This window comes from Pseudomonas sp. FSL W5-0299 (assembly GCF_005930655.1).
Classification (GTDB): Bacteria; Pseudomonadota; Gammaproteobacteria; order Pseudomonadales; family Pseudomonadaceae; genus Aquipseudomonas; species Aquipseudomonas mandelii.
Genome location: NZ_RXHX01000027.1, coordinates 1 through 85,268, shown reverse-complemented (window position 1 = coordinate 85,268; position 85,268 = coordinate 1). Strand labels below are relative to the sequence as shown.

Annotated in this window: 83 protein-coding genes, 2 tRNA genes, 1 pseudogene and 1 riboswitch; of the genes and pseudogenes, 41 read left to right on the top strand and 45 right to left on the bottom strand. The window is 58.0% G+C overall.

Going from position 1 to position 85,268, the window contains the following annotated elements; translation table 11 throughout:
* Window positions 1-893 precede the first annotated feature (893 nt).
* The 5 genes from FHL16_RS25440 (at window position 894) to FHL16_RS25425 (ending at window position 4,544) form a co-directional block, all read left to right on the top strand.
* A complete protein-coding gene (locus FHL16_RS25440) occupies window positions 894-1,229 on the top strand; it encodes a hypothetical protein (RefSeq protein ID WP_077749634.1) in 336 nt (111 codons plus the stop codon).
* Between the two features lie 140 nt (window positions 1,230-1,369).
* Window positions 1,370-2,338: a DUF932 domain-containing protein gene (locus FHL16_RS25435; protein ID WP_077749633.1), complete on the top strand. Its 969-nt coding sequence runs from the start codon at window positions 1,370-1,372 to the stop codon at window positions 2,336-2,338.
* A 127-nt stretch (window positions 2,339-2,465) separates the two neighbouring features.
* Entirely contained in the window at window positions 2,466-2,963 is a 498-nt protein-coding gene (locus FHL16_RS25430; protein WP_077749632.1) for a JAB domain-containing protein, read from the top strand.
* A gap of 101 nt (window positions 2,964-3,064) precedes the next feature.
* Window positions 3,065-3,241: a hypothetical protein gene (locus FHL16_RS34130; RefSeq protein WP_177346255.1), complete on the top strand. Its 177-nt coding sequence runs from the start codon at window positions 3,065-3,067 to the stop codon at window positions 3,239-3,241.
* 244 nt (window positions 3,242-3,485) lie between these two features.
* Entirely contained in the window at window positions 3,486-4,544 is a 1,059-nt protein-coding gene (locus tag FHL16_RS25425; RefSeq protein ID WP_077749631.1) for a hypothetical protein, read from the top strand.
* An 87-nt stretch (window positions 4,545-4,631) separates the two neighbouring features.
* Here the strand turns inward: FHL16_RS25425 and FHL16_RS25420 are convergent, their stop codons facing one another.
* The 10 genes from FHL16_RS25420 to FHL16_RS25375 all read right to left on the bottom strand — a co-directional run bounded on the left by FHL16_RS25420 (window position 4,632) and on the right by FHL16_RS25375 (window position 19,428).
* Complete coding sequence (locus tag FHL16_RS25420) at window positions 4,632-5,345, bottom strand: M48 family metallopeptidase (protein ID WP_077749630.1); 714 nt, start codon at window positions 5,343-5,345, stop codon at window positions 4,632-4,634.
* On the bottom strand, window positions 5,345-8,443 hold the full coding sequence (locus FHL16_RS25415) for a type I restriction endonuclease subunit R (protein WP_077749629.1): 3,099 nt from the start codon (window positions 8,441-8,443) through the stop codon (window positions 5,345-5,347). Before FHL16_RS25415 ends, FHL16_RS25420 begins: the two co-directional genes overlap by 1 nt.
* Before the next feature lie 248 nt (window positions 8,444-8,691).
* Window positions 8,692-10,734: a DUF262 domain-containing protein gene (locus tag FHL16_RS25410; protein ID WP_077749628.1), complete on the bottom strand. Its 2,043-nt coding sequence runs from the start codon at window positions 10,732-10,734 to the stop codon at window positions 8,692-8,694.
* Window positions 10,731-12,140 carry a DUF262 domain-containing protein gene (locus FHL16_RS25405; RefSeq protein WP_256578027.1) on the bottom strand — a complete coding sequence of 470 codons (1,410 nt, stop codon included), beginning with the start codon at window positions 12,138-12,140 and terminating at the stop codon, window positions 10,731-10,733. The genes FHL16_RS25410 and FHL16_RS25405 overlap by 4 nt, the downstream gene beginning before the upstream one ends.
* Window positions 12,141-12,203: 63 nt before the next feature.
* Window positions 12,204-13,451: a restriction endonuclease subunit S gene (locus FHL16_RS25400; RefSeq protein WP_077749626.1), complete on the bottom strand. Its 1,248-nt coding sequence runs from the start codon at window positions 13,449-13,451 to the stop codon at window positions 12,204-12,206.
* A gap of 2 nt (window positions 13,452-13,453) precedes the next feature.
* Entirely contained in the window at window positions 13,454-15,868 is a 2,415-nt protein-coding gene (locus tag FHL16_RS25395; RefSeq protein WP_077749625.1) for a type I restriction-modification system subunit M, read from the bottom strand.
* 295 nt (window positions 15,869-16,163) lie between these two features.
* Window positions 16,164-16,565, bottom strand: a complete 402-nt coding sequence (locus tag FHL16_RS25390; RefSeq protein ID WP_077749624.1) for a hypothetical protein — start codon at window positions 16,563-16,565, stop codon at window positions 16,164-16,166.
* 71 nt (window positions 16,566-16,636) lie between these two features.
* Window positions 16,637-17,299 (bottom strand): inovirus Gp2 family protein, encoded by a 663-nt coding sequence (locus FHL16_RS25385; RefSeq protein WP_077749623.1) that lies wholly within the window; start codon window positions 17,297-17,299, stop codon window positions 16,637-16,639.
* 484 nt (window positions 17,300-17,783) lie between these two features.
* Window positions 17,784-18,005, bottom strand: coding sequence for a helix-turn-helix transcriptional regulator (locus tag FHL16_RS25380; RefSeq protein ID WP_077749622.1), 222 nt, complete (start codon window positions 18,003-18,005; stop codon window positions 17,784-17,786).
* Window positions 18,006-18,084: 79 nt separating this feature from the next.
* Complete coding sequence (locus FHL16_RS25375; protein ID WP_077749621.1) at window positions 18,085-19,428, bottom strand: hypothetical protein; 1,344 nt, start codon at window positions 19,426-19,428, stop codon at window positions 18,085-18,087.
* 217 nt (window positions 19,429-19,645) lie between these two features.
* Here FHL16_RS25375 and FHL16_RS25370 point away from each other — a divergent pair, with 217 nt between their 5' ends.
* Complete coding sequence (locus FHL16_RS25370; RefSeq protein ID WP_077749620.1) at window positions 19,646-20,623, top strand: hypothetical protein; 978 nt, start codon at window positions 19,646-19,648, stop codon at window positions 20,621-20,623.
* A gap of 385 nt (window positions 20,624-21,008) precedes the next feature.
* Here FHL16_RS25370 and FHL16_RS25365 read toward each other — a convergent pair.
* The 5 genes from FHL16_RS25365 to dapA form a co-directional block, all read right to left on the bottom strand.
* Window positions 21,009-21,098, bottom strand: a tRNA-Ser gene (locus FHL16_RS25365).
* An 83-nt stretch (window positions 21,099-21,181) separates the two neighbouring features.
* A complete protein-coding gene (gene purC, locus FHL16_RS25360) occupies window positions 21,182-21,895 on the bottom strand; it encodes a phosphoribosylaminoimidazolesuccinocarboxamide synthase (RefSeq protein WP_008034929.1) in 714 nt (237 codons plus the stop codon).
* Between the two features lie 28 nt (window positions 21,896-21,923).
* On the bottom strand, window positions 21,924-22,682 hold the full coding sequence (locus tag FHL16_RS25355) for an MBL fold metallo-hydrolase (protein WP_008153089.1): 759 nt from the start codon (window positions 22,680-22,682) through the stop codon (window positions 21,924-21,926).
* A gap of 4 nt (window positions 22,683-22,686) precedes the next feature.
* Window positions 22,687-23,802 (bottom strand): outer membrane protein assembly factor BamC, encoded by a 1,116-nt coding sequence (gene bamC / locus FHL16_RS25350; RefSeq protein WP_077749619.1) that lies wholly within the window; start codon window positions 23,800-23,802, stop codon window positions 22,687-22,689.
* Between the two features lie 17 nt (window positions 23,803-23,819).
* On the bottom strand, window positions 23,820-24,698 hold the full coding sequence (gene dapA / locus FHL16_RS25345) for a 4-hydroxy-tetrahydrodipicolinate synthase (RefSeq protein WP_010462253.1): 879 nt from the start codon (window positions 24,696-24,698) through the stop codon (window positions 23,820-23,822).
* A 328-nt stretch (window positions 24,699-25,026) separates the two neighbouring features.
* On the opposite strand from dapA, the gene FHL16_RS25335 reads away from it, so the two are divergent.
* Both FHL16_RS25335 and FHL16_RS25330 read left to right on the top strand, forming a co-directional pair.
* Window positions 25,027-25,587, top strand: coding sequence for a glycine cleavage system protein R (locus tag FHL16_RS25335; protein ID WP_010462255.1), 561 nt, complete (start codon window positions 25,027-25,029; stop codon window positions 25,585-25,587).
* A 10-nt stretch (window positions 25,588-25,597) separates the two neighbouring features.
* Window positions 25,598-26,071 (top strand): peroxiredoxin, encoded by a 474-nt coding sequence (locus FHL16_RS25330; RefSeq protein ID WP_010462257.1) that lies wholly within the window; start codon window positions 25,598-25,600, stop codon window positions 26,069-26,071.
* A 143-nt stretch (window positions 26,072-26,214) separates the two neighbouring features.
* Here the strand turns inward: FHL16_RS25330 and FHL16_RS25325 are convergent, their stop codons facing one another.
* Both FHL16_RS25325 and FHL16_RS25320 read right to left on the bottom strand, forming a co-directional pair.
* Window positions 26,215-27,285, bottom strand: a complete 1,071-nt coding sequence (locus FHL16_RS25325; RefSeq protein ID WP_010462259.1) for an AI-2E family transporter — start codon at window positions 27,283-27,285, stop codon at window positions 26,215-26,217.
* 31 nt (window positions 27,286-27,316) lie between these two features.
* Window positions 27,317-27,556 (bottom strand): sulfurtransferase TusA family protein, encoded by a 240-nt coding sequence (locus tag FHL16_RS25320; protein ID WP_077749618.1) that lies wholly within the window; start codon window positions 27,554-27,556, stop codon window positions 27,317-27,319.
* Window positions 27,557-27,654: 98 nt separating this feature from the next.
* Here FHL16_RS25320 and FHL16_RS25315 point away from each other — a divergent pair, with 98 nt between their 5' ends.
* A complete protein-coding gene (locus FHL16_RS25315) occupies window positions 27,655-29,088 on the top strand; it encodes a M48 family metalloprotease (RefSeq protein WP_010462262.1) in 1,434 nt (477 codons plus the stop codon).
* A gap of 78 nt (window positions 29,089-29,166) precedes the next feature.
* Here the strand turns inward: FHL16_RS25315 and FHL16_RS25310 are convergent, their stop codons facing one another.
* The 4 genes from FHL16_RS25310 to rpoE all read right to left on the bottom strand — a co-directional run bounded on the left by FHL16_RS25310 (window position 29,167) and on the right by rpoE (window position 32,938).
* Window positions 29,167-30,585 (bottom strand): DegQ family serine endoprotease, encoded by a 1,419-nt coding sequence (locus FHL16_RS25310; protein WP_370654422.1) that lies wholly within the window; start codon window positions 30,583-30,585, stop codon window positions 29,167-29,169.
* 188 nt (window positions 30,586-30,773) lie between these two features.
* On the bottom strand, window positions 30,774-31,730 hold the full coding sequence (locus FHL16_RS25305; RefSeq protein WP_077749616.1) for a MucB/RseB C-terminal domain-containing protein: 957 nt from the start codon (window positions 31,728-31,730) through the stop codon (window positions 30,774-30,776).
* Window positions 31,731-31,738: 8 nt separating this feature from the next.
* Window positions 31,739-32,326, bottom strand: a complete 588-nt coding sequence (locus FHL16_RS25300) for a sigma-E factor negative regulatory protein (RefSeq protein ID WP_077749615.1) — start codon at window positions 32,324-32,326, stop codon at window positions 31,739-31,741.
* A gap of 30 nt (window positions 32,327-32,356) precedes the next feature.
* The gene (gene rpoE / locus FHL16_RS25295; RefSeq protein WP_007944079.1) at window positions 32,357-32,938 is read right to left on the bottom strand and encodes an RNA polymerase sigma factor RpoE; all 582 of its coding nucleotides are present in this window, start codon (window positions 32,936-32,938) and stop codon (window positions 32,357-32,359) included.
* Between the two features lie 559 nt (window positions 32,939-33,497).
* On the opposite strand from rpoE, the gene nadB reads away from it, so the two are divergent.
* On the top strand, window positions 33,498-35,114 hold the full coding sequence (nadB, locus tag FHL16_RS25290; RefSeq protein WP_010462271.1) for an L-aspartate oxidase: 1,617 nt from the start codon (window positions 33,498-33,500) through the stop codon (window positions 35,112-35,114).
* On the opposite strand, the gene FHL16_RS25285 is transcribed toward nadB, so the two are convergent.
* Together FHL16_RS25285 and FHL16_RS25280 are read right to left on the bottom strand one after the other, a co-directional pair.
* Entirely contained in the window at window positions 35,083-35,535 is a 453-nt protein-coding gene (locus tag FHL16_RS25285) for a protein YgfX (RefSeq protein WP_077749614.1), read from the bottom strand. The two genes, nadB and FHL16_RS25285, sit on opposite strands and share 32 nt — an antisense overlap.
* Window positions 35,519-35,773 (bottom strand): FAD assembly factor SdhE, encoded by a 255-nt coding sequence (locus FHL16_RS25280; protein WP_077749613.1) that lies wholly within the window; start codon window positions 35,771-35,773, stop codon window positions 35,519-35,521. The genes FHL16_RS25285 and FHL16_RS25280 overlap by 17 nt, the downstream gene beginning before the upstream one ends.
* A gap of 148 nt (window positions 35,774-35,921) precedes the next feature.
* Here FHL16_RS25280 and ygfZ point away from each other — a divergent pair, with 148 nt between their 5' ends.
* Window positions 35,922-36,863, top strand: coding sequence for a CAF17-like 4Fe-4S cluster assembly/insertion protein YgfZ (gene ygfZ / locus FHL16_RS25275; RefSeq protein WP_010462277.1), 942 nt, complete (start codon window positions 35,922-35,924; stop codon window positions 36,861-36,863).
* Window positions 36,864-36,898: 35 nt separating this feature from the next.
* The gene (locus tag FHL16_RS25270; RefSeq protein ID WP_010462279.1) at window positions 36,899-37,720 is read left to right on the top strand and encodes an HDOD domain-containing protein; all 822 of its coding nucleotides are present in this window, start codon (window positions 36,899-36,901) and stop codon (window positions 37,718-37,720) included.
* A gap of 44 nt (window positions 37,721-37,764) precedes the next feature.
* Here FHL16_RS25270 and FHL16_RS25265 read toward each other — a convergent pair whose 3' ends face one another.
* Both FHL16_RS25265 and FHL16_RS25260 read right to left on the bottom strand, forming a co-directional pair.
* Complete coding sequence (locus tag FHL16_RS25265; RefSeq protein ID WP_010462282.1) at window positions 37,765-39,153, bottom strand: sensor histidine kinase; 1,389 nt, start codon at window positions 39,151-39,153, stop codon at window positions 37,765-37,767.
* The gene (locus tag FHL16_RS25260; protein ID WP_007898613.1) at window positions 39,146-39,817 is read right to left on the bottom strand and encodes a response regulator; all 672 of its coding nucleotides are present in this window, start codon (window positions 39,815-39,817) and stop codon (window positions 39,146-39,148) included. The genes FHL16_RS25265 and FHL16_RS25260 overlap by 8 nt, the downstream gene beginning before the upstream one ends.
* Window positions 39,818-40,208: 391 nt before the next feature.
* On the opposite strand from FHL16_RS25260, the gene FHL16_RS25255 reads away from it, so the two are divergent.
* From FHL16_RS25255 to FHL16_RS25240, 4 genes are read left to right on the top strand one after another with little or no spacing between them, the layout of a single operon-like run.
* A complete protein-coding gene (locus tag FHL16_RS25255; RefSeq protein ID WP_010462285.1) occupies window positions 40,209-41,186 on the top strand; it encodes a Bug family tripartite tricarboxylate transporter substrate binding protein in 978 nt (325 codons plus the stop codon).
* Window positions 41,187-41,244: 58 nt separating this feature from the next.
* Entirely contained in the window at window positions 41,245-41,703 is a 459-nt protein-coding gene (locus FHL16_RS25250; RefSeq protein ID WP_010462287.1) for a tripartite tricarboxylate transporter TctB family protein, read from the top strand.
* A gap of 1 nt (window position 41,704) precedes the next feature.
* The gene (locus tag FHL16_RS25245; protein WP_010462289.1) at window positions 41,705-43,219 is read left to right on the top strand and encodes a tripartite tricarboxylate transporter permease; all 1,515 of its coding nucleotides are present in this window, start codon (window positions 41,705-41,707) and stop codon (window positions 43,217-43,219) included.
* Window positions 43,212-44,252, top strand: a complete 1,041-nt coding sequence (locus FHL16_RS25240) for an AbrB family transcriptional regulator (protein WP_010462290.1) — start codon at window positions 43,212-43,214, stop codon at window positions 44,250-44,252. The genes FHL16_RS25245 and FHL16_RS25240 overlap by 8 nt, the downstream gene beginning before the upstream one ends.
* 84 nt (window positions 44,253-44,336) lie before the next feature.
* On the opposite strand, the gene ung is transcribed toward FHL16_RS25240, so the two are convergent.
* The gene (gene ung / locus FHL16_RS25235) at window positions 44,337-45,029 is read right to left on the bottom strand and encodes a uracil-DNA glycosylase (protein ID WP_077749612.1); all 693 of its coding nucleotides are present in this window, start codon (window positions 45,027-45,029) and stop codon (window positions 44,337-44,339) included.
* Window positions 45,030-45,161: 132 nt separating this feature from the next.
* Between ung and FHL16_RS25230 the strand changes: the two genes are divergently transcribed.
* Window positions 45,162-46,274, top strand: a complete 1,113-nt coding sequence (locus tag FHL16_RS25230) for an enoyl-CoA hydratase/isomerase family protein (RefSeq protein ID WP_077749611.1) — start codon at window positions 45,162-45,164, stop codon at window positions 46,272-46,274.
* A gap of 117 nt (window positions 46,275-46,391) precedes the next feature.
* Here the strand turns inward: FHL16_RS25230 and FHL16_RS25220 are convergent, their stop codons facing one another.
* Together FHL16_RS25220 and FHL16_RS25215 are read right to left on the bottom strand one after the other, a co-directional pair.
* Entirely contained in the window at window positions 46,392-46,835 is a 444-nt protein-coding gene (locus tag FHL16_RS25220; protein WP_077749610.1) for a hypothetical protein, read from the bottom strand.
* Window positions 46,836-47,002: 167 nt separating this feature from the next.
* Window positions 47,003-47,245, bottom strand: a complete 243-nt coding sequence (locus FHL16_RS25215; RefSeq protein WP_077749609.1) for a hypothetical protein — start codon at window positions 47,243-47,245, stop codon at window positions 47,003-47,005.
* A 277-nt stretch (window positions 47,246-47,522) separates the two neighbouring features.
* Window positions 47,523-47,623: riboswitch (guanidine-I (ykkC/yxkD leader) on the top strand.
* Window positions 47,624-47,685: 62 nt separating this feature from the next.
* Here FHL16_RS25215 and FHL16_RS25205 point away from each other — a divergent pair.
* The 14 genes and pseudogenes from FHL16_RS25205 (at window position 47,686) to FHL16_RS25135 (ending at window position 62,366) form a co-directional block, all read left to right on the top strand.
* Window positions 47,686-48,753, top strand: coding sequence for a putative urea ABC transporter substrate-binding protein (locus FHL16_RS25205; RefSeq protein ID WP_010462301.1), 1,068 nt, complete (start codon window positions 47,686-47,688; stop codon window positions 48,751-48,753).
* A gap of 15 nt (window positions 48,754-48,768) precedes the next feature.
* Window positions 48,769-49,584 (top strand): ABC transporter permease, encoded by an 816-nt coding sequence (locus FHL16_RS25200; protein ID WP_077749608.1) that lies wholly within the window; start codon window positions 48,769-48,771, stop codon window positions 49,582-49,584.
* Window positions 49,581-50,369 carry an ABC transporter ATP-binding protein gene (locus tag FHL16_RS25195; RefSeq protein WP_010462305.1) on the top strand — a complete coding sequence of 263 codons (789 nt, stop codon included), beginning with the start codon at window positions 49,581-49,583 and terminating at the stop codon, window positions 50,367-50,369. The genes FHL16_RS25200 and FHL16_RS25195 overlap by 4 nt, the downstream gene beginning before the upstream one ends.
* A gap of 12 nt (window positions 50,370-50,381) precedes the next feature.
* Window positions 50,382-51,107, top strand: coding sequence for an urea amidolyase associated protein UAAP1 (locus FHL16_RS25190; protein WP_077749607.1), 726 nt, complete (start codon window positions 50,382-50,384; stop codon window positions 51,105-51,107).
* An 11-nt stretch (window positions 51,108-51,118) separates the two neighbouring features.
* Entirely contained in the window at window positions 51,119-51,760 is a 642-nt protein-coding gene (locus FHL16_RS25185; RefSeq protein ID WP_077749606.1) for an urea amidolyase associated protein UAAP2, read from the top strand.
* Window positions 51,761-52,043: 283 nt separating this feature from the next.
* Entirely contained in the window at window positions 52,044-55,685 is a 3,642-nt protein-coding gene (gene uca, locus FHL16_RS25175) for an urea carboxylase (RefSeq protein ID WP_077749605.1), read from the top strand.
* A 26-nt stretch (window positions 55,686-55,711) separates the two neighbouring features.
* Entirely contained in the window at window positions 55,712-57,478 is a 1,767-nt protein-coding gene (atzF, locus tag FHL16_RS25170; RefSeq protein WP_077749604.1) for an allophanate hydrolase, read from the top strand.
* Between the two features lie 210 nt (window positions 57,479-57,688).
* The gene (locus FHL16_RS25165) at window positions 57,689-59,176 is read left to right on the top strand and encodes a sensor domain-containing diguanylate cyclase (RefSeq protein WP_077749603.1); all 1,488 of its coding nucleotides are present in this window, start codon (window positions 57,689-57,691) and stop codon (window positions 59,174-59,176) included.
* 6 nt (window positions 59,177-59,182) lie between these two features.
* Complete coding sequence (locus FHL16_RS25160) at window positions 59,183-59,377, top strand: cysteine-rich CWC family protein (RefSeq protein ID WP_010462319.1); 195 nt, start codon at window positions 59,183-59,185, stop codon at window positions 59,375-59,377.
* A gap of 57 nt (window positions 59,378-59,434) precedes the next feature.
* The gene (locus tag FHL16_RS25155) at window positions 59,435-60,127 is read left to right on the top strand and encodes a pseudouridine synthase (protein WP_010462322.1); all 693 of its coding nucleotides are present in this window, start codon (window positions 59,435-59,437) and stop codon (window positions 60,125-60,127) included.
* A gap of 313 nt (window positions 60,128-60,440) precedes the next feature.
* Entirely contained in the window at window positions 60,441-61,325 is an 885-nt protein-coding gene (locus FHL16_RS25150; protein ID WP_077749602.1) for an alpha/beta fold hydrolase, read from the top strand.
* A gap of 181 nt (window positions 61,326-61,506) precedes the next feature.
* Window positions 61,507-61,580 (top strand) — tRNA-Gly (locus FHL16_RS25145).
* 226 nt (window positions 61,581-61,806) lie between these two features.
* A pseudogene (locus FHL16_RS25140) lies at window positions 61,807-62,007 on the top strand (type II toxin-antitoxin system HigB family toxin); the annotation flags it as partial.
* Window positions 62,007-62,366: a helix-turn-helix domain-containing protein gene (locus FHL16_RS25135; protein WP_077749600.1), complete on the top strand. Its 360-nt coding sequence runs from the start codon at window positions 62,007-62,009 to the stop codon at window positions 62,364-62,366. The pseudogene FHL16_RS25140 and the gene FHL16_RS25135, both read left to right, overlap by 1 nt.
* Window positions 62,367-62,510: 144 nt before the next feature.
* Here the strand turns inward: FHL16_RS25135 and FHL16_RS25130 are convergent, their stop codons facing one another.
* Window positions 62,511-62,732: a DUF6500 family protein gene (locus tag FHL16_RS25130; RefSeq protein ID WP_229801735.1), complete on the bottom strand. Its 222-nt coding sequence runs from the start codon at window positions 62,730-62,732 to the stop codon at window positions 62,511-62,513.
* Between the two features lie 409 nt (window positions 62,733-63,141).
* On the opposite strand from FHL16_RS25130, the gene FHL16_RS25125 reads away from it, so the two are divergent.
* Window positions 63,142-63,405, top strand: coding sequence for a hypothetical protein (locus FHL16_RS25125; RefSeq protein ID WP_010462435.1), 264 nt, complete (start codon window positions 63,142-63,144; stop codon window positions 63,403-63,405).
* 433 nt (window positions 63,406-63,838) lie between these two features.
* Window positions 63,839-64,567: a class I SAM-dependent methyltransferase gene (locus FHL16_RS25120; RefSeq protein WP_077749599.1), complete on the top strand. Its 729-nt coding sequence runs from the start codon at window positions 63,839-63,841 to the stop codon at window positions 64,565-64,567.
* 261 nt (window positions 64,568-64,828) lie between these two features.
* On the opposite strand, the gene tam is transcribed toward FHL16_RS25120, so the two are convergent.
* Both tam and FHL16_RS25110 read right to left on the bottom strand, forming a co-directional pair.
* Window positions 64,829-65,599, bottom strand: coding sequence for a trans-aconitate 2-methyltransferase (gene tam, locus FHL16_RS25115; RefSeq protein ID WP_077749598.1), 771 nt, complete (start codon window positions 65,597-65,599; stop codon window positions 64,829-64,831).
* A gap of 344 nt (window positions 65,600-65,943) precedes the next feature.
* Window positions 65,944-67,029: a type I restriction endonuclease gene (locus FHL16_RS25110; RefSeq protein WP_077749597.1), complete on the bottom strand. Its 1,086-nt coding sequence runs from the start codon at window positions 67,027-67,029 to the stop codon at window positions 65,944-65,946.
* 224 nt (window positions 67,030-67,253) lie between these two features.
* Between FHL16_RS25110 and FHL16_RS25105 the strand changes: the two genes are divergently transcribed.
* Window positions 67,254-67,664 carry a low affinity iron permease family protein gene (locus FHL16_RS25105; protein WP_010462444.1) on the top strand — a complete coding sequence of 137 codons (411 nt, stop codon included), beginning with the start codon at window positions 67,254-67,256 and terminating at the stop codon, window positions 67,662-67,664.
* Window positions 67,665-67,731: 67 nt separating this feature from the next.
* Here FHL16_RS25105 and FHL16_RS25100 read toward each other — a convergent pair whose 3' ends face one another.
* The 6 genes from FHL16_RS25100 to FHL16_RS25075 form a co-directional block, all read right to left on the bottom strand.
* Entirely contained in the window at window positions 67,732-68,235 is a 504-nt protein-coding gene (locus FHL16_RS25100; protein WP_077749596.1) for a DUF4142 domain-containing protein, read from the bottom strand.
* Window positions 68,236-68,308: 73 nt separating this feature from the next.
* On the bottom strand, window positions 68,309-68,467 hold the full coding sequence (locus tag FHL16_RS25095) for a KGG domain-containing protein (RefSeq protein ID WP_010462447.1): 159 nt from the start codon (window positions 68,465-68,467) through the stop codon (window positions 68,309-68,311).
* Window positions 68,468-68,584: 117 nt separating this feature from the next.
* Window positions 68,585-69,934: a sensor domain-containing protein gene (locus FHL16_RS25090; protein WP_010462449.1), complete on the bottom strand. Its 1,350-nt coding sequence runs from the start codon at window positions 69,932-69,934 to the stop codon at window positions 68,585-68,587.
* Between the two features lie 84 nt (window positions 69,935-70,018).
* A complete protein-coding gene (locus FHL16_RS25085) occupies window positions 70,019-70,657 on the bottom strand; it encodes a LysE family translocator (RefSeq protein ID WP_010462451.1) in 639 nt (212 codons plus the stop codon).
* A 43-nt stretch (window positions 70,658-70,700) separates the two neighbouring features.
* Window positions 70,701-71,138, bottom strand: coding sequence for a fosfomycin resistance glutathione transferase (gene fos, locus FHL16_RS25080; RefSeq protein ID WP_077749595.1), 438 nt, complete (start codon window positions 71,136-71,138; stop codon window positions 70,701-70,703).
* Between the two features lie 10 nt (window positions 71,139-71,148).
* Window positions 71,149-72,090 (bottom strand): LysR substrate-binding domain-containing protein, encoded by a 942-nt coding sequence (locus FHL16_RS25075; RefSeq protein ID WP_077749594.1) that lies wholly within the window; start codon window positions 72,088-72,090, stop codon window positions 71,149-71,151.
* 77 nt (window positions 72,091-72,167) lie between these two features.
* On the opposite strand from FHL16_RS25075, the gene FHL16_RS25070 reads away from it, so the two are divergent.
* The gene (locus FHL16_RS25070) at window positions 72,168-72,656 is read left to right on the top strand and encodes a DMT family transporter (protein WP_077749593.1); all 489 of its coding nucleotides are present in this window, start codon (window positions 72,168-72,170) and stop codon (window positions 72,654-72,656) included.
* Here the strand turns inward: FHL16_RS25070 and FHL16_RS25065 are convergent.
* The gene (locus tag FHL16_RS25065; RefSeq protein ID WP_077749592.1) at window positions 72,616-72,870 is read right to left on the bottom strand and encodes a hypothetical protein; all 255 of its coding nucleotides are present in this window, start codon (window positions 72,868-72,870) and stop codon (window positions 72,616-72,618) included. The two genes, FHL16_RS25070 and FHL16_RS25065, sit on opposite strands and share 41 nt — an antisense overlap.
* A 136-nt stretch (window positions 72,871-73,006) precedes the next feature.
* Here FHL16_RS25065 and FHL16_RS25060 point away from each other — a divergent pair, with 136 nt between their 5' ends.
* The gene (locus tag FHL16_RS25060; RefSeq protein ID WP_077749591.1) at window positions 73,007-74,239 is read left to right on the top strand and encodes an aminotransferase class I/II-fold pyridoxal phosphate-dependent enzyme; all 1,233 of its coding nucleotides are present in this window, start codon (window positions 73,007-73,009) and stop codon (window positions 74,237-74,239) included.
* 18 nt (window positions 74,240-74,257) lie between these two features.
* Entirely contained in the window at window positions 74,258-75,424 is a 1,167-nt protein-coding gene (locus FHL16_RS25055; RefSeq protein WP_077749590.1) for a multidrug effflux MFS transporter, read from the top strand.
* On the opposite strand, the gene yiaY is transcribed toward FHL16_RS25055, so the two are convergent.
* Entirely contained in the window at window positions 75,421-76,569 is a 1,149-nt protein-coding gene (yiaY, locus tag FHL16_RS25050) for an L-threonine dehydrogenase (RefSeq protein ID WP_077749589.1), read from the bottom strand. The genes FHL16_RS25055 and yiaY overlap by 4 nt on opposite strands.
* A 154-nt stretch (window positions 76,570-76,723) precedes the next feature.
* On the opposite strand from yiaY, the gene FHL16_RS25045 reads away from it, so the two are divergent.
* Window positions 76,724-77,743 carry a DUF4917 family protein gene (locus tag FHL16_RS25045; protein WP_077749588.1) on the top strand — a complete coding sequence of 340 codons (1,020 nt, stop codon included), beginning with the start codon at window positions 76,724-76,726 and terminating at the stop codon, window positions 77,741-77,743.
* 150 nt (window positions 77,744-77,893) lie between these two features.
* On the opposite strand, the gene FHL16_RS25040 is transcribed toward FHL16_RS25045, so the two are convergent.
* Window positions 77,894-78,436, bottom strand: a complete 543-nt coding sequence (locus tag FHL16_RS25040; protein ID WP_077749587.1) for a helix-turn-helix domain-containing protein — start codon at window positions 78,434-78,436, stop codon at window positions 77,894-77,896.
* Between the two features lie 108 nt (window positions 78,437-78,544).
* Here FHL16_RS25040 and FHL16_RS25035 point away from each other — a divergent pair, with 108 nt between their 5' ends.
* Together FHL16_RS25035 and FHL16_RS25030 are read left to right on the top strand one after the other, a co-directional pair.
* Window positions 78,545-79,327: an aldolase gene (locus FHL16_RS25035; RefSeq protein ID WP_010462472.1), complete on the top strand. Its 783-nt coding sequence runs from the start codon at window positions 78,545-78,547 to the stop codon at window positions 79,325-79,327.
* A gap of 29 nt (window positions 79,328-79,356) precedes the next feature.
* The gene (locus tag FHL16_RS25030; protein ID WP_077749586.1) at window positions 79,357-80,244 is read left to right on the top strand and encodes a dihydrodipicolinate synthase family protein; all 888 of its coding nucleotides are present in this window, start codon (window positions 79,357-79,359) and stop codon (window positions 80,242-80,244) included.
* A gap of 144 nt (window positions 80,245-80,388) precedes the next feature.
* Here FHL16_RS25030 and FHL16_RS25025 read toward each other — a convergent pair whose 3' ends face one another.
* From FHL16_RS25025 to FHL16_RS25015, 3 genes are all read right to left on the bottom strand, one after another.
* A complete protein-coding gene (locus tag FHL16_RS25025; RefSeq protein ID WP_010462476.1) occupies window positions 80,389-80,733 on the bottom strand; it encodes a YegP family protein in 345 nt (114 codons plus the stop codon).
* A 175-nt stretch (window positions 80,734-80,908) separates the two neighbouring features.
* Window positions 80,909-81,214, bottom strand: a complete 306-nt coding sequence (locus FHL16_RS25020) for a ribbon-helix-helix domain-containing protein (RefSeq protein WP_008025707.1) — start codon at window positions 81,212-81,214, stop codon at window positions 80,909-80,911.
* Window positions 81,215-81,228: 14 nt separating this feature from the next.
* The gene (locus FHL16_RS25015) at window positions 81,229-81,810 is read right to left on the bottom strand and encodes a DJ-1/PfpI family protein (RefSeq protein ID WP_077749585.1); all 582 of its coding nucleotides are present in this window, start codon (window positions 81,808-81,810) and stop codon (window positions 81,229-81,231) included.
* Between the two features lie 278 nt (window positions 81,811-82,088).
* Here FHL16_RS25015 and FHL16_RS25010 point away from each other — a divergent pair, with 278 nt between their 5' ends.
* Window positions 82,089-82,979, top strand: coding sequence for a DMT family transporter (locus FHL16_RS25010; RefSeq protein WP_077749584.1), 891 nt, complete (start codon window positions 82,089-82,091; stop codon window positions 82,977-82,979).
* A gap of 85 nt (window positions 82,980-83,064) precedes the next feature.
* Here FHL16_RS25010 and FHL16_RS25005 read toward each other — a convergent pair whose 3' ends face one another.
* Entirely contained in the window at window positions 83,065-84,279 is a 1,215-nt protein-coding gene (locus FHL16_RS25005; protein WP_077749583.1) for a class I SAM-dependent methyltransferase, read from the bottom strand.
* A gap of 308 nt (window positions 84,280-84,587) precedes the next feature.
* Window positions 84,588-85,205 (bottom strand): TPM domain-containing protein, encoded by a 618-nt coding sequence (locus tag FHL16_RS25000; protein ID WP_010462489.1) that lies wholly within the window; start codon window positions 85,203-85,205, stop codon window positions 84,588-84,590.
* Window positions 85,206-85,268 lie beyond the last annotated feature (63 nt).

Genomic DNA, 85,268 nt, shown 5'->3' with positions numbered 1-85,268 from the left:
CTGACTCCACAAGCACCCACACGAATTGCTTGATTCAGTTGTTAAAGAGCGGTTGGTTAAGATCTTTCGTCTCAACCGAGGCGTGCACTGTACAGCACATCCCCTCAAGTAGCACCCTTAAAAGCTCCTGATTTTATTAATAAAATCAATTACTTAGGCCAGAACCAGCTTCAAGCTGCTCGTTAGCGGGAGGCGAATAGTACAGCATTAAACTACGTGGTCAACCCTCATCTAAAAATTCTTTTTCCATACCAAAGAGCCTAGGTTGCCACTATGAAAACTTCCAAGGTCCGTACAAAGCATCAGGGCAGCAGAGAACCCAGACCACGTCGTCACTGAAGCCCCCCCCTTATTTCGTGGACGCTGACTAACCGCTTTTGGCCGATGTCTGCCTGTCGCCACCGTCAGCTATGGGTCCAGGCTGTGTGAAAACGTTTTAGAGCAAGTTTTCAGTCAGAATCGGAACGAAAGTCGCGCTCCTACGCAAAATTTCAGGTCTGCTGACTAACCAAAAACGCTGCAGATTTTACGTAGCAACGCAGACTTCAAAATGGTGCATGCGCTTTCACACAGCCTCGGTCGTTCTCTGCCGGTCGTAAGGCTGGTTGAATTGGGTCTTGGTAACCTATCTTGATTGGTCAGTATTCTAGTAGTCATTGGACGATCTAAAACTAGGTGATCGAGCTCGGACTGCTCCTAACGCCACGAGATTCAGCGACATTTGATTGCATTCAAAAAATTCGTAGTAACACATCACGAACCTGAATCTGTGCACTAAACATCCCTCCCGACTCGTCCACTCACCATAAAGCAGATCGCTCAGGCGATCTGCTTTATGGGCTCTATGCCTGCGCAGTGACTTCATCCCAACTCTCTCGACAGGAACCCTGTACATGGCCATTCAATGCCCACGCTGTCACTCCACAGCTGTCATCACCAAAGATTTCGCCAGGAAAGTCGGCGCCCTTATCGGCACCGTCGGAGGCGCCGCCCAAAGAGTCACAGGCGCCATGGCTGGCGCCGACGTTGGCGCAGTCATCGGTGTCGTGGCTGGCCCAGCCGGTGCCATTGCTGGCGGTATGGCCGGAGCCATTCTCGGCGGATTAGCCGGAGCGGCGACTGGCTGTATTGCAGGCGCCAAACTCGGCGAAGTCATCGATGAGCGGGTTTTGGACAATTACGCTTGTCTCGACTGCGGACTGTCGTTTAGCGACCGTCATCCCATTTAAACAGCTCATCTTCCGCTAACGTAACTGCTGCTCCCCATCTGCTTCATCGCTCCCCCTCTCGATCAACACCCCGCACGCCGACAGATACCTGCTGAATACTCAGCGGCGTCGCCGTGCGCCTATGAAAAGGAAGCTCTCCCATGGCACACCTCATCGAACACATGGCTTACGTTGGCGCTACGCCCTGGCATGGTCTGGGCAGTCAGCTCTCGCCGAAGCAACCACTGGAAGTCTGGCAACAAGAAGCCGGTATGGACTGGCAGATCCAGGAATCGCCGGTACGCTTCATGGCGGATGCTGTCGGCCATCTCGGCACTATCCATACCTTTCCCGAACAGAAGGTGCTCTACCGCTCAGACAGCAAGGAAGCCTTGTCGGTCGTCTCACAACGCTACCAGGTGGTCCAACCCCGCGAGGTCCTGGAATTTTACCGTGATCTTACGGAGCGCTCTGGCTATGAACTGGAAACCGCCGGCGTCCTGAAGGGAGGTCGAAAACTCTGGGCACTGGCGAAGACCGGACAGTCGACTGCAATTAAAGGTAATGACGTGGTAAACGGCTATGTGCTACTGGCAACGTCCTGTGACGGCACACTAGCCACCACTGCAACTCCCACCACCGTTCGCGTGGTCTGCAATAACACACTGACCATATCCCTAAGCGGAGCCACCCGCGCAATCAAGGTTCCACACAGCACGCGCTTTGATTCGCAGGCAGTAAAAAAACAACTAGGCATCGCCGTCTCGCAGTGGGACGAATTTATGTATCGGATACGCGCCCTCGCGGAACGCAAGGTTCAATGGACTGAGGCCATGAGCTTCTTCATGGAGGTGCTGTGTGACACCAGCGCGTATGACCCCATTCCCAATGTACTGCCCAACAAACGAGCTATGGAGAAGGTACAGAGCCTGTACGAAAGTAAAGGCCGAGGATCTGAAATGGAGTCCGCTCGCGGAACAGCATGGGGCTTGCTGAACGCTGTGACTGAATACGTGGATCATGAAAGGCGCGCCAGGAGCACTGAGTATCGAATGGACTCGGCATGGTTTGGACAAGGCGCAGTAATTAAACAGAAGGCACTCGATGCAGCTTTACAACTCGTTGCGTGAGCCACAGCAATACCGAGCGCTCTCACCTAAAGGGGCGTTCGGAATCATTTAATCCCAACATCCACCTTCCAGTAACTGAGCCACCCACCCTTCATTGCGTTCACGCGTTCGTGATAGGAGCACAAGCATGAAATATCCCAAGCTCAAAGCTGGTGAAACGACACACACCTATGTCACAGAATCACCGGTCAGCGAAACCGACATCCTGCAGATGGCTCAACAACTCGCGATGTATCGTCTGTCTAAAGGGCGGGCGTTGACTGAGCGTAGACTCGTCTTCAATCACCTACAATCGCTGCTGCAATTCCATGAATACGAAGTCTTTGCTTTGTTACTGCTCGACACCGAGCACCGGGTTATTGGCTTCAAGGAAATATTCAGGGGAGCATTGGAAGTAGCCTGCGTGTCCCCTCGGGAGGTGGTCAAGATCGCTATGGAGCACAACGCAGCGGCCGTGATTCTGGTGCATAACCGTCCCTCCGGTGACCTGAAGCCCAGTCAAGCAGATCGCGCACTGACCGAAACCCTCAAAAATGCCCTCAACATGATTGGTACCCACATCTTGGATCATGTCGTCGTCGATTTTGAGGGCTGTGTATCGCTGACAGTAGAGGCGCATATGTAGGGACGCTTTGCCCTTGGCATTAACTAAATAAGCCGATCCAGCAGAGGGCGGCCACTACGGCTCGACATAAACCAATATTGCCTCAACTCTAGGAGACTCCCATGGCGTTGATACGTTTCCTAATCGCACTTCTCATCTTCATCGGTGTACTGGCAAGCGCTTCAGCAGTAGTGTTTGCTGTGATCCTAATGTTGCGATTCCCGCCGATCTTGGTCGCAGTTGGTATTGCCTTCCTTTTCTTTTACTGGGTGCTCAAGCGCTTCCCCAGCATCGAGTAGACGACATAAAGCAGACAGAGACTGTTGATCAGCTCTGCCTGCTTTTATTTTTCTTTTTTTTCTTTTGTCGCCTGAGCTATGTTCACTGAAATATCGGAAGGACTCAGCAGCTGGCAATTCAGTCCATTACGCCAGCGATGTGCGGGATAGCCTGCTTCAACAGCTCGACTTCCGATACCGATGCCTGGGCTTTGACCTCGGGTTGAGATTCAGTCAAACGGCTACAGCACCTGGATAAGAAAACATGTTCGAAGTTATCACCGATCTTCGCCAGATCTCGGCGCACAACCGTAAGCTCACCACTCGCCTAAAGAAGGCTTTCATCCACGGTGAAACCCGTGAAATCACTTACCCTTCTGGGCACATGTCGGGAAAGGTTTTTTTTGAACATGACAGCGGCTTCAGAGTCCGCGGTTGGTCGCCCTGCAAGAAATGGCCGGACAAACACATGAACTTCCTCGTCATGGGTGAGCCCAGCTCCACTGACTGGCTCGAGATCACTGTGCAACTTAACTTCCCAGCCGAGGAGTACAACCGAAACCTAGCCGGGGCATTCGTAAAGGACGAAGACGGGGAAGTGTTTTTGGCACATCGCGGCAAACTCACCAAGGGTATGGGCGCTCTGAAAAAAAATCTGGTGCTCGAGCGCTTCCCAAACTGCATCTCTGCGAAGGACGGGAATCAGACCAACCAGCTGATCCTCATAGCTGGTCTGGGCTCCCCGGACATGATTGATCGACTGTTTGAGTTCGCCGTCGAGGCTCGCCATGTGGCGACCGAACTGGGCGCGCTCAAGCTTGCCAACACGGGAGAACGAACACCATCCGAGCGCAATGGCAAACAGCCGCCAGCTACTGTGGCCGATAAACAAACGCAGCGCGCGCACAAACTTGGCGCCTACTTTGAAGAATTTTCAGGGGAGAGCTGGGGCGATAACTACACCGTCTCGGGCAATCGCGTGGTCGAACACGGCGCCATAGTCAACGCGCTCGCCGTTCAGCTTCAGACCACTGGCACACTGCAGAAGTCCCAGGCTATCGACTTGGCTGTAGTCGGTGAATACCATGTCGACCTATACGAGGTGAAAACCTCCGCCAACACGACCAATATCTATACTGGCCTCGGCCAGTTGATCTTGCATGGTGAGGCCATTGCCGATGAACTGCGCTTTCCGGTACGTCGCTACCTGGTCCTACCTGAACTACCGCCCGAGCGGCACGCCCCGCACATCGCAGGTAAGGCAGAGATTAAAGTTATTACCTACCAGAAGCTGGACACTGGGTACCAATTCGACGGGATTTAAGTCCATCCGCGCCAGCCTGCCCCGTACTCCACTTGTCAGGCTCCAGGCCAGGGGCACTTACATATAGGCGCTGTGCCCAGAATTCGCTCAATACCGCCACTCATCATGCGCTAATGGGGACGAATTCAGCCGTGATTTACTCTCCTTCCAATGGGGCAGGAAGTCATCCATCAGTCTTACAAACCGTTGGTTGTGGTGCCGCTCTAGCAGATGCACCAGTTCATGCACCAGAATGAACTCAAGGCACTCAGGAGGTTTTTTTGCGAGTTCAAGATTTAACCAAATCCGTTTAGCCTGAGTGTTACAGCTGCCCCACTTGGTTTTCATCTTTTTGATTCCCCAGAAACTCGGGCATACCCCCAGACGCACCTCCCAGTCGCCAATCAACTCCTGCACACGCGCCTTGAGCTCGACGCGATACCAGTCGTTGAGCAAGTTCATTCGTGTTTCCAGATCAGTTTCTGGTCGTACATAGAGCCTCAACCGCGTATTGCTGCGTTTAATTTCTGCTTTACCAATACGCTCAGTCACCTCGAGTCGATAACGACGACCCCACAAGTAATGGGTTTCACCAGAGATCATCTTTCGCTCGGTTTGGCGCGGCTGGGCGGCGAAATCTTTCTGTTGCTTGCGAATCCAGGCCAACCGCTGAATCACAGCAGTGCGTACTGCTGTATCGGACAAATGCTCAGGTGCAGAAACGCGTACCCTGCCCTCTGGTGGCAGAACGCTAATGTGCAGGTTTTTGATCGCTTTGCGGTTGAGCTCAACCTCAAGACTGCCGATATGAACAGTCGCCATTAGCGATAGTCCTTCTGGGCCTTGATCAGCTCCATGAGGTTAGGGATATCGACTTCATACCCTGCGCTTTCCTCACGGATAGCATTGGCCAGTTCACGTTCCTTGAAACGATCGCCAACCCAGTCGGCTTTCTTGGTATAGCGCACGGCGGTATCTATACGGGTTGCCAGCACCTCATCCCGACCAAGGTTGTCGTACAGGGCGCGTTTGGCTGATGTATCAATTGAGCCGGGATACTGGTGTTGGCTGTTACTCCCAGGACTTTTCACCTTGCGAGCTAAGTCTCGAATTTGCTCAAGGTACTCCTGGTAATCTAACGCCTTCTGTCGGCGCAGTTCGATCAACTGATCCAGCAGCACAGACATCTGCTCGTAGTATTTGGGGTTTACCGGGTTTTCATCGACGATGGTTTTGCGCACGTTATTTTCGATGGTTTCGGCCATGGCATCGGGATCTCTACGCAGATCGTCAGAAACATTCTCCAATGCACCCGCGCCTTTCTCCACCACCAACTCAATCAGCCCCAACTCCTCGAAGTCCATCAATACTTCACTGTCATCAGCACGGACGTACATGTCCAACAGCTTGCGCATCGCCGGCTCGAATCGCTTCATCTCAACCAGATCACCACTGGCGAGTTTCACTTCATCGCGAACTTTTTCAAAGTGAATGACGTCAGCCCGGATGGTTTCTTCCTGAGCCTTGTTGTAACCAGCCTCAAGCATCTCATTGGCCAGGTTGGCCCAGGCACGCAGCAACTTTGCGACGCTCTGATAAAGCGCCAATCGGAGGGCTTCCTTCTCAGGTAGGTCGTCCTTGTTCTCTCCCGACACGCCGCAGAAATAGTGTTTGTAATCCTGGATGTTGCGCGGTGCCAGCACCGGTTCACAGAGTGCGCGCACGGCCTCCAGAGCGTTATCCAGATCCTCCCGCGCTTGGACCAAACGATCTTTCAACAGGCCGGCGACATCTTCCTTGTCATACTTATCAAAAGCCCCGGCTGTGTAGTCGGTAATGGCCTTATCCAGGGAGCGAAACAAATCTTTGTAATCGATTATGTAGCCGTACTCCTTGTCATCACCATCCAGGCGATTTACCCGGCAAATTGCCTGGAACAGGCTGTGATCGGCCATCTGCTTATCAATGTACAAGTAGGTGGCCGGCGGCGCATCAAAACCCGTAAGTAACTTGTCGACCACTATCAGCAGGCGCATTTGTCCTGGTTCATTAATGAAGCGCTGTTTGACTTGCTTTTCGAACTCTTCAACGCGTTTGGCTGCTTCCTCGGCGGGTTGGTCAAAGTAGTTGGCCAACATGCGCCGGTAGATCTCGTATTTGGCCAGTTTTTCTGTCAACCCTTCGCCAGTCTCTTCCCCCTTGATCTCGGAGGCCATCGGCTTGTAGCTTGTGACAATGGCGCACTTGCCAGCGAGGTCTGTCTCACTGAACAACTCATAGACCTTGCAAGCCTGATAAACGCTCGCACACACCAACATGGCGTTACCCCGGCCATCCATCAGGCGCGGCCGTGTATCCATATCAAGCATGATGTCGTTGACGATCTGCTCCAGCCGCGACTTGCTTGACAACAGTTTCTGCATCGAGCCCCATTTCTGTTTGAGCTGGGTTTTGCCAAGGTTCGACAGGCCTCGTGTCTTGGCCTCGAACCACTCATCTACCTTCTTCTGTGAAGTCACACGCTGGTCGATATCCCGCGCCTCATAGCGCAGGTCAAGCACCACACCATCGTCCACTGCTTCGTCGAATTTGTAGGTATGAATAAAGGGGCCAAAAATCTCGATCGACTTCTTCTTGTCCTTCTTCATCAACGGTGTACCGGTGAAACCAATAAACATGGCTTCCGGCAGAATGTCCTTCATTGCCTCGTGCAGCTTTCCCGACTGAGTGCGATGGCATTCGTCAACGAACACATAGAGATCGCCTTTGACACGAAAGTCTTTGGGCAAGCTGTTACGCAACTCCTCAATAAACGCATCGGCGGCTTCTTCACTCTCCGACTCGCCATGGCGACCAAACTTGTGTACCAACGAACACACGAGCCAAGGTACAGGCATATTCAGGGTATCGAGCAGATCCGCACCGCTTTTACTGCGCAGTATTTCCTCATCAACACCGTAGAAAACCTTCTCAATCTGCTCATCCAACTCGGTACGATCGGTAATTATCAGCACCCGTGAATTCTGAATATTTTCCCGGATCCACTTGGCCAGCCAGACCATGGTCAAGCTCTTACCGGAGCCCTGGGTGTGCCAAATGATCCCGCCTTCACGTCGAGCCAAAAATGGCTTGCTCGCCTCGATACCGAAAAATTGGTTATGCCGGCAGGTCTTCTTGGTACCGGCATCAAACACAATGAAGTCATGGATAATCTGTAGAAAGCGCTGTTTATTGCACATGCAAGCTAGGTGGTCATCGAGCAAATAACCGGAAGACTCCGTCGTGAGTGGCTCTTTCCACTCCAGGTAGTACTTCTCTGGCGTTTCGATAGAGCCGTAGCGCAGCCCTTGGGTGTCGTTTCCAGCCATAACCAGCTGCTGGGTGCTGAAGAAATTGCGTATGAAGTCTTTCTTCTGATTGTCCAGGTTCTGCCTGATACCTTCGGAGACTGAGACCGAGGAGCGCTTCAGCTCAATCACACCCAGAGCAATACCATTCACATAAAGCACAATATCCGGGCGCTTCTTATTCTCGCCCTTGATCGACACTTCTTCAGCGATAGCGAAGTCATTGGATTCGGGATTGTGCCAGTCAATCAGCCAAACAGTTTTGTTCTGCTCGCCAGCCCCCTCTTTGTCTCTCACGCCATAGCGCAACAACTGGTACACCGCTTTGTTGGCGTCATACAGATTCTTGCCTTCACCCAACGCAGCGGCCACATCCAGCTGGCGCAAAACGCGTGTGATCAATGCGTCACTGATATCACGCCCTTGCAACCAACGAGTCAGCAGACCGGATTCAATATTGCGGTTGCCCTCACGCGAATGCCAGTCGCCAAGATGACTCCAGCCGAGTTGATCCTGAAAAAAACGGGCGACACGTTGCTGAGTGGCGCGTTCGCGCTGGCCAACATTGCTCATGCAAGACTTCCTTTCCAAATCCGATCCCTGCTGCTTAAGTCGATGACAAGCTGCTGCCTAACTCAGCTACAACTCGCCATCACGATCAAAGGACATTCTAAAGCACCCAGAAAATCAGGCGAATCAGGCATTATCATGGCCTTGAGTAAAAGCCTGCCGACCAATGTTGCCAGCATGATGTCACGCGTCACCCAGAGAGCTTACCCCCGAATCGAACGCAGACAATGCCGCGTGCATTAATCCGCAGGCTACGGTCTTTCAGGCTGCTCGCTGAAAGACCTGACGTAGTGCTCACGCACCGCAGTCAGCATCGCCTCCTGATGACGCCTGGCCTGTGTATCTCCCCAGGTCGTGTTCGCGTAGATCAAATCCATCTTTAACGAATCTGGTCGGCTCTCGTGGTTGCGCTTGTTAAAGTAGCGCTGGCGCTTTTCATTGAACGGCAGATTGCTGTATTCGGAGTTAATGCTGCGTGATACCAACGCCAGATTACCGAACCGGTTCAGCCAATGCTCGGATACCTTATTGGTATCCGTATTCTGCGGTCGCTGCGGTGAGATATGCTCGACGGAGTTTTTCGCAGTAAACCGAAAATTGCTCCACAACGGCCATTCATTGCGCTGCGTGCACCAGAGCACGAAGTCCTGTTTGTAAAACCAGTAATGAGGGAAAGCGACTCCGTGGTTTTCTTGCAGCAGGGCATCAAACACCAGATGGCCAGCGATGCGCCAAGGCTCCTCCATGAACCAATAAGTCCGGACAACCAGACTCTCGTCATTGCTGTCACCCAACAACTGGTTGTCTAGGTGACAAAGAAAGTTGAAGAAGCGCTCGCACTCTTTCCCCTCGCTTCTTACCCCTAATGACTGCTTGTGGATGAAATACAAAAAAGGTGTCAGCCAGTAATGCGTGGTGATTTCCTGTGAGTGATACAACATACCCTGCAGCAGCGATAACCCTTGGTGAGCGGTGCTCTCGCGACTGCGGTTGATGTAACACTTACTATCGCTGACGGATATCGAGGTCAGGCAAACCTGATGTACTTCCTCGTCCCCCTGGTCCACCCACTTGATCACATACTCATCCCACAAGACTCGCAGGCGCCAGAGCAGATCGATAAAGCTGCGGGCGTTTGCTTCGCGGGCAGATACTTCGACCCCAGCAAAAAATGCCTCATCGAACAGCGCCAGCAACTGTCGGTCCAGCAGGCGCTTCAGATCGGCCTTGCTGTTCTCATGCAGCCAGATGCGCAGCGCATGCTGAAGAAACAACGGAAATCCGATGATACTACGTGCCCAAGGTTCTTCCCCCTCGTCAGAACTCGAATCGGAGGTGTGATCCAAGCTTTGCTCTTCACTAGCAAAGATGCTTTCTAGGGTAAGTTGCGCCTCGGAGCTATCGTCCAACGGGCTTTGCACTCTGTATGAAAGAGCTGAATGTATCGCAGAAGTATCCACCAGTTGTCCGGCAGCGTAGAGCGCCCCCAGCTGATTGGCCTCCAGGTGCGTTTCTGCACATAGATTGCGTTCAATAAAGCCACTCATATCTGCGCAAGCACTCCAGAGAGCCGCGTAGCGCGCACGGTCAGCAGCTGGAATGTCTTGGAGCAATCGTGCTTTGAGAATCTCGTGATGTTGCAGCTGCACACCTCGATTGTTGATAACCTCAAACAGCTTGTTGAGATCCATGCCCTCAGGCACATGGGTCAGCACCAGCTTTACCTTGCGATACACAAAGTCAGCCAGCCCGCGCAAGTAGACCTCATCAACAGCGCCGCCACTCGCGCGCACGTAGGTGGATGCAAAGGACATCATCAACTGCTGGGCGTGGCGCATGCTCTGCGTATCGAGCGCTTCACCGACCACCGCATCAGTGTCGTGCATGAGACTGTTCAGATACACATTCACCTGCTCGCGGATGGAAAATCGTAGTCGCGGCTGCGATCCCTGCTTCAGCCGGACAAAACGGAAAGCCCCCATAACCTCACGCCAGACAGCGACGGTACTGAGTAGCCAGAGCGTGGTGAAGCGCTGCTGACCATCAATCAGATCAAAACGACGCAGTCCATCAGCACGATCCTGTTGAGCTGTTTTTTCCACCAGCAAGGTACCGCCGAGGAAAAACTGCTCTTCATTCCGATCATAGGCATGAGCGATGTCAGTGAGCAGAGTATTAATCTGATCCTCCCCCCAGACATACAGCCGCTGGTAAATAGGCACATTAAAAGACCAAGCTTCGCCTGGTTGATCGACAATCTGCTCCAACGTGTACAGCTCAGATGTGATGCTCACGACCAGTCCCTCTTGATCAGCGACTCAACCCAACTTGGCTTGTCACCCAGACGCTCACAGCCCGCACCGGCATCAGGACGAAAATAATTGAGGACGGCCTGCTTGTACCGCCCCTGCACTCTTTTACCTATAGCCACCTGTTCATCACGATAGAGTTCGGCACATTTCCGTTGTTGCTGTTGCAGGTATTCCAGCACCTGCCGCGGATGATGGCTCTGAGCAATAACATCCAGCAAATTAAGGTCGCCATCTCTGAAAAAGTTGGCCGCTGTTTCTTGACGCACCTGCTGCTTTTCTAGACGAATCGCTCCGAGCAGGAATTCCAGTCGCAGGGCGAACGGCATGAGCTGTTCATACTCGAATTGATCGATATAAAGCAGGGTAGCGAGGAGGAAAATTTCCCGCAGGTATTCCTGGTTGCTCCGCAACAACTGCGCGTACAGGCTACGAAAAGCGAGCAGGCCCGTCTCTGCGGTCGGCTCATTCATCAGCGCCTGCAACAGCGCCGCGTACTTATCGGCATACAGGAAGAAACCGATGCCCTGATGAATAGGCTGGCGCAGTGCCATAGGCAGATTGGCGGGGTTCTGGCTCAGCAGCAGGCGACTGCCCTGCAATTCGCGATCGCCTCCGGCCTTTAACGTCAAGGCCGTGGCCATCCGGTTATGACGGCAGGCGTATACCGGCAGGGTATCCAGACTAGAACGGGCATCATGATCCAGAGGCCAGGTATTAGTCTGGAACTCCTCAAGTATGGAGTCATGCCGGCCCGCTGGCACCTGGCTGCCCCGCCAACGCCGGGCACGCCAGAGAAATCGATTGAACAGATTGGGAGCAAAATCCTGACCTGGCGAGAGCACCGCCGGATGACGCTGAATATCTTCCCAGCGCTCGGCGCAGTATTGCTCCAAGCCATGGCGCTGCTGCTCATGACCTTCAGCTTGGTCTATGGCGCGCAGATGATAAGCCTTGAGCAGGTCGGTGGCATGCAGACGCACCCCCCGGTTGTTCTGAGTGTCAAAAAAGGTGAAGGCCAGATCGGCGCTGTTGACCACAATTACTGTCAACAGCAGCCGATCAAACAAAGAAACACTAACCTGTGGCTTGCATTCTTGCAGCACCTTGGCAGCCTGACGAATACGCCGCGCCGACTGTGCCGAATAGCTCAGCGCCTGCCCCGGCGGCAGCTCACCGTGCTTGTACCGGTAGAGTATCGAGAGCGCGGTAATACGCTGTTGCCCATCGATGATAAAACGCAACTTCTTATCCGCATCTGCATGCACCAGTACCGCGCCCATGTAATACGGCAGCGATTGATCCGGTAGTTCGCAGTAGTCGGTCAGGTCTTCTGCCAATTGGGTCATTTTTGCCCTGTCCCAGACAAAGCCACGCTGGTAGCTGTCCAGCGCCAGCGACCAGCAGCTGATTGAAGCTCATCGTCGTAACAGAGACAGGGGAACTGGATTCCGTCATACCAATCGGGTCCTGCCGGTCAGCAGCTCCTGCATCATACCTTGTTTGATTTGGCGAGTTTTGGACAACCGCTGCTCTAGTACGGACAGATCACCTTCTAAGTCAGAAAGCAGTAATGCAATTGCACTTTGTTCCTCGACAGGAGGAAAACAAAGCTTGAAGTTTTTAAACGTTGGCAAGCGAAGCGAGTCAACGGTGGCCTTAACTGAATTCTCCATCGCATGAGAACCAAACCCATCAAGCATTGCGTAGTAAATATACTTACCAACACACCCCTTAAACTCTCTAATGACATAAACACGCTGATGAGCCTCAAACCTCCCATCAACGTAATGAAAAATGCTACCAATACCACCCTCACCAGGTACAAGAACCGCCTCACACTCGTAGGAGAATGAATTTATTCTTTCGACAGTCTCAGAGCGAACATAAAATGGGTAAAGTCCATCTTGCACTTTGTCTTGATTGTTTCGCGAACCTGTCTTAATAAGCACGTGATCACCAAGCAAGACAACGTCCCAGTCCTCCGGAATTTCCCCCAACTCAGTTTGTTTTATGCCTTTCGGGCGGCCGTCGGGGCTGGTAGCAAATTGCGGCAAACGGGTACGGCCGGTCAGCAGTTGCTGCATTGTGGCGATTTTGATGGCTTGTTTTTTGACGATCAGGCTTTCTAAGCTGCTAATCAGGGCATCGATAGCTATCAAGGAGTTGGCGATGGCCGTCTGTTCATTACCGGGCGGCAACGCAATTTTGTACCCTCCCAACGCGACACCGGTAAGCTGAGGAACTCCACTACTCTCGTTGAAAATTGAAATACGAGCATTTATATAACTCGCCAAATATTTCCTATCAACTTTAGGAAATAAAACTATCAGCCGACCAATGGCTCCGAAACCCATCCTACGAAGTATCGCCGTACCCAACCCCACTCCCCTACCTACTACGGTAACGGCGTCCGCATCGTACTCCGGAAAGTCGTAATAGCCATAAATACCAGGATCATCGACAGTATTAGAGTAAATCGGATAACGATACTTATTGTCTTTCTGCGGTGAGTAATGCCTAAAGTCAACGTCCTTAGCTACCTTTATTGAGGCAACTGAAGAAATTGTTGCTTCCTCCCAATCAATGGGAATGATTCCGACGTCTGTTTGTTTGTATCCTTGAGACAAAAACTGCTTGGCGTCTGCTCTCTTCGCTTCGACCAAATACTGCGCACTGACCTCCCCGACTACATCCGCCATACTCAAGCCTCCAGCCCCATGGCCCGCAGATGCCCAGCAACCCGCTCACCCAAGATATCAACCTCAGCAACAAGCTCTGGCAAGGCACGGGCATAACGCTGCTCCAGCTCACGCACACGGTTAGCGAGTTGCTGGATAACCCGCTCGATCTCAGCCTCGATAGCAGTCTGCAGATTGGCCAGCCATTTGTCCTCGACAAGCAGGATCTGAATTTCATCAAGATTCAGTTTCGGATACTGGCGAAATACAGCTAGCCCCAGAGCCTCTTCATCGACCTTCAGAGCATTCTTTGCGTTGCTTTCGGCATCGAACAACTTCTTCGCTTGCTTGAGCACAGCAACTTCTTCCGGATCGCTGGCCAACCTTTGGCGGGCGGTCACGCTGGCCTTGGTGACTTTGTCCTTATCGTTGAGCGCGTCGTTGAGCAGGCCATCATCACTACAATGTTCTTCCAGATAGCTTTCCAGTTCCAGACTGGCACTATCATGGGCAGTTTGCAGCTGACTAATGCGTACTACATCTTGCGCGAAGAAACGTGCGCTGATCAGCGCCGGCGGGATCAGCTCAGACTTATACTTTCCTTTGCCAATCACCAGATCCGGGATTTCCTTGAGCTTTTCACCCTTCTTGGCCCCCAGCTCGCGCAACTGCCGGCCGGCAGCCCAATCGTCCTGCACCAGCACATAGACATCGTCCTGCATCATCTCAGCCCAGTAGTCCATAAGGATCTGGTAGACGTCATACTTGCTCAACAGCGGGACGGCGCTGTAGCGCTCTAGCAGGTCTTCAGAAATGCGATGGATCACGGCTTTGGGTTTGTCGCCGAGCTGGATGCTTCGCAGGTTGCTACTGGCCCGCCATTGCTGGAACGGTGCGAGGCTGCACTCGGCAAAAGCAGTGAATTCCGGGTGAGCAATGATGGTGCTTTTGACCTGATTGGCCTCCACCAACGCATTGCAGTAGCCAGGGCGACCGGGCTTGAAAAGGGACGCACGCAGACTGGGGAACACCTGCCAGAAGTGCTCAAGGGATTCGATGTCGGCATTGGGAATGCCGCCCTGTAAGTGAGCGGAGAGATCGTGCAGGTCTTCCGGCTCGCTGGCGTCGATATAGCGCGGGATGTTCAGATTATAGTCGTTGCCGGCAATTTCTTTCAGCGGCACCATGCGGCTGTAGCGCGACAGTTGCAGCTGCTTGGTGAACACATCCACCACCTTGTGGATATCTTGGTCTCGCAAGCGGTTCTTGTTGCCGTCCTTCTTAAAGCCCTTGCTGGCATCAATCATAAAGATGCCAGTGCGTGCATTCGCGTGTTCCTTGTCCAGCACGATGATGCAGGCGGGAATGCCGGTGCCGTAGAACAGGTTGGCCGGAAGGCCAATGATGCCCTTGATATAGCCCTGCTTAATCAGGTTCTCACGAATTCGCGCCTCAGCATTGCCACGAAACAGCACACCATGAGGCAAAATCACAGCGCCCTTGCCGGTACTCTTCAGAGACTTGAGGATGTGTAGCAGGAAAGCGTAATCCCCGTTTTTTTCCGGCGGAATGCCCCAATTAAAGCGACCGAAAAAATCATCCGCGGGATTTATGCCACTAGTCCAGTTCTTATTCGAGAACGGCGGGTTGGCCACTGCAAAGTCGAACAGTTTGAGCTGGCCGATTGGGTCCTTCCAGTGTGGATCGGATAGGGTGTTGCCCTTCCAAATCTTGCCGGTGGTATTGTTGTGCAAAATCATATTCATGCGCGCCAAGGCGGCGGTTGCATTGTCCATCTCCTGACCGAAAATCGACAAGCCACGCGGCGCTTCATCACTGGCTTTAAGCAACAGCGAGCCAGACCCACAAGCTGGGTCATAGACACTGGCGTCCTGAGCTGTGTCCTGGCTGATGCCAACCACCTTGGCGACGATGCGCGAGACTTCCGAAGGGGTGTAGAACTGGCCCTTGCTCTTGCCCGACTCGGTGGCGAAGTGGCGCATCAGGTATTCGTAAGCGTCGCCGAGCAGGTCGTCACCGTCGGCGCGGTTGCTGGACATGTCCAGTCCTTCGAAAATGCCGATTAGCTTGGACAGGCGGTCGACCATTTCCTTGTCTTTGCCGAGCTTATCTTCATCGTTGAAGTCGGCGACATCGATCACGCCTTTGAGGTCGTTCTCCTCGGCCAGGCGACTAATGATGGTGTTGATGTCTTCGCCGATATTTTTGCTGCCCTTGAGCTCCACCATGTCATCGAAGCTGGCTCCCTGCGGCACCAGGATCATGCCGTAGGGGTCCCCCTTGAACTTGTCCGATACGTACTTCATAAACAGCAGGGTCAGGACGTAGTCCTTGTACTGGGAAGCATCCATACCGCCGCGCAATTCGTCGCAGCTGGCCCAAAGGGAGGAATAGAGAGCAGTTTTTTTGATGGCCATGGGATTCCGTGTTCAGGGCAGCAGCCAAGGCAACTCTTGCCTTAGCGCAATGATCCAATTTTTCAGCGTTACTCATTATCACATCTTGCATGGCATAAGACGATCAACCATCCAGAGTGATTCCTCCTTGCAATGCTGAAGCTCCCCCAGATTGATGCCAGGGCGACCCAGGTGCCGACACAGATCGAGGGTGCTGACTTGCGCGCAGTGATGGCCTGCGTTTCAACTTGATGGAGGTCAGGTGACGGATCTCACTCAGGCCCTCACTTGGCACCCCGTCCCGCCTAGACTCACTTCATGCTGTAGCCTGGTTCACCTCCCGACAGCTGATCAGCTGCCGGACTTTATCGACCAACGCATTCATCGATTGAGCGGTGCTTAAGTAGGCTGTTTCTGCACTGTTCATGCAGATCAACCCCAATGGGCTGCATTCGAGCCCAATCTCTTGGTACGCCACCCAGAACACCTCTTGATGTTCATCGTCGCAGCAGTCCGCGTACGCCTCGTTAATCTGTGGCACGCAGTCGAATAGCCTGGACAGCGATGTCGACTTGATCTGCTCATCGCCCAGTACGTCCAGGGTGATACGGTAGGCCGGCTCGTCCGTGCGGGCGACAGCCTGCACCAGCCGACCGATGACAATTGCAGTGTGTGATTCAGATAACGGTAGTCGCGGATTGATGAAAGGAAGAAGCATGGGCATGCCTACTGGATAATGGATTGAGTAAAGGGGAGCTAAGCAGCTCCCACATGATCTGCTGCTGTGGTTCACCCCCTGCTACAACCAAACGCACGACATCGACTGCCGTAGTCCTTGGTAGCTGCCTTGCAGAGGTAGCTCACCCGATGGAAGTACCGATCCATTTCCTCTGGATCATCCTGAGAGAGGTGGAATGTGGCTTTATCAGGGATATGCACCAAGCCATCTGCATCTTCGAATGAAATCCTCAGCGCACTGGCCCATGCGGCCTGAATGCGGCTGTATAGGTTTTCCCTTTCAGATTGAAAGCGCCCCACCGTGTGGTACGCATCCTGGTTAAGCAGCAAGACGAAGTGGAAGTGCGGACGCCCTTCCTGTCCAATTTCTCTGACCCAACACCACCGGACGCTTGTCTGATGTGCATAACCGTTTAGACGCGCTGAGCGCTTGCGAGCTAATTGAATCCTGACGGTCAAGGAGTCGACAAATCTGGAGATGATGGCATTACCTGATTCAGCCGGTAGATCGTCGTCAGGAAAGCGCAGATCGAAACGTATCGCGAACACCTGGCGATGATCGCTCAGCGCTAACTGAGTGGTCTTAAGAAGTCGTTCGAGGTATTCGGTAATGAAAGGGGCATGGGACGCCATCACGGTTAGACCGTGAAAGGTGTCCTCGTAATGCAGGTGAAGATTGCTGTTGCCGGAATGACGCTTGGTCTGATGTGCCATGGAGGTGATCCGCTGAGTGAATTCATAAACTCAGTGGACTGGGTATTTATTTACGATTCGATCTGCCAACAGGCTGGCCTCAGATCAGCGCTTGGCGCTGATCCTGTCAATGGTTGCAACGAGATGGATGACTGAGCTCATGCGCTTACCCCTTGGAGGGTAAGCCTGATAAGTCTCTGAATAGATTCTGAAGCTTGGTAGGTGCGATTGGCTGTGATTGGCTGAAGTTATGAGCAATGAATATCTCGTATAAATATTGGCTATGAATATCGACGCTATGAATGACCCTATAAATAATACTAATACCGAGATACAGCTCCCCACGCTTGCAAGGGCGTGGAGAGCTGCAATGCCAGGGAACGCGGGAAAAATGCGACGATTTCAATGATTCAGATGCTCTGGAACTAAACCACTTTTGAGACTCACCCGATCAGCACGAACGCTGACCGAATGACTGGGCGCCAGCTCAACCCATGGACGCGGATCATGCAGCCTTTAGCTGCGACACCGCAGCGAGGGAGTCGTGCCTATCACGGGCCTCGATCCTAGCCATGACCCAGGCCATAACTTCACTTTCGACCCAAGCCACTGCTCTTTCCCCCAGCGACACTGACTTGGGAAAAACTCCTTCTTCGATGTATTTGTAGATGGTGGACCGACCTAGACCAGTCACGTGTTTGACATCCTTCAGGCGAATTAACCTCATGAACAGGCTCCTCTGCATTCCGTTCAGAGGATTGGGAGGTCTTGTAGAAAAACACCTAAGCGGTGGCTTTTTCGCTGCCTTACTGGATCTGCAAGCCATAACGATACCGATCCTCTAGGGAGATGTCGGACTCGCGGGACAAGGGCTCGGGATCCGCCTCACCTTCAGCGGCGGCCTTAATGACTAAACAACTGCGCCAACCGTTCGGCAATTTGGGCAGGGCAAGCAGCGCAATCGGTGTATAGCGAAACGTCAAAGGTCTAGGAATTATGACGAAATCCATTGATTCAAACGGAACGTCGGTGGCATGGCAAAGCCGCTCTTTGATCCCGACCGCCAAGTCATAAGCGCCGTGATAGAGCTCATCCAGCAGACGGGCGTGCTGATCATCGTCAGAGCCTGACGGCAGCGTTGAAGGCCGAAAATACTTACTGATCGACTCTCGCAGTTCCTGGTCGTCAATCCGCTTGTTTATTACAAGGCAATCCAGCGCTGACCAATGCCTGGAAAGCAGCTGAGCGGCGCACTGCTCCAGCATGACCTGTAATAATCGAAAGAAAGAGTCGCGTTGCCCCTCAAGAAATCTGACTAACTGCAGGTGGGGCATCCCATCAAAAGACCTAGGATTTGCCCTGAGTAAACAAACATGTTTATAGATATCCGACGCATGTCGAATCCCTTCGGCGCAATGGACCCCCTCCGGGCAGGCAAGAACAGAAGTAGCATCGCTTCCCTTCGATAGCTCCGGATGGTTCAGGTTGAGGAAGTAGACGCTTTTCATTTTGGCGAAAAGAACCGAACTGGTTGCACCCGGCACGTAGGCCCGTATTAACCCCAGATGCATCAGCCGCTGCACCCTGTACTTCAAATCTTCCTTCCCAAGCCCCGTGACCTTGCACAACGCTGAAGAGCCCAAGTCGCTGACCACACCGAAACGGTCGGCGTGGCACAACAGCACACTCAGTAATAGACGATTCACGACACTCAGCGTCTCTGGCTGCTTTTTACTCCGCAGGAGAGCCAACGGAGCCAGATCCAGCTTTTGCTTTTCGGATTTTTCGTTTGCTTGGGCAGCCCTCCTAATTTCATGCTTTAGCAGACTGCAGACAACGGCCTCGTGCTGCCTGACTGACAACATGGGTGCTTTATTGAGCTTTTCGTGAAAGTCATCTTGGAGTCGGTAGCACCTCTTCGGTCGCCCCTTGCCCTCGGCCGTGGACGAAAAGGTCAATACACCGCACGCAACCAAATCGGCCAGAGACTTAGTCGTCTGGCGATCAGAGAGTCCAAACTGCTTCGCTAAAGCCTTCACACCAAGGCCCTTGGGTTCAACTGTACCGAAGCATTGAATGAAGCGGACTAGGAAGTATTTCCCCGCTGGATCAAGCCCTTTCACCTCGTAGAATAAAGCAGCCAAGAACACGCTACGCCTCCAGCGGGACACGGGTAGAAAATCGCCATTATATCGCAATAATTACAGGCTGTTATTTTTCTATAATCATTATGCATAACGGTAGTTTAATCGTCACGCATAACGTCTATTAATTGCTATGCATAACGGAATTAAACAATTACGCATAACGCAAATAAAATTAGGTACTATCACTGAAATAGATAATAAAACTGAGGTTGCTCGAAATATGCGCCGGAAATCGATTGGGCTCGAATGGCTCACTAGGGGAAATCTCAAGCAACAGCAATGGGCTCATAACTATCTACAAAAAAAAGATCTGATCGACCAGGCGCACAGCTCCTCAACGGACGACGATCTCCGCCTGATTGGCAGGGAGCTAGAGAAATCAAAAGATGGCCAAGCGATCATTGGATTGATGAAAAATGCATGGAGGCAGGTGAAATCTAATGCCCCGGAGAAAGGCTGGAAGGTCGGTCGATTCAAGCTCAGGACGGAAGTAAAAAAGGAGCTGGTAGCGTTAGCTAAGAAGAACAGCACCAATGAGACCGACATGCTTCGCATATTGATTTCAGATGGGGCGAGCGCCCATGCAAGGCTGAGAGCGAAGCTAGACGATCTCCAAGAAAAAGCCAGAAATCTCAGCCAAAGCAAAAATGCTGTAACAGATTTATTTGAGTTCGTGGTGGCAATGCTGTGCCGAACCGAGGTCCTCTTACACGACACTCTTTCGACGGTGACGATCACTCAGGATCAGGAGCACAGAATAGAAAAGCTGCGAAAGGAGGTACTCACTGAAGCCAACGCCGATATAGCCGCGAGCGTAGGTGAAATCGACAAAATCAGGCTCCGCATTCCAGGACGCCTCTATAAAGCGATGAAAGAGGAAAAGCGCGCTAGCCGTCTAATCACGAGCAAGACAACGCAGGCGAACCTTACTAACCTGGAACCAGTCACTTACTCGAAGCCTTCGAGCAAAAAAGCACCTGAAGCACAGGCCAAAACCAACTCAAAAGGCACCACCAGCGCATTGCCCAATCACCCAGTCAGTAAAACCGTAGAAATGGAGCCTGGTAAACTTGTTACTGACGTACCGCACCCGAGCCCCCAGATCACAACACAAAATCCACCCAGCATAGGTGCACGCCCCAGAACTCTTGGGGACCTCCTGCGCGAACAAGAAGAGGCCAGTGATTCGAAAACCTAAGATTGGAACCATTGCAACAGCTCCTAGGCAGGCGCAACACTCCCTGAACACATGGGGCACCGGAAAAAGCCGCAGCGCTCCCATGCGGGTCAGTCTTGTATTAGCACTGAAACCTATTGACCCCCATTACGATTCAACACAGGGATTGCGACAGGACGACGAAAGCGTGCCGACCGATCACAGCTGTCGCGTCCAGAGATGCGGGCGCGCATTTCATGCGCCTTGATGGACTTTTCTTACCGGGCGATCACACCACTACGTCCACAGCCCTTTTAAAGGGCAATGAGAGCAAAGTCACGCAAAAACAGAGTGGGGGAACAGATGGGGGAACAGAACCTGCAGAATGCAAAAAGGCCCCATAAAATGGGGCCTTTAAGTAAAAATATGGCGGAGAGATAGGGATTCGAACCCTAGGTACCGGTGAAGGTACAACGGATTTCGAATCCGTCCCATTCGGCCACTCTGGCATCTCTCCAACGGCGCGCATCATAACAACACTTTCGCCGGAAGCGAACCCCCTAAGCGAAATTTTTCCGTGCTATCAGATGCTTGCGTCGATTAAAGCGGTACGCCCAGACGATTGGCGACTTCTTCGTAGGCTTCGATGACATCACCGAGGCCCTGGCGGAAGCGGTCTTTGTCCATTTTCTTGCCGGTGGCCTTGTCCCACAGGCGGCAGCCGTCCGGGCTGAACTCGTCGCCCAGGACGATAGAGCCGTCGGAGAACACGCCGAATTCGAGTTTGAAGTCGACCAGCAGCAGGCCGGCGTCGTCGAACAGTTTGCTCAGGACTTCGTTGACCTTGAGCGACAGTTCTTTCATGCGAACCAGTTGCTCGGCGGTGCCCCAACCGAAGGCCACGACGTGGGATTCGTTGATGAACGGGTCGCCCTTGGCGTCGTCCTTCAGGAACAGTTCGAAGGTGTAAGGGTTGAGCTTCATGCCTTCTTCGACGCCCAGGCGCTTGACCAGGCTGCCGGCGGCGTAGTTACGCACGACGCACTCGACCGGGATCATGTCGAGCTTCTTCACCAGGCATTCGTTGTCGCCCAGCAGTTTGTCGAACTGGGTCGGCACGCCGGCGGCTTCGAGTTTCTGCATGATGAAGGCGTTGAACTTGTTGTTCACCATGCCTTTGCGGTCGAGCTGCTCGATGCGCTTGCCGTCGAACGCCGAGGTGTCGTTGCGAAACAGCAGGATCAAGCGGTCAGCGTCGTCGGTCTTGAAAACCGATTTGGCTTTGCCGCGGTAGAGTTCTTCACGTTTTTCCATGATGGGCTCCGCTTGCTAAGTAGGTGGGCTAGGCGATGTGTCGCCAGTCGAGCCCTGAATCTTGATCGGCCAGTTGCAGCCAGTCCGGGTCGCACCCGAGGGTGTCGACAAAACATTGCCGGGCCAGCTGCGGCAGGTTGTTCTTGCTGCTCAGATGGGCCAGGACCAGGTGTTGCAGGCCTTGCCAGCCCAACTCAGACACCAGGAATGCCGCCTGGTGGTTGTTCAGATGTCCCAGTTCACCGCCAACCCGCTGCTTCAGGAAGTACGGGTAGTGACCGCGAGCGAGCATGTCACGGCAATGGTTGGACTCGATCATCAGCGCATCGAGGTCCCGATAGCCGTCCAGCACCTTGTTGCAATACGAGCCCAGGTCGGTCAGCAGGCCAAAGCGCCGCTCACCGTCGCTGAAAACGTACTGCGTCGGTTCCTGTGCATCGTGGGCCACGGCAATGACGCCGATGCTCAGTGCGCCGATCTGCAGTTGCTCGCCGCCAGCCAGAAGGCCAGCCGGTTCAATCGGTTTGCGCATCCCGCGCAGGGTCCCGCGACTGAGGTAGACAGGCAGATTGTAGCGCCGAGACAGCAAACCCACGCCATGCACGTGGTCGGCATGTTCGTGGGTCACGAGTATCGCGCTCAACTGCGCAGGGTTCACACCCAGGCGCAGCAGGCGTTTTTCGGTTTCCCGCAGGGAGAAACCACAATCCACCAGCACATACGTATCAGCACTGGCTATCAGCGTGCCGTTCCCTTGGCTACCGCTGCCGAGAACGGCAAAACGCATGTGATCAGCCCAGGTTGTCCTGAATCACGCTCAACACTTTGCGCGCCACTTCTGCCGGCGCCACGGTGTTGATGTTTTTCTCGACGGTGACCTGGACGTTCTCGCCTACCTTGCTCAGGCGAACCTGATAACGCTCGGCACGGGCTTCAACTTCTTCCTTGCTCGGCGCGCTGCCGAACAGGCTGCTGAAGAAGCCAGGCTTCTCGTCTTTCTTCTCGGCTTTTTCGGAGAGATTGATGTAGTACAGGCCCAGGCTGCGGTTGATGTCTTCAACGCGCCATTCGCCCTGTTCCAGCGCACGACCAACGCTCGACCAGGCACGATCCAGGTCATTGCCGACGTTCAGAACCGGGTTGCCGCTGCCGTCTTCGCTCAGGCTGACACGACTCGGCGTATCGAAATCACGCGAAGCCAGCATGGAAACCGAACCGCCCTTTTCCGAGATGCGGCTCATGCTCGCGAGCATGTCGTCGACCAGTGCCGCGTCCAGGCCAGTGTTGACCGAACGGTTGGTGAAGGCCACGTCGGCGGTGCTGCCGGCAGGACGCTCGGCGCTGACCACGTAGATTTCGCTGGTGTTGCGCTGAACGCCCGGCTCGATACGCACTCGAACGCGGGTTTCGCTGTCGGTGCTGACGCCAGCGGAACTCAGGCGCTTGGCCATCGCTGCCGACAGTTCGTCGGAACGCTGCCAGGTGGTGGTGAATTCACCGGTTTGCGGCTTCTGTTCGTCCAGACGGAAACCGTTGTCCTGGAAGAACTGTATCGCCACTGGCCAGGCTTCGGCGGGTGGATTCTGGGCCAGGATCGAGCGCGAATCACCGCTCTTCTGCAGCGAGTAGGCGCTGGCGTCAGCCGATGCCGTCAGTGGCTGCGGACGCGGCACGATGTATTCGCCTTTGGCGGTGTCATCAGCCACGTTGCGCGGGATCGGCAGCAGCGGATCCAGACGCTTGGCGGTGCTGACATCCGTTGGCAGTTGCATAGGTGCAGTCTGTTGCGCTTCCAGGTAATCGCTACCACGGTCACGGAAATAACCTTCCGGGCCCCAGACCCATCCACAGCCACTGGTGCTGGAGATAATCAAGGCAAGTGCGGAAAGTCCGGCCAATCGCTTCATGCGTAGTGCTTCCTCAATTAAACCAGTACGCCGGACTGGCGCATGGCCTGCCGCAGCGGTTCGTGACAGGCAGCGCTGAGCCAGGTGAGCGGCAGACGAATACCGTCCGGCATCAGGCCCATTTCATGCAGCGCCCATTTCACGGGGATAGGGTTGGATTCGATAAACAGGGTTTTATTGAGCGGCATCAGCTTTTCGTGAATCGCGCGGGCCGTGACGGCGTCGCCTTTCAGGGCAGCGTTGCACAGGTCGCTCATGTCGCGCGGGGCGACGTTGGCGGTGACCGAGATGTTGCCTTTGCCGCCGAGCAGGATCAGCTCGACTGCGGTGGCGTCGTCACCGGACAGCACCAGGAAGTCTTTGCTGACGCCGTCGATGATGGCTTTGGCGCGGGCCAGGTCGCCGGTGGCTTCCTTGATGCCGATGATGTTTTTCACGGTCGACAGGCGGATCACGGTTTCGGTCAGCATGTCGCAGGCGGTACGGCCCGGCACGTTGTACAGGATCTGCGGGATGTCGACGGCTTCGGCGATGGCCTTGAAGTGCTGGTACAAGCCTTCCTGGGTCGGCTTGTTGTAGTACGGCGTCACCAGCAGGCAAGCATCGGCGCCGGCGGTCTTCGCATTGGTGGTCAGCTCGATGGCTTCGCGCGTCGAATTGGCGCCAGTACCGGCGATCACCGGAATGCGCCCTGCCACCTGCTTCACCACGTAACGAATCACTTCGATGTGCTCGTTCACGTCAAGGGTGGCCGATTCACCTGTAGTGCCGACGGCCACGATCGCGTGGGTGCCGTTCTGCAGGTGAAAGTCCACCAGTTTGCTCAGGCTGTCCCAGTCGAGACGACCTTGTGCATCCATGGGTGTGACCAGTGCCACCATACTGCCCGCAATCATGCAACCGCTCCTGCCGGAAAAAGAGAGCGGTAATGGTACTGGCGCCAAGATGCTTGTACAAGCAAAGTACTGCGCTGCTGCCATTCCCCTTGGCGCTGCTTTTCGCTACCCTTCAGGCTTTGATCGGTACTGATAAGCTCGCACGTCGGGTTTGAGCCTCCATTTTCGGCATCACAAGCCCCGATCCAGCGTTGCCACCCCTCGCTCCTGCCTTGATGGAGCACGTTGCAACCTTCGGCCCGGGTTTTTTGAATTCGCATCCGCAGGCTCGCCCCCGGTAGTAAAAGCCCGTAAAAGTATCGACCGCTCATCGCTTTAGGAATGCTGCATGTCCACCCCCACAGTTCGCGAACAATTCCTTGTCATCAGTGCCCTCGGCGCCAACCCCATGGAGCTGACTAACGTCCTGTGCCGCGCCAGCCATGAAAACCGCTGCGCCGTGGTCACTTCTCGCCTGACCCGTCATGGCGAGTGCAGCGCGTTGATCCTCGAAATCTCCGGCAGCTGGGACGCCCTGGCGCGCCTTGAAGGCAGCCTGCCGGGCCTCGCCAAGAAGCATGCATTCACCGTTAACGTGGTGCGCAGCGCGGCGCTGGAGAATCGTCCTCAGGCTTTGCCTTACGTCGCTTATGTCAGCTCGGCCTATCGCTCGGACATCATCAACGAGCTGTGCCAGTTCTTCATGGACCACAACGTCGAGCTGGAAAACCTGACCTGCGACACGTATCAGGCGCCGCAAACCGGCGGCACCATGCTCAACGCCACGTTTACCGTGACCTTGCCGGCCGGCGTGCAGATCAGCTGGTTGCGCGATCAGTTCCTGGATTTCGCCGACGCGCTGAACCTGGACGCACTGATCGAACCGTGGCGCCCACAAAACCCAATGTAAGGAAGCTTTCATGGCCGTTGCCATCGACCAACCGGTTGCCGACTTCGAAGCACCCGCCACCAATGGACAGACCGTCAGCCTCGCGGGCCTTAAAGGCAAGCAAGTGGTGATCTACTTCTATCCGAAGGACAGCACGCCGGGCTGCACCACTCAGGGCCAGGGCTTTCGCGATCAGCTTGACGCCTTTAAAGCGGCAAACACCGAAGTCTTCGGTGTTTCGCGTGACAGTCTGAAATCCCACGAGAACTTCAAGGCCAAGCAAGCGTTCACTTTCGAGCTGATCAGCGACAAGGAAGAAGCGCTCTGCCAGCTGTTTGATGTGATCAAGCTGAAGAAGCTGTATGGCAAGGAATACATGGGCGTCGATCGCAGCACATTCCTGATTGATAAGGACGGAGTGCTGCGTCAGGAATGGCGCGGTGTGAAGGTGCCGGGGCATGTGGATGCGGTGTTGGCGGCTGCACAGGCGTTGAACAAGGCCTGAGTTTTATCGTCGTCTGTTCGGACGCTATCGCGAGCAGGCTCGCTCCCACGGTTGACCGAGTTGGCCAGCCTGACGCGATCCGATGTGGGACCGGGCCTGCTCGGGAGCCGCCACCTGCCCCACTGCCTCATCCCGGCTGACTGCTAAAGCAACGGCGCCACCACCGGCTCCTTGCGCGGCCAGGCATCCAGCACAGCCTTGAACAGCGTCGCCAGCGGAATCGCAAAGAACACCCCCCAGAATCCCCACAACCCGCCAAACAACAGCACCGCACAGATAATCGCCACCGGATGCAAATTCACCGCCTCCGAAAACAGCAGCGGCACCAGCACATTCCCGTCCAGCGTCTGGATAATCCCGTAGACCGCCATCAGGTAAATGAACTGATCGCTCCAGCCCCACTGGAACAGCGCGATCAACATGACCGGGACCGTCACCACCACTGCGCCGACGTAAGGCACCACCACCGACACCCCCACCAGCAATGCCAGCAACGCCGCGTAGTTGAGCCCCAGCACGACAAAACCGATGTAGGTCACACCGCCGCAGATAAAAATCTCGATGACTTTGCCGCGGATGTAATTGGCGATCTGTCGGTTCATTTCATGGGCTACACGGGTGATCAATGCCCGTTCACGCGGCAGGTAGCCGCGCACCCACTGACCGATCATCTCGCGGTCCTTGAGAAAGAAGAACACCAGGATCGGCACCAGCACCAGGTAGATCATGATGTTCACCAGCAGAGGCAGACTCGACAGCGAGAACGTCAGTGCCCACTGACCGAACTTGCCGATTTCGCCCCGCGCCACCTCGATGGCCTGCAACACCTGCTCGTCCGACACCAGGTGCGGATAGCGTTCGGGCAGAAGCAACAGCAGCGATTGCCACTTGGCCAGCATCCCGGGCAGTTCGTTGAACAGCGTGATCAACTGATGCCAGAGCAACGGCACCACGACAATAATGAACACCAGCAAAACGCCCATGAACAAGGCGAAGACCAACCCCACCGCGACCCCACCGGGCATGCGCAGGCGTTCGAGGGTAACGACCAGGCCCTGCATCAGATACGCCAGCACCATCCCGGCCAACACCGGCGCGAGCATGCCGCCCAACGTCAGAACGGCGGTAAAGGCCAGAAACAGCAGCACCGCCAGCACCACGGCTTCTTCATCGGAAAAGTAGCGCTGAATCCAGTCGCGTAACACCTTGAACATCAATAATCCTTAGAAATGAACGCAGCAGGTTTCAGGCTTTTTTCAACCAGTAGCGGTAAACACCCGCCTCATCTTCTTCGCGAAGCAGCGTATGACCGGCCAATCGGGCAAAGGTGCGAAAGTCGCGCTGGGAACCCGCATCGGTGGAGATGACCTTGAGCACCGCGCCACTGGCCAGTCGATTCAGCTCCAGCTTGGCCTTGAGCAATGGCAGCGGGCAATTCAGGCCACTGGCATCCAGTTCGGCGTCATGGGTTACAGCATCGGTCATTGCATCGCTCCGGGTCAGGTGGTGGAGTTGCCTAGAATATCTGGTCCCGGGCCAAGTGTCCGGCTACAGTAAGGTCTTTGTCGACTAAGGCTTTGTGCATGACTTTTTTGCGCCCTACCCTGCTGACGCTCGCTTGCCTGCTCGCCTCACCGGGCTTCGCCGACGACTTGCCGTCACTCGGCGACGCCAGTTCTGCCATTGTCTCGCCGCAACAGGAATATCAACTGGGCCGTGCGTGGCTCGCGCTGTTGCGCAGCCAGGTCTCGCAGCTCAACGATCCGCAGCTCAAGGATTACGTCGAATCCAGCGTTTACCGCCTGGTGGAAACCAGCCAGGTCAATGACCGGCGCCTGGAGTTCATCCTGATCAACAGCCCGCAGCTCAACGCCTTTGCGGCGCCGGGCGGTATTGTCGGGGTCAACGGCGGTCTGTTCCTCAATGCGCAGACCGAGGGCGAATACGCTTCGGTACTGGCGCACGAATTGGCTCACTTGTCGCAACGCCACTTTGCCCGAGGCGTGGAAGCCCAGCAGCGCATGCAAGTGCCGATGATGGCGGCTCTGTTGGCCGGGATCGTCATTGCTGCTGCCGGTGCCGGTGACGCCGGGATCGCGGCGATTGCGGGCACTCAGGCGGCGGCGATTCAGGAACAACGACGTTTCTCGCGCCAGAACGAACAGGAAGCCGACCGTATCGGCATCCTCAATCTGGAAAAGGCCGGTTATGACCCGCGGTCGATGCCGACCATGTTCGAGCGGTTGATGCGTCAATACCGCTTTGACGCCAAGCCACCAGAATTCCTGTTGACTCACCCGGTGACCGAATCGCGGATCGCCGACACCCGCAACCGCGCCGAACAGGCCAAAGCGGGCGGCGTCGAAGACACCATGCGCTATCAGCTGATTCGTGCACGCGTTCAGCTGGTCTACGAAGAAACCCCAGGCTTGGGCGCCAAGCGCTTTCGCGCGCAGCTCGACGAGAACCCGAAAAATGACGTCGCTCGTTATGGCCTGGCAATCGCCCAGATCAAGGGCGGCCAGTTGAATGAAGCTCGTGAGAACCTCAAGCTGCTGCTGGCCAAATCACCGAACGAGATCATCTACAACCTGGCGCAGGTCGACCTGGATATCACCAACAATCGCCTGCCCGATGCTCAAACACGGGTTGACCGGATGCTCACCCAGTACCCTGGCAACTATCCATTGAACCAGGTGCGTGTCGATCTGTTGCTGAAACAAAACCGCGCCGCCGATGCGGAAAAGGCGCTCGAAGGCCTGCTGAAGTCGCGCCCGGACGATCCGGACGTGTGGTATCAGGTGGCCGAGACTCGCGGCCTGTCAGGCAACATCATCGGTCTGCATCAGGCTCGCGCGGAGTACTTCGCCCTGGTTGGCGACTATCGCCAGGCCATTCAGCAACTGGACTTCGCCAAGCGCAAGGCCGGCACCAACTTCCCGTTGTCGTCGCGTATCGACGCCCGGCAACGCGAGTTGATGGAGCAGGAACGGATGGTCAAGGACATGATGGGCTGACCTGCTTGCGGAACATAAAACGCAGACACAAAAAAACCGCCTCTTTCGAGGCGGTTTTTCATTCAGCCGACAACCGGTTTATTCAGCCAGTTTGAAGGTGATGAAGCTGGCACGACCTTGACGCAGAACTCGCATGGACACCGATCGATTCTTCGGCAGTGCCTTGGCGATTTCAGCGAACTCCTTGCTATCGTTGATTGCCTGGTTGTTCAGGTGAGTGATCACATCATTTGGCTGCAAGCCGATGAGCGATGCAGGACCGTCCTGAACTTCCTTGATCACCACACCACCTTTGAGGTCGTAGGCTTTCTTCTGCTCAGCAGTCAGATCGGCGACGGCGACGCCCAGACGATTGCTGTTGGTTTCAACACCGGACTTGAGTTTCGAGTCCAGCTCTTTACCTTCGTCAGGGATCGCGCCGACCGTCAGTTCGACATTCTTGCGCTTGCCGTCGCGGATCACTTCAAGGTTGGCCTTCGCGCCTTCCTTGAGTGCACCCACCAGGTGCGGCAGATCGGCAGACATGACGATTGGCTGACCGTTCATGCTCAGGATCACGTCGCCGACTTGCAGATCACCCTTGGCAGCCGGGCCATCTTCCTGGATCTGAGCCACCAGCGCACCGGCCGGCTTCTCAAGACCGAACGACTCGGCCAGATCCTTGCTCACTTCCTGGATCACCACACCCAACCAGCCACGGCTGACTTTACCGCCACTTTTCAGCTGGTTGGATACGTCCAGGGCCACGTCGATAGGGATCGCGAACGATACGCCCATGAAGCCACCGGAGCGGGTGTAGATCTGCGAGTTGATCCCGACCACTTCACCGGCCAGGTTGAACAGCGGACCACCCGAGTTACCCGGGTTGATGGGCACGTCGGTCTGGATGAACGGCACATAATTTTCGTTCGGCAGGCTACGACCGACAGCGCTGACGATGCCTTGGGTCACGGTATGGTCGAAGCCGAACGGCGAGCCGATCGCTACGACCCATTGGCCGGCCTTCAGGTCCTGGGATTTACCCAGTTTCAGGACTGGCAGGTCCTTGCCTTCGATTTTCAGCAGCGCCACATCGGAACGTGGGTCGGTGCCTATCAGCTTGGCTTTCAACTCACTGCGGTCGGAGAGACGAACGAGAATTTCGTCGGCATCGGCGATCACGTGGTTGTTGGTCAGGATGTAGCCGTCCGGCGAGATGATAAAGCCCGAGCCCAGGGACTGCGCTTCACGCTGGCGATCACCGCGAGGCGAGCGCGGTTGCGGCATGCCCCGTTCGAAAAACTCGCGCAGCGCGGGTGGCAGGCCTTCAAGGTCGGGCATCTGGTCAGACACTCTGCGGTCCGGCAGCTTTTGCGTGGTACTGATGTTCACCACCGCGGGCGAGGCCTGCTCGACCAACTGGGTAAAGTCAGGCAATTCAACTGCTTGAGCAGTGACCGCCTGACCGAGCACCAGCACGGTGGCGAAAATGGACAGATAAGACTTCAAGCGTGGTATCGACATACGGCTCCCGTTACGACGAGCATGGTTAAGCGATATGGAGCAAGGAACACCGGGAAAGATACGCCGGTATTTTTGTTCCGGGAACAACAAAACAAGGCCAGAGCCGTGAGGCTCTGACCTATAGAAAAATTCAGGTTTTTTTGCAAATTGAAATGCTCACCAAACATTTCGATATCAGCTCACTACTTGGTTGCAGTGGCATCGGAGCGCATGGACAGCGCAATCCGTTCAGCAGTACCTATCGGAATCTCACCGACCACGGTCACCATCATCTCGCCTTGAGGGGTCGTCAAGCGCCGAGAAACAGCAACGGTTGGGCCTAACTGGGTGCGGGTGTCGGTAACGGTGGCACCATTCAACGGCTCAAGGAACACCGAAAACCGCGCCAGACCATCGTCGTACATCAGACTGGTGACCTGGGTTTTGGTCTCCGTATCTTTATGGGTGCTGCTGCTGGTCAGCTCGAAACCGGGCGGGAGCCAGTCCGAATGCCAGACTTGGGCGGCCTTGACGGCGGAAGCCTTGTCGCTGTCGAGTTTGACCACCTTGCAATCGTCGCCTGCCTGCAAGTCGCGGTCAGACGGCACGTTGTCGGTATTCAGCTGGGTGAACTGGAAACGCTCAAGCAACTGCCCTTTGTCATTCAGTAGCAATGACTTCAACGGCAAGCCGGTTTCCTTATCAAGGTGCAGCTCAAAACCGTAGCGATGCTGGTCACGTGGCTTCAATGAAATAATCACTGCCGCACGCCCAGCCACACGCGACTTGCCAATGACGGCAAGCTCATACCAATTCTTCAACTTTTGTGGATCGAGTGCACGGGCAGCGGAGTTGGGAGAGTCCCCAAGCCCTGCTATCAGGACGCCGCTGACGCATTGAGTATGCCCATCAATGCGAACGACTTCCTGTGCTGAGCCGTCGAGCTGCAGTAAACGCTCACGGACCTTGCCATCCTGGACACGGTGCCAGATGTTATGGGTAGAAAAGCTACCGTTACGCTCGTAAACGAAAGTGCCGTAAAAGCTTTGCTGTTGCTCGGCCTGACCAAGACGGGTCAACCAGTCCTGGGCTTCATCGGCGTGGGCTGGAACAATGAACCAGCCACCGAGCAGAAGCGAAAGTAGAGGTATGGCGCGCATGATCCTCCTTAACGGTTTTCCAGGCTTGCTGCACGAGCGTAAGGCAGAGCGCTCTCAGTACCTTTCAGTGCAGCCTGTTGAGCATGTTGGCGCAAGTAGCCTGGCAGACGCTGATCGTGCCAGCCTGGTTGACCTTGCAATACGCCGTTGGCCATAGGGCCAGTGGCTTCCGAACTCTCATTGTAGCCTGCCAATACAGCTGGACCTTTGACCTGAGGAACGGCCAGACCCGGTTGACTGGATTGCTGGGCAAGTTCGACACCCGCGATCTCGTCCTGGTTGTACAAACGCACACCTGCCAGTACGGCAACGGTCACCGAAGCAGCGACAGCCAGTCGACCCAGGCTGCGCCATGGACCACGGGAGGCTTTTGCCGGTACGGCTTCGTCGGCCAAAGCAGCAGAAACTGCCGCGGCGATGTCCAGACGAGGAAGCAGCAGATCCTTGTGCATAACTGCCCGAGCGATTTGATAACGAGCCCAGGTTTCACGGGTTTCTACATCGTCAAAGGCATTTAATACCCGACGCAATTCCAGTTCGTCCGCTTCGTTATCCATCACTGCGGACAGCGATTCCTGCAGGGCTTCACGACTCATGGCGTTCCTCTCTTGGCTATCGCCGCTGTCTCAGTTTTCCTGCAACAACGGCTGCAGGGCTTTATCGATGGCCTCCCGAGCGCGGAATATCCGGGAGCGCACGGTACCCACCGGACATTGCATGACTGCCGCAATGTCCTCGTAACTCAGACCATCGAATTCACGTAAAGTTAAAGCTGTACGCAAATCTTCTGGCAGTTGCTGAATGGTTCGATGGACGGTGCCTTCGATCTCATCCCGCAGCAATGCACGCTCTGGCGACTCGAGATCCTTGAGGCCATGATCGCCATCGTAGAACTCTGCATCTTCGGAACTGACATCGCTATCCGGCGGCCGGCGGCCGCGTGAAACCAGATAATTCTTCGCCGTGTTGATGGCGATGCGGTAAAGCCACGTATAAAACGCGCTATCTCCGCGAAAGTTTCCAAGTGCGCGGTAGGCCTTGATAAAGGCTTCCTGTGCCACATCCTGGGCTTCATGGGTGTCGTGCACGAAACGCACGATCAACCCGAGAATTTTGTGCTGGTATTTCAGCACTAGCAGATCGAAAGCCCGCTTGTCGCCGCGTTGAACGCGCTCGACGAGCTGCTGATCCTCTTCCTGGGTTAGCATGAACACTCCTCGATAAGCTCGGAGGAGGCTTGCATAACTAAACGACCAGACTTGCAAACATAGACTCGGGCTTTTCGCAAAAGTTCTCCCCCTCCAAGCAAGTTTCCTGCGGGCTCTGTTTTGGCACGCACGAAAAGCGCAGCTCGGCATGACCCGGCTGCGCGAATAATCTTGTCATCGGATTCACTGGCCAGGACCAAAACGCAAGTCCCCCTCCTGAAACCGACACTGTCCTTCTTTTCAGGCACCGTCTATTGATCTTGGGCCTTTGGCAAAAGTTCCAAATATTTATAGCCGGGCGAAAGCGACATTGTGCAACCCTGGACAGAAAAAGACTGTTAAATCGTTGATACAGTCACCTTGTCGCCGAACCGGCCGAAAAATCATCCGACGAAGCGTCAGGTATTTTCCGTCACAGTAGTTTCACAATGCCATATGCGCTCGGGTATTGTGCCGCTCCCCCCCTCTATATACTAGTGGGCTGTGTGGCTGCCTTGACTCGCCGTTCCACGAGTCTTGCACCAACCCCGACCCGGGTCGCTTTGAGCGGAATCCTGAAATGAGCCAACAGTTTCAACACGATGTTCTGGTCATTGGCAGCGGCGCTGCCGGTTTGAGCCTTGCGCTGACCTTGCCCGGTCATTTGCGCATTGCCGTACTGAGTAAAGGCGACCTCGCCAACGGCTCGACTTTCTGGGCCCAGGGCGGCGTCGCTGCCGTTCTGGACGACACCGATACTGTCGAATCCCACGTCGATGACACCCTCAATGCCGGCGGTGGCCTCTGCCACGAAGACGCCGTGCGCTTTACCGTCGAGCACAGTAAAGAAGCCATCCAGTGGCTGATCGATCAAGGCGTACCGTTTACCCGCGATGAACAATCCGGCACTGAAGACGGTGGATTCGAGTTTCACCTGACCCGGGAAGGCGGTCACAGCCATCGGCGCATCATTCATGCGGCCGATGCCACGGGCGCGGCGATCTTCAAAACCCTGCTCGCCCAGGCCAGACTCAGACCGAATATCGAACTGATGGAACAGCGGGTCGCCATCGACCTGATCACCGAAAAACGCCTGGGCCTGGAAGGCGATCGCTGCCTGGGTGCTTACGTGCTGAATCGCAGCACCGGCGAAGTCGACACGTACGGTGCACGATTCGTCATCCTGGCATCCGGCGGAGCGGCGAAGGTCTACCTCTATACCAGTAATCCGGACGGTGCCTGTGGCGATGGCATTGCCATGGCATGGCGTTCCGGCTGCCGGGTGGCCAACCTGGAGTTCAACCAGTTCCACCCGACCTGCCTTTATCACCCGCAAGCCAAGAGTTTCCTGATCACTGAAGCCCTGCGCGGCGAAGGCGCACACCTGAAGCTGCCCAACGGCGAACGCTTCATGCAGCGTTTCGACCCGCGTGCCGAACTCGCGCCCCGGGACATCGTCGCCCGTGCCATCGACCATGAGATGAAGCGCCTGGGTGTCGACTGCGTCTATCTGGACATCAGCCACAAGCCAGAAGCGTTCATCAAGACTCACTTCCCGACGGTGTATGAACGCTGCCTCGAGTTTTCCATCGACATCACCAAACAACCGATCCCGGTGGTTCCGGCGGCGCACTACACGTGCGGCGGTGTGATGGTCGATCAGCACGGTCGCACCGACGTGCCGGGGCTGTATGCCATTGGCGAAACCAGTTTCACCGGCCTGCACGGTGCCAACCGCATGGCCAGCAACTCGCTGCTGGAATGTTTTGTCTATGCCCGTTCGGCCGCGGCGGACATTCTGGAACAGCTGCCGCAGGTGTCGGTTCCGATCGCCCTGCCCGTCTGGGATGCCAGTCAGGTCACCGACTCCGACGAAGACGTGATCATTGCGCACAACTGGGATGAACTGCGGCGATTCATGTGGGACTACGTAGGCATCGTGCGCACCAACAAGCGCTTGCAACGCGCGCAGCACCGCGTGCGGCTGTTGCTGGACGAGATCGACGAGTTCTACAGCAACTACAAGGTCAGTCGCGATTTGATCGAGTTGCGCAACCTGGCCCAGGTGGCGGAGCTGATGATTCGGTCAGCCATGGAGCGCAAGGAAAGTCGCGGCCTGCATTACACCCTCGACTACCCGAACATGCTACCCGTTGCGCTGGACACTATTCTGGTGCCGCCCACCTACGTCGACTGAATGTAAGCCTGACCCGCAGGCGCCGGTGCACATCCGCCGCCTGCGAGTCGTGGGGAACGCAGATTGATCTGACTCGCCGCTCGCCTCGCAGTCGAAAACGCAGCACCACCATCAGCGGTAACGCCAGGCTGTCCGGCCTTAGCTGCACGGGCTGCCAACCTGAGGCCTGATTCCACAACTGCCAGCCGTCGGCATCGCGCCGCAAACCGCGAAATGCCTGTGGATGCGTCAGCAAAATCAGGCGTGGCAGCAGCCAGATTCCGTGAACCACACACAGCGTCATGCCGAGCAGACTGGCCCAGAGCGGTAAGGAGAGCAGAAACAAAGAACCCAGCGCGAACAGCTGGGCCATAAGATACGCCGCCAGCAACTGCCGTGAGGCATGCCAGCGGCATTCGAACGCATTACTTGGGCTGGACACGATCCAGGATCATGCGAACCATGCGCTGAAGCTCCGGATCTTCCGATTCGGCGCGTTCCATGAACCAGCCGAACATGTCCTGGTCTTCGCATTCAAGCAGCTTGCAGTAGCACTCGCGATCTTTCTGGTTGAGGTGCGGGTAGACCTCCTTAACGAACGGCACCAGCAACACGTCAAGCTCAAGCATGCCGCGGCGGCTGTGCCAGTAGAGGCGATTCAGTTCAACATCTTCGACCATGGAGCGCTCCTCAAATAGGCGGCAAGTATACAGCCCCGGCCCCGGTCGAACACTCGGCTTTGGTCGGGCGCCATCGACCTTTGTGAACTACCCATTTCGAGAGCGCCCCCTTATGATGTCCCCCAGACTCTTTACCCTGCGATGACCCATGGCCGATTCTGCTTTTTTCTGCACCCTGTCCCATGAAGGCGTTCTTGCAGTCCGCGGTGCGGACGCCAGCAAATTCCTGCAAGGCCAATTGACCTGCAACCTCAATTACCTGAGCGATACCCAGGCCAGCCTCGGCGCACGCTGCACGCAGAAAGGCCGGATGCAATCGAGTTTCCGCATCGTGCTGGAAGGTGACGGCGTGCTGCTGGCGATGGCCAGCGAGCTGCTTGAGCCGCAGCTGGCGGACCTGAAAAAGTACGCCGTGTTCTCCAAATCCAAACTGACCGATGAAAGCGCCGCCTGGGTCCGCTTCGGACTCGATCATGGCGACGCCGCACTGAGCAGCCTGGGTCTTGAGTTGCCGGCAGACACCGACAGCGTCGTGCGTCATGAAAGTCTGATCGCCATTCGTGTCTCGCCGGACCGCGCCGAACTGTGGGTCGCCGCCGATCAGGCCGATCTCATCAAAAGCAAGCTGTCCGCCCTGCTGTCCGAAGGCACTCTGAATCAATGGCTGCTGGGCCAGATCCGCGCAGGGATCGGCCAGGTCATGCCGAGCACCCGCGAGCTGTTCATCCCGCAGATGCTCAACCTGCAAGCCGTCGGTGGCGTGAGTTTCAAAAAGGGTTGCTACACCGGCCAGGAAATCGTCGCGCGCATGCAGTACCTGGGCAAACTCAAGCGTCGCTTGTATCGCTTGACGTTGGATGCCAGCGAATTGCCCGAGCCCGGCACGCCACTGTTTTCCCCGTCACACGGCAGTTCTATCGGCGAAGTGGTGCTGGCTGCCAGCGCCGGACAAAACATTGAACTCCTGGCCGTGCTGCAAGCCGAAGCAGCAGAAGGTGGTGACATTCATCTGGGCACCCTCGAAGGGCCGGCCCTGCACCTGCTCGACCTGCCTTATCAACTGGATCGCGATCGCGAAATCCAGCGTTAACCGCAGCACTTGTTGTAACACCCTAGAGAAAAGAAATGAGCGAGCTGGCGGATAAGGTCCAACAGGATTTGGTTGAGGCCATCGATAACGATGACCTGGTTCTGCCAACGTTACCGGAAGTGGCCCTGCAGATTCGCAAGGCCGCTGAAGACCCGGAAGTCAGTGTCAGCACCCTGAGTAAAGTGATCGGCCGTGACACGGCGTTGTCGGCGCGTCTGATCAAAGTGGTCAATAGCCCGCTGCTGCGCGCGACCCAGGAAGTGACTGATCTGCACACGGCGATCACACGGTTGGGCGTCAACTACAGCAGTAATCTGGCGATCGGCTTGGTGATGGAGCAAATTTTCCACGCCCGCTCTGAAGTGGTGGCGCAGAAAATGCGCGATGTCTGGCGTAAAAGCCTGGAAATCGCCGGGGTCAGCTACGCGCTGTGCCGCAGTTACACACAACTCAAACCAGATCAGGCAGCCCTTGGCGGGCTGGTGCATCAGATTGGTGTACTGCCTATCCTGACCTACGCCGAAGACCATTACGAATTGCTCTCTGATGCGGTCAGCCTCAACCATGTCATCGATCGCATTCATCCCTTGATCGGCGACAAACTGCTCAGGGTCTGGGAATTCCCGGAAATGCTGGTGCAGTTGCCGGGGTTGTACCTGGACTTCAAACGCCAGTCCGAGCGGGTCGATTATGTCGATCTGGTTCAGGTGGCCAGCCTGTATTGCCACAAGGACACCGACCACCCGCTGGCCCGTATCGATGCCTTCAGCGTGCCGGCGTTCAAGAAACTGGGGATCGACCCGGAGAATGAGGCGATGTGCCGGGATCTGGAAGAGTCGCGGTCGATGTTTTACTGATCTTTGTGGCGAGGGGGCTTACCCTCTCGCCACAGGTAAAGTGTTCACTCCCCCGCAATAAAACTCACCCGTACCTTCAACCCCGCCGACTCACCATCGTGCAGGCTGATCTGTGCCAGGTGCGCGCGACAAATCTCACCGACAATCGCCAACCCTAATCCGGACCCGGCCACTTGCTGGTTGCGCCGGTAAAAGCGCTCGAACACCCGATCCCGCTCATCAACGGGAATTCCCGGCCCGTCATCTTCGACCTCCAGCACCGCCGGCGCCGTGACCCGCAGAATCACATTGCCCCCCGGCGGCGTGTGAGCGAGGGCGTTGTCCACCAGGTTGCTCAGCAGTTCATTGAGCAACGTCGGTTCGCCGCGCAGCCACACTGGCTCGTCAGCCTCCAGCGCCAGGGCGACGCCGCGGGCATGGGCCAACGGCGCCATGGCCATGCCCAGTTCGCGCGCCAACTGACTCAGGTCCAACAACTGCGCGCCGCCCTCGGCAATCGCCCGGGCCCCGTTCTCTACCCGCGCCAGCGAAAGCAATTGATTGGCCAGGTGAGTCAGGCGATCCGTGCCTTGGGCAGCGGTTTCCAGGGTGCTGCGCCAGGTTTGCGGTTCGTTTGAACGCAGGCCCAGTTCAAGTCGCGCCTTGAGCGCCGCCAACGGCGTGCGCAGCTCATGGGCGGCATCGGCAATAAACTGCGCCTGCCGCTCGAACTGCCCGCGCAGTCGCTCGGTAAAGTGGTTGAGCGCGCGCACCAGCGGCCACAACTCATGCTGCACTTCCACCAGTGGCAACGGCCGCAAATCATCCGACTGACGCTCTTCCACCGCCGTGCGCAAGCGCTCCAGCGGACGCAACGCCGCGCTGACCGCAAACCACACCATCAGCAACGCGCCGATGGCCAACATGCCCAAACGCAGCAACGTGTCCGCCGCCAGACTGCGAGCCATCGCGACCCGCGCCTCGTCGGTTTCTGCCACGCGGATTTCCGCCATGCCGTTCATGTTCGGCTCGCTCACCGGCTTGAGCAGGCTCACCACGCGCACATTCTGCCCTCGGTATTTAGCGTTATAGAAGCTCGCCAGCGCCGGATAGTCATCGGTACGCGGCGTTCCCGGGGGCGGCGGCGGGAGGTTTTCGTAACCGGAAATCAGCTTCTGATTGATGTCGTTGACCAGGTAAAAAATCCGCCCGGCGCTGTCGTAGGCGAAGGTATCGAGGGCCACGTAGGGCACGTCGGCGCTGAGGCTGCCATCGCGCTGGGACACACCGGCGGCGATGGTCCGCGCCGACGCCAGCAGGGTCCGGTCATAAGCCGTGTCGGCGGCTTCGCGGCCATTCCAGTACGCACTCAAACCACTGGCCAGCATTAACACCACCAACAACAGCGCCAGGTTCCACAACAATCGCCAGCGCAGGCTGCTGGGCTTATGCATCGCGGCTTTCCAGCAAATAGCCGAGGCCGCGGAAGGTCACGATGGCGACCGGTTGGCCATCCAGTTTCTTGCGCAGGCGGTGGACGTAGATTTCGATGGCATCCGGGCTCGCTTCTTCATCGAGGCCAAACACCTGAGCGGCCAGTTGCTCTTTGCTCATCACCCGACCGGGCCGGGCGATCAATGCCTCGAGGACCGCCTGCTCGCGAGAAGTCAGGGTCAGCAATTCTTCACCGAGGGTGAAGCGCCGAGTGTCCAGGTCATAGGCCAGGACGCCGCAGCGCTGCTGACGCTCACCGCCCAGCACGCTGCGCCGCAACAAGGCTTTGACCCGGGCCTCGAGTTCGGTCAGTTCAAAAGGTTTGGCCAGGTAATCGTCGGCGCCCAGGTTGAGCCCGTGCACCCGGTCCTTGACGTCGCTGCGCGCGGTCAGCATCAGCACCGGGAGGTTCTTGCCCCGGGCCCGCAGGCGCGCCAGCACTTCGAAACCATCCATGCGCGGCAGGCCGACATCGAGGATCGCCACCGCGTATTCCTCGCTGCTCAACGCCAGGTCGGCCGCCACGCCGTCGTGCAGCACATCCACGGTCAACCCGGTGCTCTTGAGCGCCTGGGCGACACTTTCGGCGAGCTGCAGATGGTCTTCGACGAGCAGGACACGCATGGATCTTTACCTCGTTCAGGGATGGTCGACGCCATTCTTTGGCGCGGAGTTTACAGCCGCATCTGCCACTGTGAAGCCTGAAAACTGTGAAAGCCAACTGAAAGGTTAGCGAAAGGTTAGCCCGTTAGAGTCGCCCCACGGATGGTTTCGACTGCAGGCCACCCGATCGTGCTTTGAAATGTAGCTCCCGAAAAACGCCTCGATGCGTTTTCGCCAATAAGAACAATAACGAGGTACTGCACCATGCTGGCCAGACAGCTTCAGGTTTGCCCGTCCCACCCGTTTTTTCAATCCCTCTCGTTCACGTTTGTCAGCGCCCCTACCGGCTGCACGACGCGAACCCGCCGCACCTGAAACATCCCCAAAAACAAAAACTCCCGTGGAGACAAAAATGAATCGATCACTGCGCCGTTTCGCCCTCGCCGCCAGCTGCATGCTGTTCGCCGGCCAACTGATGGCCGAGCCAAAACGCCCTGAATGCATCGCCCCGGCCTCGCCAGGCGGCGGTTTCGACCTGACCTGCAAACTGGCGCAAAGCGCGCTGGTGAACGAAAAACTGCTGACCAAACCGATGCGCGTGACCTACATGCCCGGCGGTGTCGGCGCGGTGGCGTACAACGCGGTAGTTGCTCAACGTCCGGCCGACGCCGGCACGCTGGTGGCGTGGTCCAGCGGTTCTCTGCTGAACCTGGCCCAGGGCAAGTTCGGTCGGTTCGATGAAACCAACGTTCGCTGGCTCGCCGCCGTCGGCACCAGCTATGGCGCCATCGCAGTAAAAAGCGATTCGCCTTACAAGACCCTCGACGATCTCGTGCAAGCACTGAAGAAAGATCCGAGCAAAGTGGTGATCGGCTCCGGCGGCACCGTCGGCAGCCAGGACTGGATGCAAACCGCGCTGATTGCGAAGGCTGCCGGGATCAACCCGCGTGACCTGCGTTACGTCGCCCTTGAAGGCGGCGGTGAAATCGCCACCGCCCTGCTCGGCGGCCACATCCAGGTCGGCAGCACCGACATCTCCGACTCCATGCCGCACATCCAGAGCGGTGACATGCGCTTGCTCGCCGTGTTCTCCGAGAAGCGCCTGGACGAGCCGGAAATGAAAGACATCCCGACCGCCAAGGAGCAAGGCTACGACATCGTCTGGCCAGTGGTTCGCGGTTTCTACCTCGGGCCTAAGGTCAGCGACGAAGACTACGCCTGGTGGAAAGACGCCTTCGACAAACTGCTGGCGTCCGAAGACTTCGCCAAGCTGCGCGATCAGCGTGAACTCTTCCCGTTCGCCATGACCGGCCCGGAGCTGGACACCTACGTGAAGAAGCAGGTTGCGGACTACAAAGTGCTGGCCAAAGAGTTCGGCCTGATCCAGTGATCGCCTCTGTCTAGCGGCTGCGGCCCCGACTTGCGGGGCCGTGGCACAGGAGTTTCCCATGCTCTTACAACGCATTTTTGCTTCGGTGCTGTTGCTGGCCTGTGTTGGCCTGGCACTGATGGCCTGGCCGTACCAGGCGGCTTTTTCCTACGAACCGGTGGGCCCTCGCGCGTTTCCGCTACTGATGCTCGGTTTGATGGGGCTCGGCCTGCTGTACATGGTGTTTCGGCCGACGCCGATCATCCACAGCGACGATGACCCGAAACTGGACCGCGAAACGCTGATCAAGATCGGCATCTGTGTGGTGCTGTTGCTGGTGTTCGCCGGCACCTTCGAACCCCTGGGTTTCATCGTCGCCAGCATCCTGATCGGCGTCCCCATGGCTCGCCTGTATGGCGGCCGCTGGCTACCGAGCGCGGTGATCATCAGCCTGATGGCCATCGGTCTTTACCTGCTGTTCGACAAGTTGATGGACGTGCCACTGCCTTTGGGCGTACTCGACGTTCTGGAGAACTGATATGGATACTCTTGGCTATTTGGGTCAGGGCTTCGGCGTCGCGCTGACCCCGTATAACCTGGTGACCGCACTCTGCGGCACCCTGATCGGCACCGTGGTCGGCCTGTTGCCCGGCCTGGGCCCGATCAATGGCGTGGCGTTGTTGATCCCGATCGCGTTCGCCCTGGGCCTGCCACCGGAGTCGGCTTTGATCCTGTTGGCGGCGGTTTACCTGGGCTGTGAATACGGCGGCCGGATCAGCTCGATCCTGCTGAACATTCCGGGCGAAGCGTCCACTGTCATGACCACCCTCGACGGTTATCCGATGGCACGCAAAGGCATGGCCGGTGTGGCCCTGTCGTTGTCGGCATGGAGTTCGTTCATCGGTGCGTTCATCGCCACGTGCGGCATGGTGCTGTTCGCGCCGTTGCTGGCGAAATGGGCGATTGCCTTCGGTCCGGCAGAATATTTCGTGCTGATGGTGTTTGCGATTGTCTGTCTCGGCGGCATGGCCGGTGATCGTCCGCTGAAAACGTTCATTGCCGCGCTCATCGGTCTGTTTCTGTCGTGCGTCGGGATCGATGCCAACAGCGGCGTGTACCGTTTCACTGGAGACAACATCCATCTGACTGACGGCATTCAGTTCGTGGTGCTGGTGCTGGGCCTGTTCTCCATCAGCGAAATCCTCCTGCTGCTGGAGAAGACCCATCGCGGTCAGGAAGCGGTGAAAGCGACCGGCCGAATGATGTTCAACGTCAAGGAAGCTTCGGCGGTGTTCATGGTGAACATCCGTTGCGGCTTGCTGGGTTTCATCATGGGCGTGTTGCCGGGTGCGGGCGCGACCCTCGCGAGCGCCGTGGCCTACATGACCGAGAAGCGTATCGCCGGCGCCAAGGGCACCTTCGGCCAAGGTGACATGCGCGGCCTCGCCGCCCCGGAAACCGCCATCGGCGGTGCAGCCTGCGGTGCGCTGGTGCCCATGCTGACCCTCGGCGTTCCAGGTTCGGGGACCACAGCAGTGATGATCGGCGCGCTGTCGCTGTACAACATCACGCCCGGCCCGCTGTTGTTCCAGCAACAACCTGACATCGTCTGGGGCCTGATCGCCTCGTTGTTCGTCGCCAACGTCATGCTGGTGATCCTCAATATCCCGATGATCCGCATCTTCACCCGCATCCTCGCCGTGCCGAACTGGGCGCTGGTGCCGGTGATCGCGATCATTACCGGGATCGGCGTCTACGCGGTGCACGCCACCACCTTCGACCTGTTCCTGATGATCGGCATCGGCATCTTCGGTTACATCCTGCGCAAGCTGGACTTCCCGTTGTCGCCCGTGCTGCTGGGCTTCATCCTCGGTGGCTTGATGGAGCAAAACCTGCGCCGTGCGCTGTCGATCTCCAACGGTGCGCTGGAGATCCTCTGGTCGAGCCCGATCACTTTCGGTGTCTGGGTACTGACCGCGATCATGCTGCTGATGCCGATCCTGCGGATCTGGCGCAAACGCTCGGTTGCTCGTCGCGCCATCGCCGATGTCTGATCGAACACCTTTCAACGCCTGGTGGGGTACGCCGCTGGTCGGCGCGCTGGGCGGTTACCTGGCCAGTCTGGTCGGCTGGCCGCTGCCGTGGATGGTTGGCTCGTTGCTGGCGATCATCCTGGTGCGCTGCCTGACACCCTGGCAATTGGCGGAAATCCCTGGTGGCCGCAAGTGCGGCCAATGGATCGTCGGGATCGGCATCGGCCTGCATTTCACCCCAGTGGTGATGGAGCAGGTGTTGAGTCACTTCGGCCTGATTTTCTTCGGTGCGTTGATCACCAGCCTGTCCGCCGTGGTCGGGGTCTGGTTGATGCGACGCACCGGGGAGGATCGCGCTACCGCGTTCTTTTCCAGCATGCCGGGTGGCTCCGGGGAGATGGTCAACCTCGGCGCGCGCAATGGCGCGGTGCTGAGTCGAGTCGCGGCTGGGCAAAGTCTGCGAGTGCTGGTCGTCGTGCTTTGCGTGCCGGCAGCCTTCAAGTATTTGCTGGGCAGCGGCACACCGATTTTTCATCCCTCCGCCGTCAATTGGTGGTGGCTGGCGCTTCTTTTCCCGGCGGGCGCCTTGGCGGCCTGGCTCTGGGAACGTCTTCGTCAACCCAATCCGTGGCTGTTCGGGCCGTTGCTGGTCAGTGCAACGGTGAGCATCGGTTGGGATTTGCACATCGGCTTGCCCCATGGCGGGAGCCAGATCGGCCAATGGCTGATCGGCAGCGGCCTGGGCTGTCATTTCAATCGGCAGTTTTTCCGCCGGGCGCCCTCTTTTATGGGACGGACCTTGGTCGGCACGATTTTGACCATGCTGATCGCTACGGCGGCGGCACTGGGCTTGAGTGCGCTGACGCATCTGGATCTGCGTTCGCTGACGCTGGGCATGATGCCTGGCGGCATTGCGGAGATGAGCCTGACGGCGGAGACCTTGCAACTGTCCGTCCCGCTGGTGACGGCGATGCAGGTGATGCGGTTGTTGTTTGTGTTGTTTCTGGCGGAGCCGTTGTTCAGGTATTGGAATCGCGAGCCTGAGTCAGACTGAGGACCGAGTCGCCTTCTTCGCGGCAAGCCTCGCTCCTACAGATTCGCGCAGGACCTGTAGGAGCGAGGCTTGCCCGCGAAGCTTTTAGACTGACGGCAACCGCCACTCAATCGGCGTTTCGCCATTCTGTTCAAGAAACTTGTTGGTCCGGCTGAAATGCCCGCATCCCAGAAAACCGCGATAAGCGGACAGCGGTGACGGGTGCACCGACGTCAGCACCAGGTGCTTGGTGGCATCGATGAGTTTCTGTTTGCTCTGGGCATGCGCGCCCCACAGCATGAACACCAGATGTGGTTGCTGTTGACTGACCACTTCAATAATTCGATCCGTGAAAAACTGCCAGCCCTTGTCCTTGTGCGCATTGGCGTTGGCGCGCTCGACCGTCATGGTGGTGTTGAGCATCAACACGCCTTGATCAGCCCAGCTCTGCAGATAGCCGTGGTTGGGGATGTCGATGTTCAGGTCGCGTTTCAACTCTTTATAGATGTTTACCAGCGACGGTGGCGCCGGCACACCCGGTTGCACCGAGAAGCACAGCCCGTGGGCCTGTCCCGGGCCGTGATACGGGTCCTGACCGAGGATGACGACCTTGACCTTGTCCAGCGGCGTGGAGTTAAGGGCGTTGAAAATCATTGGGCCCGGAGGATAAATCTCCTTGCCCGCCGCGCGCTCCTGCTGCAGGAAATTACGCAACTCTGCCATGTAGGGCTGGTCGAATTCGGCACGTAGTGCCTCCTTCCAGCCCGGTTCGAGTTTGATACGGTCATCAGCAGTCATGGTTACATCCGGCAAAAACAATGGGGCGAACCCTAGGAAAGCCCACCACACTTGTCAATTGATCTGACGCAGATCCGGCACTTTCCTGTACAGCGATCATACTGAACGCTCAATTTCACTATCGAGGTCACGATGAATCTGCACTTCGAAGAACTCACCGGCACCGACGGTGCGCGCATTGGCATCGCCAGCCTGGATGCCGAAAAGTCGCTCAACGCCCTCTCCTTGCCGATGATCAATGCCCTGCGCGATCAGATGGACGCGTGGGCCAAGGATCCGCAAATCGTCTGCGTTCTGCTGCGCGGTAACGGCGCCAAGGCTTTTTGCGCCGGCGGCGAAGTGCGCAGTCTGGTCGAAGCCTGCCGCGCTCACCCCGGTGAAGTGCCGCCGTTGGCCGCGCACTTCTTTGCTGCGGAATATCGCCTGGACTTCAATCTGCATACCTACCCCAAACCGCTGATCTGCTGGGGCCATGGTTATGTGCTGGGCGGTGGCATGGGGTTGCTGCAAGGCGCAAGCATCCGGATTGTCACGCCGAGCAGCCGCCTGGCGATGCCGGAGATCAGTATCGGTCTGTATCCGGACGTTGGCGCCAGTTGGTTTCTGTCACGCCTGCCCGGCAAGCTCGGGCTGTTTCTGGGGCTGACCGGCGCGCATATGAACAGTCGTGATGCGATCGACCTGGGCCTCGCCGACCGTTTCCTGCTCGATGAACAGCAAGAAGAACTGATCGAAGGCTTGCTGCAATTGAATTGGCAGGAACAGACGCCAATGCAGCTCAATAGTCTGCTCAAGGCCTTGCAGCAGGAAGCCGTAGTGCAAATGCCCGCCGCGCAGTGGCTGCCTCGACGCCAGCAAATCGATGAACTGCTGGATATCAGCGATGTGCGCTGCGCCTGGAAAGCCATCAGCGCTCTGCGCGACCATTCGGATCTGCTGTTAAGTCGAGCGGCGAAGACCATGACCGAAGGTTCGCCCCTGACCGCTCATCTGGTGTGGGAACAGATCGCCCGCGCCCGGCACATGTCATTGGCGCAGGTCTTTCAGATGGAATACACGATCAGCCTCAACTGCTGCCGTCATCCGGAGTTCAGCGAGGGGGTTCGGGCGCGGTTGATTGATAAGGACCAGAAGCCGCACTGGCACTGGCCTGACATCAATAACGTGCCGGATGCGGTGGTAGAGGCGCACTTTCATAAAGTCTGGGAAGGTCGGCATCCGTTGGCCGATCTGTCGGAATACTAAAAAATGTGGGAGCGAGCCTGCTCGCGAAGGGGGCGTGTCAGTCGACATTGATGTCGCCTGACCTACCACCTTCGCGAGCAGGCTCGCTCCCACAGGTATCGCGTTTAGTTGATGAGGTTAACGACGGCCACCTCGGCCATCGTGATCGCCGCGACCGTTATGGTCGCCTCTCCCACCGTGATTGTTGCGTCCGCCATGGCCACGGTTGTCATTGCTCCAACCGCCGCGGTTCCGCCCGTCCCAACCATGGGCCCGGTAATCGCCCCGTTGCGACTGGTAATAACGAGGGGCCGGTTGATAAACCCGCGGCTGGTGGTAATACCGCGGCGTTGGCTGGTAATACCGCGCCGGTGGCGCGTAGTAGCGGCGCGGCTGCGTGTAGTAACCGCCGCCACCTGAATAGTAAGGTCCGCCACCGGAATAATAGGCGGGCGCTGGCGAGGTATAGACATCGGAACGGTAGTAGCTGCCTCCTCCATCGGAATAGGGCACGCACGCACCAAGAGACAATCCCAATACTGCAATCAGAAGAATTCGGTGGAGCTGTTTTCGACAGAGCATGGCGGCCTCCTGGACCGCGAGTGAGCCATACCAGCGACGCTGGCAGGCGACAGTCAATTATTCGGTGACTGTCGAAAGATCAGACATCGTTTTCCAAATCTGGTGCGTCCCTGAAACAGATTGAAACAAGTAGCCGATGAAAGGTTTTTCATCTATTCACCCGCTGATTAATGGTGGCCACCGCGGTATCCACCGCCGTAATGACGTGGCCCGTGCCCGCCCCAATAGTAGTAGCGATAGCCCCCATAGAAGCGCGGGCCGTAGTAATAACGTGGGCCGTAATAGTAGGAATAGGGAGAATAGCCGGGGTAGTAATAAGGCGCGGAATACACATCGTAACCACCGGCGTAGTAATAGCAGCCGGATAGCCCAAAACCGAGAACCATACCGAACAACAGTCGACGAAACATGGCGGCCTCCTGAAAGACCCACAGCCGCAACAGGCCGGCTGACATCCATTTGACTGGCAATGCCGGGGCGAGTGCCGAAGGGTGCGGACCTTCAGATCAGCGGCCACGACGTCCCATAGCGGTGCACCCGCGCACCATCACAAGGCAGCACCGCCTCGCCTGCCCCACGCGCTCATCGCGCAATCCCCTACCCTAGAGCCCTCAAGCCAACTTGGCACGGCTCTCGCTTTAGCAAACCCGTGCAGGAGTCATCACAAGGTTCGCGGCACCACAATTTGCAATGGCTGACTAGGGTTCCGGCTCGCTAAGGCGAGTGGCTGGTCCGAGAGTTGGCGACCTCCAGTTGAGGTTACACGGCGGGACAAAAGCCCGGGAGACAAGCCACCGTTCGCGGTGCCGCGTTGACTCCTGCCCGCCCTTGATCAACTGGAGAACCACCCATGCTCAAGCTTCGTTTACCCGCCCTGCTCGCCGCTGCCTTCGCAGCCCTCGTGAGCCTCCCGTCCCACGCCGCTCAAAAAGACCACTTCAGCGTCTGCTGGACCATCTACGCCGGCTGGATGCCTTGGGAATACGCCGGCAGCCAAGGCATCGTCGACAAATGGGCGAAGAAGTACGGCATCAAAATCGATGTGGTGCAGCTCAACGACTACGTCGAATCCATCAACCAATACACCGCCGGCCAGTTTGACGGTTGCACCATGACCAACATGGATGCGCTGACCATTCCGGCGGCCGGTGGCGTCGACAGCACCGCGCTGATCGTCAGCGACTTCTCCAACGGCAACGATGGCATCGTGCTCAAAGGCGACGGCAAGAAGGTCGCCGACCTCAAGGGCATGGACGTCAATCTGGTCGAACTGTCGGTGTCGCACTACCTGCTGGCCCGGGCGCTGGATTCGGTCGACCTCACCGAGAAAGACCTGAAAGTGGTCAACACCTCGGACGCCGATATCTCGGCCGCCTTCAACACCGATCAGGTCAACGCCGTCACCACCTGGAACCCGATGCTGTCGGACATCAAGGCCAAGCCCGGGGTGACCGAAGTCTTCAACTCCAGCCAGATCCCCGGCGAAATCATGGACATGATGGTGGTCAACAGCGCCACCCTCAAAGACAACCCGGCCCTGGGCAAAGCCCTGACTGGCGCCTGGTTCGAAGTGGTCGCGTTGATGAACGCGAAAAACGCCGCCAGCAAGGTCGCACTCGAACACATGGCCAAAGCTTCGGGCACCGACCTGGCCGGTTTCCAGTCGCAACTCGACACCACCAAATTGTTCGCCACGCCCAAGGAAGCCCTGGACTTCTCCACCAGCAAGCAATTGCCGGAAACCATGCGCAAGGTCGCCGAGTTTTCGTTCCAGCACGGCTTGCTGGGTGAAGGCGCCAAAGACACCAGCGCCGTCGGCATGGCCTTCGCCAATGGCGTGACCAGCGGCGACAAGACCAACCTCAAGCTGCGCTTCGACCCGACCTACGTGCAGATGGCCGCTGACGCCAAGCTGTAAACCGGAGGACTGGCCATGCGCCTGATCAATCGCCACCCGGATCGCCCGAGTCGTCTGCTATTGGTGATCCTGCCGTTCGCCCTGGTGCTGTTCGCCTACTTCATGGGCTCGGCCGAGCGGCTGACGGATAACCCCAATGACAAGCTATTGCCGAGCGCCGTGCAGATGACCGACGCGGTGAAACGCCTGGCGTTCACTGCCGACACCCGCACCGGTGAATACCTGTTGTGGCAAGACACCGCGTCCAGCCTGCGCCGCCTGGCCATCGGCCTCGGCATCAGTGCGCTGGCCGGGCTGTGCCTGGGCATCGCCGCCGGAACGTTGCCACTGTTCGGCGCGCCGTTGTCGCCGTTGCTGACGGTGTTGTCGATGGTGCCGCCACTGGCAATCCTGCCGATTCTGTTCATCGTCTTCGGGCTGGGGGAATTGTCGAAAGTGATGCTGATCGTGATCGGCATCACCCCATGCCTGGCCCGTGATCTGGAACAGCGCGCCCGGGAGATTCCGGTCGAGTTGCTGATCAAGGCCCAGACCCTCGGCGCGTCGACCTGGACATTGATGCTGCGCGTGGTGCTGCCACAACTGTTGCCACGGCTGCTGATCTCGCTGCGTTTGATGCTCGGCTCGGCGTGGCTGTTTCTGATCGCCGCTGAAGCCATCGCCTCCACCGACGGCCTCGGCTATCGGATTTTTCTGGTGCGCCGCTACCTGGCGATGGACGTGATTCTGCCTTACGTGGTGTGGATCACCCTGCTCGCCTGGTTGATGGATTGGGGCCTCAAACGCCTGACCCAACGCGCGTTCCCTTGGTATGAAGGAGCCCGCGCATGAGCTTCATCACGGTAAAAAACGTCTGGCAGCAATACGCCGACCAAGTCGTGCTCGAAGGCCTGAACCTGAACGTCAACGAAGGTGAATTCTGCACCTTGGTCGGCGCGTCGGGTTGCGGCAAGTCGACCTTCCTGCGCCTGTTGCTCGGCCAGGAACGCGCCAGTCGCGGCGAGATTCTGCTGGACGGTCAGGCGCTGGCCGGCGAACCGGACTCCAGCCGTGGCGTGGTGTTCCAGCGTTACTCGGTGTTCCCGCATCTGACCGTGCTCGATAACGTCGCCCTCGGCCTCGAACTGCCGCGCTCGCCCTTGCTCGGGCGCTTGTTCGGCAGTGCAAAAAAAGACGCCCGCGAACAGGCCTCGGCGCTGCTGCACAAGGTCGGCCTCGGCCATTCGCTGGACAAGTACCCGGCGCAGCTGTCCGGCGGCATGCAACAACGGCTGGCCATCGCCCAGGCGCTGATCATGAAACCCCGCGTGTTGCTGCTCGACGAACCGTTTGGCGCGCTCGATCCGGGCATCCGCAAAGACATGCACGCCTTGCTGCTGGAGCTGTGGCGCGAGACGCAACTGACGGTGTTCATGGTCACCCATGACCTGTCCGAAGGTTTCAGCCTCGGCACTCGTTTGCTGGTGTTCGACAAGGTCCGCGTCGACCCGCACGCCCCCGGTGCCTATGGCGCGCGCATCACTTACGACATCCCTTTGAACAGCGACCGCCGCGTCAACCGCGCCGCCGTCGATGCCTTGCCGGCTGCGCTGGCGGGCACGCTTCGTATCGCTTAGAGGAATTTTGAAATGACTGATTCGACCCAACTGTTCCCGCCCTTCGCCGAAGAAATGCTCCCTGGCGGCGGCCATCGTTCGTTCGTGTTGAAACGCGGCCAGCTGCTGCGCCTGACCGACCTGCGGGGCGGCGCCAACGTCAGCCTGACGCTGCTCAATGCCAATGAAAAAACCGAACGCCTGAACCTGCCCGACAGCCTCAAATGCCAACACACCGCCAAGCTCACCCGCGGCCATTGCCTCTACTCGGACATGGGCCGCGTGCTCGCCGCTATCACCGCCGACACCTGTGGCTGGAGTGACAGCCTCGGCGGCGTGCTCTGCGCTGAAGAAGTCGCGGAAAAATACGGCGCCGGCCGTTATCAGGAACTGCGCAACGGATTCTTCCGCAACGGCACCGACAACCTGTTGGTGGAACTGGGCAAGTGGGGATTGGGCCTGTCGGATCTGTTGATGACCCTCAACCTGTTCAGCCGCGTCAACGTCGATGAAGCCGGGCGTTTCCACTTTGTCGAAGGCAACTCGAAGGCCGGCGATTACATCGAGTTGTACGCGCCGATGGACACCCTGGTGGTGCTCACCGCGTTGCAGCATCCGATGGACCCGTCGCCGGACTACGCCCCCAAACCCCTGAAGCTCAGCTGGATGAACGCCGACGCCAGCGTCGCCGAACACTGCCGCACCTCGCGCCCGGAAAACGAGCGCGGCTTCATCAACACCGACCGTTTGTTCGCCTGAGGATCGCTGCCATGTCACTTGCAATCGCTACCGCTCAACAGTCGCCTGAAACCGCGGTCTACCGCGCCACCATCCCGGCCGGCGAACCGTGGCTGATGGAGGTCAAGGCCGGCCAGACCCTGCGCATCCTCGACCTGGAAGGTAATCAGGCCGTCGACACCTTGTTCTACAGCGTGGCCAATCCGAAGGAACGTTATGACGTGCAGCGCACGTTGCGCCGGCAGAACAGCGTCTACCTGAGCACCGGCAGCGTGCTTTATTCCAACCTCGGCAAACCGATGCTGACCATCGTCGCCGACACCTGCGGGCGTCACGACACCCTCGGCGGCGCCTGCGCGCAAGAGAGCAACACCGTGCGTTACGCCTTGGAGAAACGCTACATGCACAGTTGCCGCGACAACTACCTGCGCGCCTGCGTGCATGACGGGCGACTGGGCAAAGGTGACATCGGACCGAACATCAACTTCTTCATGAACGTGCCGGTCACCGCCGACGGCGGGCTGACCTTTGAAGACGGCATCTCGGCACCGGGCAAATACGTCGACCTGCGCGCCGAAATGGACGTGATCGTGCTGATCTCCAACTGCCCGCAACTGAACAATCCGTGCAACGCCTACAACCCGACCCCTGCGGAGCTTTTGGTATGGAACTGAAATTCGCGCGGTTGCGGCGGTGGTTGTTCGCCCTGTGCCAGGCCCGTTCCGGGCAGTGCCTCAAAAAGTAAGAACACCTCAATCCAAATGTGGGAGCGAGCCTGCTCGCGATGGCGTCAGCACATTCAACATCGATGTTGACTGACACACCGCTATCGCGAGCAGGCTCGCTCCCACAGGGGTTCAGTGGTGTTTTCAAGGTTAGTGATTCTGCCGTCGGGGACGACCCCGGCGCTCATCGAAAAACTGCGGGACGGCCCGCATCCCCTCCGGGGTCTATGCCATGTTCGAAAAAGTCCTGATTGCCAACCGTGGCGCCATTGCCTGCCGCATCCTGCGCACCCTGCGAGACGTGCAGGTCAAGGGCGTTGCCGTTTACTCCGAAGCGGATGCCGCGAGCCTGCACATCCTGCAGGCCGATGAAGCCCACAGCCTCGGGGAAGGCGCCGCCGCCGGCACCTATCTGGCCGTCGACAAAATCCTCGCCATCGCCAAAGCCTCGGGCGCCACGGCGATTCACCCCGGCTACGGTTTTCTCTCGGAAAACGCTGCGTTTGCTGAAGCGTGCGAAGCCGCCGACATCGCTTTCATCGGCCCGACGCCGGAGCAACTGCGCGTGTTCGGCCTCAAACACACCGCGCGAGCCCTGGCCAAGCAACACGGCGTGCCGATGCTCGAAGGCACCGAACTGCTCGACAGCCTCGACGCGGCGCTGATTGCCGGCGACCAGGTCGGCTACCCGGTGATGCTCAAAAGCACGGCGGGCGGTGGCGGCATCGGCATGCGCGTGTGCCGCAGCGCGGCCGAGTTGAGTGAATCCTTCGAAGCGGTCAAACGCCTCGGCCAGAACAATTTCAGCGACGCCGGCGTGTTCATCGAGAAGTACATCCAGCGCGCCCGCCACCTGGAAGTCCAGGTGTTCGGCGACGGTCGCGGCGACGTGATTGCCCTCGGCGTGCGCGACTGCTCGGTGCAGCGCCGCAATCAAAAAGTCCTCGAAGAGACTCCCGCGCCGAACTTGCCCGATGGCATGGCTGAAGAACTCTGCGCGGCGGCGATCAAACTGGCGAAAGCGGTGAATTACCGCAGCGCCGGCACCGTGGAATTTGTCTTCGACAGCCAAGATCAGCGTTTCTACTTCTTGGAAGTGAACACCCGCTTGCAGGTGGAGCACGGCGTCACTGAACAAGTGTGGGGCGTGGACCTGGTGCGCTGGATGGTGGAACTGGCAGCCGGTGATTTGCCGCCATTGAGCGACTTGAGTCAGGGCTTGAAAGCCGACGGTCATGCGATTCAGGCGCGGCTGTATGCTGAAGATCCGGGTCGTGATTTCCAGCCGAGCCCAGGTTTGCTGACCGCCGTGAACTTCCCTGCTGCCGACGGCAAACACCTGCGCATCGACACCTGGATCGAAGCCGGTTGCGAGATCCCGCCGTACTTCGACCCGATGATCGCCAAGGTCATCTGCTGGGCGCCGACCCGTGAAGAGGCCGCTGCGGATCTGCATCAGGCGCTGGGTGACAGCCTGCTGTACGGCGTGGAAACCAACCGCGATTACCTGCGGCAAATTCTGCTCGATGCGCCGTTCGCCAGCGGCCAGCCGTGGACCCGTTGCCTGGAAGGCCTGGTGTATCAGGCCAACACCTTTGAAGTGCTCAGCGCCGGGACTCAGACCAGCGTTCAGGACTATCCCGGCCGTCTCGGTTATTGGGCGGTAGGCGTACCGCCGTCGGGGCCGATGGACAGTCGCGCGTTGCGTCTGGGCAATCTTCTGCTGGGTAATGACGAAGGCGCCGCGGCGCTGGAAATCACCATGAGCGGGCCGTTGCTGCGCTTCAACTGCGAGGCCGTGGTGGCGGTGACCGGGGCCGTCATCCCGCTGACGTTGAACGGTGAAACCGTCGCGATGAACACGGCGCTGCTGATTCCAGCGGGCGCTACGCTGAGCCTCGGCACGATTGCCGGGGCCGGCGCTCGCAGCTATCTGAGCCTGCGCGGTGGCCTGCAAGTGCCGGATTATCTGGGCAGCAAAAGCACCTTCACCCTCGGACAGTTTGGTGGACATGGTGGTCGTGCGTTGCGGGCGGGCGATGTGTTGCATGTGCCTGCCTTGATCGACAGCCGCGTCGGTCAACAACTGGACCACGTCACCGAGTTACCTGCCGTGCGGCAGATCCGGGTGATCTATGGCCCTCACGGTGCACCGGAATATTTCACTGAGCACTACATCGGCACCTTCTTCGCGACCCAGTGGGAAGTGCACTTCAACTCCAGTCGCACCGGCGTGCGATTGATCGGGCCGAAGCCTGAATGGGTTCGGCCCGATGGGGGTGAAGCGGGGCTGCATCCATCGAACATCCATGACAATCCGTATGCCATTGGTGCGGTGGATTTCACCGGGGACATGCCGGTGATTTTGGGGCCGGATGGTCCGAGCCTGGGCGGGTTTGTCTGCCCGGTGACGGTGATTGAGGCGGACCTTTGGCAGCTTGGGCAACTGAAGGCCGGGGACAAAGTCCAGTTCCTCCCGGTCGATCTAAAAACCGCCCGCAACCTCGCCCTGAAATGGAATACCCCCTGCAGGAGTGAGCCTGCTCGCGATGGCGGCGGTACAGCCAACGTTGATGTGACTGACACACCGCTATCGCGAGCAGGCTCACTCCTACAAGGGATTGTGTCGCCTGTGGTGTTGGCTTTGGGTCAGGGCGATACGCGACTTGTGGCGAGGTTGTCGGGGGATACGCACCTGCTCCTTGAGATCGGCGCACCTGAACTTGACCTGGTCCTGCGCTTCCGCGCCCACGCCCTCATGCAAGCCCTGGAAAGCAAACCCCTGCATGGTGTCATCGACCTCACACCGGGCATTCGCTCGCTGCAAATCCACTACCAACCCGAACAACTGCCGCTGGCCGACCTGCTCGGCATTGTCGCCGGTGAATGGGATGCCGTGTGCGCCGCCCGGGACCTGCAAGTGCCGTCGCGCATCGTGCATCTGCCGCTGTCCTGGGACGACCCGGCCTGTCAGTTGGCGATCGAAAAATACATGACCACCGTGCGCAAAGACGCACCGTGGTGCCCGAGCAATCTGGAGTTCATCCGTCGCATCAACGACCTGCCGAACCTCGACGAAGTGCAGCGCACGGTGTTCGACGCCAGCTATCTGGTGATGGGCCTGGGCGACGTTTACCTCGGCGCACCGGTCGCCACCCCACTCGACCCGCGCCATCGCCTGGTCACCACTAAGTACAACCCCGCGCGCACCTGGACGGCGGAAAACTCGGTGGGCATCGGTGGCGCCTACATGTGCGTGTACGGCATGGAAGGCCCCGGCGGTTATCAGTTTGTCGGTCGCACGTTGCAGATGTGGAACCGTTATCGCGAAGTCGCCGCGTTCGACGGCAAACCGTGGCTGCTACGCTTTTTCGATCAGATCCGCTTCTACCCGGTGAGCGCCGAGGAACTGCTGCGCATCCGTCGGGACTTCCCGCTCGGGCGCTTCGATTTGAACATCGAACACAGTCAGTTGAACCTCGCGGATTACCAGGCCTTCCTGACGAAAGAGGCCGATACCATCGCGGCGTTTCGCGATCAGCAAAAAGGCGCGTTCAACGCCGAACGCGAGCGCTGGATCGCCAGCGGCCAGGCGCATTTCGACAGCGAGGAACCGGCCCCCGAAGCTACCGAAGACGCACCACTCGCCAGCAATGAAATGAGCGTCGACAGCCACATCGCCGGCAACCTCTGGCAGGTTCAGGTCCAGACCGGAAGCCGGGTCGCCGCCGGTGATGTGCTGGTGATTCTGGAGTCGATGAAGATGGAAATTCCGCTGCTCGCACCCATGGCCGGGGTGGTGCGCGAGGTCCGCGTGCAACCGGGTTCGGCGGTGCGCGCCGGACAGCGCGTCGTGGTGCTGGAACTCGACTGAACCCATTTTGAAAAAGGAATGACGCCATGAATATCAATCTGCAACTCGACGCCCTGCGTAGCGCTTATCGCGTCGGCAACATCACGCCCCGTCAATTGCTGCTGGGTCTGCGTGACAAAGCCGCAGCGCTGAACCCGGATTATCACCTGTTCATCCACTTGCTCAGTGTCGAGGAACTGGAACCGTACCTCGCCGCGCTCGACGGTGGCGACCTCGACAGCCTGCCGCTGTACGGCGTGCCCTTCGCGATCAAGGACAACATCGACCTGGCGGGCATTCCCACCACCGCCGCGTGCCCGGCGTTTGCCTATGTGCCGCAGCGTTCGGCGACCATCGTCGAGCAGTTGCTGGCGCTGGGCGCGATTCCGCTGGGCAAGACCAACCTTGATCAGTTCGCAACCGGGTTGAACGGTAGTCGCTCGCCTTATGGCGCGTGCCCGAACAGCGTGCTGCCGGAGTATCCGTCGGGCGGTTCCAGCGCCGGCTCGTCGCTGGCGGTGGCGCTGGGCGTGGCGAGTTTTTCGTTGGGTACGGACACGGCAGGATCGGGACGTGTGCCGGCGGCGTTGAACAATCTGGTGGGATTGAAAGCCACCAAAGGGCTTATCTCCACGGCGGGTGTGGTGCCGGCCTGTCGCACGCTCGATTGCGTGACGACGTTCACCGCAACGGCTCGGGAGGCCAGCCAGTTGTTGGCGCTGACCGCGCACCTCGATCCGCGAGATGAATACAGCCGCAGCAACCCGCTGTGGAATGACGGGTCGGCATTCGGTACGCCGCGTCCGTTCCGTTTCGGCGTCCCGCGTGCGCAGGACCTGGAATTCTTCGGCTGCCCTGAAGGCCCGTTGTTGTTCGGTGATGCCATTGATCGGCTCAAGGCGCTGGGCGGTACAGCTGTGGAACTGGATCTGTCGCCTTTCCTCGAAGCGGCGCGTTTGCTCTATGAAGGCCCGTGGGTGGCCGAGCGTTACAGCGTAGCCGGCGAGTTGATGGAGCAGAATCCCGAAGCCGTTTTGCCGGTGATTCGCGCGGTGCTGGCCAAGGCGCCGGCGGTGACGGGCGTGCAGGCGTTCCGGGCCCAATATCGGCTGCAAGCCTTGAAGGCGTTGTGCGACAAGGCGCTGGAAAATCTTGATTGTGTCGTCACGCCCACCATCGGCCGCCCCGTCACATCGGCGGAACTGGACGCCGAACCGGTCCTGCGCAATTCGGAACTGGGTTACTACACCAACTTCATGAACCTGCTCGATTACGCGGCCGTCGCCGTGCCCAGCGGCTTCATGGGCAATGGTTTGCCCTGGGGTGTGACCGTGTTTGGCCGGGCGTTTACCGATCAGTATTTGTTGGGGGTGGCGGATGCTTTGCAGCGCCGCTCGGCTGAGCCTGCACCGACGACTGTCGCCCGCCATGATCGCGCACGACTGGTGGTCTGTGGCGCGCATCTGGATGGGTTGGCGTTGAATTGGCAACTGAAGCGACGCGGGGCTCGGTTGGTTGAGACGACTTACAGTTCGCCGGATTATCAGCTGTATGCGTTGGCCGGCGGTCCGCCGTTTCGTCCGGGGATGGTGCGGGTGAAGGATGGCGGCGTGGCGATTGCGGTGGAGGTTTGGGAATTGCCGAGCAGTGAACTGGGCTCTTTTCTGACGGCGATTCCGGCGCCGCTGGGGTTGGGCAAGGTGCAACTGGCGGACGGGCGTTGGGAGAGCGGGTTTATCTGTGAAGCGTATGGGTTGGAGGGGGCCGCCAATATCAGCCATTTAGGCGGATGGCGTGCTTACCTCGCCAAATGATCGTTCCCACGCTCTGTGTGGGAATGCCGCCCGGGACGCTCCGCGTCCCATCGCAAGCGTCACAGGATGCATTCCCACGCGGAGCGTGGGAATGATCAAGCTCCCGCAGGAGGCGTGTGTGGACAATCATTCGCGCTGCACATAGAGCAGTTATTTTCCCCGCAGTGCCATTAGAATGCCTGCCATTGGGTCACTGCCGACGGAATCGCCATGCCGCTTCACTCGCCGCTGTATTCGCAACGTTCGTTGGTCCTGACGCTCATCGCGTTGTTGGGCGCAGGCTTTCTCGCGACCTCTTTGCTCAGTTACTACGCCTCGCGAGCGTCCATCCGTGACAGCATCGTCAACACCGAGCTGCCGCTGACCTCGGACACGGTCTACTCGGAAATCCAGAAAGACCTTGTCAGACCGATCCTGATTTCCTCGATGATGTCCCGCGACACCTTCATGCGTGACTGGGTGGTCAACGGCGAGCAAGACGCCGAGAAAATGACTCGCTACCTCAACGAGGTCATGACCCACTACGGCGCCTACACGGCATTTTTTGTCTCCAACACCAGCCTCACCTACTACCACGCCAAAGGCGTGCTCAAACAGGTCAAGTCCACGGAACCTCGCGATGCCTGGTATTTCCGTGTCCGCGACATGGCCGATCCCTACGAGATCAATGTCGACCCGGACCTCGCCAACAAAGACAACCTGACCTTCTTCATCAACTACAAGGTTTATGACTACAACAACCGTTTCATCGGCGCTGCCGGCGTTGGCCTGACGGTCGATGCGGTGATCAAGCTGATCGACAAATACCAGCAGCGTTACCAGCGCAGCGTGTACTTCGTCGACAACTTCGGCCGCCTGGTGCTGACGGGCGCCGAGGGTGGCCCGCAAGGCGCGCACATCGGCCAGAAGCTCGGCGACCTCGATTACATGAAGGACCTGGTCAGTCAGCTGCCAAAACCCCACAGCGGCAGCTATGAATATTCCGTCCAGGGCCAGGGCCATTTCCTCAACGTGCGGTTCATTCCCGAGCTGAACTGGTACCTGTTTGTCGACAAGCGCGAGGACGGCGCCCTCAGTGAAATCCGCCAGTCGCTGTACCTCAATCTGCTGATTTGTCTGCTTGTCACGCTGATCGTGCTGTTGCTGCTCAACCGTGTGATCAAGCGCTACCAAGGCAAGATCCAGGCACAAGCGACGCTCGACAGCCTGACCGAACTGCCGAATCGTCGTGGCTTCGACCTGCTGGCGGCGCAGGCCATGCTCGAAGCCCGGCGCGAGCCCAAGCCGCTGACCGCGATGTTGCTGGACCTGGATCATTTCAAGGCTTTGAACGACACCTACGGCCACCTGGCCGGCGATCAGGTGCTGATCGGTTTCGCGCGGGATCTGGAGAGTTGCCTGCGACACTCCGACATCGTCTGCCGCTGGGGTGGCGAAGAGTTCATCGTGCTGCTCAAGGACACCGACGGTGAGACCGGTCTGATGATCGCCGAGAAAATTCGTCAACATGTCGAACAACAGCGTTATGCCTACGACGGCAAGGAACTGCAGTTGACCGTCAGCATCGGCCTCACCACCTTGCAAGTCGATGAAACCTTGCACACCCTGCTCTCCCGGGCCGATCATGCGATGTACCGGGCCAAACAGGCCGGCCGTAACCGAACCTGCGTGGAATTGCCTCACTCCAGCTATGAATAGTCCTGCATGAACAAGCCAGACCAATGCCCCGCCTGCGGCGCCGCCAACGCCTGCACCCTGGCCGACCCGCGCACCGTCGATCAGGCGTGCTGGTGCTTTGGCGTCAGTATCGACCCCGCTGTGCTTGAAGCGCTGCCAGCCGAACTGCGCGACAAATCCTGCCTGTGCCCGCGCTGCGCCGAGGTCGAGGCGCAGTTGTAAGCAGCCGCCCGGCCGATCACGTAAGATACGCGGCCCCTTTCCAACCGATCCCCAGCCATGCGCGTTGACCGTTTCCTCAGCAACCTGCCGCGCTTCAACCGTAAGCAGGTACGCCTGTTGCTGGTGGAAAAGCGCGTTCAGGTTGACGGAAAAATCGTCAGCGACCCGCATGCCGAAGTGCTCGAGTTCAGCCGTGTCGAGGTCGACGGGGAAGTCCTGCAAGTCGGCAAGCCCGCACGCTACTTCATGCTGCACAAACCGCCCGGCTGCGTCAGCGCCACCCGCGACCCGGAGCATCCGACCGTACTCGACCTGATCCATGAGCCGGACAGCGATGACCTGCACATCGCCGGTCGCCTGGATTTCAACACCACCGGCCTGATGCTGATCACCAACGACGGCAGCTGGTCGCGGCGCCTGACTCAGCCGCAGACCAAACTGCCGAAGGTCTATTACGTCGAGACCGAGCAGGAGATTGGCCCGCAATACGCATTGAAATTTGCCGAGGGTCTGTACTTCGCGTTCGAAGACCTCACCACGCAACCGGCCGAGCTGATCGTACTCGGGCCGAAAGCGGCGCGACTGAGCATCGTCGAGGGCCGGTACCATCAGGTGAAGCGGATGTTCGGCCACTTCGACAACAAAGTGCTGCGCCTGCACCGCGAAAGCATGGGCCCGCTGGTGCTCGATAATGCGCTGAAACCGGGCGAGTACCGAGCATTGCGCACCGAAGAGATCCATTTGATCTAAGCAGCCTACCGCTCAGCAGAAGTTGTCGAACAATTTACGAATGACACTTGCGCGATGACGTGACCCCTGCTTGAATCAGGACGTCGGCCGAAATGTGACCGACGAGTCACAACATACTTCTAAGAAACTTTTTGCCGGTTAGAGAACCCTCAGGTTCCGCCTCAGACCGGCAGACTGCCCGCCAATAACAATACCCGTCGACCGGACTGCACTGGATCGACATGGGCCTCCAAATTCAAGGCGTATGCCTACCTGTCACAAAGCTCGTGCAATCTCATTTGCGCGCATACCCGCTTGCTTGGAGTCTTATGACATGAGGCCAGAAATCGCTGTGCTGGATATACAGGGTCAGTATCGGGTTTACACGGAGTTCTATCGCGCAGACGCCGCAGAGAAGACCATAATTCTGGTCAACGGCTCGATGGCCACGACTGCGTCGTTTGCACAAACCGTGAAAAACCTTCACCCGCAGTTCAATGTGGTCTGCTACGACCAGCCCTACGCGGGCAAGTCAAAAGCCCACAACCTGCATGAGAAATTGCTGACCAAGGAAGTCGAAGGGCAGATCCTCCTGGAGCTGATCGACCACTTCGCCGCCGAACACGTGCTGTCGTTTTCCTGGGGTGGCGCCGCGACCCTGGTCGCCCTGGCCCAACAGCCACGGCGCATCGAAAAAGCCGTGATCAGCTCGTTCTCCCCGGAGATAAACGCGCACATGCTCGATTACCTCGAGCGCGGCATTGATTACCTCGGCAGTCGGGATGGAGATCGGGTCGGCAACCTGGTGAACAGCACTATCGGCAAACACCTGCCGACGTTGTTCAAGCGTTTCAACTATCGCCACGTCAGCTCGCTCGCCGAGCATGAATACGGGCAGATGCACTTCCACATCAGCGACCTGCTACATAGCGACCGCCAGTGCTTTCTCAAAGCGGCAGAGAAAATCAACGTGCCAGTGCTGTTCATGAACGGCGAATGGGACGAATACACCGCCGCCGATGGCGCCCGGTTGTTCGCCAACCACGTGCAAGACGCCACCTTCAGCACCCTGCAGGCCACCGGCCACTTTCTCGACATGGAACACAAAGCCGCCTGCCGAGACAGCCGCGATGCACTGATGGGCTTCCTGAAACCGGCACAACACACCAGCCGACCGCGTTACCACTACGTCCAGGACCAACATGCATTGGCCATCTGAAACAGCGTCATCGCGAGCAAGCTTCGCCCTACAGTGTTGAACGCATTCCTGTAGGCGCGAGGCTTGCCCGCGAACGACCGTCACGCGGTCTGATGTCTTGTGTCACCTGCGCCAAAGCTATCCTGCGCAAAGAAAAACTTCATTTCCACGCGCACATCTGGTACAAAGTCAGCCGCTCTGAGCGGGTGTCGTATAATGGCATTACTCCAGCTTCCCAAGCTGATAACGAGGGTTCGATTCCCTTCACCCGCTCCAATCGAATTTTTGTCTCACGTTGTTTTTTGACGGGGGATGCAGGTAAAGAAAAAACCGGCCTTGATGGCCGGTTTTTTTGTGGGTGGGGTTTTGTGTTTCAGGGCGGAAATTAGCGTTTTCGCGCAAAAGTGATGTTTTGTTAGCGTTTTTCTTGCCTCATTAACAGATTTCATCATTGCAAGTCGGTTTCAAACCCCTTGCGAAGCATTGCGGCATGGCACGGTGAAAAGCCATTTATCGCACGCCGCAAGAGGTCAAGGCGGAGCTGAGAACGGCGAACATCCTCAAGGGTGGCAGGGTTGTATTCAACATCGACGGCAACAAATATCGAGTGATTCTGGCAATCGACTATCTGCGACAGCTTGGTTTCATACGATTCGTCGGCACCCACGCCCAATATGATCAGATCAACGCGGAGACCGTGTAATGGACATTAAACCGATTCGCAGCCAGGAAGATCTGACCGCTGCATTTACTCGTATAGAGCAACTGTGGGGGGCAGACATTGGTTCGCCTGAAGGTGATGAGCTGGAAATTCTGGCGCTGCTCATCGAAAAGTACGAAGACGAGCATTACCCAATGCCGCCCTCCGATCCGATTGAGGCCATTAAATTTCGTATGGAACAGCAAGGGCTGACCCCTCGCGACCTGGAACCCTTCATTGGGACGAGCGGGCGCGTATCCGAAGTGCTGAACCGCAAGCGCAAACTGAGCTTGTCGATGATCAAACGTCTACACGACGGGTTGCGGATACCTTACGAAAGTTTGCTTGCGGGTGTTGCCTGACGTGCAGCCCTGACAAAAAACCGGTCCTTGATAGCCGGTTTTTTTCTGGGTGGGATTCAGGTGATTTTTCCTGCTGAGGATGTGGCAGAAATCTGCGTACAGGCGTAAATCATTGCCAGGACGGGACAGACTGCGCCAGTGCTCCTAGTCTTTCCGCTCTACCATCTGCTTTATTTTTGCGGCCTTTTCAAAATGGTCGAGTTTGTGCTCAGCGATCCACCATTGGGCGGCTTCCATTAAAAGCACGGGATCATCATTTTTGTTTGCAAAGAAAGCGTAGAACGAGAGTCCGACAGTCGGCCCCTTCTGCTCCATTTTCTTGTTGCAGACCTCGATCATCTTTTGCCTCAAGCTTTCTCGCATCATTTCTCTCAATCTATTAATGGTCTCGGTCGCGGCCAAATTCAGTACCGATTGCCCATCTTTCGGGGCTTCGAGCGAAGCCGACTTTCAAAAAGGCAAGGTCCTACACTACGGTGGGAATTGTCCGTAGACTTGCGCATTGCAGTGTTTTTACCATGAAGTCTATAGTCGACCCGCGCCAAAACTGGCGTATCGGGTTTGGCGACTCGATGCCATGGTACAGAAGCCTCCGAGTATTTCTCGGAGTGCTTTTGAACGCACTCGGCTGCCTCTTTTTTTTGGTGGCTGTGCGTGGGAGACCTTCGGGTCTGCCGGTTTTACCATGGTCCGGTTCGCCAACCCGCGTACAGCTACCACCCTATTGTTTGGCGACGATTGAGTGGTAGATCTTCCTCTAACATGGTAATCACTCATGAACGAATACATGGCTTTAACCAGCAACGCCGACGACCTTCCCTCGCTCTACGTCAACACCACCCAACCGCTGCATTCACTGCTCAGCACCGCCAGTTACAGAATTCGGGCCGTGACGCAGCTGCTTGAAAACCTCGCGATGCGAGGCGACATCACGTCTGACGCGGTGATCCTCAGCGACTTTGCGTTGCTGTGCTGCGTGCCCTTGCGCGACGGTTGCGATGTGCTGGACGTGATCGCTCGACGTATGGATGCGGAATAGTTCTGACGTTAGAGCGGGCGCCTTTCGAGGCGCCCTTTGCGTGTCATGACCGGCTGTCATTGGTCACCAAGAGATCGCACGAGCGCTCTATCACTGTGGCGAGGGAGCTTGCTCCCGCCGGGTCGCGAAGCGGCCCCCAAAAAGGGACTGCTGCGCAGTCCGACGGGAGCAAGCTCCCTCGCCACAGGTTCGGTGTCACGCTTAACTGCCTGGCATTATCCTGGATGGCCAGTTTGCGGTTGGATCGAGCTTACAAATCCCCAACGTTCAACCCGTTTCCCCTCATCGCCCAACCCGCTAGCATCTCCCCTATCTTCAACCACCCTCTCCCCTGCGCGGCCATCGACGAACACGCGCCATCACTCTCCGAGGGAACCCAATCGGCCGCACATCAAGTGCCGCCCGTGAACGATCTCAACAGAGCCTTCCAAACATGACTCAAAACATCTACGACGACCCGGAGTTTTTCCAGGGCTACAGCCAGATGGCGCGCTCCGTCAGCGGTCTCGACGCAGCGCCCGAATGGCCTGCGCTCAAAGCAATGCTGCCGCCCATGAAAGGCCTGAAGGCCGTAGACCTCGGCTGCGGTTACGGCTGGTTCTGCCGCTGGGCCAGTGAACACGGCGCCGACAGCGTGCTCGGTCTGGACGTCTCGGAAAAAATGCTGGAGCAGGCGCGCAAAACCACGTCAGCGGACAACATCCAATACGCCCGCGCCGATCTGGAACAACTCGACCTGCCCGCAGCCAGTTTCGACCTCGCCTACAGCTCCCTGGCGTTGCACTACATCAAGGATCTTCCGGGTCTGTTTGCCAAAATCCATGAGGCCCTGAAACCCGGTTCACGTTTCGTATTTTCCATCGAACACCCAATCTTCATGGCACCGCGCAATCCGGGCTGGCTGATTGATAGCGAAGGGAACAAGCGCTGGCCGCTGGACAGTTATCAACGGGAAGGCGAGCGGGTGACCAACTGGTTGGCCGAAGGCGTGATCAAACAGCACCGCACGATAGGCACGTTGCTGAATACGCTGATTGGCGCAGGTTTCAGCATCCGACAGGTCAACGAATGGGGCCCGAGCGATGCCGAGGTGGCGGCGCAACCAGCCCTGGCCGAAGAGCGGGAGCGGCCGATGATGATGCTGGTCAGCGTTCAGCGCTGAGGGCCACGCCGGGTCATCGTAATTTTTGCATATGAATTTCCGATACCCGGTAAAGACAACGTATCGCTGCGTCGAACCTGTCCACAGATACCTTATTGTGCCGGCTCACCTTTCACCTAGAGATCAACATGGACAATTCAGAGTTGGGGATCATGATCATTTCGATGATCGGGTTGTTCGGCTTTGCTTCGTTTATTTTTGAATACTTGAGTGCCAGGCAAAGGGACCGATAACGTTCGGCGTTATCCGTCCCTTTTTGCCCTAGCGCGTCGCGACGATAAACAACCGCGGGAACGGCAGCAGCACCGAACCATCGCTCAGCGCCGGATAAGCCTGCTCGATGGCGGCGTGATACTGCTTGAGGTATTGCGCCTTCTCCGCGTCATTCAGCGGTTCGAGAAACGGCCGCAAACCGCTGCCCTTGAACCACTCGACCACCCCCGACGCGCCGCCCGCAAGCGGGTGATGGTACGTGGTGCGCCACACATCGACTCGCGCACAATGCGGTCGCAGCATCGAGTAGTACTCGCTGGCACTCGCCATGTCCGTGCGTTGCCCGGCGGCGTCTACCAACTTGCTGGCACACGGTCCATCGGCAGCGACTTCGCGCATCAGGCGATGGGACGGCTCGTTGAGATTGTCGGGCATTTGAATGGCCAGGCTGCCGCCATCGGTCAGTCGGGCGGCCAGAGAAGGCAGTAACGTCGCGTGGTCGGGCACCCACTGCAACACCGCGTTGGCGAAAATCACATCGAACGGCCCCGGCTCGTTCCAGGTATCAATGTCAGCCGTGTCGAATTGCAGCTGGGGCAAGCGCTTGCGGGCGGCGTCGATCATATCGGTCGAACTGTCCAGGCCACGCACCGTGGCATTGGCGAAGCGCTCCACCAGCAACTCGGTCGAATTGCCGGGACCGCAACCGATGTCGATGGCCGATCGCGCGTCCACGGGCGGGACCGCCGCCAGCAAATCACGGGCCGGGCGGGTGCGTTCATCTTCAAAAGCGACGTATTGTCTGGCGGACCAACTCATTGCGTTCTCCTGTCGATACGTTGTTGTGGCCAGCGGCGCACAACCGGTTCGCTACGATACCTCGACTGGCGCGCCCTGCCCTATCCGACCTATGGCGAAACGTGCCCCACTGATGTTGTAACAGCTCAAATCGGTCTATTACCTGAACTTGCCTCACTTGAAGTCGACGCAGCCAAAAGGTGATGAGAGAGCGACACTAGAACCCGTCTGTCCCGAGCTGCAAGAAAGTTGATAACCATCCTGGTCTTGGCAAGCCGTCGGCAATGTGAAATTGACGAACTATTGGATCCGCGCAAGAAAACCGGCCTAGAGGGCCGGCTTCTTTTACCAGTCAGCAAACAGGGCTAGTCGTAATACCCAACAGTCTTCTTCAAGTGATCTGAGTATTCGTAGATATCGTCTATCGAGTTTATGGCGTGCCGGGTCTCATTCTTTTCTTCGTCAAAAATACCGATGTATTTTTGCGAGCGATTGAAGTGCAAGCGGCAGATCGGTTTGCGGTTGTTGTCATCGAGCAGAATGCCGAAGTAACTCTGCGTGTCTCGCTGAACAATCCTCTTTGCATCGACAACAGACCGAACCACCGCTCGAACAATGTGATAGCCCTCCAGCTCTTCCAGTGTCGTCAGCACCTTGTCCTCTAACTCGTCCCGCACATCCGACTGCTCAACACCGCCGGAAGAAACTGGTAACGAGGCCAAGGCCGGTTGAATGGCTCCGCTCATCGCCGACTTGAGCCTGTCGTTGATTTGGTCGTTGAGAAACTGCACTACCGCCTTTCTCGTTAACTCCTGGAACTGCTCACGGACCTTCTGTGTAATCACCCCATCGTATACACGCGAAGCGAACACTTTCACGAAGTCGTCATCAGGTTTGCTGACCTGCGAAGCGATGACCTTCTTGATCTGGCTGACGTACTTCAATTCACCGGCGGCGCTGATGATCGAATCGACATCGAAGGCAGACTTCGTGAGCTTGACCAATTCAGGGACGGAATACTCGTCGATGTCCAACAGGTCGAGTTCAAGAAACGGCTTCTCATCCATTTTGTTGGGCGCGTCCAAGTCGGTGAAAAACCTGTAGACCTGACCGTTGGTAAGGATGGAGATTCGAGCACTGGTGACATGGAAGTAACGAAACAATTGGGAGGCGTGATTAATGTGCAATGGCTCGCCTATTTTTTTGCACTCTATAAGAATCTGTACCTCTCCGCCTTTCATGATTGCGTAATCAATTTTTTCTCCCTTTTTTGTTCCGATGTCGCAAACAAATTCAGGAGTCACTTCAGTCGGATCGAAAACATCGTAGCCCAGCACCGTGCTGATAAAGGGCATGACAAACGCATTCTTGGTTGCTTCTTCTGTCTTTATTGCAGCGCCTTGCAAACGAACTTTGGCGGCTAGACTTGTGAGCTTTTCGAAGAATTCCATGAGTGACCTCTTAGCTGGTGTCGATCCGTGGTTTGCATGCTGGCAAATTGACTGCCCTAGATACTAGACACAAACCGGCACAAAGAAAGATTCAGGCCAATAAAGGGAAAAGAAGAGCCGTAGCAAAAAACCGGTTTTTCATTGAACAGAGGTCCATTAAGTAGAATTTTCAACCCGCCGTCGCTGTCTGAAAAATCAGGCGCATCCCTATAAGGAACACGGCAATGAAATTCGCAAAAATCTCGCAGAAACTCGCCCTGTGGGCCGGCAGTCCGAAGACGTTTATGGGGGCGTTGATACTGATTGGTCTGTGGGGGTTGAGCGGGCCGATATTTGATTACAACGACACCTGGCAACTGATCATCAACACCTCAACCACGATCATCACGTTCCTGATGGTGTTCCTGATCCAGAACACGCAGAACCGCGACACCGACATCCTGCACTTGAAAATCGATGAGTTGCTGCGGGTGAACAAAGAGGCGCAGAACGCGATGCTGGGGCTGGAATTGCTGGACCTCAAGCAACTGGAAGCGCTACGCAGACACTATCGCGCCATGGGCGAAAAAGACGTGCATGACCTGGCGGGGCTGGCCACTACGAGCAAGCGCAAACAGGACTTGAATGAGTGCTGAGCACGAACAAAACGGCGCGTGATGTGAATCACGCGCCGTTTGCGTTCAACACCGTTAATCGCCTGGTCTAGCGACTGGCTTGCAACGCTCTGGCCATTTCCAGGTGGCTCTGCAGTTTGGGCAAGGTTTCCTCAGCGAAGGCTTTGATTTGCGGCACGTCGGTGGTCTGAGCGACTTGTTGAAGCTGCTCGATGGCTTCCTGGGTCGTCTTCACCTGACTGGCGGTATAAGCCTGATCAAAGGATGCGCCGTCCTTCACTTCCGGCATCAAGGCTTTGGCCTTGTCGACCACTTCTTCGCGAGGGGCAACCGGCAAATCCAGCTGTTTGGCGATTTTCGCCAAGTGCTGGTTGGCGGTCGTGCGGTCATTGATGACCACGATGGTGTAGTCCTTGACCTCTTTGGATTCGGATTTCTGGTGCGCCAGGCGACTGGCTTCGATGTCGGCCATGCCTTTGGCCGACACATCGTTGATGAACTCGGCGGGCGACTGGGCGAAGGCACTGTTGGCAAACAGGCCCAGCAACGTGACAAGACTGGCAGTGCGTAATCGGGTGGCCATCCGGCTCATGGTCGCGCCCTCCTTCTATAAAAATTCAAGCGGGAGCTTTCGCCCCCGCCTCTCAATCAAAACTACCTTGCGACTACTTCGACTTCTGACCACCTTTGCGGCCCATATCGGGTTTCGCAGGGTCTTTATCGACGGTCGTAGTGGTAGTTTTCCCACCTTTGCGACCGGCTTCTGACGCCTTCGTTCGATCGTTGGCGAAGTTTCCCGAGTTCGAGTTTCTTGAGTTAGGCATGATTCTCTACCTCTTGGTGATGATCGCGGCGAGCAGGAGCCCGCATAAAATCTGAATTTCGATTACCGCAAAGGTTTAGAAAAAATGAAATCGCCGCGACGAACGGTGGCCGATTTTTCAGGCCCCGAGGCGCTGATGATGTTGGCGCTTGGCCGCATACATGGCCTCATCGGCATGCCGGAACAGTTGCTGTTCTTCGGTGCCATGCTCGGGGTAATGCGCGACGCCGATACTCGGCCGGATGTTCACGCTTTGCCCGTCCAGGCGCAGGGGTTGCGCCAGCACCTGACGGATTTTCCCCGCAACGTTGTCAGCGTCTTCCGCCGCGTGGATGCTGTGCAACAACACCACAAACTCATCCCCACCGATACGCGCCACCGTGTCGGTCTCACGCACGCAGCCCTTGAGCCGATTGGCGACCGCTTGCAACAGCATGTCGCCGACTGCGTGGCCATGGGTGTCGTTGACTTCCTTGAAGCGGTCGAGGTCGACGTACAGCAATGCCATCCGCCCGAAGTCCGTGCGAGCCTGCGCCAGCGAATTTTGAAGCCGGTCGCGCAGCAACGCCCGGTTGGGCAGTTGAGTCAGTTGGTCGTATTGGGCCATGCGTTGTAACCGGGCATGTAACTGCTTGCGCTCGATCGCGGTGGCGACCTGGGCGCAGACGTATTGCAGCAGCTCCTTGTCCTGCTCGGTGTAGCGCTCGCCACCCGGTACGCTTTTGACGATCAGCGCGCCAATGATGCCGTTTTGCGAGTTCAACGGGACACCCAGCCAGCAAGGCGAGTCCTGTCCGGAGACCGATGCCTCAAAGCCTTCTGGCAGAGTGTCCTGGTCCAGGGTCAGCAAAATCGGCTGGCCGCTGCGAATCACTTCGGCACAGAGGCGCCCGGTCATGGTTCCGGGCTGCTCGGGCTGCAGTTCATGGTCGTCGACGTGATACGGAAAGTTCAGCTGCGCACAGTGCTCGTCATACAACGCCACGGAGAAATTCAGTGCCGGCAGCCATTCGCCGATGATCAAGTGGATGCGCTTGAACAACGCCAGCAAATCTTCCGCGGCGTGGGCCGCCTCGGAGATCGCGTATAACGCCGCTTGCCGGGATTCGGCCTGCTTGCGTTCGGTGATGTCCCGGGCCACAGCGATGCGCAACTGATCGACTTCAGACCAGCGCGCCGACCACAGAATATGCACCACCGCGCCGTCCTTGCGCAGGTAGCGGTTCTCGAAGTTGAGTTTGGGATCACCGCCCATGATCTCGCGCGCCGCGTCGAGGGTGCGCTGGCGATCGGCGGGGTGCACCATGTCGATCATCGGCTGGCCGATCAGCTCGTCCGGGGTGTAGCCGAAAATACGCTCGCAGGCCGCGCTGACAAATACGAAGCGACCTTGTTTATCCACCGCACAGACGGCGTCCAGCAAGAGATCGATGTAGCTCGCCAACGGCGCGGAATTTCTGGTTGCCATGGTGCGATAAGCGTTTCCGGACAATGCAGCAATAAAAAGCCCCTCCATGACCCATCGGGCATTGACGCATCCGTGCGCTCAACCTCAAGCCTTGTTCGTCACCAGCCCCGGCAGTGCATGAGCGAGGGCGTTGATGGCGAAACCGATAAACATCACCCCGCATAACCGTGTGATCGCCAGTTCATGGCGCTGATACAAGGTGCGAACTTGCCGTGCACCAACAATGCCAATGAGGATAGCGTAGGCCATGAGACCGCCGACGAAGCTCAGGACAATCAACCAAGGCAACATTGACCAGTGCAGCAACTCCGCCCGGCTGGACAGCAGCGCAGTGAACGTCGCCACCGCCACGGGGTAGGCCTTGGGATTGGTGAGGCCAAACAGAATGCCGTGCCAAAAGGGCTGGCGAGCCGGGCCTTGAGGGGCATCGGCGCTGCTGCGCTTCGCCCGTATGGCGCGCAAGCCGAGCCAAAACAGGTACAGCCCGCTGAGTACGCCCAGCACATCAAACGCCGTGCTGCCGATTTCACGGGCACCGACAATCGCGATCAATGCCGTGCTGCACCAGACCACGTCCCCCAACAAATGCCCACAGAGAAACCCCGCCCCGGCCCGCCGTCCACGCGCGGCGCCAATCCCGAACACCGCCAATACGCCCGGCCCCGGTGTGATGCCATAAATGAAACCCGAGGCGAGAACAGCCATTAGCAGCGATGGGGTCATTGAAAGTCCCTTTAACTATTTGGTGAATGGGCGCAAGTCTATATCAGGTCCCGGGTATATCGACTGACTGATCGTCGAAGAACTTCATTCCCGCATACGGGCGCTCTCGACAGGCGGCCAGCCGAGACGCCAGATCGCCAACGTGGGCTTCGAGCTTGTGGCCGTCCGGGTCGAGGAAATAGAAGGACGCACCTTCGCTGCGGTTGTCGCGCCATTCTTGTACGCTGGCGGATCGCAGGCGTTCGACGAACACGGGGAAATCGATTGCGCTGATGGTAAAGGCGTAATGGGTGTAATCGGCGGCGGGGCCCGAGTTGCGCAGCGGATCAACGGACAGGCACAGCCACAAACCCGGCAGTGACAGATAGGCGCCGGTGTCCCAAGTGGCTTCGAGGCGCAGTTGCAGCAGGTCTTGATAGAACGCCACGCTGCGGTTCAGGTCGGCGACGGCGAGGGTCAGGTGGTTGAGGCCGGTGAGCAATTTGTTTACCTCAACGGTTATTTGATGGGCCTGTAGTCAGGTCGCTATGCACTATCCCCTCCCCAATCCGCCCATTCAACCAGTTCAACGCCTGATCCCCGCCCCGCCGTGTGTGCCAGACCAACACAAACGTAAACGACGGAATATGAAACGGCGGCGCAACTACGACCAGCGAGCGCTCATCAATCTCGCGCAGCCCACGTGAAGCCACGGTAAGAATCAGGTCCGTGCCACTGATTAATTCCGGGGCGACGCTCCAGTGCGGCAGGCTGATCGCGACGCGACGGCGTTCACGTAACGCCGTCAGCGCCCGCTCGATTTCAGGCGTGCCGCTGCCGCGCATTTCCAGCAGGACGTGTGGCCGTGCGAGGTAGGTCGGCAGGTCGAGTACGCCATTGGCAGGCAGGCTGTTGCGGTCGACCAGGCAGGCGTAGTGCTCTTCGAAGAGTGGCGTGCTGCGCAGCTCGTTTGGCAGTTCAGGGAAGACACCTGCTGCCAGGTCGATGTCGCCATTAAGTACTGCGTCGAGCATGCCTTCGCGGCTGGCGTGACTGATTTGCAGGTCGATGCCCGGCGCTTCCCGGCGCAAGGTGCGAATCAGCCCTGGCAGGACGATGGCGGCGCCATAGTCGGACATTGCCAGACGAAACGTGCGCTTGGCCGTGGCCGGGTCGAAAGCGTTCGGGGCCAGCAGGGATTGCACCTGAGCGAGTGCTTCGGCCAAGGGTGCGATCAATTCCATGGCTCTCGGCGTGGGTACGAGCGTGGCACCCGCGCGCACCAGCAAAGGGTCTCCCAGCAAGTCGCGTAACCGCGCCAGAGCATGACTGACCGCCGGCTGACTCAGGTGTAAGCGCTGCGCCGCGCGCGTGACGTGCTGCTCGCTGAGCAAGGCGTCGAGGATCACCAGCAAGTTGAGGTCGATACGCCGCAGATCATTCATCTGGTGCATGTTCTGGATAGCAATTCGGAATTTAAATCTGCGCGACGAATACTCTAGAGTCCAGCAAAACCTGTTGGAGAATGATCATGAGTACATTGCATTGGGCCGGGCTGTTGCTGCTGGCCGTGGTTGCCGGGGCGGTGGTGCCGTTTCAGAGCGCGATCAACGCCAACCTCACGCGTGGGTTGGGCCATCCGTTGTGGGCAACGCTTGCGTCGTTGCTGGTGAGTATCGTCGTGTTGTTGCCGATCATGTTGGCAATGCGCTTGCCGTTGCCGTCACTGGCGTTCATCAGCAAGGCGCCGTTGTGGATGTGGGCGGGGGGTGCGTTTGGGGTGTGTTTTATTTCGTTGGCGCTGATGCTGCTGCCCAAGCTGGGGGCGTCGGGGTTTATTGCGTTGGCGCTGGCGGGACAGGTAGTGGCTTCGCTGGTGCTGGATCACTTCGGGTGGTTTGGGTTGGTGGAACGGCAGATGACGTTGCCGCGGGTGTTGGGGGCAGTCTTGTTGATCGCCGGGGTGGCGATGATTCAGTTCAGTGCGGCGCCAGGGAAGGGGTTGGTGGCGGCGGGTTGAGCGGGACTGTCAGGCCGCTTTCGCGAGCAGGCTCGCTCCCACCCGATCGGCGGCGTGGCGCGGATCGCTCCCGCAGGACATCAGTGATCATTGCCAGGGCGCCGGGGCGCAGGTTTTCGATCAGCACGTCGGCGCTGGTCGCCAGTTGCTTGAACAGCTCAATGACTTCAGTTCGGCTGAGTCGGCGGGATAGCCCGGTTTTGGCCCACAGCATCGCAGGGCGTCGCCCTACACATAAATCTCTTGTAACACTCAACCGAACAGGAAACGGCCGATTCAATGCCCCCGCCGCTCTCTGTAAAGTCTGGAAACACACGGACGATTTCATCACTCAAGGACAGACACCTCAAATGGACCCGACAACACACACTACAAACACTTTCACCAACTATAGAAAACTGATCTCGTTGGCGGACCACAGTTGGGACACTGCGGAAGCAGGGAAAGTCGCGGGATTGAACGTCGACATCAGAAGCAGCAACCGCATGGTTGACCAACATGGGCGCGCCTTTCATCACTTCTGCACCACCTCCTACCTGGGCCTGGATCACCATCCCGATTTGCTCGACGGTGCCATGACCACCTTGTGGGAAACCGGTACCTTGCGCGTCGCCAACTCGAAAAACCGCTGCAAACTAGCGATCCTGGAGCTGTACGAAACCGAGCTCTCGGCACTGTTCGGCGCCACGTGCCTAAGCACCTTATCGTGCAGCGCGGCGAGTGCCGGCATCCTGCCGCTGCTGGCCAGTGGCGTGTTTACCGAGAACCAGCCACCGGTGATGGTATTTGACCGGCTGGCACACTACTCGATGAATCACCTCAAAGCCGCCTGCGCCGACGAAACCAAGGTCGTGACCAGTCCGCACAACGACATGGACTTCCTCGAAACGCAGTGCCAGCACCACAACAGGGTCGCGTATGTTGCCGACGGCGCGTACAGCATGGGCGGAGTCGCCGACATGGACGGTCTGTTGTACTTGAGGGATCGCTATGGCCTTTTTCTCTATCTCGACGACTCCCACGCACTGTCCGCCGTTGGCACTTGCGGGGCCGGTCTGGTACGCCCAAGGTTGCAGGCTCTGGACGATGACGCCTTGATCGTCGCCTCATTGGCCAAGTCATTTGGCGCCAGCGGCGGGCTGGTGATGCTGGGCAATGAACGGCAGAAAAAGCTGATTCAACGTTATGGCGGCCCCAGCAATTGGTCGCAAAGTCTGAACAGCGCGGCCATCGGTGCGGGAAGGGCCTCCATCCAGTTGCATCGCACGCCGGCATTCGTCGCGCTACAGGAAAAACTTCAGGCTAATATCCGGCTCTTTGACAGCCTGATACGAACCGCACAACAGGGCAGTAACATGGCCATCCGCTTGATCCACTGCGGTGAAGCGACGCTGGCCAACCGTATTGCCATCGAATTGGCCAATCTCGGTTTCTTTACCTCGACAGTCTTTTTCCCCGTGGTCGAACAAGGCAAGGCTGCGATCAGAATCACGTTGCGCGCCGACATGGAGCCGATGCTGATACGCCATTTCTGTGAACTCGTCACCGAGCTATTACCCGCGCACACCGGGGACCTCAGCTAGAAACCCAAGGAAGACCCCATGAAGAGCAGCACCACCCTCCTCGTCACCTGCAGCACGGTGTTTCTCGCCCAACTGGGCATGAGCATTTACCTGCCGGCGTTGCCGGACATTGCCCGGGGTCTGTCAGCCGACGCCTCGCAGGTGTCCTGGGGGTTGGCCGTGTACCTGATCGGCATGGCGCTGCCGATGTTGTTCTGGGGCAGCCTGGGGCAGCGCATTGGCCGAAAGCCGGTGTTGCTCGCCGCACTCGGTATCTACGGGCTGGGTAACCTTGCCCTGCCCTTGAGCCAGTCGCTTGAAACGTTCCTGTTCTGGCGTCTGGTCCAGGGGATGGGTGCCAGCGGGATTTCGGTCATGGCGCGGGTATTGATCCGCGACAGTTTCCGCGGTGACCTGCTGGCCAAGGCGCTGTCCTGGCTCTCGATTTCGTTTGTAGTGGCGCTGGGGATCGGCCAGTACCTGGGGTCGATCATTCAGGTGGCGCTGGGCTGGCCGGCGATTTTCTATCTGTTGGGTGGCGCGAGTCTGTTGATGGCGATGGCGGTGGCGCGGGTCACGTTCCCGTTGCTGAACGAGGAGCCTGTCCAGTCGTCCGCCTGGCCGAGTTACTGGCGCATTTTGCGTGATCGCGCCTTCCTGCTGCCGGCACTCGCCGGCGGCCTCGGTTATGGGGTGATCATTGCGTTCAACACCGCAGCGCCGCTGATTCTGCAAGGTCCCTTCAACTGGTCGGCCGTGGAATACGGGCTGTTGGGCTGGCCGATCAGCGCGGCGTATTTCCTGGGGGCTTTGGGGGTCAATGCCTTCGTGCTTCGCACCGGTCAACGCTGGCTGATGACGGCGGGCGTGGGCCTGGTATTGGGCGGTAGCGCGGTGATGTTGCTGGGGAGCATCGCGGGCACTTCCGTTGCGCTGCTGCTCTGGTTGCCATACTGCTTTGCCGTGTTCGGGCAGTCTTTGAACTACCCGATCAGCCTGTCCCTGGCCAACGACGGCTCGCCGGTCGGCGGGGCTTATGCGATGGCGTTGAGTGGTTTCATCCACCAGCTGATGGCCGCCATCATCGGCGCGATTGCCAGTCTGATCGCAAGCCAGCAAGCATGGCCACTGTCCCTGTTTTGCACCTTGCTGGCCTTGGGCGCGATAGTGTGCGTGAGGCTCGCGCCCGGCCGGCAAACCGACTAGAACGCGCTGCGGAAAATCTCCTCGATCTGGCGCTGATCCGCCGCCCGTGGATTAGTCAGGCCGCACGCGTCTTTCAGCGCGTTGGTCGCGAGCGTCGGGATGTCGTTGAGCTTGGCGCCGAGTTCACGCAAACCGGCGGGAATCTCGATGTCGCTGGACAGGCTGCGGATCGCCGTGATGGCCGCTTGAGCGCCCTCTTCCGGGCTTAAGCCACGGATATCGGCGCCCATCGCGTGGGCCACATCGGTCAGGCGCGGGGCGCAGACCTGCGCATTGAAACTCTGCACGTGGGGCAGCAGCACCGCGTTGCATACGCCATGCGGCAAGTCATAGAACCCGCCTAACTGGTGAGCCATGGCGTGGACAAATCCCAGGGAGGCGTTGTTGAACGCCATGCCGGCGAGAAACTGTGCGTAAGCCATGTTTTCCCGTGCCGCCATGTCGCTGCCATTGCGCACGGCCAGACGCAGGTTGCTGCTGATCAAGGTGATGGCTTTCAGTGCGCAGGCATCGGTAATCGGATTGGCGGCGGTGGACACGTAGGCTTCGATGGCATGAGTCAGCGCGTCCATGCCGGTGGCGGCGGTCAATCCCTTGGGCATGGCGACCATCAGCGCCGGGTCGTTGACCGACAGCAACGGCGTGACGTTGCGGTCGACGATGGCCATTTTCACGTGGCGCGATTCGTCGGTGATGATACAAAAACGGGTCATTTCGCTGGCCGTGCCGGCGGTGGTATTGATCGCGATCAGCGGCAATTGCGGTTGGGTCGATCGGTCGACGCCTTCGTAGTCGCGGATCTCCCCGCCGTTGGTCGCACACAACGCGATGCCCTTGGCGCAGTCATGGGGCGAACCACCGCCGAGCGACACCACAAAATCACAGCGACTTTCCTTGAGCAGGCCCAGGCCGCGCTCGACGTTGGCCATGCTCGGATTCGGTTTGGCGCCGTCGAAAATCACCGAGTCGATGTCCTGCATTGCCAGTTTTTCAGCAATCATCTTCGCCACACCGGCCTTGGCCAGCCCGGCGTCGGTGACGATCAGCGCCTTGCGAAAGCCGTATTTGCCAATGGCAACCATGGCTTCGTCCAGGCAGTCATTGCCCATGATGTTAACGGCGGGAATGAAAAACGTGCTGCTCATGAGCGATTCTCCTGGCTAAGCCGATCGGTAGTGCCGATCCGGCGGGTGCGCACAGGATCGACGCTTCGGGCAGGCAGTAACTTGATCTGGCTCAAGTCCCGGTCGTGATAAAGTCGCCGCCCATCAGACCTTTTGCTTTGAGACTTTGACCGCAATGACCGATTTCCAGGATGTTGATGCCCAACTTGAAGACTGGAACGCCTTGCGCGCCACCGCCTCGTTCAGCGGTTTGCTGGTCGGCAACGGCGCCAGCCGTGCGGTGTGGGACGACTTCGGCTACGACTCGCTGTTCGAAAATGCCCGCACCGTCGAAGAAAAACCCCTGAGCCAGTCCGAGCTGAGCGTGTTCGACGCCATGCAGACCCGCAGTTTCGAACAGGTGCTGAGTGCGCTGAAAATCACCAGCCGGGTCAACAAGGCCCTGGCCGTCAGCTCCGCTGCGCCGCGCAATCGTTACTACGCGATCAAGGAAGCGCTGATCAACACAGTCCACGCGGTGCACATCCCGTGGCGGCTTGTGGTGCCGTCGACCCTGGCGACGATCAGTCAGGAACTGGGCCGCTATCGAACGGTGTTCACCACCAATTACGACTTGCTCAACTATTGGGCGATCCAGCATCAGCCGGATGCCATCACCGATCTGTTCCAGGGCGCCGAACCGGGTTTTGATTTGAGCGCCACGGCGACCGATAAAACCCGTTTGTTGTACCTGCACGGTGGCCTGCACCTGGTGCGCAATCAGGACGGCACGGCACGCAAGCTGATGTCGACGGAGGGCACATTGCTGGGCAGTTTCGCCATCAACAACACCATCAAGACGCTGGACGATGTGCCGCTGTTCGTCAACGAAGGGCCGGCGCAGGACAAGCTCAAGACCATTCGCAGCTCGGATTATCTGTCGTTTTGCTATGACCAGTTGCTGAGCCATGGTGAGGGGTTATGCCTGTTCGGGCATGCATTGGGCGAGCAGGACAGCCACATCATCCATGCGTTGCGCCAGGCGAAACCCAAGGTAGTGGCAATCTCGATTTACCCGCGCAGCAAGGCGTTTATCCAGCATCAGAAGCGGCATTACACGAAGGTGTTTGAGGGAACGGGGTCAGAACTGCGGTTTTTTGATTCGAAGACCCATGCGCTCGGCAGCCCGAAGCTCACAGTTCCCGTCGAGGTCTGAAGCGAACACCGAACCTGTGGCGAGGGAGCTTGCTCCCGCTGGGCTGCGAAGCGGCCCCTGCATTCTTTCAGAGAAAACGCATTGTCAGGTTTTACGACTGCTTCGCAGCCGAGCGGGAGCAAGCTCCCTCGCCACAACAGCACCGCAACTTCATTCCTCAGCGCTATGCACCACCACCAGCAACTGCGCCTGAGCCTCCCCCACTGAGCGAATCCGGTGCGGTTTCTGCGCATTGAAGTGCAGCGCATCCCCGCGATTGAGCAGCACGCGCTCGTTCATGAAGTCCACTTCCACCTGCCCTTCGTGGACGAACAGAAACTCTTCCCCCACGTGTTCCTTGAAGGTTTTATCCGCGAATTCTGTCGGGGGATAAATCATGAACGGCAGCAGGCTGCGCTCGCTGACCTGGTGGGCCAGCACCGCGTAGCCGGGGCTTTCATCGTTGGCCGCCAGGGACTGGCGCTCGTCGCTGCGCACCAGGCTGTAGCTGTCGAGGCTGATGTTGTCTTCGGAGAACAACTCCTCGACCTTCACGTTCAGCGCCTTGGCCAGTTTCAGGGCAGCCGCGATCGACGGCGTATTCAGCCCGCGCTCGACTTTCGACAGATAGCTCTTGGTCATGCCGGATTTTTCGGCCAGGGCCTCCAGCGTCACGCCAAGTTTTTTTCTAAGTAATTTCAAACGGATAGACATGAAGAACGATTAATCCATCAAGGAGGCGACGATTTGCCCTTGCCTATGACACAAAGTGTCATATAGCCTCTGCTGTGTCATTTGTATGAACCACCCAAGGACACCGAGATGGCCAAGACCTTAGCATTACCCAAAGAGCAATTGGTCAAGCAAGCGTTGACCCAGATGCAAAACACCCTGGCGGATAATACGTGGACCGACCGGCAAAAGCTGGCCCTGACCTGCCGGATTCTATTTGAAAATGGTCACGACTCCGGCCTGGCCGGGCAAATCACCGCCCGTGGCCCTCAGCCTGGCACCTATTACACTCAACAACTGGGCCTGGGTTTCGACGAGATCACCGCGAGCAATCTGCTGCTGGTCAACGAAGACCTGGAAGTGCTCGAAGGCCACGGCATGCCCAACCCGGCCAACCGTTTCCACAGTTGGGTGTACCGCGCCCGGCCCGACGTGAACTGCATCATTCACACGCACCCGACCCACGTCGCGGCGCTGTCGATGCTCGAAGTGCCGCTGCAGATTTCCCACATGGACCTGTGCCCGCTCTACGACGATTGCGCGTTTCTCGAAGGCTGGCCGGGTGTACCGGTAGGCAACGAAGAAGGTGATTTGATCGCCGGCGCACTGGGCGACAAACGGGCCATCCTGCTGTCGCACCACGGCCAGTTGTCCACCGGCACGACCATCGAAGAAGCCTGTGTCATTGCTCAGCTGATCGAGCGTGCCGCAAAGCTGCAACTGCTGGCGATGAGTGCCGGGACCATCAAACCGATCCTGCCGGACCTGGGTCGCGAAGCCCATGACTGGATCTCGAAACCCAAGCGCCACGGCGCCGCGTTCAACTACTACGCCCGGCAGCACCTGCGTCAACACGCCGATTGCCTGAACTGAACCCACCCATTTCCTGAAGGAGACACAACATGTCGACCCCCACCATTCACGGCATCATCGGCTACACCATCACCCCATTCACCGCCAATGGCGAAGGCGTCGATCTCGACGCACTCGGGCGTTCCATCGACCGCTTGATCGACGGCGGCGTGCACGCCATCGCGCCACTGGGCAGCACCGGCGAAGGCGCTTACCTGAGCGACGCGGAGTGGGATCAGGTCAGCGAATTCAGCATCAAGCATGTGGCCAGGCGCGTGCCGACCATCGTCAGTGTGTCCGACCTGACCACCGCCAAAGCCGTGCGCCGCGCCCGTTTCGCCGAAGCCCATGGCGCCGATGTGGTGATGGTGCTGCCGACGTCCTACTGGAAACTCAGCGAAGCGGAAATCCTCGCCCACTACCGCGCCATCGGCGACAGCATCGGCGTCCCGATCATGCTCTATAACAACCCGGCCACCAGCGGCACCGACATGTCGGTGGACCTGATACTGCGGATCGTCAACGCCGTGGAGAACGTGACCATGGTCAAGGAGAGCACCGGTGACATCCAGCGCATGCACAAGCTGCAACTGCTCGGCGAAGGCCGGGTGCCGTTCTACAACGGCTGTAACCCGCTGGCGCTGGAAGCGTTTGCGGCGGGTGCGAAAGGTTGGTGCACAGCGGCACCGAACCTGATTCCGCAGCTCAATCTGGATCTGTATGACGCAGTTCTGGCGAACGACCTGGGCAAGGCGCGTGAACTGTTCTATCGCCAGTTGCCGCTGCTGGACTTCATCCTCAAGGGTGGCTTGCCGGCGACGATCAAGGCGGGGCTGCGTACGACCGGGCTGGAAGTGGGCGATCCGCGGTTGCCGGTGTTTCCACTCGGCGAGGCCGGGATCAGCCAGTTGCAAGACTTGCTGAAAGCCTTGCGCTGATCTCAAGCCGCACACAAAACCCATGTGGGAGTGAGCCTGCTCGCGATGGCGGACTGACATTCAACATCTTCGTCGAATGTTAAGCCGCTATCGCGAGCAGGCTCGCTCCTACAGGGGGAATTGTGTTGGTCCTGAAGGGAGCGATCAAAGCACCGGCAAGGTCTTGTCCTTGATCACGGTGGTCGGCCCATTGGCCTTGACGCTGGCGATGCCTTTATCCATCGCACCAGCGGAAGAGTAGGTCTCGCTGCTGCCGATGATCTCGTGGTTACCGGCCTTGAGATTGAAGTAAGGATGGCCATCCTTGGTGGTTTTCTTTTCGTAGCGCTCATCCAGCGGGCTGTTCTTCTGCACCGAAGCAATGCCGTTGTCAGCAGCACCGCGAGTGGTGTACAGCTCGCTGGTCAGAATGGTTTCGGCGTTGGCGGCCTTCAGTACAAACTTGAACTGACCGTTGCTGCTTTTGCTCACTTCGTACCATCCGGACATGCTCTTTCTCCTTGGCGATTGAGTGGTCTCGCGCTTCAGAGTAAAGACCAGCCCGGGACATCTGTCGCCTGTAACACCGCCATCGCGAGCAGGCTCGCTTGCACATTGGAATGCGTTCCCCCGTGGGAGCGAGCCTGCTCGCGATGGGGCCGGTAAGGCCAGCGCAAAACCAACCCTATTTCACCACCGCCCGCACCACCGACAACTCCGGCGCCTGTACCCGTCGCTGACTCAGATACCGCGTACAACTCACCCGCAAGAACGAGGCGAAATTCACCACTTCGCCGCGGTAGTCCATCACCTCTTCATACAGCTTGGCGATCAACTGGTTGGTGGTCATGCCGTCGACCTCGGCGATTTCGCTGAGGATGTCCCAGAACTGATTCTCCAGGCGCAGGGTGGTGACCACCCCGCAGATGCGCAGCGAGCGGGAGCGCGATTCGTAGAGAATCGGATCGGCTTTGACGTATAGCTCGCACATGGAAAAGCCCCTCGTTACAGCGTGATTTTGGTGCCCAGCAACCCAAGGAAACCGGCGAGCCAGCTCGGGTGTGCCGGCCAGGCGGGCGCAGTGGCCAGATTGCCTTGTACGTGGCCTTCCGTCACCGGAATATCGATGAACGTACCGCCGGCCAGACGCACTTCCGGCGCACAGGCCGGGTAAGCGCTGCACTCGCGACCTTCGAGAATCCCCGCTGCCGCGAGCAGTTGCGCACCGTGACACACGGCAGCGATCGGTTTGCCGGCCTTGTCGAATGCGCGCACCAGCTCCAGGACTTTTTCGTTCAGGCGCAGGTATTCCGGCGCACGACCGCCGGGGATCAGCAGCGCGTCGTAGTCGGACTCAGCGACTTTGGCGAAATCGAAGTTCAGGGCAAACAAGTGACCGGGTTTTTCGCTGTAGGTCTGGTCGCCTTCGAAGTCGTGAATCGCCGTGCGCACAGTCTGGCCGTCGGATTTGTCCGGGCAAACGGCGTGCACCGTGTGGCCGACCATCAGCAGCGCCTGGAAAGGCACCATCACTTCGTAGTCTTCGACGTAATCGCCGACCAGCATCAGAATTTTCTTGGCAGCCATGGGGAGGACTCCTCTGGGAAATGCATAGGAGTATTCAAGGTAGTCCTTATCCAGCGGGTCGGGTAATAACCAGCTACTACCTGAAAACCGCGTTATCGTTCTTCGCGGGCAAGCCTCGCTCCTACAAAGGCACCACCATACCTGTAGGAGCGAGGCTTGCCCGCGAAGGCGCCCTTCAACTGTACGGATAACTCTGCGCCTATCTGTAACAGCGCGATCCCCGTGGTTTATGGCTAGATGAAGTCTCTTCCCGCCACCTAACATTCTGGTCCCCCATCATGTCCTCGCGCGAAAACACCGGCATGGCCCTCGGCCTGCTCGGCGTTGTGATCTTCAGCCTCACCTTGCCCTTCACGCGGATCGTCGTGCAGGAACTTCATCCGCTGCTCAACGGCCTGGGCCGGGCGCTGTTTGCGGCGGTGCCGGCGGCGATGTTGTTGCTGTGGCGCCGGGAAAAATGGCCGACCTGGAAACAGGTCAAAGGCCTGACACTGGTGATCGCAGGCGTGATCCTCGGTTTTCCGGTGTTGTCGGCCTGGGCCATGCAAACCTTGCCGGCCTCCCACGGCGCACTGGTCAACGGTTTGCAGCCGCTGTGCGTCGCGCTGTACGCCGCGTGGTTGTCCCACGAACGACCGTCGAAAGCCTTCTGGGCCTGCGCGGCGTTGGGCAGTGCGCTGGTGTTGGGTTATGCGCTGATCAGCGGGGCCGGCAGTATTCAGGCCGGTGATTTGCTGATGCTCGGGGCGATTGCCGTGGGCGGCCTGGGTTATGCCGAGGGCGGCCGGTTGGCCAAGGAGATGGGCGGCTGGCAGGTGATCTGCTGGGCGCTGGTGTTATCGACGCCGCTGCTGATCGGACCGGTGGTGTATTTGGCGCTGCAACACCAGGGCGAAATTTCCGCCAAGACCTGGTGGGCGTTTGGTTATGTTTCGCTGTTCTCGCAGTTCATCGGGTTCTTTGCCTGGTACGCCGGGTTGGCGATGGGCGGCATTGCCCGAGTCAGTCAGATCCAGCTGTTGCAGATCTTCTTCACCATCGCGTTTTCGGCGCTGTTTTTTGGTGAACATATCGAGCCGATCACCTGGCTGTTTGCCGCCGGAGTGATCGTGACGGTGATGCTCGGACGCAAGACCGCCATCAAACCCGCCCGCATTGCCACCACGTGACCTGTAGGAGCCACGCTTGCCGGCGAAGGCGTCGGCACTATCGCCTTCGCCGGCAAGCCTGGCTCCTACAGGGTCATGCGGTGTTTTAGAGGTAGCCGTCAGCCCGCAGCAGGGTTTCCAGGCAATGTTCGCTGATGTGGTAGAAATCCTTCAGCTCCTGGATCTTCACCAACAGCTGGGCCGGGTCCACCGGCTCGGCGCGTTTGACCGCCAGGATCATCTTGTTCTTGTTGGTGTGGTCCAGTGAGATGAACTCGAACACCTTGGTTTCATAACCACAGGCTTCCAGGAACAGCGCTCGCAGGCTGTCGGTGACCATTTCCGCTTGCTGGCCCAGGTGCAGACCGTATTGCAGCATCGGCTTGAGCAGCGCCGGGCTCTGGATTTGCAGGCGGATCTGTTTGTGGCAGCACGGCGAACACATGATGATCGAGGCGCCGGAGCGGATGCCGGTGTGAATCGCGTAGTCGGTGGCGATGTCGCAGGCGTGCAGCGCGATCATCACGTCCAGCTCGCTCGGCGCGACGCTTCGCACGTCACCGCACTTGAACACCAGCCCCGGATGCTCAAGCTTGGCGGCGGCGGCATTGCACAGGTTGACCATTTCTTCGCGCAACTCGACGCCGGTCACCACGGCTTCAGCCTTCAAGGTGTTGCGCAGGTAGTCGTGGATCGCAAACGTCAGATAACCCTTGCCCGAGCCGAAATCCGCCACCTGCACCGGCTTGTCCAGCGCCAGGGGCGAGGTGGTCAGCGCATGGCTGAAGACTTCGATGAACTTGTTGATCTGCTTCCACTTGCGCGACATCGCCGGGATCAGCTCGTGCTTGCTGTTTGTCACGCCGAGGTCAGCGAGGAACGGCCGGTTCAGGTCGAGGAAACGGTTCTTCTCGCGGTTATGCTCGGCGGACGGCACTTCGCGCAATTGCTGAGGTTTGCTCTTGAACAGCGAAGACTTGCCCTTTTTGCTGTATTCGAGCTGGGCTTCGTCCGTCAACGACAGTAAATGCGCATTTTTGAACGAGGCCGGCAACAGCGCGCCGATGGTCGCGACGCCCTCGGCAAGCGGCAGGTTCTTGGTGATGTCGCGGGTCTTGTAGCGGTAGACGAAGGACAGGCAGGGCTGATCCTTGACCGTCAGTTGCTTGATGATCAGCCGCTGCAAATCGGCTTCGGTGCCGACGTACTTGGCCAGGACCAGTTTGATGAAGGCATTCTGGTCGAGGCTGGTTTGCAACAGGTCGATGAACTGAGCGTGGTGATCCGGCGCGAGGCTGGCGGGAGTGGCGGTGACAGACATGGAAAAAACGGCCTCGGGCGGAGCGGATCGGGAATGGCGGGTATTTTAGGGGGGATGGCATACGAGGGCACGGGTAATTTCCCGAACGGTGCGAAACCCGAAGCAAAAACGCTACTGGGTTGAGTGGGCTAGTGTGGCGAGGGAGCTTGCTCCCGCTGGGCTGCGAAGCAACCTACCCCCTGCAACCGTGTTTATCTGAATGACCGCATTGGCTGGTTTGGGGGGCCGCTTCGCGCCCCAGCGGGAGCAAGCTCCCTCGCCACAAAAGCCCTCTCCCCACAGAAGGTGTATCAATTCCAGAAGTGAAATCAGCCCAACACCACCAACCGATTCGGCAACTCATTGCGCACGTGCGTCACCGGCACATGCACCTTGAGCAGCTCGCCGCACGCCTCGACGCACGTCACAAACCCCTGCAATGTCTGGCCCTGCTTCACCTGTTGAGTAAACGCCGCAACGATCGCGTCCCAGTTCTTGTTATCCAGCCGCTTGGAAATCCCTTCATCCACCAGAATTTCCACGTACCGCTCAGCCTCGCAGACAAAAATCAGCATCCCGGTGCTGCCCACCGTGTGGTGCAGGTTTTGCTCCAGAAACTGCCGGCGCGCCAGATTTGACGCTCGCCAATGCCGCACCGAGCGCGGGATCAGGTGGGTGGTGACTTTCGGAATCCGGAACACCAGGCACAGCACGATGAACGTGATCCATTGCACCAGCAGCAAACTGTGCAGGGTCAGCCAGCCTGTCAGGTAATGCACGATACCCGGCACCACCAGCGCCAGCAGGCTGGCCCAGAGCAGCGGGATGTACGCGTAGTCGTCGGCGCGGGCCGCGAGCACCGTCACCAGTTCGGCGTCGGTGTCGCGCTCGACCCGGGCAATCGCCTCGGCGACTTTGCGTTGTTCGTGTTCAGTCAGTAATGCCATGTCTAAAAGTGCCCATTCATTATTATGCTCACCAGCCGCCCGACGAACCGCCGCCCCCGAAAC

Bases quoted from the DNA above. Each gene is read 5' to 3' on its own strand.
- FHL16_RS25105 (WP_010462444.1), top strand. From the start codon at position 67,254: ATGAAATTCGCAAAAATCTCGCAGAAACTCGCCCTGTGGGCCGGCAGT.
- FHL16_RS25440 (WP_077749634.1), top strand. From the start codon at position 894: ATGGCCATTCAATGCCCACGCTGTCACTCCACAGCTGTCATCACCAAA.
- FHL16_RS25255 (WP_010462285.1), top strand. From the start codon at position 40,209: ATGAATCGATCACTGCGCCGTTTCGCCCTCGCCGCCAGCTGCATGCTG.
- FHL16_RS25185 (WP_077749606.1), top strand. From the start codon at position 51,119: ATGTCACTTGCAATCGCTACCGCTCAACAGTCGCCTGAAACCGCGGTC.
- FHL16_RS25315 (WP_010462262.1), top strand. From the start codon at position 27,655: ATGACTTTTTTGCGCCCTACCCTGCTGACGCTCGCTTGCCTGCTCGCC.
- FHL16_RS25435 (WP_077749633.1), top strand. From the start codon at position 1,370: ATGGCACACCTCATCGAACACATGGCTTACGTTGGCGCTACGCCCTGG.
- FHL16_RS25300 (WP_077749615.1), bottom strand. From the start codon at position 32,326: ATGAGTCGTGAAGCCCTGCAGGAATCGCTGTCCGCAGTGATGGATAAC.
- FHL16_RS25190 (WP_077749607.1), top strand. From the start codon at position 50,382: ATGACTGATTCGACCCAACTGTTCCCGCCCTTCGCCGAAGAAATGCTC.
- ygfZ (WP_010462277.1), top strand. From the start codon at position 35,922: ATGGCCGATTCTGCTTTTTTCTGCACCCTGTCCCATGAAGGCGTTCTT.
- FHL16_RS25200 (WP_077749608.1), top strand. From the start codon at position 48,769: ATGCGCCTGATCAATCGCCACCCGGATCGCCCGAGTCGTCTGCTATTG.
- FHL16_RS25380 (WP_077749622.1), bottom strand. From the start codon at position 18,005: ATGAGGTTAATTCGCCTGAAGGATGTCAAACACGTGACTGGTCTAGGT.
- FHL16_RS25165 (WP_077749603.1), top strand. From the start codon at position 57,689: ATGCCGCTTCACTCGCCGCTGTATTCGCAACGTTCGTTGGTCCTGACG.
- FHL16_RS25215 (WP_077749609.1), bottom strand. From the start codon at position 47,245: ATGTTTCGTCGACTGTTGTTCGGTATGGTTCTCGGTTTTGGGCTATCC.
- FHL16_RS25260 (WP_007898613.1), bottom strand. From the start codon at position 39,817: ATGCGTGTCCTGCTCGTCGAAGACCATCTGCAGCTCGCCGAAAGTGTC.
- FHL16_RS25265 (WP_010462282.1), bottom strand. From the start codon at position 39,153: ATGCATAAGCCCAGCAGCCTGCGCTGGCGATTGTTGTGGAACCTGGCG.
- FHL16_RS25025 (WP_010462476.1), bottom strand. From the start codon at position 80,733: ATGTCCGGATGGTACGAAGTGAGCAAAAGCAGCAACGGTCAGTTCAAG.
- FHL16_RS25385 (WP_077749623.1), bottom strand. From the start codon at position 17,299: ATGGCACATCAGACCAAGCGTCATTCCGGCAACAGCAATCTTCACCTG.
- FHL16_RS25065 (WP_077749592.1), bottom strand. From the start codon at position 72,870: ATGCTGTGGGCCAAAACCGGGCTATCCCGCCGACTCAGCCGAACTGAA.
- FHL16_RS25370 (WP_077749620.1), top strand. From the start codon at position 19,646: ATGCGCCGGAAATCGATTGGGCTCGAATGGCTCACTAGGGGAAATCTC.
- ung (WP_077749612.1), bottom strand. From the start codon at position 45,029: ATGACTGCTGATGACCGTATCAAACTCGAACCGGGCTGGAAGGAGGCA.
- bamC (WP_077749619.1), bottom strand. From the start codon at position 23,802: ATGAAGCGATTGGCCGGACTTTCCGCACTTGCCTTGATTATCTCCAGC.
- FHL16_RS25100 (WP_077749596.1), bottom strand. From the start codon at position 68,235: ATGAGCCGGATGGCCACCCGATTACGCACTGCCAGTCTTGTCACGTTG.
- FHL16_RS25070 (WP_077749593.1), top strand. From the start codon at position 72,168: ATGAGTACATTGCATTGGGCCGGGCTGTTGCTGCTGGCCGTGGTTGCC.
- FHL16_RS25035 (WP_010462472.1), top strand. From the start codon at position 78,545: ATGGCCAAGACCTTAGCATTACCCAAAGAGCAATTGGTCAAGCAAGCG.
- FHL16_RS25135 (WP_077749600.1), top strand. From the start codon at position 62,007: ATGGACATTAAACCGATTCGCAGCCAGGAAGATCTGACCGCTGCATTT.
- FHL16_RS25395 (WP_077749625.1), bottom strand. From the start codon at position 15,868: ATGGCCATCAAAAAAACTGCTCTCTATTCCTCCCTTTGGGCCAGCTGC.
- FHL16_RS25085 (WP_010462451.1), bottom strand. From the start codon at position 70,657: ATGACCCCATCGCTGCTAATGGCTGTTCTCGCCTCGGGTTTCATTTAT.
- FHL16_RS25425 (WP_077749631.1), top strand. From the start codon at position 3,486: ATGTTCGAAGTTATCACCGATCTTCGCCAGATCTCGGCGCACAACCGT.
- FHL16_RS25355 (WP_008153089.1), bottom strand. From the start codon at position 22,682: ATGCGTTTTGCCGTTCTCGGCAGCGGTAGCCAAGGGAACGGCACGCTG.
- FHL16_RS25125 (WP_010462435.1), top strand. From the start codon at position 63,142: ATGAACGAATACATGGCTTTAACCAGCAACGCCGACGACCTTCCCTCG.
- FHL16_RS25130 (WP_229801735.1), bottom strand. From the start codon at position 62,732: ATGATGCGAGAAAGCTTGAGGCAAAAGATGATCGAGGTCTGCAACAAG.
- FHL16_RS25415 (WP_077749629.1), bottom strand. From the start codon at position 8,443: ATGAGCAATGTTGGCCAGCGCGAACGCGCCACTCAGCAACGTGTCGCC.
- tam (WP_077749598.1), bottom strand. From the start codon at position 65,599: ATGAGTTGGTCCGCCAGACAATACGTCGCTTTTGAAGATGAACGCACC.
- FHL16_RS25220 (WP_077749610.1), bottom strand. From the start codon at position 46,835: ATGCTCTGTCGAAAACAGCTCCACCGAATTCTTCTGATTGCAGTATTG.
- FHL16_RS25250 (WP_010462287.1), top strand. From the start codon at position 41,245: ATGCTCTTACAACGCATTTTTGCTTCGGTGCTGTTGCTGGCCTGTGTT.
- FHL16_RS25240 (WP_010462290.1), top strand. From the start codon at position 43,212: ATGTCTGATCGAACACCTTTCAACGCCTGGTGGGGTACGCCGCTGGTC.
- FHL16_RS25205 (WP_010462301.1), top strand. From the start codon at position 47,686: ATGCTCAAGCTTCGTTTACCCGCCCTGCTCGCCGCTGCCTTCGCAGCC.
- FHL16_RS25270 (WP_010462279.1), top strand. From the start codon at position 36,899: ATGAGCGAGCTGGCGGATAAGGTCCAACAGGATTTGGTTGAGGCCATC.
- FHL16_RS25095 (WP_010462447.1), bottom strand. From the start codon at position 68,467: ATGCCTAACTCAAGAAACTCGAACTCGGGAAACTTCGCCAACGATCGA.
- atzF (WP_077749604.1), top strand. From the start codon at position 55,712: ATGAATATCAATCTGCAACTCGACGCCCTGCGTAGCGCTTATCGCGTC.
- FHL16_RS25000 (WP_010462489.1), bottom strand. From the start codon at position 85,205: ATGGCATTACTGACTGAACACGAACAACGCAAAGTCGCCGAGGCGATT.
- FHL16_RS25305 (WP_077749616.1), bottom strand. From the start codon at position 31,730: ATGCGCGCCATACCTCTACTTTCGCTTCTGCTCGGTGGCTGGTTCATT.
- nadB (WP_010462271.1), top strand. From the start codon at position 33,498: ATGAGCCAACAGTTTCAACACGATGTTCTGGTCATTGGCAGCGGCGCT.
- FHL16_RS34130 (WP_177346255.1), top strand. From the start codon at position 3,065: ATGGCGTTGATACGTTTCCTAATCGCACTTCTCATCTTCATCGGTGTA.
- FHL16_RS25090 (WP_010462449.1), bottom strand. From the start codon at position 69,934: ATGGCAACCAGAAATTCCGCGCCGTTGGCGAGCTACATCGATCTCTTG.
- FHL16_RS25320 (WP_077749618.1), bottom strand. From the start codon at position 27,556: ATGACCGATGCTGTAACCCATGACGCCGAACTGGATGCCAGTGGCCTG.
- FHL16_RS25155 (WP_010462322.1), top strand. From the start codon at position 59,435: ATGCGCGTTGACCGTTTCCTCAGCAACCTGCCGCGCTTCAACCGTAAG.
- FHL16_RS25150 (WP_077749602.1), top strand. From the start codon at position 60,441: ATGAGGCCAGAAATCGCTGTGCTGGATATACAGGGTCAGTATCGGGTT.
- uca (WP_077749605.1), top strand. From the start codon at position 52,044: ATGTTCGAAAAAGTCCTGATTGCCAACCGTGGCGCCATTGCCTGCCGC.
- FHL16_RS25045 (WP_077749588.1), top strand. From the start codon at position 76,724: ATGACCGATTTCCAGGATGTTGATGCCCAACTTGAAGACTGGAACGCC.
- FHL16_RS25055 (WP_077749590.1), top strand. From the start codon at position 74,258: ATGAAGAGCAGCACCACCCTCCTCGTCACCTGCAGCACGGTGTTTCTC.
- FHL16_RS25005 (WP_077749583.1), bottom strand. From the start codon at position 84,279: ATGTCTGTCACCGCCACTCCCGCCAGCCTCGCGCCGGATCACCACGCT.
- FHL16_RS25015 (WP_077749585.1), bottom strand. From the start codon at position 81,810: ATGGCTGCCAAGAAAATTCTGATGCTGGTCGGCGATTACGTCGAAGAC.
- FHL16_RS25245 (WP_010462289.1), top strand. From the start codon at position 41,705: ATGGATACTCTTGGCTATTTGGGTCAGGGCTTCGGCGTCGCGCTGACC.
- FHL16_RS25330 (WP_010462257.1), top strand. From the start codon at position 25,598: ATGGCCGTTGCCATCGACCAACCGGTTGCCGACTTCGAAGCACCCGCC.
- FHL16_RS25195 (WP_010462305.1), top strand. From the start codon at position 49,581: ATGAGCTTCATCACGGTAAAAAACGTCTGGCAGCAATACGCCGACCAA.
- FHL16_RS25430 (WP_077749632.1), top strand. From the start codon at position 2,466: ATGAAATATCCCAAGCTCAAAGCTGGTGAAACGACACACACCTATGTC.
- FHL16_RS25060 (WP_077749591.1), top strand. From the start codon at position 73,007: ATGGACCCGACAACACACACTACAAACACTTTCACCAACTATAGAAAA.
- dapA (WP_010462253.1), bottom strand. From the start codon at position 24,698: ATGATTGCGGGCAGTATGGTGGCACTGGTCACACCCATGGATGCACAA.
- FHL16_RS25010 (WP_077749584.1), top strand. From the start codon at position 82,089: ATGTCCTCGCGCGAAAACACCGGCATGGCCCTCGGCCTGCTCGGCGTT.
- rpoE (WP_007944079.1), bottom strand. From the start codon at position 32,938: ATGCTAACCCAGGAAGAGGATCAGCAGCTCGTCGAGCGCGTTCAACGC.
- FHL16_RS25230 (WP_077749611.1), top strand. From the start codon at position 45,162: ATGAATCTGCACTTCGAAGAACTCACCGGCACCGACGGTGCGCGCATT.
- FHL16_RS25400 (WP_077749626.1), bottom strand. From the start codon at position 13,451: ATGGCGGATGTAGTCGGGGAGGTCAGTGCGCAGTATTTGGTCGAAGCG.
- FHL16_RS25110 (WP_077749597.1), bottom strand. From the start codon at position 67,029: ATGGAATTCTTCGAAAAGCTCACAAGTCTAGCCGCCAAAGTTCGTTTG.
- FHL16_RS25420 (WP_077749630.1), bottom strand. From the start codon at position 5,345: ATGGCGACTGTTCATATCGGCAGTCTTGAGGTTGAGCTCAACCGCAAA.
- FHL16_RS25390 (WP_077749624.1), bottom strand. From the start codon at position 16,565: ATGCTTCTTCCTTTCATCAATCCGCGACTACCGTTATCTGAATCACAC.
- FHL16_RS25040 (WP_077749587.1), bottom strand. From the start codon at position 78,436: ATGTCTATCCGTTTGAAATTACTTAGAAAAAAACTTGGCGTGACGCTG.
- FHL16_RS25030 (WP_077749586.1), top strand. From the start codon at position 79,357: ATGTCGACCCCCACCATTCACGGCATCATCGGCTACACCATCACCCCA.
- FHL16_RS25280 (WP_077749613.1), bottom strand. From the start codon at position 35,773: ATGGTCGAAGATGTTGAACTGAATCGCCTCTACTGGCACAGCCGCCGC.
- purC (WP_008034929.1), bottom strand. From the start codon at position 21,895: ATGGAAAAACGTGAAGAACTCTACCGCGGCAAAGCCAAATCGGTTTTC.
- FHL16_RS25020 (WP_008025707.1), bottom strand. From the start codon at position 81,214: ATGTGCGAGCTATACGTCAAAGCCGATCCGATTCTCTACGAATCGCGC.
- FHL16_RS25335 (WP_010462255.1), top strand. From the start codon at position 25,027: ATGTCCACCCCCACAGTTCGCGAACAATTCCTTGTCATCAGTGCCCTC.
- FHL16_RS25325 (WP_010462259.1), bottom strand. From the start codon at position 27,285: ATGTTCAAGGTGTTACGCGACTGGATTCAGCGCTACTTTTCCGATGAA.
- FHL16_RS25160 (WP_010462319.1), top strand. From the start codon at position 59,183: ATGAACAAGCCAGACCAATGCCCCGCCTGCGGCGCCGCCAACGCCTGC.
- yiaY (WP_077749589.1), bottom strand. From the start codon at position 76,569: ATGAGCAGCACGTTTTTCATTCCCGCCGTTAACATCATGGGCAATGAC.
- FHL16_RS25120 (WP_077749599.1), top strand. From the start codon at position 63,839: ATGACTCAAAACATCTACGACGACCCGGAGTTTTTCCAGGGCTACAGC.
- FHL16_RS25075 (WP_077749594.1), bottom strand. From the start codon at position 72,090: ATGCACCAGATGAATGATCTGCGGCGTATCGACCTCAACTTGCTGGTG.